Below are 112,079 nucleotides of genomic sequence, written 5' to 3' on the forward strand. Positions count from 1 at the left end.
GAACTCAATTCGAGGGATCAGGTGGCATCCGAAGGTACAGGCGTTTCCGAACTCGCTACGCGCTACTCCATCGCGCTGTTCGAGCTTGCGGATGAGAACAAAGCGCTGGATCAGGTCGCGAGCGATCTGACGACGCTGAAGCAAATCCTGGCCGAGAGCGCCGACCTTCGCCGCCTCGTCCGTAGTCCCGTGATCAGCCGTGCCGATCAGGGCCGGGCCATGGCCGCGGTTCTGGATCGCGCCGAGGTCTCCGATCTGACCAAGCGTTTCATCGGGCTGGTGGCCAAAAACCGCCGCCTGTTCGCGCTTGAGGGCATGATCGACGGCTATCTGGCCGAACTGGCCCGTCGCCGAGGCGAAGTGACCGCTCAGGTCACGTCCGCGAAGCCGCTGAGCGACGCTCAGCTCGCCGCGGTCACGGACGCCCTCAAGGCGTCGATCGGATCGAAGGTGTTGGTCAACACCACGGTCGATCCCGCGCTGATCGGGGGCATGATCGTTAAGTTCGGCTCGCGCATGGTCGATACCTCCGTGCGCACGAAGCTGGACAAATTGCAACTCGCCATGAAGGCCTCAGGGGGATCAGTCTGATGGATATCCGCGCCGCAGAAATCTCTGCGATCCTCAAGCAGCAGATCGCGAATTTCGGTACCGAGGCGGACGTCGCCGAGGTCGGCCAGGTGCTGTCGGTGGGTGACGGTGTTGCCCGCGTGCACGGCCTGGACAATGTGCGCGCCGGCGAGATGGTCGAGTTCCCCGGTGGCATCAAGGGCATGGCGCTGAACCTCGAGACCGACAACGTCGGTATCGTGATTTTCGGCTCCGACAGCGAGATCAAGGAAGGCGACACCGTCAAGCGCACGGGCACCATCGTGGACGTGCCGGTCGGCCGCGGTCTGCTGGGCCGCGTCGTGGACGGTCTCGGCAACCCGATCGACGGCAAGGGCCCGCTGGTCGACGTCGAGCGCAAGCGCGTCGAGGTGAAGGCCCCCGGCATCATCCCGCGCAAGTCGGTGCACGAGCCGATGCAGACCGGCCTGAAGGCCGTTGACTCGCTGGTTCCGATCGGCCGCGGCCAGCGCGAGCTGATCATCGGTGACCGCCAGACCGGCAAGACCGCCGTCGTCATCGACACCTTCCTGAACCAGAAGCCGATCAACCAGGGCGACGACGAGAGCAAGAAGCTCTACTGCATCTACGTCGCCGTCGGTCAGAAGCGCTCCACCGTCGCCCAGATCGTCAAGACCCTGGAAGACGCCGGCGCCCTGGAATACTCGATCGTCGTTGCCGCGACCGCGTCGGAGCCCGCTCCGCTGCAGTTCCTGGCGCCGTACACCGGCTGCACGATGGGCGAGTACTTCCGCGACAACGGCATGCACGCCCTGATCGTGTACGATGACCTGTCCAAGCAGGCCGTCGCCTACCGTCAGATGTCCCTGCTGCTCCGCCGTCCGCCGGGCCGCGAAGCCTACCCGGGCGACGTGTTCTACCTCCACTCCCGTCTGCTCGAGCGCGCCGCCAAGATGGGCGACAAGCACGGCAACGGCTCGCTGACCGCCCTGCCGGTCATCGAGACGCAGGCCGGCGACGTGTCGGCCTACATCCCGACGAACGTGATCTCGATCACCGACGGCCAGATCTTCCTGGAAACGGGCCTGTTCTATAAGGGCATCCGCCCCGCCATCAACGTCGGTCTGTCGGTGTCGCGCGTCGGCTCGGCCGCCCAGATCAAGGCGATGAAGCAGGTCGCCGGCACCATCAAGATGGAGCTGGCCCAGTACCGCGAAATGGCCGCCTTCGCGCAGTTCGCCTCGGACCTCGACGCCGCCACCCAGCGCCTGCTGGCCCGCGGCGCCCGTCTGACCGAGCTGCTGAAGCAGCCGCAGTTCCAGCCGCTGCCGGTGGAAGAGCAGGTCGTCTCGATCTTCTCGGGCGTGAAGGGCTACCTCGACAAGATCAAGGTCGAGGACGTCAACCGCTTCGAGGCCAAGTTCCTCGGCGAGATCCGGTCCAAGGGTGCCGACATCCTGGCGACGATCCGCAACGAGAAGGCGATCTCGGCGGCGACCGAGGAGAAGCTGAAGGCTTTCCTCGACAGCTTCTCCAAGGTGTTCGTCTGATTGACTGCGGGGGCGTTTCACGCCCCCGCTTTCCACCCGAACGACCCCGAGCGGAATGAAGGGCCGGCATGCCAAGCCTTAAGGACCTAAAGAACCGGATCAGCAGCGTCCAGTCGACGCGCAAGATCACCTCGGCGATGAAGATGGTCGCCGCTTCCAAGCTCCGCCGCGCGCAGGAGCAGGCGGAAGCCGGCCGTCCCTACGCCGAGCGCATGGGCCGCATGCTGGCCTCTCTCGCGGCCAACGTGCAGGACTCCGGAAACGGGCCGAAGCTGATGACGGGCACGGGCGCCGACCAGGTGCACCTCCTGATCATCATCAGCTCCGACCGCGGCCTCTGTGGCGCCTTCAACGGCTCCATCGTCCGCGAGTCGCGCCGCCAGATTCAGCGCCTTCTGTCGGAAGGCAAGACGGTGAAGCTGGTCACCGTCGGCCGCAAGGCCCGCGACCAGCTGCGCCGCGAGTTTGGCTCGCTCATCGTCGAGACCTATGAGGACGTGGGCCGGCGCAAGCTGTCCTTCGCCGATGCCGACATGGTCGCGCAGAAGGTCCTGTCGATGTTCGACGCGGGCGAATTCGACGTCTGCTCGGTGATCTTCAACAAGTTCAAGTCGGCGATTTCGCAGATCGTCACCGTCCAGCAGCTGATCCCCTTCGCCGTCGAGGCGACGCAGGAAGAGGCCGTCGGCGGCGAGGCGAAGGCGATCTACGAGTTTGAGCCGGACGAAGAGCAGATCCTGGCCGAGCTGCTGCCGCGCAACCTGTCCATCCAGGTCTATCGCGCCCTCCTGGAGAGCGCCGCATCCGAACAGGGTGCCCGCATGACCGCGATGGACAACGCGACGCGCAACGCCGGCGACATGATCAACAAGCTGACGATCACCTACAACCGCACGCGCCAGGCCTACATCACCAAGGAGCTGATCGAGATCATCTCCGGCGCCGAGGCGGTCTGACAGGCGCAGCGTTCGCGGTCGATACGACGGCACATCCGACAATTATCGAGTTCCGAGGGAGCTTTACTCCATGGCCACCACCACCCAGGCGACGAACGCCGTCGGCAAGATCACGCAGGTCACGGGCGCCGTTGTCGACGTCCAGTTCGACGGCGAGCTGCCGGCCATTCTGAACGCGCTGCACACGCAGAACGACGGCAAGACCCTCGTTCTCGAAGTTGCGCAGCACCTCGGCGAGAGCACGGTCCGCGCCATCGCCATGGACAGCACCGACGGCCTGGTCCGCGGCGCCGAGGTGACGGACACCGGCGCCCCGATCGCCGTGCCGGTCGGCCCGGCCACCCTCGGCCGCATCATCAACGTGATCGGTGAGCCGATCGACGAGCGCGGCGACCTCGGCGCCGACCGCACTCTGCCGATCCACCGTTCGGCCCCGGACTTCGTCGAGCAGTCGACGGACGCCGAAGTGCTGATCACCGGCATCAAGGTCATCGACCTGCTGGCCCCCTACGCCAAGGGCGGCAAGATCGGCCTGTTCGGCGGCGCCGGCGTGGGCAAGACCGTGACCATCATGGAGCTGATCAACAACGTCGCGAAGGCGCACGGCGGTGTGTCGGTGTTCGCGGGCGTCGGCGAGCGCACCCGCGAGGGCAACGACCTCTACCACGAAATGATCGAGTCGGGCGTCATCAAGCTCGACGGCCCGGGCTCCAAGGTGGCGCTCGTGTACGGTCAGATGAACGAGCCGCCGGGCGCCCGCGCCCGCGTCGCCCTGTCCGGCCTGACGCTCGCGGAATACTTCCGCGACGAGGAAGGTCAGGACGTGCTGTTCTTCGTGGACAACATCTTCCGCTTCACGCAGGCGGGCTCCGAGGTGTCGGCGCTTCTCGGCCGCATCCCCTCGGCGGTGGGTTACCAGCCGACGCTGGCCACGGACATGGGCGCCCTGCAGGAGCGCATCACCTCCACGAAGAAGGGCTCGATCACCTCGGTGCAGGCCATTTACGTGCCCGCCGACGACCTGACCGACCCGGCCCCGGCCACCTCCTTCGCCCACTTGGACGCCACCACGGTGCTGTCGCGTCAGATCGCCGAAATGGCGATCTTCCCGGCGGTGGACCCGCTGGACTCGACCAGCCGCATTCTCGACCCGCGCGTCGTGGGTGAAGAGCACTACTCGGTCGCCCGTTCGGTGCAGCGCGTTCTGCAGACCTACAAGTCGCTGCAGGACATCATCGCGATCCTGGGCATGGACGAGCTGTCGGAAGAGGACAAGCTGGTCGTGGCCCGCGCCCGCAAGATCCAGCGCTTCCTCTCCCAGCCGTTCCACGTCGCCGAGGTGTTCACCGGCACCCCGGGCGTGCTCGTCCCGCTGGAAGAGACGATCCGCGGCTTCAAGGGCATCGTGAACGGCGACTACGACCACCTGCCGGAAGCCGCCTTCTACATGGTCGGCACCATCGACGAGGCGATTGCCAAGGCGAAGAAGCTGGCCGCCGAAGCCGCCTGATAAAAGGCAGCCAAGGTCAACAACGAGGCTCCCCTCTCCCCCGGTCCCGGGGGAGAGGGTTCTTATGAAGAGGCACCAGGAAACCCATGGCCGATAAAGTCGAATTCGAGCTGGTCTCTCCGGAGAAGCTGCTGACCTCGCAGCCCGTCGACATGGTCGTGGTGCCGGGTTCGGAAGGTGATTTCGGTGTTCTCGCCGGTCATTCCCCGATGATCTCGACCGTCCGTCCGGGCGTGATCGATGTCTACGAGGGCGACCGGGTCGTGGACCGGGTGTTCGTCGCTGGCGGCTTCGCCGAGGTGACCGAGGCCCGCTGCACCGTTCTGGCCGAAGAGGCCGTTCCGGTGGCCGACATCGACCGCGCCAAGGTCGAGCAGGACATCCGCGACCTCGGCGAGGATCTGGAGGACGCCAAGTCCGACGACGAGCGCGCCCGGGTGGAGGCGAAGCTCGCCGTCGCCCGCGCCAAGCTCGACGCGACCGGCGCGACCGCCCACTGACATCGGCAACGTGACATCGGCAACGGCCCGAACGCCATCGCGCGCCGGGCCGTTTTCGTTGCAGGGCGGCATCACCGCTTCATATTCGGCCCCTCAGGGCAAAGGCGCCTCCCGGTCAGACCGTTGAGGCGCTTTGTTTTTGGGGCTAGAACATCCACATCGGTGCCAGATCAAGAAGAACCGGGGAGCAGGGCGGAATGGTGGACTTGCACTGGAATTATGAAGAGCTTCCCTGGGACCAACTCGACCGCTCGAAGATCGATCCGGATCTCGTGCCGCTGATAAAGGCGGCGGCGTTGGTCGAGTTCAACGCCGACGATTACACCGCTTACCTCTGCAACGTCTTCCACGACGATCCCGACTTTCAGGAGGTCGCGCGTGGCTGGGCGGTCGAGGAGGTCCAGCACGGGCGTGCGCTCGGCAAATGGGCGGAGCTGGTCGATCCGACCTTCAACTTCGACCGCGCCGTGGAGCGGTTCCGCACCGGCTACCGCGTGCCGATCGACGTGAACTCCTCCGTGCGCGGCTCCCGCAGCGGCGAGATGATCGCCCGCTGCATGGTCGAGACGGGCACCAGCTCCTACTACGCCGCCATCGGCGATTCGACCGACGAACCGCTCCTGAAGCTGATCTGCAAGAACATCGCGGCCGACGAACTGCGCCACTACAAGATCTTCTACACCTACACCAAGAAGTATCTGGAACTGGAGCAGCTCACCAAGTTCCAGCGTCTGAAGGTCGCCCTGTCGCGCATCGGCGAGTCGGAGGACGACGAGCTGGCCTACGCCTACTTCGCCGCCAACGCGCCAGAGGGCGAGACCTACGTCCACAAAACCTACAACCAAGCCTACATGCGCCGCGCCTACGGGCGCTACCGGCCGAAACACATCGACCGCGCCGTGGCGATGGTGTTCAAGGCTTGTGGCCTGAAGCCGCACACGCGCTTTTATAACCTCGCGACGCGAGGTGCGTGGTGGCTGGTGGACAGCCGGGCGAAGAAGTTGGCCAAGGTGGCCTGAGGGCTACCACTCAACCGGCCGGTTTTCAGCGGCGAAGCCCGGCGATCACGCCCTGGAATTCGGCCAGCACGGCCTCGTAGACCGGGCGTTTGAAGGGCACGATCAGGTTCGGCAGGTCGTCGGCGTCGACCCATTTCCAGGCGTCGAACTCCGGATGCTCGGTGTCGAGGTCGATGTCCGCGTCGATGCCGGTGAAGCGGGCGGCGATCCACACCTGCTCCTGCCCGCGCCAGCGGCCTTTCCAAACCTTGCCGAGCAGGTGGTCCGGCAGGTCGTAGCGAAGCTTCTCCGCCGTTTCCCCCAGGATTTCGGCCTTGTCAGTGCCGATCTCCTCCTTCAGTTCGCGCAGGGCCGCCTCGTGCACGCCTTCGCCCTCGTCGATGCCACCCTGCGGCATCTGCCAGGCGTCCTTGCTGTCGTAGCGCTTGGCGACGAAGACCTGCCCGCGGTCGTTCAGCAGCATCACCCCCACGCAGGGACGGTAGGGGAGGGCGTTGCGGTCGATGGCCTTGCCGGGCTTGCTCATGGCGACTTACTGCTTCTGAAGATTGGCCACGGCCGAGACCGGCGCGATGACGAAACCGCGGTCGGCGAGGCCGGTGAGCCACAGGTTGATGCGTTCGATGGTGCTGGGGTAGGCCGAGCCGATGCCCACAGCGCTGCCGTTGGCCTTGGCGACGGCCTCCAGCTCCTTCAACTGGTCGTCGATGGCGCCGCGCGACAGGTCGCGGTCGATCACCCGGTCCGCGAAGGCGCGCGGCACGCCGGCCTGTGCGGCGAGCGACCCGCCGACGCTCTTCGGGTTGGCTTTGGCGTCCAGGAACATCAGGCCGCGGGCCTTCATCACGTCAATCACCGGTTTCATGGCGTCGGCCGACCCGGTGAACTTGCTGCCCGTCGTGCTGGTGATGCCCACATAGCCGACCGCCTTGCCCAGCGACCATTCCAGCCGCTCCAGGTTGCGGTCGGGCGCCAGCATGGTCAGCAGGGCGTTGGGGCCCGGATCGTCGCGGGGATAGGTCTGCGGCTCCATGGGCACGGACAGCATGATCTCGTGCCCCTTGCTGCGAGCGCGCTCGACCCAGCTGTCCAGCCGCTCGGCGTAGGGAACGAAGGCCAGCGTCACGGTCGGCGGCAGCTTTTGCAGGGCGTTGCCCGTCGTCACGCCGGACACGCCCAGGTCGGCCAGCACGATGGCGATGCGTGGGCGCTTGTCGGCGGCGGGGAAGGGGCGGGCGTAGACCTGCCAGGGCTTGCGCCCGTCGTCGGAAATGCGCGGCAGCGGACCGTTGCGCGAGTCCTCCACCAGTCCGGGCACCGGTGCCGGAACCAGCGTGACCGGCCCCTCCGCCACAACGGGCGGCAGTGGTGCCGGCACAGCCGGGGCCGCCAGCGCCGGGGTGGCGGCCACCGGCGGCGGGGGCGGAGGCGTCACGGTGGGGGGAGCCGGCGGGGGCGGGGCCGCCACCATTGGGGCCGGCGGAGCGGGCGGCAGCGCGCCCTTCACCGGCACCTGCACCTTGGGAATCCCGGCTTCCCAGGCAAGGGTCGTGTCCTCGGCGTGCATCGCCAGCCACCCGGCCAGACCGCCCAAGGCCAGCACCACCGCGAGGGAGGCGCCGGCCAGCGCCTTGGACGAGGCCGACATCGGCTCCCGCCCCGGCCGGCCGCCTCGCGGAGGGTCCGAAAAACCGTCGTACTGCCGGGCGCGCTTCCCGCGCGAAAGCCAGCCGAAGCCGGGGCGGAAACCCCGGACATCGACCTTCAGGCGGCCCAGCAGAGCGGCGGCGTTCACGGGCGCTCCCCTCAGTGGGTGTTGCGGGCCTGGAACAGGGCGACGCCCCGCAGCAGGTCGAGCGCGCGCGCCAGCTGGTAGTCGAACGGCGGCTGCTGGCCGTTGGCCGCCGCCTCGCCACTCTCACCCGGCGGGGTCGCGCCTGGCGGGGTGTTGGCGGGCGGGGTGTTGGCGTTGGCCGGAGCCTTCGGCGCGCCGCCCGGCACCGGGGCGTTGCTGGCGCCCGGTCCGGGGGCCGGCTGGTTCGGCTGCGTGGTGGCCGGGCGCGGCGGCTGGCCGGCGGCGTCCGGGTTGCGCAGCGCGCCGCGCAGGTCGCTTTCGCGCCGCCGGGCGAGGCCCTGGTCGGTCTCCTCCACCTTGGCCGGATGCACCTCGATGTCCGGGGTGATGCCCAGCGCCTGGATGGAGCGGCCCGACGGGGTGTAGTAGCGCGCGGTGGTCAGGCGCATGGCGCCGTGCCCGGGCAGCGGGATGATGGTCTGGACCGAGCCCTTGCCGAAGGATTGGGTGCCCAGGATCAGCGCCCGCTTGTGGTCCTGCAGCGCGCCGGCCACGATTTCCGACGCCGAGGCCGAACCGCCGTTGATCAGCACCACCACCGGCAGGCCCTTGGCGAGGTCGCCGGGCTTGGCGTTGTAGCGCGTGCCCTCCTCGGCCTTGCGGCCGCGGGTGGAGACGATCTCGCCCTTGTCGAGGAAGGTGTCGGACACCGACACCGCCTGGTCGAGCAGGCCGCCGGGGTTGTTGCGCAGATCCAGCACGTAGCCCTTCAGCTTGTCGCCGATCTGTTGCTGGATGGAGGCGATGGCCTTCTCCAGCCCCTGCTGCGTCTGCTCGTTGAAGCTGGTGATGCGGATGTAGCCGATGTCGCCCTCGGTGCGGTAGCGGACCGACTGCACCTTGATGACGGCGCGGGTCAGCGTGACCTCGAACGGCTCGCCAGCCTCGCCGCGGCGGACGGTGACCTTGATGTCGCTGCCCACGGGGCCGCGCATCTTCTCCACCGCCTCGTTCAGGGACAGGCCCATGACCGCCTCGCCGTTCAGCTGGACGATCAGGTCGCCCGGCTGCAACCCGGCCCGGAAGGCGGGGGTGTCGTCGATGGGCGACACGACCTTGATCAGGCCGTTTTCCATCGTGACCTCGATGCCCAGCCCGCCGAATTCGCCGCGGGTCTGCACCTGCATGTCCTGGAAGCTCTTCCGGTTCAGGTAGCTGGAATGCGGGTCGAGCGAGGTCAGCATGCCGTTGATGGCGGACTCGACAAGCTGCTCGTCCGTCACCTGTTCGACATATTCGGCGCGCACACGCTCGAACACGTCGCCGAACAGGTTCAGCTGCCGGTAGGTTTCCGACGTGTTGCTGCTGTTGTTGTTCGATTGTGCGGTGACGGTGGCAACGCCGGCGCCCAGGAACACCAGGGCGGCTGCTGTGGCGGCACGCTTCGCTATCCTCATCTACCCTTGTCCTTTCCCCTCCGGGGCGCCGAAACCCCGCTGCGGGTTGATCGGCTGACCATGTCTTCGAAGCTCGAAGTAGAGATCCGGGTTGCCGTCGGCGGGCATCTGGCCGATCGGCTCTCCCGTGGCCACGCGCTTTCCAACGGCCGTGTCGATGCGGCCAAACCCAGCAATCAGGCTATGATATCCATTGCTGTGTTCCACGATCAAGATTTGCCCATAACCGCGGAACGGGCCGGCGAACACGATCGTTCCGGCCTGGGGCGTCACCACCGTGGCGCCGGGCCGGGCCTGGATGGTGACGCCCCGGCTGGTGGCGCCGAAGCGGTCCGCCTCGCCGTAGCGCACGGCCACCCGGCCGCCCACAGGCAGGCGCTCCCCGCCGGTTGCGGCGCCGGGGGCGGCGCGCTGGGCGGCGGCGATTTCGGCCTCCGCCCTGGCCTTCTGCTCCGCCGCGCGCTGCTCGGCAGCCCGCTGTTCGGCAAGGCGCTGTTCGGCGGCGGCCTTTTCCTCGGCCAGCTTGCGCTCGGCCTCCTTGCGTTCCGCTTCCCGCTGGGCGGCCAGCTTGCGTTCGGTGGCTCTTTGTTCAGCAAGGCGCTGTTCGGCGAGTTTGCGCTCCGCCTCTTTCCGCTCGGCTTCCAGCCGCTCGGCCTCGCGCTTGGCGGCGGCTTCGGCCGCGCGGCGTTCGGCCTCGATTCGCTCCATCAACTGGCGCAGGTCGGCGGCTTGGCCGGTCAGGCGCGCGGTGTGCTGGGCGACCTGGACGCGCTCGCCCTCGGTCTGGCGCGACAGCTCCTCGCGTCGGGCGACCAGCCGGGCCATCTCCTTGCGCCGTTCGGCCAGAGCCGTCCGGGCGGCCAGCGTGCGGGCGCGCTGCCCTTCCAGCTTTTCCCGCGTTTCGGCCAGCTTCGTGAGCGCGCTTGCCAGCTCGTCGGCGCGGGCACGCAGGGCCGGCACGGTGTCGCGCAGCAACAGGGCGGAGCGCAGCGTGTCCACCGGCCCCTCCGGCCGGGCGAGTGCCGCTTCCGGCGGGATGCGGGCGAGTCGCTGAAGGGCGGCGAGCAGGCCGGCGATCTGCTGGCGCTCGCCGTCCAGGCGGGCCGAGCGTTCGCGCTCCTCCGCCTCCAGGGCGGTCAGCGTCTCTTCCAACTGGTCGAGGTCGCCTTCCTGGGCGCGTTCCTCGTCGGCCAGCCCGACCAGCTTGGCGCGCAGGTCGTCCAGTTCGCGCTGAAGGGCCTGCGACTGCTGTTCCAGCTGCTTCTGACGGGCCTTGTCGGCCTGGATTTCCTGTTCCACCCGCTTCAGCGTCTGGTTGGGCGCCTCGCCCTGCGCGAAGGCCGGCGTCGCGAGGGTGAGGGCGGCGAGTAGCAGGATCGTAGGTTGGGTTGAGCGCCAGCGAAACCCAACACCCGCGGCGTTGCGGAAGTGTTGGGTTTCGCGGGGCTCAACCCAACCTACGGGCCGGTCGGCTTGCGGCGGAGAAAGGGGAATGCGCGTGTGCGGAGGCTGCGAGGCCCCCACCCCGACCCTCCCCCGCTGGGCGGGGGAGGGAGATATGACGGCTTTTCCCCTTCCCATGCCTTATTCCGCGGCGGCTTGCGCGGTGGCGCGGTCGAGGAGGCTGGCGCCGGTCATCTCGGCGGGCTTGGGCAGCGTCATCAGGTCGAGCAGGGTCGGCGCGATGTCGGCCAGACGGCCGCTGCGGATCGCCTTGACGTCGGCGGGGCCGTTGATCAGCAGCAGCGGCACCCGGTCCAGCGTGTGGGCGGTGTGCGGGCCGTTGGTGTCCGGGTCCAGCATCAGCTCGCAGTTGCCGTGGTCGGCGGTGACCAGCATCACGCCGCCCTGTCGGCGCACCGCGGCCTCCAGCCGGCCGAGGCTGGTGTCCACGGCGTTGACCGCCTTCATGGCGGCGTCGAGGAAGCCGGTGTGGCCGACCATGTCGGGGTTGGCGTAGTTGATGACCACGAGGTCGTACTTGCCGCTGTCCACGGCCTCCACGACCTTGTCGGTCACCTCGGCGGCCGACATTTCCGGCTGCAGGTCGTAGGTGGCGACCTTCGGGGACGGCACCAGGATGCGGTCCTCACCCGGATAGACGCGCTCCTCCCCGCCGTTGAAGAAGAAGGTGACGTGCGGGTACTTTTCCGTCTCGGCGATGCGCAACTGAGTCAAACCGGCCTCGCTGACCACTTCGCCCAGCACCTTGGTCAGGGATTTCGGCGGAAAGATGGTCGTCATCAGCTTGGCGAGCGCCGAGGAGTATTCGACCATGCCGACCGCCGCGGCCAGCTTGGGCGCCGCGCCCCGGTCGAAGCCGTCGAAGGCCGGGTCCACGAAGGCGGCCAGGATCTCGCGGGCGCGGTCGGCGCGGAAGTTCGCCATCAGGATGGCGTCTCCGTCCTTCAGGCCGGTGTAGCCGTCGATGATCGTCGGCAGGATGAATTCGTCATGCTTGCCGGTGGCGTAGCTCTGGTCGATGGCCTGGATGGGGTCGGCGGCCTTCTCGCCCTCGGCGCGGACGATGGCGGCGTAGGCCTTCGCCACGCGGTCCCAGCGCTTGTCGCGGTCCATGGCGTAGTATCGGCCGGAGACCGTGGCGACGTTGACGCCCGGCAGCTCGTGCACGTCGGCCATGAACTCGGCGACCTGGTCCTTGGCGCTCTGCGGCGGCACGTCGCGGCCGTCGGTGAAGGCGTGGACCTCCACCGGAACGCCTTCGCGCGACAGCACGGCGGCGAGTGCGGCGATGTGGTCCTGGTGCGAATGCACGCCGCCCGGCGACATCAGTCCCAGGATGTGGCAGCGCCCGCCGGTCTGGTGCAGCGCCTTCACCAGCGCGTTCAGCGCGGCGTTGCGCTCGAACTCGCCCTCGACGATGGCGTGGTCGATCATCACGAGGTCCTGCATGACCACGCGGCCGGCACCCAGGTTCATGTGTCCGACTTCGGAGTTGCCCATCTGCCCCTTGGGCAGGCCGACTTCCTCCTCGCTGGCTTCCAGGAAGGCGCGCGGCTCCGACGACCACAGGCGGTCCCAGTTCGGCGTGTCGCCCAACGCGATGGCGTTGTTCTCACGCTCCTCCCGATAGCCCCAGCCATCCAGGATGCAAAGGACAACGGGTCGGGGACGTTTGGTCTCGGTCATCGCGCTCCTCATACGCCAGTCGTGTTCAGAAAACGGTTCGGGCCGGCACACCCCGTCTCGCCCGGTGTGGAGTCACGCCCGGTGATATGGGTGTCCGGCCAGGATTTGCTGAGCCCGGTAGAGTTGCTCCGCCAGCATGCCCCGCACCAACATATGCGGCCAGGTCATGGCGCCCAAGGCCAAAAGAAAATCGGCGCGCGCCCGCACCGCGTCGCCGTGCCCGTCGGCCCCGCCGATCAGGAAGGCGATGTCGCCCGCCCCCTGGTCGCGCCACGCCCCGATCTTCGAGGCGAAGGCCTCGCTGGGGATCGTCTTGCCGCGCTCGTCCAGCGCGACGACGATGGCGCCGCTGGGGATGGCGGCCAGCAGAAGCTCCGCCTCCTGCCGCTTCAACTCGTCGGACGACAGGCGCTTCTTGACCTCCACCTCGCGGAGCGTCAGGGGCCAGCTCAGCCGCCCGACATACTCCTCGTAGAGGTCGCGCGCCGGACCGGCCCGTGACCGCCCAACGGCGGCGAGCCACAGACGCATGGGTCCGGCTCTCCTCTCGCGGGCTTAGGCGCTCATGCGCTCGGCAGCAGGACGCGGCGTGTCCAGGCCCCACATCTTTTCGATGTTGTAGAAGGTCCGGACTTCCGGGCGGAACAGGTGGATGATGATGTCCCCCGCGTCCACCAGCACCCAGTCGCACTGGGGCAGGCCTTCGACCTCGACGCCACGGATCCCGGCCGACTTCATCCGATCGGCGAGCTTCATGGCCATGGACGCGATGTGCCGCGTGTTGCGGCCCGACGCCACGATCATGTAGTCCGCGATGCTGGTTTTGCCGGCAAGATCGATGACGATGACGTCATCCGCCTGGTCGTCGTCCAGGGACTTTTCGATCAGCGCCTTCAGTTCGTCCGGCTGGGGAACGGGCGCGGGCCGCACGACGGGCGCGGCCGGTTCGATGAACGTGTTGATGGTACCCACCTCGTGATACAGGGTCACGACCCGCAGGCACGTGCCTGTCGGATCGCCGTCGCCGAAGCCGGATGCAGCGGGTTGCGGAGGAAAATCCAGGCCGGCGTCTTGCGTCCGGTCAGCCCCTTGGCCCCATGCTCCGTCACCCGGCGACGGGCATAGCGCTGAGCGGCTATGCCACCAAGCGCATTCATAGAATAAGTTGGTCGGGCCAGAACTGCAACCGGCACCAGCCGGAAGATTCGCGTCCAATCCCGCCAACGGGGTATTTGACGAAGATTGTCGGCACCCATCAGCCAGACGAAGCGTGTTTTTGGAAAGCGCCGCTTCAGCTCGGACAAGGTATCGGCGGTGTAGCGGGTGCCCAGTTCGCGTTCGAGGTCCGTGACCTGGATGCGCGGATGGGCCGCCACGCGCCGCGCCTCCGCCATGCGCTCCGCCAGGGCGGCCATGTCCCGCGTGGGCTTCAACGGGTTCTGCGGGCTGACCAGCCACCACACCCGGTCGAGCCCCAGCGTCTTCAGCGCGTACAGGCTGATGTGCCGGTGCCCAGCGTGCACCGGGTTGAACGACCCGCCGAGCAGCCCGACGCGGAGGCCGGCGTAGAGGCCGGGGGCGCGGGGGTGGGGGGGCGTCATCACGGCGCCCCCACCCCGACCCTCCCCCGCTTCGCAGGGGAGGGAGTATGGATTGCGGGGGAGGCTGCGGAGTTCCCTCCCCTGCGAAGCGGGGGAGGGTTAGGGAGGGGGCAAAGGCCCACCTTACGGCCGCGTCTGGCCATCGCCGCGCACGACGTACTTGTAGCTGGTCAGTTGCTCGGCGCCCACCGGGCCGCGGGCGTGGAACTTGTCGGTGGAGATGCCGATCTCCGCACCCATGCCGAATTCGCCGCCGTCGGCGAACTGGGTGCTGGCGTTCCACAGGACGATGCCGCTGTCGATGCGGTTCAGGAAGCGCTCGGCCGCCGCCGCGTCCTCGGTGACGATGGCGTCGGTGTGGTGGGAGCCGTGGCGGTTGACGTGCTCGATGGCCGCGTCCACCCCGTCCACCACGCCGCAGGCGATGATGGCGTCCAGATACTCGGTGTCCCAATCCTCGGGCGCGACGGGCGTCACGCGCGGGTCGGCCGCCCGCGCCGCCGCGTCGCCGCGCACGGCGCAGCCGGCGTCCAGCAGATCCTTGACCAGCACCGGCAGCAGCGTGTCGGCCAGCTTGCGGTCGACCAGCAGCGTTTCGGCGGCGCCGCAGATGGAGGTGCGGCGCATCTTGGCGTTCATCACCACCTTGCGCGCCTTCTCCGGGTCGGCGCCGGCGTCGACATAGACGGTGTTGTTGCCGTCCAGATGCTTGATGACCGGGATGCGGCTTTCCTCGGCGATGCGCTGGATCAGCGACTTGCCGCCGCGCGGCACGATCACGTCGATATAGTCGCGCATGGTCAGCATGTGGCCGACCGCCGCCCGGTCCGTGGTGGGGACGAGCTGGACGGCCGCCTCCGGCAGGCCGGCGGCGCGCAGCCCCTCGGCCAGGCAGTCGGCGATGGCGCGCGAGGAATGGAAGCTCTCCGACCCGCCGCGCAGGATGGCGGCGTTGCCGGACTTCAGGCAGAGGCCGCCGGCGTCGGCCGTCACGTTCGGGCGGCTCTCATAGATGATGCCGACGATGCCCAAGGGGACGCGCACGCGCTGGATCGCCAGCCCGTTGGGGCGCGTCCATTCGGCGATCACGCCGCCGATGGGATCGGGGAAGTCGGCGATGTCCTCCAGCCCCTTCGCCATCGCCTCGATGCGCTTGTCGTCGAGCGTCAGCCGCTCCACCAGGGGGCCGGCGAGGCCGCGCGCCGCGGCGGCGGCGACGTCCTGGTCGTTGGCCGCCTGGATCTCCGCCTTGCGGGCGCGGATCGCGGCGGCCGCCGCCCGCAAGGCCTGATCCTTCGACGGGCTCGGCACGGTCGCCAGCTCCGCCGCGGCGGCGCGGGCGGCGCGACCGAGGGCGAGCATCTGATCGTGCAGGGCGTCGGTGGTCTCAAGCAGGGCGGACATGGCGCTCACTCCGGTGAAAAGGGCCGCAACTGTAGCGGATCCCGCGCCCGCGCGAAAGTCATGGTGGCTACGCCGAAAATCCAATTCGTGCACTCAACAATGCGCTGGGCGATGCACGGTTGCCGCGCTAGCGTTCCGTCACACGCACAATGCGGGAGGGGGTCATGAAGGGGCTTTTGCGCTGCGGCGTCGCCGCGGCCACGGTCGTGCTTTGCCTGGGGTCGGCCGCGAAGGCGGACACGCCGCTGGAGCGGGGAAAGGTCCTGATGAACGGCATCGTCGCCTGCGGCAACTGCCACACGCCGCAGGGGCCGGACGGCCCGGTCAAGGGCATGGAGCTGGCCGGCGGCACACCCTTCGTTGAGCAGCCCTTCACCGCCTACGCCCCCAACATCACCCCCGACCCTGAAACCGGCATCGGCCGCTGGACGGACGCGCAGATCGTCGCCGCCATCCGCGAGGGCAGGCGCCCCGACGGCTCCGTGATCGGCCCGCCGATGCCCATCGCATTCTACCGGGACCTGTCGGACAGCGACGTGCAGGCCATCGTCGCTTATCTGCGCAGCGTGCCGGCGGTGAGGAACGCGGTGCCGAAGTCGGAATACCGCATGCCCCTGCCGGCCTCCTACGGCCCGCCGGTCGGTTCGGTGCCGGACGTGGCGCGTACGGACCGGGTGGCGTACGGCGCGTACATGGCCGGGGCGCAGGGCCACTGCCTGGAATGCCACACGCCGATGCTGCCCGACGGGCGCCGCGACATGGCGCGCGCCGGGGTCGGCGGGCAGTCCTTCGCGGGTCCCTGGGGCGTCACCGTCGCTCGCAACATCACGCAGGACAAGGAGCACGGCATCGGCGCCTGGACCGACGCCCAGATCAAGCGCGCGATCACCGAGGGCGTACGCCCGGACGGCACGCGGCTGAACCCGCCCATGGGCTATCACTTCTACAAGTCCATGAGCGACGAGGACCTGAGCACGCTGGTCGCGTACCTGCGTACGCTCCCGCCCCGGCTGTAGGCGAAGGCAGGAGCGAAGGGCGGGGGCGCACAAAAGGCAGTACCGGAAGCGTTGCCGAACGGGCATAGTCCGCGGGCTTTTCCTACCCCCTTCGGACTGTTCGGCCCATGGTGACCCTGCTGCTTGTCGTCTCCGCCTTCTTCGCGGGCGTGCTCAACGCCGTGGCCGGGGGCGGGAGCTTCCTGACCTTCCCGGCCCTGGTGTTCGCCGGGGTGCCGCCGCTGAACGCCAACGCGACCAGCACGGTCGCGGTGTCGCCGGGGGCCTTGGCGAGCGCCTACGGCTACCGTCGGGAGCTTGGCCGCATCAAGGAAATCAACCTGCCGGCCTTCCTGGGCGTCAGCCTGATCGGCGGGTTGCTGGGCGCGCTTCTGCTGCTGTGGACGCCGCAGAAGACCTTTGAGGCCATCATCCCGTGGCTGCTGCTGTTCGCCTCGGTGCTGTTCGCCTTCGGGCCGAGGATTTCGGCCACCATCCGCCGCAACTTCAAGGTTGGGCACGGCACGGTGCTGGCCGTGCAGTTCTTCATCGCCATTTACGGCGGCTATTTCGGCGGCGGCATCGGCATCCTGATCCTGGCGACGCTGGGCGTCTTCGGCCTGACCGACCTGCACGCGATGAACGGGCTGAAGGCGCTGGTGTCCGGCTGCCTGAACGCGGTCGCGGTGGTCGCCTTCGTGTACGGCGGCGCCGTCTATTGGACCGAGGCGCTGATCATGCTCGTCGCCGCCATGGCCGGCGGCTACGCCGGCGCCTCCATCGCCCGCCACATCCCCCCGCCGATCCTGCGCAAGTTCGTGATCGCGGTCGGTCTGGCGATGACCGTGTATTTCTTCATCACCAAGGGGTGAAGGTGCATCTGTTGGGTTGCGCGAGACGCAACCCAACCTACAACGTCACGTAGGTTGGGTTGAGTGTCAGCGAAACCCAACACCCGGCGCGGACTCAATCCGCCGCCATACGCTCCGCGAGGCCGCACAGCGCGTCCCAATCCAGCGCCGCCGGGTCCTCGACCACATGGTCGGCGGCTTCGAACAGCAGGTGCGGGTGCTGGGGCCAGGCGATGGTCAGCATGCCGGCGGCCTTGCCGGCGCGGGCGCCGGTGGGGCTGTCCTCGATGACCGCGCAGGCTTCGGGCGGGACGCCCAGCCGCGCCGCGGCGGTCAGGTAGGGCTCCGGGTCGGGCTTGCCGTTGGTCACGTCGTCGCGGCTGAGGCCGAAGGCGAAGTGCGGGATGGCGAGGTGGCGCAGGTTCGCCTCCACCACGCGCCGGCCGCTGTTCGACACGCAGGCCTGCCGCAGGCCGCGCTCGGCGAAGGCCTCCACCAGGGCGACGGCCCCGGCGCGGGCCTCCACTTCGGCGATCCGCTCCAGATAGATGTCGGTGATGGCGTCGGCCCACTGCCGGAAGCTCAGCGGCATGGGCCGGACGGCGTTCAGCCGCGCGTAGAACTCCGGAAAGGCGATGCCGAGCGAGCCGGCATACTGCGCCTCGTCCATGTCGTGGCCATGCTGGCGGCAGACGGCGATGGTGGCGCGCTGGTGCCAGGGCTCGCTGTCCAGCAGCGTGCCGTCGATGTCCCACAAGATTGCTTGAAGGGGAGGGCGCGCCGAAACCAGAACGCTCAACGCACCACCATATCGTCGCGATGGATCATCTCGTCGCGGCCCCGGTAGCCCAGGATCTCCTCGATCTCGTGGCTCTTGCGGCCGGCGATGCGGCGGGCGTCGTCGGCGGCGTAAGCCGTCAGGCCGCGCGCCACCTCGCGCCCGTCCGGCGCCTTCACCACCACCACGTCGCCGCGCTCGAAATCGCCGTCCACGGCGCGCACGCCGGCTGGCAGCAGGCTGGCCCCGTTGGCGAGCGCCTTCAGCGCGCCCGCGTCCACGGTCAGCGAGCCGGCGGCGTTCAGATTGCCGCCGATCCAGGCCTTGCGGGCGCTCGACGGCTCGGCCGCCGGCAGGAACCAGGTGCAGAGCGCGCCGCCATCCTCCGGCCGCCGCTCCAGCGCGGCCAGCGGGTTCATGCGCTTGCCCTTGGCGATGACCATGCGGCAACCGGCGGCGAGCGCCACGCGCGCCGCGACGATCTTCGTCACCATGCCGCCGGAGCTGTAGCCGGGCGGCGGTTCGCCCGCCATGCCCTCGATGTCCGAGGTCAACTCCTGCACCACGGGGATGTGCCGGGCGTCCGGGTCCTTGCGCGGGTCGGCGGTGTAGAGGCCGTCGATGTCCGACAGCAGGACCAGCGTGTCGGCGCTGATCATCTGGGCCACGCGGGCGGCCAGACGGTCGTTGTCGCCGAATCGGATTTCGGCGGTGGCGACCGTGTCGTTCTCATTGATGACGGGGACGGCGCCGAGCTTCAGCAGGGTGTCGATGGTGGCGCGGCCGTTCAGGTGGCGGCGCCGCTCCTCCGTGTCCTCCAGCGTCACCAGGACTTGCGCGACGGTCAGGCCGTGGCGGGCCAGCGTCTCCTGATAGGCGGCGGCGAGGCGGATCTGCCCGGTGGCGGCGGCGGCCTGCTTCTCCTCCAGCCGCAGGGCGCGGCCGACGAGTCCCAGATGCTCCCGCCCGCAGGCGACCGCGCCGGAGGTGACGATCACCACTTCCTGCCCGCGCTTGCGGCAGGCGGCCACGTCGTCGGCCAGCGCGTCCAGCCAGTCGCGGCGGATTTGCCCGGTCTCGCTGTCCACCAACAGCGCCGAGCCGATCTTGACGACCAGCCGGCGCGCGTCGAGCAGGGTGGGGAGGGTGGTGGGGGTGTCAGCCTTCAGCGTCGTCGTCGCCGTCATCGTCGTCGCGCTCTTCGTCCAAATCGTCGTCGGAGAGGTCTTCGTCGGAAAGGTCGTCATACTCGCCCGTTTCCTCGTTCCAGCCCGCGAACTCGTCGTCCATCTTCTGGCCGACCGGCGGCCGGGGGATGGAGCGGGTGGCGGGAGCATGGATAACGTCGGGCTCCTCTTCCTTGGACTGTTTGATGAGCGTGAGCAAGCGGTAAAGCACGGTCTGCACGCCCTGGCCGGTGGCGCCGGACAGCACCATCACCTCGGCCCCGGACGCCTGTTCCAGCGCCGCCTTCTTCTCCTCGATCTCCTCGTCCAGCAGGGCGTCGGCCTTGTTCAGCCCGATGATCTCCGGCTTGTCGGCGAGGTTGCCGCCGTAGGCCTCCAACTCGTGCCGGATGGTGGTGTAGGAGTGGACCACGTCCTCCGCCGTGCCGTCGATCAGGTGCAGCAGCACGCGGGTGCGCTCCACATGGCCCAGGAAGCGGTCGCCCAGCCCATGGCCCTCGTGCGCGCCCTCGATCAGGCCGGGGATGTCGGCGATGACGAACTCCTCGTCACCCGCGCGCACCACGCCCAGGTTGGGGGCTAGCGTCGTGAAGGGATAGTCGGCGATCTTCGGCTTCGCCGCCGTGGTCGCGGCCAGGAAGGTGGATTTGCCGGCGTTCGGCAGGCCCAGCAGGCCGGTGTCGGCGATCAGCTTCAGCCGCAGCCAGACCCAGCGCTCGTCCCCCGGCCAGCCCGGATGGGCCTTGCGCGGGGCGCGATTCGTCGGGGTCTTGTAATAGGCGTTGCCGAAGCCGCCGTCGCCGCCCTTCAGGAAGATGACGCGCTGGCCGGCCTCGGTCAGGTCGAGCAGCACGGTCTCCTGATCCTCGTCCAGGATCTGGGTGCCGACCGGCACGCGCAGCACCACGTCGTTGCCCTTGGCCCCGTTGCGGTTGGCGCCCATGCCGTGGTTGCCGCGCTGCGCCTTGAAATGCTGCTTGTAGCGGTAGTCGATCAGCGTGTTCAGCCCGTCCACCACCTCCAGCACGACGTCGCCGCCGCGCCCGCCGTTGCCCCCGTCGGGGCCGCCGAATTCGATGAACTTCTCACGGCGGAACGCGATGGCGCCGGGGCCGCCGTCACCGCTCTTCAGGAACACCTTGGCTTGATCGAGGAACTTCATCGCGGGACCGTGCGGGCCAATCTACCGTTTCGCGCCGCCGCGCCTTTCGCATCCCCGCGAGGGGGGAGCCAGGGGCGGCAGACACCACAACACCAAAGGAAACCGGGGGAACAAAAGAAAATCGGGGGCCGGTTGCCCGGACCCCCGATTTTTCCGATTCTCCCGTACGGGCCGGACGAGATTACTCGGCCGCGACCGCCGGAGCCTGCGCCGGCTGAACCAGCACGTAGGTGCGGCCCTTGGCGCTGTGCTTGAAGGCCACCGTGCCGTCCGCCGTGGCGAACAGGGTGTGGTCCTTGCCGATGCCGACGTTCTCACCCGGGTGGAACTTCGTGCCGCGCTGGCGGACGATGATGTTGCCGGAGACGACGCTCTCGCCACCGAAACGCTTCACGCCGAGGCGGCGGCCAGCGGAGTCGCGGCCGTTGCGCGAGGAGCCGCCTGCTTTTTTGTGAGCCATGGGGGGTTACTCCTGTGACTGGTCGGCGGCCGTTCAGGCGGCGCCGTTGATCCCGGTGATGCGCAGGACGGTCAGGTCCTGGCGATGGCCGTTCTTGCGGCGGTAGTTCTGGCGGCGCTTCTTCTTGAAGACGATGATCTTCGGACCGCGATCCTGGGCGACCACTTCGGCCGTCACAGCCGCGCCGGCCACCGTCGGGGTGCCCACGGTGGCGCTGCCGCCGTCGCTCACCATCAGCACGTCGTTGAGCGTGATGGAAGCGCCAGCCTCGGCTTCGAGCTTCTCAACGCGGATCACGTCGCCATTGGCGACCTTGTACTGCTTGCCGCCGGTGCGGATCACTGCAAACATCGTCGTCACTGCCTATCTCAAAACAAACGGCGGGCCGCTCGCCCACCGTTTGAGGTGCAAGCCCGTTCGTGAGAGCGGGGATCTATACCGAGGGCGCACCGCGAGTCAACAGGGATGGTGCCAAAATCCCTTTCATTTTTCCGCAAACAAGCGCTTGCATCCCCGAAAGCTTTTGGGTAGGTTCCGCGCCACCCCGGAAACGGGGCAGCGGATGGGTGGCAGAGCGGTTGAATGCACCGCACTCGAAATGCGGCATACCCGCAAGGGTATCGGGAGTTCGAATCTCCCCCCATCCGCCAATTATTTTCTGATCGATGGAATTCGAAGCGCCTCCTCCCGGACGGCGCTTTTTTGTTGCCCGTGGGGACCCGTCGCTCCCATCTCGCTGCGGCGGACTCACCCGCGCACACGGAAGGAACGGGCCATGAGTGAAAAGAACGCGGTCGTCCTGGTCAGCGGCGGGCTCGATTCGACGACGGTGCTGGCCATCGCCAAGCATGAGGGCTACCGCGTGAACGCGCTCAGCTTCCGCTACGGGCAGCGCCACGCGGTGGAGCTGGAGGCGGCGCGGCGCGTGGCCTCGGCCATGGGGGTGGACCGGCACGTCATCGCCGACATCGACCTGCGCGCCTTCGGCGGCTCGGCGCTCACCGACGCCATCGACGTGCCCAAGCACGCCAGCGCCGCCGAGTTGGGTGAGGGCATTCCCGTCACCTACGTCCCGGCGCGCAACACCATCTTCCTGTCCTTCGCGCTCGCCTGGGCGGAGACGCTGAACGCGTCCGACCTCTTCATCGGCGTGAACGCGCTGGACTACTCCGGCTATCCGGACTGCCGGCCGGAATACATCGCGGCTTTCGAGACGATGGCAAACCTCGCCACCAAGGCCGGGGTGGAGGGGACCAGCCGGTTCAAAATCCACGCGCCGCTGATGACGCTGGACAAGGCCGGCATCATCCGGCGCGGGCTGGAGCTGGGCGTGGACTACGGCCTGACCCACTCCTGTTACGACCCCACGCCGGACGGGGCGGCCTGCGGCACCTGCGACAGCTGCCTGCTGCGCCTGAAGGGCTTCCAGGAGGCCGGTCTGGCCGATCCCGTCTCATATAAGAAGTAGTTACGCCGCCGCGCGCCGCTCGTCGGCCCAGGTGCGGGCGGTGGTGGGGCGGCCCTCGGCGTCGATCAGGCCGCGCTGGTGCAGCTCCTCCACATGGCGGATGAAGAAGAGGGCGGTGCTCTCCCGCTCCCAGCTTTCCATCCAGTTCTGCTCCAGGAAGGCCAGGATCGCCGGCTGGCCCAGCTCCGCCTCCCACAGGATGCCGAGCAGGGAGGTCTGCTGCTCCTCGTGCATGCATTCCTCGAAGGTCAGCTTCTGCTGGCCGCGGGCTTCCTTGCGCAGGGTCGTCTCCGGCCCCGGCCCCAGGCCGAAGTCGTAGAGCGCGCGGCGCTCCGGCGCCGCCACCAGCCAGTGCGCGACCTCGTGCACGATGACCGTGGCCTCCACGTCCGTGCGGATGACCTCGCCGTCCCACATGAAGGAGGTGTTGGGCGGCTCATCCAGCGTGCCGATGCCGTGGGCGTGCGCCAGCCGGACCGCCTCGGCCCGCTGCTCCGGCGTGTCCACGCCGCCGGGCACCGGCCACGTGGCGGCAATGCGGCGGAAGGCGGCGAGCGGCAAGGGATGCGGCGCCAGCATCGTTTCGAACGTGGCGAGCGCGTCCGGCATCACCTCGGCCGGGATCGGGGTCAGGATCATGGGGTGCTAACAACACTCGGGTCGGCGGAAGGCCCTATTTGCCGAAGGAGAGCCTTCGGGCGCAAGAAAAACCCCTCTGCCGGTCAAGCCAGGAGAGGGGTTTTTGCCGAGACCCGGAAGCTCACGCCGCGCGCATGTCGCCGAGGAAGCGGGAGACGAAGCCGCGCAGGCCCTCCGCCTCGTCGTTCAGCCCGTCGGCGGCGTCCAGCACCTGGCGGGAGGCGTCGCCGGTGGCCTCGGCCGCCTGGGTCACGCCGAGGATGGTGCCGGACACCTCCTGCGTGCCGCGCGCGGCCTCCTGGACGTTGCGGCTGATCTCGCGGGTGGCCGAGCCCTGCTGCTCCACCGCGGCGGCGATGGCGGCGGAGATGCTGCTGATCTCCGTGATGACGCGGCCGATCTCGGCGATGGCGGCGGCGGCCTCGCGGCTCACCTCCTGAATGCCGGCGATCTGGCCGGAGATGTCCTCGGTCGCCTTGGCGGTCTGGTTGGCGAGGCTCTTCACCTCGCTCGCCACCACGGCGAAGCCCTTGCCCGCCTCGCCGGCCCGCGCGGCCTCGATGGTGGCGTTCAGGGCCAGCAGGTTGGTCTGGCTGGCGATGTCGTTGATCAGCTGCACCACCTCGCCGATGCGCTGGGCGGACTCGACCAGCCCGCGCACGGTGGCGTCGGTCTTCTGCGCGGTCGTCACGGCGGTGCCGGCGATGGAATTGCTCTGCGAGACCTGCCGGCCGATCTCGGCGATGGAGGCGGTCAGCTCCTCCGCGGCGGCGGCCACCGTCTCCACATTGGCGGTGGCCTGGTTGGAGGCGGCGGCGACGGCGCTGGCCTGCCGGGTGGTCTGCTCGGCGGTGGCCGACATGCCCTGCGCCGTGGCGTGGAGCTGCGTCGCGGCGGCGGACACGCGGCCCAGCACCTCCAGCACCATCCGGTCGAACTCGCGGGTCAGGGCATCGATCCGCTCGCCGCGCCGCTGGCGGGCCTGCTGCTCGGCGGCCTGGTCCTGGGCGAGGCGGTCGGCGCGGATCAGGCTTTCCTTGAAGACCTCCACCGACTTGGCCATGCCGCCGATCTCGTCGCCGCGCTCCAGGCCGGGGACGTCCACCGCGCGGTCGCCGCCGGCCAGCCGGGTCATCGCCTGGGTCATCGACACGATGGGGCGCGACAGGCCGCGGCCGATCAGCAGGGCGGAGATCAGGCCCAGCAGGACGGCGGCCAGCGCGGCGCCGACGGTCATGCTGCGGGCGGTGTCGATGGTGGCGGTGGCCTCCGCGCCCAGCGCGGACTGGTTCCGGACGCTGGCGTCCTTCAGCTGCTCCACCCGCTCGCTCACCGTGGGGCCAAGCGTGTCGAGCGTGTTGGAGACCAGCGCATCCCGCGCGGTGGTCGCCGCAACCACCTTTTCGAATTCGGAGGCGAAGACCCGCAGCAGCGCCACGAAGGACACGGCCGCCCGGCGGCGCTCCTGCCCGTTCAGCTTGGCGATCATGGCGTTGCCCTGCTGGCGGGCGTTCTCCAGCTCCGCGCGCGCGCCGTCGGCGTTCTCCGCCGTGCCGTCGGTCAGGAAGCGGGTGGCCTGGACGCGGGCGGCCAGGAAATGGCGCCCCGCCATGCCGGCGAGATAGGCCCCCTCCGTGTCGCCCTCGCCGTAGGCGCTGTCCATGATGGCGCTCAGCGCCTTTTCCATCTTCGGGCCGAGTTCCGACAGCGTGCCGACCGATTCCTTGCGGGCGCCCTGCAATTCCAGGATCTTGGCGAAGGTCTCCTGGTACCGGTGCAGCTCCGCGCCCATCTGTTCGACCGTCTGGCGCAGCGCCGGGTCGGCGAACAGCTCCTTCACCTCGTCGATCTGCTTCGCGGCGGCGGTGCGCGCGTCCACCTTGCGCGCGGCGTCCTCGTCCCCGGTCAGCAGGAAGGTCTTCGCGTGAAGCTGCGCTTCCAGCATGGCGGCCTGGGTGCGGCCGACCTCGGTGGTCTGGCGGGCGAGCGTGCGGTAGGTCGCGAAATCGTCCCGTGCGTCGGACAGGGCCACGACGCCGACGGTCCCGATGGCGATCAGAAAGACGAGGATGCCGGCGCTGGCGGCCGTGATCTTGGTACCGACCCGCAGATGGCTGAACGCGCTCATGGCGAAAAAACTCCGGGGAAGGCGGATGGTTTAGACCCAATACATAGCAGCACCGGGTTACCAATACATTAAGTGTGCCAAGAGTGTGCCAAGTTTGCGTTCGTGCACGAATCATGGCTGGGTCGCGGGGAATGCGCGCCGAAGGGAACCGCGCACCCCTTCCGTGTTCTGGCGGTTCGGTGGCCGGCTGGAATATTTGTCGGGCGCACCGTGTTTGCCCCTGTCGGTGGACGGATTTTGGTGAGCCGGAGGCGCAATGCCCGCGCCGCGGCCACGAAATGACCACAAGAGAGGCATTTTGCTCAGTCCAATGTATCGTGGTATACGCCCCGTGGAGGAGCGTCCGGCCGGGGACGCCCGCCAACCGCATTCCGTTCCGGCGCCCGATGACCTCACCCAACGGCTGGCCATGTCCCTTTCTGACGCGCCTTCCCTGGTGGCTCCGGCCACGCCCGTGACGAAGACGCCGGTGACGAAGGCTGGCGATCCCAAGGCCAAGAGGGGCACGCGCCCCCGCCGCCCCCGCCTGTCGGTCGTGATCCCCTTCTACAACGAGGGGCCGAACGTCGAGGCCCTGTTCGACCGGCTGGTCCCGGTGCTCGACCGGCTGGACGCGGAGTGGGAGGTGGTCTGCGTCAACGACGGCAGCCGCGACGACACGCTGGACCGCCTGCTGGACGTGCACGACGCCGACCCGCGGGTGAAGGTGGTGGACCTGTCGCGCAACTTCGGCAAGGAGCTGGCGCTGTCCGCCGGCCTGTCCCACGTCACCGGCGACGCCGTGGTGCCGATGGACGCCGACCTGCAGCACCCGCCGGAGCTTCTGCCGCAGTTCCTCGCCAAGTGGCGGGAGGGCTACGACGTGGTGGTGGCCGTGCGCAACGCGCGGGTGGGGCAGAGCCTGAAGCACCGCCTGTTCGCGCGCGCCTTCTACTGGATCTTCGACAACCTGTCGGAGGTCAAGCTGCCGCGCGAGGTCGGCGACTTCCGCCTGATGGACCGCCGGGTGGTGGAGGTCATCAACCGCATGCCGGAGCGCACGCGCTTCATGAAGGGCATCTTCGCCTGGGTCGGCTTCCGGCAGGCGAGCATCCCCTACGAGCAGGGCGAGCGCGCGGGCGGCGAGACCAAGTGGGGCTTCCTGAAGCTGCTGCGCCTGTCCTTCGACGGGCTGACCGCCTTTTCCACCTTCCCCCTGCGGGTGTGGAGCCTCGTCGGCATGGCGGTGTCCGGCTTCGCCTTCGTCTACATCGTGATCCGGGTGATCCGCACGCTTCTGCACGGCATCGACGTACCCGGCTATGAATCGCTGCTGGCTGCGGTGCTGTTCCTGGGCGGCGTGCAGCTCATCACGCTGGGCATCCTCGGCGACTATCTCGGCCGGGTGTTCAACGAGGTGAAGGGCCGGCCGCTGTTCATCGTGCGCTCCGCGCACGGGTTCGAAAATGTGCGGTCTGCGCACGGGTTTGAATTTGAAGAAGAGGCCGCCGCGCCGGCCGCACGCCGCTCCGCCGGCACCGAGGACCGCCTTTCATGAATTACCAGCCGTCCGCCGACCTGACATCCCTGAGGGCGTCCGGTTCGGCGGCTCTGCCCTTCCGCCGCGCCGGCGCCGTGTGGGACGACATCACGCGCGCCCTGCTGCTGTGCTTGCTGATCCTGGCCTTCCTGACCTTCCGGTCCTACGGCATCAGCACGGACGAGGAGGTGCAGCACATCTACGGCAAGAAGCTGCTGTCCTTCTACCTGTCGGGCTTCACCGACCGGTCCGCCTTCCATTTCAAGGACCTGTACCTCTACGGCGGGCTGTTCGACCTGGTGACCGCGCTGGTCGTGCCGATCTCCCCCTTCGAGGAGTATGAGACGCGGCACCTGATCTGCGCGCTGGTCGGGGTGCTGGGCATCGCCGGCTGCTGGCGCTACGCGCGCCTGCTGGGCGGGCCGCGCGCCGGCTTCCTGGCGGCGGCGCTGCTGGCGCTGTCGGGCGTCTATTACGGGGCGATGTTCAACAACACCAAGGACGTGCCCTTCGCGGCCGGCATGGTGTGGACGCTCTATTTCGCCACCCGCATCATCAACCAGCTGCCGCGGCCGAGCCGCAGCGCGGTGCTGAAGTTCGGCCTGTCGCTGGGCCTGACGCTGGCGATCCGCGTCGGCGCGGTGCTGGCGGGCTTCTATCTGGCGGTGGCGCTGGCCGTCTATGTGCTGCTGGTGGCGTGGCGCGACGGCATGGGGCCGGCGCTGGCCGACACGCGCCGCATCGTGCCGGCGCTGCTGCCGGCCATCCCCGTGGCCTACGGGCTGATGGCGCTGTTCTGGCCCTGGGCGGTTCTGCACCCGCTGAACCCGCTGGAAGCGCTGCGCGTCGTCTCGCACTTCCCGATCGACATCCAGACCCTGTTCATGGGCGAGATGGTGCGCTCCAGCGACCCGCCGGCGCTCTACCTGCCGGTCTACCTCGCCGTGAAGCTGCCGGAAGCGGTGCTGATCGGCGCCGGGGCGTCGTTGGTCATGGCGGCCGTGTGGCTGGCGCGCGGCGGCTGGCGGCGGCTGGGCGGCTTCGATCTGGTGCGCTGGGTTCCGCTGGGGCTGGCGGCCTTCCTGCCGATCCTGCTGTTCATGCTGATGCGCCCGTCGGTCTACAACGGCATCCGCCACTTCCTGTTCGTGGCGCCGCCGCTGGTGGTGATGGCCGGCCTTGCCTTCGACCGGCTGTGGGCGCTGTCGGAGCGCTTCGGCCGCCGGGCAGGACAGGCCTTCGGCGCGGGCGCGATGGTGGTCGCGGTGCTGTACGCGTGGCAACTCGGCTGCATGCACCCGAACCAGTACGTCTACTACAACCAGTTCGTCGGCGGCGTCCGCGGCGCCGAGGGTCAGTTCGAGCTGGACTACTGGGGCAACTCCCAGCACGAGGCGCTGGAGGAGCTGATCGCCCTGGTGGAGCGCGAGAACGACGGCAACCCGCCGCCGCGCCAGTACACGCTGACCGTCTGCGGCAACACGCTGGCCGTCCGGTTCGAGCTGCCGCCCTGGCTGAAGCTGGTCAACGGCATCGAGCCGGACTGGCGCAAGGCCGACTTCTTCATGGCCTTCACGCAGGTGAAGCGCTGCCCCTCCCTGCTCGGCGGCCACCCGATCATCGAGATCGCGGCCGACGACGTGCCCCTGACCATCGTCAAGGACCGCCGCCCCCCGCCGGCCGAGATCCCCACCGAGTAACCATTCAAAAGCCCCTCTCCCTTGAGGGGCGCGCCGCCGGAGGACGCCGAAGGCGTTCGCAGGCAAGCGTGGTTGGGGTGAGGGTGGCGCCGGCGAGGCCGGCTGGAAACATTGGTGTTTTCCCGGCTGCCGCCGGTAACGACCCCTCATCCCAACCCTTCTCCCCCAAGGGGAGAAGGGCTTTTCCTGGCCCCGAAAGGCTAACCCTCCGGAGCGCCGCCGCCCCTTGGCGTGATCGCCGTCCGCGGGCGTACCCGTGGCCGTAACCGGCCCCCACTCTCCCCTTTGGTCGTCCAAGACGGAGGGTGGGATGCGGGGTCCGGTGCTCGGGGTCGTGTCGTTTCTCGCGCTCTGGGGCTGGGCTTCGGTGCCCGCCGACGCGGTCGGTCTGGACAGCCTGCGCGACACGGTCGCGGCACTGGCCGAACGGCGGCTGGCGGAGGCCGGGCCGGGCGGTCTGGTGGTCGGGGTCATCCGGGACAACCGGACGCTGGTGGTCGGGCGCGGCGACAGCGGCCGGCCGGACGGAGGCCCGCCAGACGGTCGCACGCTGTTCCAGATCGCCTCGCTGACCAAGCCCTTCACCGGCACCATCCTGGCCGAACTGATCCGCGCCGGCCGCGTCGCCCCGACCGACCCGCTGGCCCGCCACCTGCCGAAGCCGGTCCACGCGCCGGACTACGACGGGCAGCCGATCCGGCTGCTCGACCTCGCCACCCACACGGCGGGGCTGCCCAACGTGCCGGAGACGCCGCGCTTCTCCTGGAACCGGCTGGAGGACCCGCGCAACCCCTACAAGCCCCTGACGCGGGAGGAGGTGGCCTCCTGGCTGTCCGGCTTCAACCTGCCCGTGCCGCCGGGCACGCGCTTCCGCTACTCCAACGTCGGCATGGCCGTTCTGGGGGAGGCGCTGTCGACCGCCGCCGGCAGTTCCTACGAAGCCCTGCTGAAGCGCGTGGTGACCGAGCGTTTCGGCCTGAAGGACACGACGCTGCGCCTGTCGGCCGAGCAGCGCGCCCGCAAGGCGGTCGGCCACGCCCGCGGGCAGGTGGTCCCGGATTGGGAGGCGCCGGCCATGCAGCCCTCCTTCGGGCTCTACTCCACCGCCAACGACCTGTTGCGCTGGCTGAGCGCGAACCTCGGCGACTGTACGGGGAACGGCGGGTGCGACGCGGACACGGCGGCGACGCTGGCGCTCGCCCAGTCCGTGCAGGTGGACGGGCGGGAACTGCGCGATCCGGGATCGCTGGGGCAGGGGGCCATGGCGCTGGGCTGGTTCGTGGCCTGGGCGGGAGACGGCACGCCGATCCTCTGGCATTCCGGCTCGACCGGCGGCTTCAACGCCTACATCGCCTTTTCACGCGCCCATCGCTGGGCGGCGGTGGCCCTGACCAACAGCGACCCCGACCGCGTCGTTGCCGACAAGGTGGTCGGCGACCTGATTGCGCATTTCGAGTCGCATTGAGCCTTTTGCCCCCTCCCTAACCCTCCCCCGCTACGCGGTGGAGGGGATTTGCGCGAAGCGGCGGCAGTTCCCTCTCCCGCGAAGCGGGGGAGGGTTAGGGAGGGGGCAAGCGTCGTCAGTGCAACCGCCCACCCGGCGGCGGGCCGTCCACAGGCTCCGTCGCGGCGGCCAGGGGGTCGGCGATCGGGCCGGCCTGATGGTGGGCGAGGCGCCAGGAGCCGTCCTCGCGGACGAACAGGTTGGTGGCGGCCAGCACGGCGCCGCCCAGCACTTCCTCGCAGAGGACCACCGCGGTTTCGCCGTAGAGCATCACCCGTTCGTTGCGCGCGCGGATGGCGGGGCCCGTCGGGGCGTCCAGGACGCTCTCCCAGCTGGCCATGACCGCTTCCCGCCCGACCAGCACCATCCAGCCGGGATGGATGCAGGACACCGGCAGGCGGGCGGCCCACAGCGCGTCCATGGCGGCGTAGTCGCGGTCGTTGAAGGCCCGGTAGAAGGATTGGTTGAGGGCCAGAACGGTGTCGCGATCGGTCATCGGTTGCCCGTCATCGGCGGTTGTCTCCGTACAGAGGTGATTCCGTACGTTATCCCACTCCTACGCACGCAACCATCCCGTCCGCAAGTGCCGGCCCGATATAGGCCACGGGCCGGCACCTTCGAACGAACGGCGGGGCGAGTCGGGGGACGCTGGGCCGATGCGTGGCGTATCAGGCGGTGATGTCCACCTTGGCCGGGGCATCCGCCTTGCTGTCCGTGGCGGTGGACTTGGTGCCGTCGGTCAGGCCCGCCACCGGCTGCGACAGGTCCAGGTTGACGTGCATAACCCCGTCGGCGCTCTTGGTCGGCTTCAGCACGGCAAGGCCGCTGAGGCCACCGCCGTTCTTGGACGCGAGGCCGTTCAGCTTCTCCAGCACGCCCTTGATCTCGTCGTTGCTGAAGCCCTCGGCGCGGACGATCATGCCCGTGGCCTTGCCGGTCACCTTGGTGGTGGCCTGCTCGACCCCGACGCTGCCCGACCCGTCGCCGTTCAGCGTGGCCTGCAGCCGCTGGTCGTCGCGGCGGAAGTCCAGCGTGGACTTGGCGAAAGAGATGCGGACCGACTTGTCGCCGTCCTTGATGGTCAGCTCGATGCCCCGCGATTCGATGGAGAACTGCGAGCGGGCCTCCTGCATGTCCATGGACATCTTGCTGAAGTCCATGCTCTTCAGCTTGTCCTTCATGGTGTCGCCGAAGCCGCCCAGCACGTCCTTGACCTGATCGTCGGACATGCCGAGCCCGCCCAGGACGTCGCCCAGGTCGCCCTTCATGCCGTCGATGGCCTTCTCGAACATGCCGGACAGGCCCTTGGAGTGCTCCAGCGCGTCCTGCATGATCTTCTGCGCCTGCTGCGCGCGGGCGGCCATGGCCTGGGCGCCGGAGCCGTTGCCGTCGGCCCCCTTGGCGCCGCCGGACCCGCCACCCTGCGTTGCACCCTGGGTGCCGGCCGCGTCGGCGCCCGCCGCCGGCTTCTTGCCGGACAGGTTGTCGAGCAGCGATTCCATGGACTGGCTGATGGTGTAGGCCGGGCTGTCGGCCTTGGTAGGCTTTGCCGCGTCCGTGGTCGGGGCGGGCGTCTTGCCGTCCGCCTGTTTCGCGTCCGCCGGCTTCTTCGCCGCCGCCTGTTGAAGGACAGAGCTGGTCGTCCCGTTCGGCCCGGACAGTTCCGAGTAATACATCGACTCCTCCCGCACGCATTCCCGTTCGTCGCGAGAGTAAGGTCAACCAGCTTCGGTTTACCACAGGTTAATTCGTCGCAGATACCTGCAACGGGAAGTCGCGATGCTTAGACTCCTTATGGTTTCACCCCGCTTTCCCGCGCTCGTCCTCCACCGGAGCGAGCGGCTGCGTGGCCGGGCCGTTCAGCACCGCCCCGTCCACCGCGAAGCGGGAGCCATGGCAGGGGCAGTCCCAGCTTTTCTCGCCGGGGTTCCAGTGGACCACGCACTTCAGGTGCGTGCAAATGGCCGACCGCCGGTGCAGCGCGCCGGACTCGTCGCGGTAGACCGCCACCGGCCGCCCGGCCATCTTCAGCACCGCGCCCTGGCTCGGCGCGATACGCTCTTCCGATTCGACCTCCGAGCGTCCCACATAGTCCAGGTATTGGCGCGCGACATCGATGTTCTCGCGCAGATAGGTGCCCAGCTTGTGGGTCATTTTGCGGCCGGGATCGTACAGGGCGGACCAGTGGCTGCTGCCGCCGTGGATCAGTTCGCACAGGATCAGCCCGGCGATGGTGCCGTGGGTCATCCCCATGCCGCTGTCGCCGGTCGCCACGAAGATCCGCCCGCCATAGGCCGGATCGGGGCCGATGAAGGCCAGCCCGTCGAACGGCTCCATCACCTGCCCGGACCAGCGGTATTCGACCGCGCCGGCCTGGGGAAAATGCGCGCGCGTCCAGGCCTCCAGCGCGGCCCAGCGGCCGTCCATGTCGCGGGCCTCGCCGGTCTTGTGGTCCTCGCCGCCGACGATCAGCAGGTCGCGGTCGGCCTCCGGCTGGAGCCGCACGTAATGGTAGACGTCCAGCGTGTCCCAATAGAGCGCGTCCGGCACGCTGCCCTTCGGCACCGCCAGGGCGATGGCGTAGGTGCGGTAGGCGGCCTGCTTGGTGTGGATGGCGAAGCGGTCGCTGATGGGGGAGTTGGTGGCGACCACCACCGCGTCGGCCTCGATGGTCCGGTGATCGGCCCCCACATGGACGTGCGCCCGATCCCCCTCCTGCCCGACGGACGAGACGTGGGCGCGGGTGGCGAGTTGCCCGCCGCGCGCCAGGAAGGCGCGGGTCAGCCCGGCCAGATACTTCAGCGCGTGGAAGCGGCCCTGCCGGGGAAAACGCAGGCAGGGGCCGGGGTGCTCGATCGGCGGCCGGTCGAGCTTGTCCACCTCCGTCAGGCCGGCGCGGCGGGCGGCGTCCCGCTCCTTGTCCAGGCTCGACGGGTCCTGCCCCGGCGCCAGCATCAGATAGCCGTCCAGCCGGGCGAAGTCGCAGTCGATGGATTCCTCGCGCGCGATCCGCTCGATGGTGTCGATGGCGGCGGTGTGGCTGTCGGCGGCCATTCGCGCGCCGGATTCGCTGTGCAGCCGCTCCATCTCCGTGTAGCGGTCGTCGATGGCGTTGGACAGGTGGGCGGTGGTGCGCCCCGTCTCGCCGTCGCCCGGCTGCCCGTCGTCCAGCAGCAGCACCCGCTTGCCGGAGCGCTGGAGCAGGTAGGCCGTCGTCACCCCCGCGATTCCCGCCCCGACGACGATCACGTCGGGCTTCGCGGTCGCCAGATCGGCGTTTCCGGCGGGCATCGGCCCCGGATCGGTGCCCATCCAGACGGAGGTCGTCGTGCCGGAACCCTGCATGGCCTGTTACCTTTCGCGATGAGCCCGCCTCATCAAAGGGAACACAAGCTGCGGCGGACGGGTTCCGGTGCGATAGCGCGCCGCTTTCGCACCCGGCCTCGGCCTGCTACGCTGACGCTTATCGCCACGCCGCTCCACCAGACGACAGAGCCATGACCGACCGCCTTTCCATCGCGCTGGCCCAGTTGAACCCGACCGTCGGCAACATCCCGGCCAACATCGACCGCATCCGCACAGCCCGCGCGGAGGCTGCGGCGCGCGGCGCCGACCTCGTGGCGTGCCCGGAGCTGGTGGTGACCGGCTACCCGCCCGAGGATCTGGTGCTGAAGCCCTTCTTCCTCGACGTGGTGGAGAAGGCCGTAACGGAGCTTGCCGCCGAGACGGGCGACGGCGGCCCGGCGCTGCTGATCGGTGCGCCGTGGCGCGACCAGGGCCGGTGCTACAACGCCGCCCTGCTGCTGGACGGCGGCAAGATCGCCGCGACGCGTTTCAAGGTGGACCTGCCGAACTACGGCGTCTTCGACGAAAAGCGCGTCTTCGTCCCCGGCCCGATGCCCGGCCCCGTCAACTTCCGCGGCGTGCGGCTGGGCGTGCCCATCTGCGAGGACATCTGGACCCCCGACGTGGTCGAGACGCTGGCCGAGAGCGGGGCGGAAATCCTGATCGTCCCCAACGGCAGCCCCTTCGATGACGGCAAGCACGACCAGCGCATCCAACTGTCCGTCCAGCGTGTCACCGAGAGCGGCCTGCCGCTGATCTATGTGAATCAGGTCGGCGGCCAGGACGAGCTGGTCTTCGACGGCGCCAGCTTCGCCATCGGCGCCGACCGCTCGCTGGTCGCCCAGGCCCCCGCCTTCGCCGAGCATCTGATGCTCACCCGGTGGGAGCGAAAGGATGACGTCTGGACCTGCGCGGAGGCGGAGCGCATCGCCCCGGTGGACCGGCTGGAGGCCATCTATTCGGCGCTCGTGCTGGGCCTGCGCGACTATGTGAACAAGAATCGCTTCCCCGGCGTGATCCTGGGCCTGTCGGGCGGCATCGACTCGGCGCTGTCGGCGGCCATCGCGGTGGACGCGCTGGGCGCCGACCGGGTGCACGGGGTGATGATGCCCTCGCCCTACACCTCGCAGGAAAGCCTGGACGACGCGGCGGAGTCGGCGGAGCTGCTGGGCTGCAAGCTGGACACCATCCCCATCGTCCCGGCGATGGAGGCGTTCGAGCGCATGCTGCTGCCCGCCTTCGCCGGCCGCGACCCGGACATCACGGAAGAGAACATCCAGTCCCGCTCGCGCGGGATCACGCTGATGGCGCTGTCCAACAAGTTCGGCGCCATGGTGCTGTCCACCGGCAACAAGTCGGAGATGTCCGTCGGCTACGCCACGCTCTACGGCGACATGTGCGGCGGCTACGCGGTGCTGAAGGACGTCTACAAGACGACGGTCTACGACATCTCCCGCTGGCGCAACGGCAGCATCCCGCTGGGCGCCCTCGGCCCCACCGGCCGCGTCGTGCCGGAGCGCGTGCTGACCAAGGCCCCGACCGCGGAGCTGAAGCCCAACCAGACCGACCAGGACACCCTGCCGCCCTACGATGTGCTGGACGACATCCTGGAATGCCTGGTGGAAAAGGATCTCGGCGTGGCGGAAATCGTCTCGCGCGGCCACCCGCCGGAGACGGTCAACAAGGTCTGGCGCATGCTGCACCTCGCCGAATACAAGCGCCGCCAAGCCCCTCCGGGTCCGAAGATCACCAAGCGCATCTTCAACCGCGACCGGCGCTATCCCATTACGAACGGGTTCACGAGCATTGTGTGAAGAGACGTTTGTATGGTGTCCTTGGCGTCACAGGAGGCGCCAAGGCTTCGGCATGACATTCATCTGAATTGACCCTGGCGTTTTTGCGCCATAATTTCTGACTAAGACGGCCAGCGGCCCAGCGCGTGGTGTGCTGTGTGTATTCTGGTGCATTCAAGCGTAATCGGTCTGCCAATGAAAAAGAAGCTGCAAGCAACGTCACCCGCGCAGAACGGGTCTCCTGCGGCAAATGCTGGTAAGCGTTGGGTTATGTCCGACGGAGAGCGTAGCGCATTCGTTTCTGCAATGCAGGCGCGTGGAATTGGGCTCTCGATGAAGGAAAACGCGGGCGTTTCCATCAATGACGTAATTAAGAGTGCCGAACGTGCTGCTGCAAGTTCGGTCTTGGTTACAGGAAACATCAAAAAGACATCTCGGACGGCTTGAATAGAAAATGGCTGTGACGGATGCGGATTTACGGCGCGGATCGCGTGCTGCGGACTTGGCCGTGCACTTTCATAACCTTGCGCTTAGAATATTGGATGCTCGTGGTATTGAGGCTACGCTTTCGCGGGCGTCATTCTTTGACGTGGCAGATCGTTACCTTGTTGATGCGGAACGCTTTAGTGCTGAAGAGCCTGATGGAGTTCGCCCATCCAAGCACGTCGGCTATATCGCTTTTTGGATTCGTAAACTTAAGCCCTTGTCCAACGCTGTGGTCGATACTGAATCTGAGAAGGATGCGGCGCATAGTGGTTTGAAGGAAATAGTCGATATTAACGAGCAAATGGCCATCTGGATGGCGTTTGAGCAATTGAGAGATTTTGCGCAAGCGCAAGAGATAGAAGTGCATGATGGCGCCAGTGGTACAGATTATAAGCTTATCTATACTGAAAGATTGTTTCGAATTTGCGTTGACAGGTTTTGTGAGCAAAAAGTCGATGTCAATGGCAGCAATATGTTCGACAGATTAGTAAGGGATTTGCGCTATCGAACGTTTGGTCCACACCATCTCGTTCATATTTTTGATCAGTTTGTATTTTCGATGTTTGTGGAAGGGCGCAAAAGGCGTCGGTTGGTTATTGCTTGATTTTAGGTTGTGATCGTTTTTATCTTTGCTCCCCTCCCAGATTTGTGGGGGGGAGCAAAGTAAAGTAGAATTATCCGCGCGTCAGGCGGATGATCGTCGTCATCATCCCAACCACGTACAGCAGCGCCGGCGGAATGATCCACACCGGGTGGAAGATGATCGCCAGCGGCATGATCAGCAGCAGGATCATCGCCGGGAACACGGTGTAGGGCGAATTGCAATAGGCCGGGAGCCCGTGAATACGGCCGTCCTCTTCGCCAACAAGATTGTTGGCACTCTCAACAGTTTGGTCAATCATTCTCTAACACCCACTGTGTTTATGGTCTTTTCTTTGCCCATCTCTTCCGGATGGAGCGGCGAGTCCATAACACAGTTTGCGGCGGACCGGGCATGACTTTGCGCCGTCGTCCTACGAAGGGATGACGGCGCAAAAATCCGGATTTCTATTGTGGCTTTTACAGACGAAGCCTTATGCGGCCTCGGTCAGCGCCAGATGCGGGCGGCGGAGCATTGACTGGATGGTGAAGGGCGCGCGCACGCCGCCGCTGAACAGCTCGGCGCATTCCAGGGCCTTCTGAACGCGCTCTTCCGGCGGCAGGCCCGCGGTCGAGGCGAGCGAGCCCAGCGCGTAGTCGGAACCGCAGCCGATGGCGTGGAAGCCGCGCACGGCCTCGCCGACCTGATAGTCGGACTGCACGCAGAACAGCCGGCCCTCATAGCCCACCATGAAGGTGCCGCCGGTCTCCACGTCGTTGGAGCGGTGGGCGTAGCCGCCGTCCTTCAGGCAGCCGCGCACGGCGTCCACGAAGTCGACGACCATGTAGCGGAAGATGTCCGCGTCGGCGTCGCGGTGCGGCGGGTCGAGCCGGTAGTGCAGAAGCTGGCCCATGCGGAAGGAGCTGGTGAAGCCGATCAGCATGTCGCCGTTGCGGAACACCTTGGTGTCCGCGCGCACGGTGATGTCCAGACCGTTTACGCCGGCGCTGTCGCCGCCCATCCACACCCGATCGCCGTCCACCAAGCCCACAATGCAGGTCATCGCCGTCCTCGTTATTCGCATTCAGTATCGCGGGAACGAGGTCAGGGTGGCGGTTTATGGTTAACGAAACATTGCCCGACGCCGGTACCGGAGGGGGTATCCCAATCCGGCACCTGAAGCGCGGCAAGGGCTTAGCGGGCCAGTTCGATCAGCGCACGAACGGTGTTCTCGGCGCCCTCCGCAATCTGCGCGATGCTGGCGTCCAGCATGTAGCAGGGGGAGGTGACGACCTTCAGCCGGCGGTCCACCACGATCTCCGCGTGGCCGGTCGTGGTGTGCCTGGCGCCCAGCGCTTCGATGGCGGCGGCGGTCTCCGCGTCGCTGCCGATGGTGACCTCCACGCCCTCGTTCCCGAACAGCTTGGCGAGGATGGCCGGGGCGATGCACAGCGCGCCGACCGGCTTGCCGGCGGCCCGCATGGCGCGCACGGCTTTCTCCACGTCGGGGTTGACCGCGCAGTCCGGCCCCTTGAAGGCGAAGTCGCAGAGGTTCTTGGCCGCCCCGAAGCCGCCGGGGAAGATCAGCGCGTCCACGGCCCCCGCGTCGAAGGTGGCGAGGTCGCTGATGGCGCCGCGGGCGATGCGCGCGGCCTCGACCAGCACGTTGCGGGTCTCCGGCGCTTCCTGGCCGGTCAGGTGGTCGACGACATGCGCCTGCGGGATGTTCGGCGCGAAGCACACGGCCTCCGCCCCCGCGCGGCTGATCGCCAGCAGCGTGCAGACCGCCTCGTGGATCTCCGCCCCGTCATACACGCCGCAGCCCGAGAGCACGACCGCAATGCGCAGTGTCTTGTCCGCCATGGTTTCCTCCGTTGAATGCGCCCGCAGCTTTTTACCCCACGGCCGCGCTTGCGCCTACTCGCGCGGGGCGGCGTGCATGCGCTTCTGGCCCTGCACGAAGCGGGCGAGCGTGTCGGAGAGCACGCCGCGCGGGATCATCGCCTCGATCAGCTGGAATCGGCCGCGCGTCGCCCAGGCCTTGTCCAGGGCGGCCCGCAGTTCCGCTCGCGTGCGGACGCGGACACCGTCGCCGCCCAGCCCCGCCGCCATCTCGGCGAAGCGCCAGTCGTCCAGGTCGTTGAAGGCCGACTCGGGCTGGAAGGTGCGCAGCATCTCCCAGCTGGCGTTGTTGAACAGGATCACGATGGGGTCGATGCCCAGCCGGCGGCAGTTGCCCAGCTCCCACCCCGTCATCTGGAAGGCGCCGTCGCCGACCACCGTCAGCACCCGCTTGCCGCCCGACACGCATTGCGCGCCGATGCCCGCCGGCACGCCGAAGCCCATGCCGGCGTAATAGCCGGGCGCCATCAGGCCGGCGTCGATCATGTCCATGGCGGTGAACAGACAGTCGCCCATGTCGGACGCGATCATCAGCGGCTCGCCCGTCGCGTGGACCGTGTCGTTGACGGCGCGGGCGATGTCCATGGGCGCGATGGGCTGGTCGTCGGCCTGAAGGCCGGTCGGATACTCGTGCCCCGTGTTCCCCCGGCCCGTGCGGTTTGACGGCGGAAGCCGATCCAGCAGGGCGTCCACCAGCCCGTCCAGCGGGATGCCGGCGTAGGTGTGATAGCCCAGCGTCACCGCCCGGTCGAAGGCGTGGATGGTCTTGCGCAGGTCGATCTTGCGCTGGGACACGGCGAAGTTGGTGTCGCTGAGGATGGCGCCCAGCAGGAACAGCCCGTCCGACTCCTCGACCAGCCGCGTGATCGCCGGGTCGCCCGCGATGCCGATGTAGGTGCCGAGCGGCGGGGTGGGCGCGTCGGCGAGCAGGCCGCGCCCCATGAAGGTGGTCACCACCGGCACGCCCAGCCGTTGCGCCAGCTCCGCCACCTTGGCCTCCAGCCCGTAGCGGCGGACCTCCACGCAGACCATCAGCACCGGCGACGAGGCCGCGCGCATGCGCGCCAGCACCTCGTCGGCGCAGGCGGCCAGCGCGTCGCGGTCCACGGCCCAAGCGGGATCGTCGCCCACCGGTTCGACCTCCACGCCCACCATGTTGCGGGGGATCTCCAGATAGACCGGGCGCGACAGGGCGCGGGCGGCGCCCAGCACGCGGGCGATCTCCGCCGGGGCCTTGGCGGGGTCATCCAGCCGGGCCTGGGCGACGGTGATCTCCTTGAAGACCTGGAACTGCGTGTCGAGCGTGCGGCCCTGGTGGTGCAGCAGCAGCCCGGCGTTGCCCTCCGTCGTGCCGGGCGCGCCGGAGATGACGACCACCGGCGACTTCTCGGCATAGGCGCCGGCCACCGCGTTGACCATGTTGAAGGCGCCGGCCCCGTAGGTCACCGCCGCCACCCCCAGCGTGGCGCTGTAGCGCGCCGCCGCGTCCGCCGCGAAGCCTACCGCCGGCTCGTGGCTCAGCGTGTGCAGCGGCAGGATTCGCGTCTCCTCCGCGACCTTGAAGAAGGGAAGGGCGAAGTCGCCCGGAATCCCGAACATGGCCTGTGCGCCGCGATCCTTCAGCGCGCGCAGCAGGGCTTCGGCCAGTCTCATGGCCGCCTCCCGTCGTTGTTCGTCCCGCGGATCGTTCGTCCGCACATGGGATCAGGATCACCCCAAGCGCCGCCGCCTTGCAACGGCGCCGCTCAGGTCACAACGAAAGAGGTAGGAGGGGGAAGGGGGTAGGAAGGCTATGACCGGTCAGACCGGCGTCGCCAGCTCCAGCGGCGCGTGCATCGGGGTGGCGTTCAGGCCGGTGCAGTTCAGCCCGGTCTTCGGCGGCAGCAAACCGCGCGGCTTCGGCGGGGATTGCAGATCCTCCAGGATCACCTCGCCCTTGCGGTTGGTCACCATGGTCGGCTCGAACATGTCGGCGTAGCGGGCGTCCACCGGGAAGGCCGGGGTGAAGGGCCGGTCCAGCGGCTCGGTCGTGGTGATGCAACTGCGCCGCGGGCGGCGGCCCAGCAGGTTCATGGGCGAGCTGTCGTAGGTCACGCGGTAGATCAGCTTGCTCGCCACCGCGAACAGCTGCGCCGCGCTGAGGTCCTTGCGCCGGCGCACCAGGAAGCGGCCGAGCTGGCCGAGGAAGGCGCCCCGATGGTCGCGCAGCGAGTTCAGGCCGCGGACGTAGTCCGCCACCTCGTCCAGCGGGTCCTTCGGCCAGACCACCAGCGTGTCGGAATCGATGTCGCGCAGCCGGACATTGGGCAGGAACCCGCCCTCCGCCGCGATCTCGTGGAACAGGGGCGTGCCGGGTAGCGGGGCGGCGAGGCAGATGTAGCCCGGCGTGGTGATGTCGTCGCGGCTGCAGATGTCGTCGATGTCGGCGCGGAAGGACTCGATGGTCTGGTGCGCGGCGTCGAAGATCAGCCCGTAGTCGAAGATGATGCCGTGGTCCAGGCACTTGCGCGCCGCCTCGAACCGGTCCTTGCTGCGGTTCTGCTTCTTGGAGAAGCGCTCGATCATGTCGGGCTGGAAGGACTCCACGCCGCAGAACAGGGCGAAGCAGCCGGCCTCCTTCGCCAGCCGGATGTTCTCGTCGTCGGCAAAGAAGTCGGAGGTCAGCAGCGCCACCCAGCCCCGGAAATAGCCCTTCTCGTAATATTCCTTCAGGATGGACAGCCGCTCGCGGAAGCTCGCGCGGTTGTTGCCGTAGAAGTTGTTGTCCTGGATGCAGATGTAGGTGCGCTTGCCCATCGCCTCGATCTGGGCGCGGATGAAGTCGGCCGAATAGGTCTGGTACTTCCCGCCCTCCGCCGTCAGCGAACAGAAGCTGCAGCCGAAGTTGCAGTTGCGGCTGGTCTCGATGCAGCCGACGCCGTCGATGCGGCGGTGCAGGTCGAAGCGCGGCACGATGCCCGGCTTCATGTAGTCCGGGCCGAAGGCGTCGATGATGACGTCCTCGATCTGCTCCAGGTCGCCGTCGCAGGCGTAGTCGAAACTGGCCCGCGCCAGCTTGGGCATCATGCGCACCGCCGGCCCGCCGGCCACCACGATCACGTTCGGATTCTTGGTCCGCGCGTAGGCCGTCAGTTGCCGCATGCGGTCCATTGAATTGGTCGTGCCGCTCAGCACCAGCATGTCCGCCCAGGCGAAATCGCTTTCCTTCGTCAGCAGGCCCTGGGCCACCTCGCAATGGGTCCGGACCTCGCACAGGTCGGGGTGGAACGAGCCCGCGAGGTAATAGATCGCGGTGGCCGCCGCCACGAAGATTTGCCGGGGTTCGTAGGTGCGGAAGGAATCGAAGGAGGCGTTGACCAGGAGAATGCGCTTTTTGCCGCTGCCGCGCCGTGAAATGTACATGACTACAGACGTCCCCTGGTTCGCGAGGATGCACCGCCAAAGGCGATACTGACGATTCGGCCCCGAAGTATAGGCAGTAAGGCGAATTATCGAGATGATAGAACGAAGGTCAAACAATTTTGCGTTACATTCATGACATCCACACACGCAGAATGACGTGCTTGGGTTGTGGTGGCATATCAATGTATGGCGGTGGCAGTCCTTGGGCGCGTTATTTGAAGCGGCCTTAACGGATCAGGGTTGCCGTGATAGGGTGTTTTCACCACTCGACGGAGGTGAAGACGCCATGCGCCGCGCGCTTTTTCTCGCACCGGTCCTTGCCATTGTCCTTTCCGGCTGCGCCGATGACCGCGCGCTGTACGACCAGGCCATCGACCGCAGCGCCGTGTTCCAGGAGGCCAACGTCCGCCCGCTGGCGCCGCTGGCCTATCCGGTGCGGGCGCTGACGCTCAGCAACAACACCGCCTGGGCCGAGGGCAAGGAAGGCCAGCCGGTGACCATCGACAACCGCTACGGCGTCTGGATCACCGTGGAGCCGGAGGTGCAGGCCATCTGCCGGACCTACCCGCGCGAGCGGGTGATGGAGAAGCTGCACCAGCTCCTGGGCCTGAAGCCGGCGACGGAGGCCGACCGGGGCGCCAAGTTCGTCCGCCTCACCATCGACAAGCAGGTCAACGGCCCGGCGCTGACCGGCGTCTTCCGCCCCTGCGCCGACCCCGATCCCACCGCCGCCCAGTGCGGCAACCAGCTGAAGGTGAAGCCGGAGCAGGCCGCCTACGTGTCCTGGTTCGCCAACCAGATGGTCTTTTCCTACAAGAAGGACCCGGCGATGAGCGGCACCGGCTATCCCTGGACGCGCCTCGGCTACACCTACAACTGGGACCCGGCGGCGGCGGACATCCGCGGCGCGCAGGAATATGTCGTGCCCGACAAGACCGTCGTGACCGTGACGGAGATCGTGACGCCCGAGGACTACTGCGCGCGCTGACGCGCATCCGGGTGACTTTCGAAGACGGGCGGGGCGTGCTAGGACTGCCGCCCCGTCAGAGACTTTCGAACGAAGCGCGCCATGTCCCCCGTTCCCCCGGTTGCCGTCCGATTCGCCCCCAGCCCGACCGGCCTTCTCCATGTCGGCAACGTGCGCTTGGCGCTCGTCAACTGGCTGTTCGCGCGCAAGGCCGGCGGCAACTTCCTGCTGCGCCTGGACGACACGGACGAGGAGCGCTCCAAGCCCGAATACGCGGAGGGGATCGAGCGCGACCTGACCTGGCTCGGCCTGACCTGGGACCGCTTCGCGCGGGAAAGCGACCGTTATCCCCGCTATGACGAGGTGGCGGCGGCGCTGAAGGCCGCCGGCCGGCTCTACCCCTGCTACGAGACGCCGGAGGAGTTGAACCTCAAGCGCGCCAGCCTCGTTTCCCAGGGGCGCCCGCCGATCTACGACCGCGCCGCCCTGCGCCTGACCGACGCCGACCGCGCCCGCCTGGAGGCGGAAGGGCGCAAGCCCCACTGGCGCTTCAAGCTGGAACACGCCCCCGTGGAATGGACCGACCTCGTGCGCGGGCCGGTGCATTTCGAAGGCTCGGCGCTCAGCGACCCCGTGCTGATCCGCGAGGACGGCCGGCCGCTCTACACCTTGACCAGCGTGGTGGACGACGGCGACCTCACCATCACCCACGTCATCCGGGGCGAGGACCACGTCGCCAACACGGCCGTGCAGATCCAGATTTTCGAAGCGATCGGGGCGGCGGTCCCCACCTTCGCCCATCTGCCGCTGCTGACCGACGCGACGGGGCAGGGCCTGTCGAAGCGGCTGGGCAGCCTGTCGGTCGGCAGCCTTCGCGAGGAGGAGGGGATCGAGCCCATGGCGCTGGCCAGCCTGCTCGCCAAGCTCGGCACCTCCGACCCCATCGAGCCGCGCCTGACGCTGGACGAGCTGGTGGCCGAGTTCGACATGGCCAAGGTCTCCCGCGCCACGCCGAAGTTCGACCCGGAGGAGCTGGCCCGCCTGAACGCCCGCATCCTGCACCTGCTGCCGTTCGAGCGCGTGGCCGGGGAACTGGCCGCCCTCGGCCTGACCGGCGCCGACGCGGTGTTCTGGGAGGCGGTGCGGCCCAACCTCGCCCGCATCGCCGACGCCCGCGACTGGTGGGCGGTGACCCACGCGCCGGTCACGCCGGTGGTGGACGACGCCGGCTTCCTGGCCGAGGCCGCAACGCTGCTGCCCGACGAGCCCTGGGACCTGACGACCTGGGGCGCCTGGACCAACGCGGTGAAGGGCAAGACCGGCCGCAAGGGCAAGGACCTGTTCCTCCCCCTGCGCCGCGCGCTGACCGGCCGCGACCATGGACCGGAGTTGAAGAACCTGCTACCCCTGATCGGCCGCGACCGCGCCCAAAAGCGCCTCGCGGGCGAAACCGCTTAAAGAAAAGTCCCTTCTCCCCGCCCTTAAAGAAAAATGGGCGGAGAAGGTTAGGATGAGGGGGCGGCCGCAGGCCGGAAAACTCGTCCGCTTGCAACGTTCGCCCCCACCCCGACCCTCCCCCGCTGCGCAGGAGAGGGGGACATGAAACCGCTTTCAGGAGACATGCCGCCGTGCCGCTGGACCTCTACAACACGCTGACCCGCCGTAAGGAACGCTTCGAGCCGCTGCGCCCGGACCAGGTCGGCATGTATGTGTGCGGCCCCACGGTGTACGACACGGCGCACATCGGCAACGCCCGGCCGGTGGTGGTGTTCGACCTGCTGTACCGGCTGCTGACGCGGCTGTACCCGTCGGTGACCTACGTCCGCAACATCACCGACGTGGACGACAAGATCATCGACCGCTCGCGCGACAGCGGGGAAGCCATCGAGGCCCTGACCCGGCGCACGACCGACCTTTATCACGCGGACATGGACGCGCTGAACGCGCTGCGCCCGACCATCGAGCCGCGCGCCACCCACCACATCGCGCACATGGTCGCCCTGATCCAGGTGCTGATCGAGCGCGGCCACGCCTACGCGGCGGAGGGGCACGTCCTCTTTTCCGTGCCGTCGATGGCGGAGTACGGGCAGCTCTCCCGCCGCTCGCTGGACGAGATGATTGCCGGCGCCCGCGTGGAAATCGCCCCCTACAAGCGCGACGCGTCCGACTTCGTGCTTTGGAAGCCCTCCGCCGACGGCCAGCCCGGCTGGGACAGCCCCTGGGGCCGCGGCCGGCCCGGCTGGCACATCGAATGCTCCGCCATGGCGAAGGAGCATCTGGGCGTCACCTTCGACATCCACGGCGGCGGGCTGGACCTGATCTTCCCGCACCATGAGAACGAGATCGCGCAGAGCCGCTGCGCCCACGGCGGCGAGCATCTCGCCCGCTATTGGGTCCACAACGGCTTCGTGACCGTCGAGGGCGAGAAGATGTCCAAGTCGCTGGGCAACTTCTTCACCGTGCATGACCTGCTGGACGAGTTCCCCGGCGAGGCCATCCGCCTGACGCTGATGAGCGCCCACTACCGCCAACCGCTGGATTTCACCCGTGAAGGGCTGAAGCAGTCCAAGGCGACGCTCGACCGCTGGTATCAGGCCCTGCGTGGCGACCCCGCGCCGGCCCCGGCCGAACTGCCCTTCGACGTGCTGGCCGCGCTGGAGGACGACCTGAACAGCCCGCTCGCCATCTCCCACATGCACGAGCTGGCCTCGGCGGTGAACAAGGCGCAGGGTGACGCGGACAAGGCCGCCGCCAAGGGCGCCCTGCGCGCCGCCGGGGAGGCGCTTGGCCTGCTCCAGCAGGATCCGGAGGCCTGGTTCCGCTGGGCGCCGAAGGGGGCGTCCGCTCTCTCCGACGATGTGATCGAGCAGCGCATCGCCGACCGTCTGGCCGCCCGCAAGGCCAAGAACTTCACGGAGGCCGACCGCATCCGCAAGGAGCTGGCCGACCAGGGCATCGTTCTGGAGGACGGCCCGCAGGGCACGACCTGGAAGCGGGCGTAATCGCACAACGGAGCTGTTCCCCCGACCGGCCTTCCGCTGTTACAAGTCCGGGCGGGGCGCTCGCATTCACGCGGGTGGCTCCGGTCTCGCGCCCGCATTCCCGCGGGTGGCCTTCGGAGGATTTCGGACATGCTCTGGCTTGCCGCCTACATCGGCAGCGTTCTTGCCATCAACTACGCCTTCAGCTGGGCGCCGCATCTGGACCTCGTGTGGTCCTGCTGGGCCGGCCTGATTTTTCTTCTGCGCGACATGGTGCAGGTCCGCTTCGGCCATGGGGCGCTCGCCGCCATGCTGGCCGCGACGGTCCTGTCCTTCCTGCTGGCCGACCCCTTCGTCGCGACCGCCAGCGTCACCGCCTTCGCCGCGTCGGAGCTGATCGACTGGGGCGTCTTCACCGTCACCCGCCGCCCGCTGCGCGACCGGCTGTGGATCAGCGCCGCCCTGTCGGTGCCGGTCGACACGGCGATCTTCTTCGGCATGCTGGGCGTCTGGGTCCCGGCCGTCTGGGGCGCCAGCCTCGCCTCCAAGCTGGCCGGCGTGTCGGCCGTGTGGATGCTGATGCGCGTGCGCGAGGGGCGGCTGGCGGCGGCGTAAGCGTTACGTTTCGCTCAGCGCTGCCCCCCTCCCCAACCCTCCCCCGCTGCGCGGGAGAGGGGGCCTGTTCCCCTCCACCGCCGGAGGCGGGGGAGGGTGCCCGCGAAGCGGGTGGGAGGGGGCATCGGCCCCGCACTACCCCCAAACCCCCGCGTCCGGCACCACCACCGCGATCCGGTCGGACAGCCCCGTCAGCACCGCGCGCTGAATCTCCGCCGCCTTCACGATTCCGCCCAGCGGGTCCGGCAGGTCGCGGGTCGCCGTGGCCCCGGCGACGACCGTCGTCCGCCAGCCGAGGTCCAGCGCGGCGCGGGCGGTGCTGTCCACGCAGTTGTGCGTCATAAAGCCGGCGAGGATCAGCTCGCTGCGGCCGGTGGCCCGCGCCTTGGCCTCCAGTTCGGTGCCGGCGAAGCTGTTGGGCAGGCGCTTGGCGAGCACCGGCTCGCCCTCCACCGGGGCGACGGCGGGGATGATGGCGCCCATCGGCCCGTCCAGGTCGAACAGGCCGCCGGGCTTGCCCTGGTGGACGATGTGGATCACCGGCACCCCGGCCTTGCGGGCCAGCGTCAGCAGCCGCGCGCCCTCGGCCACGGCGGCCTCCACGCCGGTCAGGGGCAGGCGCCCGTCGGTGTATTCGCGCTGCATGTCGATCAGCACGAGCACGGCCTTGTCGAGCGGGCTGGGATGCACGGGTGCGCCGGCCAGGGCGAACAGGGATTTCGGTTCGGTCATCGCTGGAAATTCCGCAACGGGGTGTCGATGGCGTCATCCTGCCCTGTTCGCCTTCGGTCGGACATTCGCTATCATCGCACGATGACTGTTCAAAAACGTTCAGATCAAAAACGATCAGCCGCGCTCGATTGGGACGACCTGCGCGTCTTCCTGGAACTGGCCCGCAGCGGCAGCCTGTCGGCGGCGGCGCGCGCCCTCGGCCTCAGCCACGCCACGGTCGGGCGGCGCCTCGCCGGGCTGGAGGCGGTGCTCGGCCGTCCGCTGGTGGACCGGCGCGCCGACGGCTACGGCCTGACCGCCGAGGGGGAGGCGGTGCGCGACCTCGCCCAGGGCATGGACGAGCGGGCGCTCGCCATCCTGCGGCGCGGCGGGCGGGAGGAGGGGCTGGCGGGGACCGTCCGCCTGACCACGGTCCAGGCGCTGGCCGACCGCCTCATCGTGCCCCGGCTGGGACCGCTGCGCGCCCGGCATCCCAGCCTGGATCTGGAGGTGGTCGCCGACAACCGCTCCCTCAGCCTCGCGCGGCGGGAGGCGGACCTCGCCATCCGGCTGGCCCGCCCGCAGAGCGGGGAGCTGTTCGCCCGCCGCCTCGCCACCATCGGCTACGCCCTCTACGCCGCCCCCGGCGCGCCGGACGCGCTGGTTGCCTACGACGAGGCGCTGGCCGACCTGCCGGAAGCGGTCTGGCTGGCGAAGCACGGCGCGGGACGGCGCGTCGCCTTCCGGTCCAACAGCGTGCAGGCGCAGGTCGCCGCCGTGAAGGCCGGGTTCGGGATCGGCTTTCTGCCCTGCTGGCTGGCGGAGGGGGAGGGGCTGGAGCGCCGCTCCGCCGACGGCCCGCCGCTGACGCGCGAGGCGTGGCTGGTCGTCCACCGCGACCGCCGGGACATCCCGCGCGTGCGCGCGGTGATCGATCACATCGCCGCGGTGTTCGAGGCGGAACGGTCCGCGCTGGCCGGGGAGGGCTGAGCCCCGGCGGCGCAGGGGGGCGGCTCGCCGGGGATCTCCACCATGAAGATCGCCCCGCGTCCGGGCCGCGACAGCACGCGCAGCCGGTAGCCGAGCAGCCGCGTCAGCCGCGCCACCGTGGCGAGGCCCAGCCCCAGGCCCTTGCGGCGGTCCCGCTCCGGATTGCCGATCTGGTAGAAGTCCTCGAAGATCAAATGCAGCCGGTCGGGCGGGATGCCGGGGCCGGTGTCCTGCACCTTGATGGCGACGCCGCCCCCGGCACGGTTTCCGCTGCGGCAGGTCAGCCGGACGGTGCCGCTGCGGGTGTATTTCAGCGCGTTGTTCAGCAGGTTGCGCACGATGCGCTCCAGCATCGCCGGGTCGGTGGTGACCCGTATCTCGCAGGACACGACCCGGAACTCCAGCCCCTTGCCGGCGGCTTCCACCCGGATGTCCTCGCTGATGCGCGCCAGGAAGGCCGGCAGGTCCACCTCGTCCATCTGCGGGCGGATGACGCCGGTTTCCAGCATGGCGATGTCCATCAGGGAGTTCAGCATGCGCTGCGTCGCCTCGAAGGCGTCGCGGGCGGAGTCCACCAGCTTGCTGGTCATCGGCGTCTCCACCCGCTCCCCGATCATGTGCAGGTAGATGCCCAGCGTCTGCAGCGGCTGGCGCAGGTCGTGGCTGGCGGCGGCCAGGAATCGCGACTTGGCGGCGTTCGCCTCCTCCGCCTCGGCCCGCGCCTTGGCGAGTGCCCCGTGGCTGCGCCGCAGCTCCGCCATGCGGTGGCGGTCGCGCAGGACGGAGTTCACGATGCCCACCAGCAGCAGGGTGATGATGCCGCCGGCCACCAGCACGGCGTTCGGCACGGCGCTGCCGCCGGCCTCATCGAAGGCGGGGGTGCTGGCGATGCGCAGGGTCCAGGGGCGGCCGAACACGTCGATGCGCCGGGTCTCCACGAAGCGCGCCCCGCCGTCCGGCCCCTTTTCGAACAGCAGCGCGTCCGGCGCCTCCTCCGTCCCGTCGTAGACGCGCAGGTCCAGGTCGTCGGCGGTGCCCCGCTCCAGGATCGTCCGCATCAGGTCGCGCATGCGGAAGGGGCTGTAGACGAAGCCGGTCAGCGCCTCGTGCCGCAGGGCCGGCGTGTCCAGCGGGCGGCGCAGGTCGTAGACCGGCAGGTAGATGAGGAATCCGGACTGGATGTCCTGCTCGGTCTCCTGCACCAGCCGGACCTTGCCGGTGGCGGCGGCGGTGCCGATGTCGCGCGCCCGCTCCATGGCGGTGCTGCGGGTCGGTTCGGAATGCATGTCGAAGCCGAAGGCGCGCAGGTTGCGGCTGGCGAAGGGCTCCAGATAGATGATCGGGAAATATTCCGGGCGGGGGTCGTTGGGCTTCACATGATAGTTGAAGAATCCCTCGGCGCGGATGGCGGCCTCATGCGCCTCCAGGTCGGCGGCCATCACACGCTTGGCGAAGCCGATGCCCTGGATGCCGGGGTAGCGGTCCTCCACATGCAGGCCGGACACATAGACGCGCCATTCCGCCCGGCTGACCCGCCCGCCCGACGCGTCGATCAGCGCGACGCCGCCGCGCAGCATCTGCTCGTAGGCGTCCAGCCGGGCGACCATCTCGCCGGTCAGGTCGCGCGCCCGCGCCCGGAAGCGCGCGTCGGCCAGCCGGTCCACCTGGTCCTTCAGCAGCCACCAGGCCATGCCGGCCAGCAGCAGGCCCAGCCCGAACACCACCCAGGCCTCCCAGGAGCGGAGCAGCCGGCCCGCCGTGGCGGCGGGGGGCGTCCCGTCTTCCGGTAAAGCGGCATCCGGTGTGGCAACCTCCGGTGGTGGCGGGCGGGTCATGTCAGCCGGACGCTCCCCGTACGGAGATCTCCCGTGCGGCTGCCTCCCGCAGGGCCTTGCCCAGCACGGCCTGGAGGTGCGGCGGCAGCACCGGCTTCTGCAGGATGGTCAGGCCGCGGGCGCGCGCCTCGCGCAGCCCGTCGGTCGAAGTGTCGCCGGTGATGATGACGCCGGGCACGCTGGCCCCGACCTCCGACCGGATGCGCTCGATGGCCTGCACGCCGGTGCGCCCCTCGCGCAGGCGGTAGTCGGCCAGGATGGCGTGCGGGGTCTCATGAAGCGCGGAGAGCCGTTCCACCGCCTCGCCCTCGCTTTCGGCGGCGATGACGCGGTAGCCCCACATCTCCAGCAGCAGGTTCAGGGCCTGCAGCACGGTCCGCTCGTCGTCGATCACCATGACGAGCTTGTCCCGCGCCTCATCGCTCGCGTAACTCACGGTTCGTCAATCCACCCGTTGGAAAACCGCTGCCCGTCGGAACAAACATCCGGGAACAACAGGCGGGGCGTCCGAAAAGCGCCCGGGGGTACTTGGGGAAGGGCGTGGTGCTTAGCACAAGGCCCCGCCTTTTTGGTCAGTACAATTGTCCTATTACCTCCAATGCGCCTGTCCCGGACCGGCGGCGTGTCCGGGAACAGCCGCCAAAATCCGCCTTCTCCATCAAAAATATTGAGATGCCGGGGCGCATCCGCCATTCTTCCGGCCTTTCGGTCAGTCCTATGACCATCCTTTAGGCGACCACCTTTTCAGGCGGCATTTTCGGGCGGCGGTGATGACGGGCGAACGCATCTATCTGTACGACACCACCCTGCGCGACGGCGCGCAGACCCAGGATGTGGACTTTTCGGTCGCCGACAAGATCGCCATCGCCCGCGACCTGGACCGGCTGGGCGTCGATTACGTGGAGGGCGGCTGGCCCGGCGCCAACCCGACCGACGACCAGTTCTTCGCCCAGGCGCCGGCGCTGAAACGCTCCACCTTCACCGCCTTCGGCATGACCCGCCGGCCGGGGCGCAGCACCGCCAACGACCCGCAGCTCGCCGTGCTCATCCAGTCCAAGGCCAGCGCCGTCTGCATCGTCGGCAAGACCTGGGACTTCCACGTCGACGTGGCGCTGGGCATCCCGCGCGCGGAGAATCTGGAGCTGATCGCCGACAGCATCGCCGCCCTGAAGGCCGCCAAGGGCGAGGCGCTGTTCGATGCGGAGCATTTCTTCGACGGCTACAAGCGCAACCCGGCCTACGCCGCCGCCTGCATCAAGGCCGCCTTCGACGCGGGCGCCCGCTGGATCGTGCTGTGCGACACCAACGGCGGCACCCTGCCGCACGAGATCGACGCGATCGTCCGTCAGGTGATCGAGGAGCACGGCATCCCCGGCGACCGGCTGGGCATCCACTGCCACAACGACACGGAAAACGCCGTCGCCAACTCGCTGGCCGCCGTGCGCGCGGGCGTGCGCATGGTGCAGGGGACCATCAACGGGCTGGGGGAGCGCTGCGGCAACGCCAACCTCGTGTCGCTGATTCCGTCGCTGATGCTGAAGATGGGCTACGACGTCGGCATCCGCGCCGAGGACCTGCCGCTGCTGACCGAGATCAGCCGCAAGTTCGACGAGCGCCTGAACCGCGCCCCCAACCGCCACGCCCCCTACGTCGGCGCCAGCGCCTTCGCGCACAAGGGCGGCCTGCACGTCTCGGCCGTGGAGAAGGACCCGTCCTCCTACGAGCATGTGGTGCCGGAGTCGGTGGGCAACCGCCGGCAGATCGTCATGTCGGACCAGGCCGGCCGCTCCAACGTCATCGCGCGGCTGCGCGAGATGGGCATGGACGTGGACCCGAAGGACGAGCGGCTGAGCCGCCTGCTCGACCTCGTGAAGCAGCGCGACACGGATGGCTACGCCTACGACACCGCTGAGGCCAGCTTCGAACTGCTGGTCCGCCGCGAGCTGGGCGAGGTGCCGGACTATTTCACCCTGAAGCGCTTCCACGTCACCGACGAGCGCCGCTACAACGCGAAGGGCGAGCTGGTCGTCGAGTCGGAAGCCGTCGTCCGCGTGCGGATCGGCGGCAAGGAATACCACGAGGTGGCCTCCGGCAACGGCCCGGTGAACGCGTTGGACACCGCGATGCGCAAGGCGCTGGAGCCGCTCTACCCGCTGCTCGGCGGCGTGAAGCTGTCGGACTACCGCGTGCGCATCCTGGCCGCGAAGGACGGCACCGGCGCCATGCCGCGCGTCCTGATCCGCTCCGAAAACGGCGACGGGTCGGAGTGGTCCACGCTGGGCGTCTCCACCAACATCATCGAAGCCTCCATGGAAGCTTTGGTGGACAGCTATACCTTCAAGCTGTTCAAAGGCGGCGCGGTGCCGCGCGGCTGAAGCCATGCCCCCTCTTCCGTCCTGAAGTCGTTGCTACGGCGATTTTGGGGCGTCATCCCCGCGAAGGCGGGGATCCAGGGCCACGAGGAAACGTCTCGGGGTGCCCTGGATCCCCGCCTTCGCGGGGATGACGGACATGAAGATGATGTTTATCGTTGCAGGCCTCCGGAAGGGGAGAGGGGAATAGAAGTGCAAGTTCGAGCAAGGCGATGACCTCCGGAAAAGATCCCAACCGTCCGTCCGTCCTTGGCGGTCCGACCATCATCCTCGTCCAGCCCCAGCTGGGCGAGAACATCGGCGCCTGCGCGCGGGCCATGCTGAACTGCGGCCTGACCGAGCTGCGGCTCGTGAAGCCGCGCGACGGCTGGCCCAACGAGAAGGCCGTGGCCGCGGCGTCGGGCGCCGACCTCGTGCTCGACGGGGCGACGCTGTACGAGACGACGGCCGAGGCGGTCGCCGACCTCAACGTGGTCTTCGCCACCACCGTGCGCACGCGCGGCATGATCCAGGAATTCGTCACCCCGCGCGTCGCGGCGACCGAACTGCGCGCCCATTTCGACGCTGGTCACAAGACCGGCGTGCTGTTCGGGCCGGAGCGCACGGGCCTCGTCAACGACGACCTGACGCTGGCGGAAAAGCTGATCACCGTGCCGCTGAACCCGTCCTTCTCCTCGCTGAATCTGGCGCAGGCGGTCCTGCTGATCGGCTACGAGTGGTTCCAGACCGGCGAGATCCCGCCCGACCGCGTGCTGCACACCGGTCAGACCCGCCCGGCCACCAAGGCGGAGCTGCTGAACTTCTTCGAGCATCTGGAAGGCGACCTGGACCGCACCGGCTTCTTCACGACGCCGGAAAAGCGCCCCTCCATGGTCCGCACCCTGCGCAACGCCATCGAGCGCATGCAGATGACCGAGCAGGAGGTGCGCACCTTCCACGGCGTCATCGCCGCGCTGACCGGGCGCCGTAAGGGCGAGCCTTAACCGCTCCCCCAGAACCCTTTTCCAGCGGGGGCGAAGAGTGCCTATACTGCCCCCATGGAATACACCCTCCAGCATATGCCCGTGGGCCTCGTCCTGCTTGACGGGGACCGGCGCGTCGTGTCGGTGAACGCGGCGGCAGAGCGGATGGTCGGCCGCTCCCGTCCGCTGGTGGGTGCCAGCCTGCACGACCTGCACCCGCCGGCCAGCCGCGCCAAGGTGGAGCTGCTGCTGGCCGCCGCCCATGACCCGGACGCGCCACCCGCCGCCAGCGCCATGATGGTGGCTCTGCCCGGCCGGATGATCGTGGTGAAGGCCACCGCGCTGCCGCAGGGCGACGCCTCTCCCCTGATCGCGCTGATGCTGTACGAGGTCGGCAAGCCCGGCGCGCCGTCGCCCGAGCCGCCGGCCCAAAAAGCGGTGGTTGCCGACCCGCCGGACGAACCCACCCCACCGCTGGTCAAGCTGCCGATCACGACGCGCCAGGGCGTGGTGCTGATCGACCCGGCGGACGCCGTCTATGTCCAGGCCAACGGCCACTACACGACCGTGCACACGGCGGAGGGGGCCTTCTTCTGCTCCCTGGCGCTGTCGGACCTGGAGGCGCGGCTCGACGGGCGGCAGTTCGTGCGGGCGCATCGCGGCTACATCGTCAACCTGCGCCACGCCCAGGCCATCGACCGCAGCGACGGCCGCGCCGCCTTCGTCATGGCCGCCCCCGGCGCGCCCCGCGTCCCGGTCAGCCGCGGCCGCATCGAGCGCCTGAAGAAGCTGCTCGCGCTCTGACCAAAACCATTCGCGCGCCGAACCAACCGTTCGCGCGGCCGGCCCGCCGTTCATGCAGGGCGGCTTGTGTGCGCCGCGGCAATCCGCGATGACGGATGGGTGTCGTCAGCCGCCGCATCCGAGGGAAAACACGCCGTGGACGCAACCGACTCCCCCGACCGTTACGTCTCATTCAAAGGCATCGACTGCGAAGGCAACTCGCGCCGCATCATCGAACGCCTGCACACGCACATCGACGACCCGGCCAAGACCAACGCCTTCTGGGAACGCTTCAAGGAGAAGCTGGCCGTCGCCGACGACCCGCTGAAGCGTCAGGCCGACGGTCTCTGCCTGCTCTGCGCGAACGTCTACTACATCGCCGACCTGTTCGAGGAATACGACGACGAGGAAGGCTTGGCGATGCTGCGCAAGCTGGAGGACGAGTGCTGTTAGGCCCTCACCGCCGGCTGCTCATCTTCCCGGTCCCCACATAGGCCACCTTCCAGACCGACCCCAGGCTGTCGGCGATCAGCAGACTTCCATCCCTGGCGATCGCCAGCCCGGCGGGGCGCCCCCACACCCGGGGGCGCCGGTCCTCTCCTTCCTCGCGGAGGAAGCCGCTGGCGAAGACCTCGTAGCCGCCGGCCGGCTTCTTCCCGTCGAAGGGCGCGAAGACCACCGTGTAGCCCACAGGGTCCGACCGGCTGGAGGACCCGTGCAGCGCGACCAGCGCGCCGTTGCGAAAGTGCGCCGGGCCGTTGAGCCGGTCGGTGAAGACCATGCCGAGCGGCGCGGAATGCGACTCGAACAGCAGGTCGGGCGCGATGGACTGCTCCACCAAATCCGGCCGCTTGTCCGCGAACTCCGGCTGCGGGTGGCTGCCCAGATAGGCGTAGGGCCAGCCGTAGAATCCCCCCGGCTCGATCCGCGTCAGGAAATCGGGCACCAGCCCGTCGCCCATCCCGTCGCGCTCGTTCACCACCGCGTAGAGGTCGTTCGACTCTGGCCGGAATCCCATGCCGACCGGGTTGCGCAGCCCGGTGGCGAGCGTGCGCCCCTCGCCGCCCTCGATGGGGAATTCCTGGATGGTGGCGCGCGGCGGGGCCTCCTCCGCGATGTTGGCGGCGGAGCCGACGCCCACATAGAAATACCGCCCGTCCGGCGCGATGACCAGGGAGCGGGTGTCGTGCCCGTTCCGGTCCCCCAGCGCGCCCGGCGGGGTCAGGCGCTGGCGCTCCCCCGGTGCGGCGGTGGCGCCCTCGCGCCAGGGCAGGCGCCACACGGCCTCCGTATCGGCCACATAGACGAAGCCCTCGTGGAAGGCGAGACCGTAGGGCTTGTCGAAGCCCGCCGCCCACAGCCAGGACTCCGCCTCGCCCTTTCCTCCGTCCTTCCCGTCGCCCTCGCGCAGCAGCGTCAGGGTGCCGGGCTTCTGCTGCGCCACCAGCACGCCGCCGTCGGGCAGGACCAGCAGGTTGCGGGCGTTCTCCACATGGTCGCGCAACAGCGTGGCGCGAAAGCCCGGCGGCACGCGCAGGGGCTGCTTGTCCGGCCGGTCGACCCGGACATGGGTGTTGTGCACGGTGGGCGTGGCATAGGGCGCCGGTAACCCATCCGGGGTCACATGGGCGGTGTCGCCGACCTTCTGGGCGGCCGCGACGCCGGAGGAAACCATCGCCATCATGGCGGCCGCCGGAAGGAGCCGCCGCCGGAACGTCGCATCCGCTTTTGCCACGCCCACCATCTCCCGTCCCGTGTCCGGTATAAGGTGAGCGTGGCGCCGCGGCCGGCAAGGACGGTCAGCCCACGCGCGGGGTCGCCGCGGCGGTGCCGCTCTGTCCCGCGCCGCCCTTGTCGCCGTCCGGCTTCGGACCGGTCCCGCGCAGGCGGACGAAGCGCGACAGCAGGTCGAACCAGAAGGGCGCGCCGAGCGACAGGGCGAAGGCGCTCAGCAACCAGCCGAGCAGGTGAAGGATAAAGCTTCCCAGGTCGTGGGGCGCCGCCGTTTCGGACCAGCCGATCGGCACGCCGCCCAGCTTCCGGTTCACGTCGTCGTTCAGCTGGACGATGCGCGTCCCCAGGCATTCGAGCTGGTCGACGGGCTTGTCCTTGTCCGTCGCCGCGCAGGGATTTTTCAGGATCGAGTCGTCCTTCGACGTGTCCACGGCGGTCTTGACCAGCGCCGCCCGCAGGGCGTCGTCGCGCCACAGAACGGTCGAAATCCCGATGGTGTCGACGTTCAGGGCGAACGCCACCAGAAAGGCGACGGCCAGCGTCACGAACTGGATGCGCTGCTTGTACCAGCCCGACACCCGGTCCATCGACTGGTCGAACCAGTCCTCGATGGCCTGGATGGCCGCTTTGGCGGCATCTTCCGCCTTCACCGCCTTGACCTGGGCCTGCGTCACGACCGGACGCAGCATGTCCTTCAATTCGGGGTATGGGATCTTGTCGATCAGCTCCGCCACGTTGCCGAAGGCCGCCTGCGGCTGGTTGGGCACGGGCTTGCCGTCCTTGTCGACCATCGTCACGTCCTTGTCCGATGCCAGCAGGTCGATCAGGGCGGCGGCGAAAAGATTGGACGGGATGTAGGCCGGAACGCGCTCCCCCGGGGCGAGGCGATGGATGAGCGGATGGTTGAGCAGCGCGTAGGCGAGCGAGTCTTTCGGCGCCGCGGACGTTTCGCCGCCGGACGTGAGGCTGGCATCCTCGATCCGGCGCTGTCCCATGATCCGCCACCCCCACGTCGCGCGCCAACGGTCCAGCCACTCGCGCCAGGTCGGTTCGGTGCCGCTTCCCTCCGCCGGCTGAGCGGGCGGGGCAGCGCCTTGCGCGGGCGCTTTCGTGGAGGTCTGGAGCAGCCAGACCAAGCCCTGCACCAGATTGATGTGCCGCAGCCGCAGCGCCGCGGCGATGATTTCCACGATGGCCGTGGTCAGAACGCTCAGCAACAGATAGATGAACGCCAGTCCGATGGCGGTGTCCAGCAGCTTGAGCTGTCCAAGGGCGTCGATCATTGGCGCATATCCTCCTTCCGGCCTGCGCGGATGGATAGAAAATACGTATGTATTGTTCTTCTTATACGCGCATCGCCGGAGAATGGAACGCCGAACGGAAAATGGCAATCGCTGATTTTTCGCGGCACGGCGCGCCTGCACGCCGGGTTTGACATTGGGGCGCGGATCCGTATAGTGCGCGGCTTCAAATCCTGGGAAGGCGGGCGTGCCTGTGGTATGCGCCCCGTCCGCGGCTTGTCCCGCGGAACTACCGGGACAAGACCAACTCGTGTTCCATCGAGGACCAAAATGGCCAAGCGTCTACAGTCCAAGTACAAGATCGACCGCCGCCTCGGCGTCAACCTCTGGGGCCGCGGCAAGTCGCCGATCAACAAGCGTGAGTATGGCCCCGGCCAGCACGGCCAGCGCCGCAAGAAGCCGTCCGACTACGGCCTGCAGCTGATGGCCAAGCAGAAGCTGAAGGGCTACTACGGCAACATCGGCGAGAAGCAGTTCCGCCGCATCTACGCCGAGGCCGTGCGCCGCAAGGGCGACACCGGCGAGAACCTGGTGGGCCTGCTGGAGCGCCGCCTGGACGCGGTGGTCTACCGCATGAAGTTCGCGCCGACCCCGTTCGCCGCGCGCCAGATCATCAACCACGGCCACATCCTGGTCAACGGCCGCCGCCTGAACATCCCGTCGGCCCAGATCAAGGAAAACGACACCATCGAGGTGCGTGCCAAGTCGAAGCAGATGGCCCTCATCCTGGAGGCCGTCGCCTCCGGTGAGCGCGACATCCCCGACTACCTGGAAGTGGACACCGGCGCCCTGAAGGGCCGCTTCGTCCGCGTCCCGCTGCTGGCCGACGTCCCGTACCCGGTCCAGATGGAGCCGAACCTGGTCGTCGAGTTCTACTCGCGCTGATCCTTCGGTTCCGCCGACACGCGAAAGGCCGCGCCTCCGGGCGCGGCCTTTTTCGTTTCCGAATCCCTTTCGGACCCAAAAAGAAAGCCGGGAACCTTGCGGTTCCCGGCCTTGGGGTGCGGGGGATGGGGGCTTCCCCCGCGGGGGGAGGGGATCAGGCGTCCACCGGCTCCAGCGCCGGGTAGTCGGTGTAGCCCTTGGCGTCGCCGCCGTAGTAGCTGCCGCGGTCCGGCTCGGTCAGTTCGGCGCCGCGGCGGAAGCGTTCCGGCAGGTCCGGGTTGGAAATGAACGGCTCGCCGAAGCTGACCGCGTCGGCGGCGCCGGACGCGATGGCCGCCTCGGCCTGCTCCTTGGTGTAGCCGCCGTTGATGATGAAGGGGCCCTTGAAGAGCTGCCGCAGCTCGGCCGCGACGTGCGGAGCGCCGGCGGGTGGGGCCATGTGGTGGCCCGGCTGGCCTTCGATGATGTGCAGGAACGCCAGCCCGAACGGGTTCAGCGCCTGCACGACGTGGGTGTAGAGCGCCCGCGGGTCGCTGTCGCCCATGTCGTTGAAGGTGCCGGTGGGCGACAGGCGCACGCCGACGCGGCCGGCGCCGACGGCGGTGGTCACCGCCTCCACGATTTCCAGCAGGAAGCGGGCGCGGTTCTCGACGCTGCCGCCGTAGCGGTCGGTGCGCTTGTTGGTGCGGTCGCGCAGGAACTGGTCGATCAGGTAGCCGTTGGCGGCGTGGATCTCCACGCCGTCCAGGCCGGCGTCGAAGACCGCGCGCTTGGCGGCGTCGGCGAAGGCCTTGACGATGCCGGGGATCTCGTCCGCTTCCAGCGCGCGCGGGGTGGGGAAGGGCTTCATGCCCTGGCCGGTGTACAGCTCGCCCGCCGCGGCGATGGCCGACGGGGCGACCGGCAGGGCGCCATTCGGCTGGAACAGCGGGTGCGAGATGCGGCCGACGTGCCAGATCTGCGCGGCGATCAGACCGCCCTTCGCGTGCACCGCCTCCGCGATCGCGCGCCAGGCCAGCGTCTGGGCGTCGGTGTGGATGCCCGGCGTGTTGGGGTAGCCCTGGCCGGTCTCGGAAACCTGCGTCGCCTCGGTGATGATCAGGCCGGCCGACGCGCGCTGGGCGTAGTATTCGGCCATCAGCGGGGTGGGGGTGTTGCCGTCGCCGGCGCGGCTGCGGGTCATCGGCGCCATGACGACGCGGTTCGGCAGCTCGATGGCGCCAAGGCGCAGGGGCGTGAAGAGATCGGCGTTGCTCATGGTTGCGGTGCCCTCTTGGTCCGATGCCCGGCTTGGTGACCGGTGCTGGTATGTATGTGGGTACATACTTATCCCGTTCGGAGCCCTTGTCAAGTATGCGCGTGCATACCTATTATCAAGAAGACGCCGGCCACCCAGATCCCAGCTACCCGGATCATGGACGAACCGCCGGCGAAACGAGGACCAGGATTGTGCCCAGGACCGAGGACGAGACTTCCGCCAAACCTGAAGACTGCTGCGCCACGCCCGACGCGCCGGCCCGCAAGCGCGACCGCGAGGCGACCAAGGGTGCGCTTCTGGACGCGGCCAAGATGGTGTTCGCCGAACGCGGCTTCGACGCCGCGACGACGCGCGACATCGCCGGCCGCGCGGGCGTGAACGAGCAGCTGATCCAGCGCTATTTCTCCGGCAAGGCCGGGCTTCTGCTGGCTGTGGTGGAGCGCTATGGCCGGGAGGAGGGGAGCGCCTGCGCCCTGCCGCCGCCGGGCGACGATCTGGAGGCCGACCTCGCCAGCTTCCTGCAGCATCAGCTCCAGCACACCTGGAAGTGCCGCGACTTCACCAAGGTGATGCTCGACCGCGCGCTGGTCGATCCGGCCATCGCCGACGAAATGGCGCGCACCCTGGCGGAAAGCCGCATCCCCTGCCTGCTGAAGCGGCTGGAGACCTTCCGCGAGCGTGGCGCCATCGCGCCGGACGCCGACCTCGCCAACGTGGCGGCGGGCATCGCGACGCTCAGCTTCGGGCTGGGCTTCCTCGATCAGGTGGTGTTCGGCCGGAACCCGGAGCGGGTCTGCGCGGTGGTGCGCACGCTGGCCCACACCATGGCCCACGGGCTGGCCCCACGAAAGGCGTGACCCGGACGGGCGGCTACTCCGCCGCTGCCCCAGTGGCCGTCTCAGCTGCCGCGCGGGCTTCGGCGCGGGCGGCGCGGTGGGTGAACAGGGCGTCGGCGGAATAGAGCAGCAGCGCGACCCAGATGCAGGCAAAGGCGATGGCGTGGGCGGTGGTGAAAGCCTCGCCATAGACCAGCACGCCCAGCATCAGCTGCCCCGTCGGCCCGATGTACTGAAGCACGCCGAGCGTCGACAGCTTCAGCCGCGCGGCCCCCACCATGAACAGCACCAGCGGAATGGCGGTGACCGGCCCGGCCAGCACGATCAGCAGGTCGGTGCCCAGACCATGCACGCCGAAGTTCCCCTCCCCGGCGGCGTTCAGCCACAGCAGATAGAGCAGCGCCGGGGGCACCAGCAGGGCGGTTTCCACGAACAGCCCGATCATCGGGTCGATGGCCGCCTTCTTGCGCACCAGCGCGTAGACGCCGAAGCTGACCGCCAGCGACAGCGCCACCCAGGGCACCGACCCGTAGGACAGGACGAGGCTCGCCACGCCCGCCGCCGCGATCAGCACGGCGATCCCCTGCCGGCGCGACAGCCGCTCGTGCAGGAAGGCGATGCCCAGCAGCACGTTCACGATCGGGTTGATGTAGTAGCCGAGGCTCGATTCGACCATCCGCCCGTGGGTGACCGCCCAGATGAAGATGGTCCAGTTGGTCCCGATCAGGGCCGTGGTCACCACGAAGATGCCCAGCCGTTTCCAGCTTCCCACGCCGCGCACGATGCCGGACAGGCCGCGCGTCGGCACCAGCCAGACGCCGACCAGGATGACCGTCCACACCACGCGGTGGGCGACGATCTCCACCGCCCCGACGTTGCCGAGCAGCTTGAAATAGACCGGCGCCACGAAGCCCCAGATGACGAAGGCGCCCAGCGCGGCGAGGAAGCTCACGGTGGCCGGGTTGCGCCCGGCGACCGGCGGCGGAGTGGGGGAAGTGGATTCGGCCATGATCCCCTTTAACACGCCACCGCCCGCCGGTGCGACGAGTCGCCGCTCATGACGGTCCTGCGCGCCGGGAATGGCCTATACGGAGTCGGGCTTTCGGGCGGGTGTTCCGGGGCGACGATCAGCCGCCGCCGCCGCCGCCTCCGCCACCACCTCCACCCCCGCCGCCAGCACCCCCTCCGGCCGCGCCGCCGCCCATGGAGCCGCCCGCCGATCCGCCGACGCCGCCGGCGCCTCCGGTCGTTCCCATGGATCCAGCCCCAGCTGCGCCTCCACCCGTTGCGCCGGGTCTGCCCGCGCTTGCCGGACCGGAACTGCCGGACGGCAGGCCGGAGGATCCCGTGGAGGACCCCGTCGAACCGGCCGTCCCGCCCGTTCCGCCACCCGGCCCCAGCGAGCCGCCGCGCCCGCCGACGCCGGCCTCGCGGACCATGTTGCGGGCGTCACGCAGGCGGGCGAGGCAGCCGTCCGTATCGCCGCGCCCGGCGGCCGAGCGCGCCTCGTCCATCATGCCGCGCAGCTTGTCCTTCTGCTCGCCGGTCAGGGTCGCGCCCTGGCGCCCGCCCGGCAGGGGCTGGTTCCCCAGGAAGGATTCGGAAAAGCGCGAGACCTCGTCGCGGCAGGCGCTCTGCTGTTCGTAGCGCGGGGCCGCCTGCGTTTGGCTTTGCTGGGTGTGCCGCTGCTGAGCCTGTGCTGGCAGCGCCGCCAGCGCCAGCAGCGCGCCCAGAAGCATGCGTTTCCCTCTCATGGCCGCGCCCTCCCGGTCGGGCCGGGCTCCGCGTCGGGGGCCGGATAGACCCCGGCCCGCACCGTTTCGGTGCGCGCGGGCTCCACCGGCGGGGCGGGGGGCGGAGCGGGGGCGACCGCCGGACCGGCGTTGACCCCGCGCATCGCCGTTGCGGCCTGGCCGAGCGGGGCGGAACGGACGCCACCCGGTTCCAGGACGTCCAGCGCGCGCCGGATCGCCGATTCGCGGGTCAGGGACACCACGAGCAGCGCTCCGCCCTGGCGCACCGCCTCGGCGTAGTCATGCGCCTCCTCGTTGGGGACGCCCCAGCCGGACAGCAGCACGAACAGCCCGCCGTGGAAGTCGTTGGAGCCGCCGAATCCGCCGTCGAACACCACGTCCACCGTCAGGTCGTCGAACCCGGCGTCCAGCAGGTCCCGCTGCGCCGCCTCGGCCTCGGCGCGGCTGTCGTACAGGGCTACGATCGTCTTGCGAGCCATGGCCGCCTCCCTCAGCGCAGAAGAACCAGAAGCACCGCCGCGATGACGATCGCCGCGACCACCATCAGGACCGTCCGCGACTGCGCGCGCACCGTCCCGGCCCCTTCATAGACGCCCAGCTTGCGCGGGCCCGACCGTCCCAATGCCATGGCACCCCTCCGCATGTGTCGACCGCATGTCTTCGGTTGTGCTTAGGCAACAAGGTGTGACCGGGAGCGGTTCCGGGAATCAGCAAGAGGAAGGGCCACGCGGCGTAGACGCGGGAACATCCACGCTGTCTTCAGACGGGCGACGGCCGTTGTCCGTGATCGCTTTCCAGATCGCGTCCACGCTGGGGATCAGCCCGCGACGTTCCATCCCGACCAGCAGCGCCTTGGTCGACACGACGTGCACGTTGTCCGGAAGGACGAAGCGGCTTTTGCGGACATCGGAATCTTCGTAGACGAGAAGAACCGCGTCGTCGGGCTGCGCCACCTCGTCCAGGCGCGCCAGAAATTCGGCTATGGCGGCCTCTCCGCGTCCTTTCTGGCGCGCGGTTTCGCCGGCCACGCGTCGGCTCGCCGCGTCCTTGCCGACCTCGGTTTCGAAGACGTGAATGGTGCTCTGGTGCCCCGCCACGAAATCGGCGATGCGGCGTGCATCGTCGTGGCGCTCGTCCCGCGTCACCTCAAAGAGAACCTGATCGACGACGTAGATCGGCAGTTCAAGGGAAAGCAGATGCGACAGCGCGTCCGCCTTTCCGAGGCTGATCAGGGGACCCGCGTCCGGAACGACCAGGACGACACGGGTCACCGCGACTCGCCCAACAGCCGGCAAACTTCATCCGCCATGCGGTCGATGTCGGCGGGCGGCAGTTCGGGCAACGACAGGCCCCGTTCGGCCACCCGGTCGATCAACGCGCCGTAGCCGATGCCCAAAGCGGCCATGGCCTGACGGCGACCGATGTCGCCGCGCGCAAAACGCGCCACCGGATCGTCCGCGGATTGGCCGGGCGCGGGCTCGGCAACGATTCTACGCGTGAGACGGGACATGGACGGCTCCATCACGGTCCGGATCGCCAATCTGCGCCGGTCGAAGACTTCGATCAAGCGCCTCAAACGAAAAGGGCTCCGCCGCGGCGGAGCCCTGATCGTGTGGACCGGTGTGGCTGCCGGTCAGGCGCAGGCGCCTGCGGCGCCAATCAGGCGTTCGCGCCCGTGGCGACGCCCTTGTCCTTGAGGAGCTGCTGCAGCTCGCCCGACTCGTACATCTCGCGCACGATGTCGCAGCCGCCGACCAGTTCGCCCTTCACGTAGAGCTGCGGGAAGGTCGGCCAGTTCGAATAGTCCTTCAGACCCTGGCGCAGGCCCGGATCCTCCAGGATGTTGATGCCCTTGAACTTCACGCCCGTGTGGCTCAGCACCTGGACGACGGCGGCGGAGAAGCCGCACTGCGGGAAGACGGGCGTGCCCTTCATGTACAGCACGACATCGTTGCCCTTGATGTCCTGCTCGATGCGGTCCTTGATGTTCTGGTCAACCATGTCTCTAACCTTCTCCGATGATGCCGCGGCGGGGGTGCCGTCCAAAGCGATGAGGGGTCACGCGCCTTCCGGCACGGCCGTGGTGAGGGCGAGAGCGTGCAGCTCGCCGCCCATCTTTCCCTGAAGGGCGGCATAGACCATCTGGTGCTGCTGCACGCGGGACTTGCCCTTGAACGTTGCGGACGTGACCAGCGCGGCGTAATGGTCGCCGTCGCCGCGCAGGTCGGCGATCTCCACCGTCGCGTCCGGAATGCCTTCCTTGATCAGCTTTTCGATCACCGCGGCTTCCATCGCCATGGCCGTATTCCTGTTCCGTCTTGCCCTGCCCATAGGGGCGCCGCCCGTATAATTAAGCGCGCGGGTGGGTTTTGTCACCGGGGAAGCGTCGGCGGTGCGTGGTCCGAAGGTGCGCGGGCTATCGGGGCGGGCCTTCGGTCCGGCCAGCAGCGCCCGACACATCCTTGCGCGCAAGGCGATGGAGTATTTCCAAGATGTTCCATACACGCGAAATTGTTTAGACACTTTCGTGCAAGACATGGGTTCGGCGCAGGTCGACTTTGGTGAAGGCGGAGTGCGACATTACGACACTCTAAATATCTTATTAATATTTGCCGCCTCAATCTGCGTCGGCATCGCCCGTTCTTTCTGAAACATTTGAGGGTGTGGGGCCGTGAAAGCGGTTGCATGCTTAAGAAATTGATCCATCGACCATGTTTTATGACTGTTCTTGACAGCGATCAATTCCCGGCTTCGAAAGAACGCTTACTTTTGCGATGCGCTCGGTAAGCCAAAACAGGACGCGCATTTGACAAGCGTTCTGTCTGGTCACAAGAAGGCACGTCCATGACTCTCCAGAACCTCTCCATCACCACCAAAATCCTGGCGGCGCTGTTGCTGATGGCCGCGCTCACGGTTGGCACCAATCTGTACTCCCTGACGGGGATGTCCCGGATCGATGCACAATATTCGGAGCTGATCGATCAGGAAGCCAAGGCCACGATCGCGATGGCGCGCTCCAACCGGGTGCTCGCCGACATCGGGCAGCTCGCCTACAAGATGATCGCGGAGACCGACGATGCCGCAATGAAGCGGATCGCCAAGCAGATGGACGAGGAGTTCGCGATTCTCCGCACCACCCTGGCCGACGCGAAACGGCTGCCGGAGGTGCGCAGCGACGTGGAGCGTCTGATGGCGGAGACCGAGACGACCATCCGCCTTTTCCCCGATGTGCAGAAGGCCACGCTGGCGAACGACAACGTTCTTGCCATGCGGCTGATGGCGGAGAAGATCGAGCCGGCCATGGCGCAGACGCGCAAACGGATCGTCGAGGTGACCACCGACATCACCGGGCGCCTGGACAAGGCGTCGGACGACGCGACGGCCTTCACGAACACGACGTACAACACGACGCTCGGCGTTTCGGGACTCGGCATCGTGCTGTTCCTCGGCCTTGCCTACCTCCAGGTGCGCAACGGCATCGTGCAGCCGATCCGCCGCACCGTCGCCATCATGGAGCGGCTGGCCGGAGGCGACGCTTCGGTGGACGTGGAGGGGCACAACCGCAAGGACGAGGTCGGCGCGATCGCGCGCACGGTTCTGGTGTTCAAGCAGAACCTGATCCGCACCCGTGAGATGGAGCGTGAAGCCAAAGAGGCCGAAGCGCGCGCGGCCGCCGAAAAGCGCAAGGGAATGCTCGATATGGCATCCCGGTTCGAGCAGCGCGTGGGCGGCATCGTGAACGCGGTGGGCAGCGCCGCCACGGAACTGCAGGCCACCGCGTCGCAGCTCGCCGCCGCCGTGGAGGAGGTCAGCGCCCAGTGCACCGCCGTCGCCGCCGCGTCGGAACAGGCCAGCGCGAACGTGCAAACCGTGGCCTCGGCCTCCGAGGAGATGTCGGCGGCGATCCGCCAACTCTCCGACCGGGTGACCCGGGCGGCCGGGCGGTCGAAGGCGGCTGCCGATGGCGCCGTCCAGGCGCAGAAGCAGTTGGACGCGCTTTCGGGATCGATCGAGCAGGTCGACCAGATCGTCGCCGCCATCAACGCCGTGGCCAGCCAGACCAACCTGCTGGCGCTGAACGCCACCATCGAGGCGGCGCGGGCCGGCGAGGCCGGCAAGGGCTTTGCCGTCGTGGCGTCGGAGGTCAAGAACCTCGCCAACCAGACCCACGCGATGACGGAGCAGATCGGCAGCCAGATCGCCACCGTCAAAGGGGCGTCCGACCGGACGGTGGACGCGATGCGCACCATCATCGGGCAGGTCGAGGACATCGACCATTCGACCTCCGAAATGGCCGCTTCGGTCGAGCAGCAGAGCGCGGCGACGACGGAAATCAGCCGCAACGCCCAGCAGGCCGCCATCGGCACGTCCGAGGTGTCGCGCAACGTCGGCGGCATTCAGCAGGCGGAAGGCGAAAGCAGCGCCGCCACCCAGAATGTGAAGCGCGCGGCCGACGATCTGGCCGGTCAGGCGTCCCTGCTCAAGCAGGAAATGGACAGCTTCCTTTCGGAAATCCGGGCCGCCTGATCGCCCTTCAGGGCGTTATGGTTCATGCGTCGGCCGCCTTCGGGCGGCCGATGCTTTTTTATGCGCTGCTGTTCTTAAAGCGCTGCCATGCGCCGAAACGAAAAGGGGCCGGGCGAATGTCTCCGCCCGGCCCCTTCCTGAACGCTGTGTCGCGGCTTACTCGACGCCGGCGGCCATGTAGCCCGGCAGCCACGCCTCGTTGGCCTTCTTCAGGCGGTCGATGGTGATGGCCTCCGGGCCACGGCCGGTCAGGGCCGTGCCGTTGGTCTTGCCGAGCACCGTCACCGGCACGCCGGCCGCCTTGGCCTTTTCCTGCACCGCCGCGGCCTTCTCCGGACGGACGGCCAGCACATAGCGGGCCTGATCCTCGCCGAACAGCACGCCGGCATCCGCCCCATCCAGGCCCGACAGGTTGGCGCCGATGCCGCCGGCCATGGCCATCTCGGCCACGGTCACCAGCAGGCCGCCGTCCTGGACGTCGTGGCTGGAGACCACCAGACCCTCGCGGATGATGCCGCGCACGAAGTCGCCGTTGCGGCGCTCCGCCTTCAGGTCCACCGGCGGGGGCGGGCCTTCCTCGCGGCCGAGGATCTCGCGCAGGTACAGCGACTGGCCGAGGTGGCCCCCCCCTGGAGGTTTAATCTCGCCCACCAGCAGGATGGTGTCGCCCTCGTTCTTGAAGGCGATGCCGACCGCGAGCATGGCGTCCGGCATGATGCCGACGCCGCCGATGGCGGGGGTCGGCAGGATGGCCTCGCCGTTGGTCTCGTTGTAAAGCGAGACGTTGCCCGACACGACCGGGAAGTCCAGCGCGCGGCAGGCGTCGGCCATGCCCTGGATGGCCCCGACGAACTGGCCCATGATCCGCGGCTTCTCGGGGTTGCCGAAGTTCATGTTGTCGGTGATGGCCAGCGGCAGGGCGCCGACCGCCGACAGGTTGCGGTACGCCTCCGCCACCGCCTGGGCGCCGCCACGCACCGGGTCGGCGAGGCAGTAGCGCGGGGTGCAGTCGGTGGTGATGGCGACGGCCTTGGTCTGGCCCGGCAGCCGCACCACGCCCGCGTCGGCCTGACCGGACATGTAGCGGGTGTCGCCGTTGACGAGGCTGTCGTACTGCTCCCAAATCCAGCGCTTGGACGCCTGATCGGGGACGGAGACGAGCGTCTCCAGGATGTCGCCCAGCGTCTTGTCGGCCGGCAGCGCGTGGACCGACTCGTCCAGCGCGGGCTGCGGCGGGGTCGGCTCCCACGGGCGCTCATAGACGGGCGACGCGTTGGACACCGGCGCGATCGGCATGTCGCACCAGGTGTCGCCGTGCATCTTGATGACCAGATTGCCGCTGTCGGTCAGGGTGCCGATAACGGCGAAGTCCAGCTCCCACTTGTCGAAGATCGCGCGGGCGACCTCCTCGCGGCCGGGCTTGAGGATGATCAGCATGCGCTCCTGGCTTTCGGAGAGCATGATCTCGTAGGGGGTCATCCCCTCCTCGCGCATCGGCACGTTGTCGAGCACCAGCTCGATGCCCAGCCCACCCTTGCCGGCCATCTCGACCGAAGAGGAGGTCAGGCCGGCGGCACCCATGTCCTGGATGGCGACGATGGCGTCCGTCTCCATCAGCTCCAGGCAGGCTTCGATCAGCAGCTTTTCGGTGAAGGGGTCGCCGACCTGCACGGTCGGGCGCTTCTCCTCCGAATCCTCGGTGAACTCGGCGGACGCCATGGTGGCGCCGTGGATGCCGTCGCGGCCGGTCTTGGAGCCGACATAGACCACCGGGTTGCCGATGCCGGCGGCGGCCGAATAGAAGATCTTGTCGGTCTTGGCGACACCCACGGTCATGGCGTTGACCAGGATGTTGCCGTTGTAGGCCGGGTGGAAATTCGTCTCGCCGCCCACGGTCGGCACGCCGACGCAGTTGCCGTAATGGGCGATGCCGGCCACAACGCCCGACACCAGATGGCGGGTCTTCGGGTGGTCGGGCGCGCCGAAGCGCAGCGCGTTCATGTTCGCGATGGGCCGGGCGCCCATGGTGAACACGTCGCGAAGGATGCCGCCGACGCCGGTCGCCGCACCCTGGTACGGCTCGATGTAGGACGGGTGGTTGTGGCTTTCCATCTTGAAGATGACGGCGTCGCCGTCACCGATGTCCACCACGCCCGCGTTCTCGCCGGGGCCGCAGATGACCTGCGGGCCGTCGGTCGGCAGGGTGGTCAGCCACACCTTGGAGGACTTGTAGGAGCAATGCTCCGACCACATCACCGAGATGATGCCGAGTTCCGTGAAGGTGGGCTTGCGGCCCAGGATCTTCAGGGCGTTCTCGTACTCCTCGGCGGACAGGCCGAACTCGCGGGCGAGTTCGAGGGTCGCTTCGGGCTGCGACTGAGCGGAGATTTTCTGGCTTACGAGCTTTTGACTCACGACAGGGCCTCCACCAGACCGTCGAACAGGGGCTTGCCGTCGGTGTTGCCGTGGAAGGCCGACACCGCGTCCTCGGGGTGCGGCATCAGGCCCAGCACGGTGCGCCTGGCGTTGAAGATGCCGGCGATGCCGGTGACCGAGCCGTTGGGGTTCCAATCATTGGAATTCCCCTGGGGATCGTCGCGGCCGTCGTCGCTGACATAGCGGAAGGCCACCTGGCCTTCGCCGTCCAGGCGCTTCACCGTTTCCGCGTCGGTCCAGTAGTTGCCGTCGCCGTGCGCCACGGGATAGCGGACGATCTGGCCCTTGCGGTACTTGGCCGTGAAGGGGCTGTCCGTGTTCTCCACCCGCAGGTGGACGGTGCGGCAGACGAACTTCAGCGCGGCGTTGCGCATCAGGGCGCCGGGCAGCAGCCCCGCCTCCGTGATGATCTGGAAGCCGTTGCAGATGCCGAGCACCCGCACGCCCTGATCGGCCCGCGCCTTCACCTCGCGCATGATCGGCGAGTGCGCCGCCATGGCGCCGGAGCGCAGGTAATCGCCATAGGAGAAGCCGCCCGGCACGAGGATCAGATCGACCTTGGGCAGTTCGGTGTCGCGGTGCCAGACCAGATGCGGCTTGGTTCCGCTGGCGGCCTCCAGCGCGGCGACGGCGTCGCGTTCGCGGTTGGAGCCGGGGAAAACGATGACGGCGGCCTTCATGGGGCGTGGAAAATCCGGCGTCGTGGGGAGAAAACGGTTCGAGGCCGGACACTAAAGGCCCGGCCTCGGCAAAGCAAGGGTTCCAACCCCGGTTTCAGGGTGAAAGAGCCCCTTATCGCAGCGCCGGAGCGTCCGCTTCGGGGTAGGCGCTGATCTGGTGCAGCGACAGGTCGGCGCCGCGGTGCTCCTCCTCGGCGTCCAGGCGGATGCCGACGGTCTTCTTCAGCACGCCGTAGACCAGGAGGCCGGCGAACAGGCCGAATCCGGCACCGCCCAGCGTGCCGACCGCTTGCGCCGGCAGCGACACGCCGCCCAGGCCGCCCAGCGACTCCTGCCCGAAGACGCCGGCCAGGATGCCGCCGGTCAGACCGCACAGGCCGTGCAGCGGCCACACGCCCAGCACGTCGTCGATCTTCCACTCGATCTGGATCTTGTTGAAGGCCCAGACGAACAGCACGCCGGCAAGGCCGCCGGTGATCAGCGCCCCCAGCGGGTGCATCACGTCCGACCCCGCGCAGACCGCGACCAGCCCGGCCAGCGCGCCGTTGTGCACGAAGCCCGGATCGTTGCGGCTGATGATCAGCGAGGTGACGATGCCGCCGACCATCGCCATCAGCGAGTTGATGGCGACGAGACCCGACACGCCGTCCAGCGTCTGCGCGCTCATCACGTTGAAGCCGAACCAGCCCACGGCCAGCACCCAGGCGCCCAGCGCCAGGAAGGGGATGTTCGACGGCGGGATGGCGACCAGCGTGCCGTTGTGGCGGTAGCGACCGCGCCGGTTGCCCAGCATCAGAACGGCACCCAGCGCCACCCAGCCGCCGAAGGCGTGCACGACGACCGACCCGGCGAAGTCGTGGAAGGGCTGGCCGAAGGTGGCGGTCATCCAATCCTGCAGGCCCAGCCGCGTTCCCCACACCGTGCCTTCCAGCGCCGGATAGAAGAAGGCGATCAGCAGCAGTGTCGCGCAGGCCTGCGGCCAGAACTTCGCGCGCTCCGCGATGCCGCCCGACACGATGGCCGGCACGGCGGCGGCGAAGGTCGCCAGGAAGAAGAACTTCACGAGGTCGTAGCCGTAGGCCGCAAAGCCGCCACCATTTTCAAGGGCGGAGCCCTTGCCGACCAGCGTCTTGGCGTCGGCGAAGAAGTCCACGCCATAGGCCACCGCATAGCCCACGAAGAAGTAGGCGATGGTCGACATGGCGAAGTCGGAGAGGATTTTCACCAGCGCGTTCACCTGATTTTTCTCACGGACCGTCCCGACCTCCAGCAATGCGAAGCCGCAATGCATGGCCAGCACCATCACGGCGCCGATGAGGATGAAGAGAACGTCTCCGCCGGTCTTCGCTGCACCCATTTTGCCCAAACCTTTAGCAGAATGCCCAAAAAGAGGGCAAACTGATACGAGATTAGGCAAAATTATGCAAGCTTTGAATCGCCGCTTTTGAAAGCAAACTGCGCGCGGGCAGGGCAAAAAGCAGGCAGGCCGCGTCCGGGCCTGTCCATGCCGCTGCAAGTCATATGCCGAACGCCCTCTCCCGCCCCGGGAGAGGGAAGGGATCCACGCGCCAGCGTGGGAAGGGTGAGGGTGCCGGCAAGGATCAAGGCGCTGATCCTCGCGCGACCCTCACCCGCCCGCCTTGCGGCGGGCACCCTCTCCCGGGGCGGGAGAGGGGGTTATCTCGCCGTCGTGGCGGCCTGCTCGCCCAGCCAGTCGCGGAACTCCGGCGCGTCGGTGCGGCCGCGGTGGCGGCTTTCCAGCAGGTAATAATGGCCGGAAACGACGCTTTCGGAGCCCAGCGGAGTCGTCAGGCGCCCGGTGGACAGGGGGCGTTCCACGAACAGCAGCGGCACCACCGCGACGCCCAGCCCGTCCTCGGCGGCCTGGATGGCAAAGTAGGTGTGGTCCACCTCCATCCGGCTGCGGAAGGCCTGAAGCTCCAGCCCATGGGCGGTGCACCAGGCGGGCCAGAGGTCGGTGCGGGCGCGGATGGTGATGATGGTCTGGGCGGTGAGGTCGGCGGGCTTGCGGATCGACGCCAGCCCCGGCAGCGACGGGCTGCACACCGGGGCGCAGCGCTCCGGCATCAGGGGCAGGGGCTTCAGCCCGGCGAAGTGGGCGGGGTCGCGGCGGATGGCGTAGTCGAAGCGCCGCGTCAGGTCGATCGTCTCCGGCGCCGTGGACAGCGACACCTCCAGCTCCGGAAAGCGGCGCTGGAACTGCGGCAGGCGCGGCAGAAGCCAGTGCATGGCGAAGGTGGGGATGCAGTCCACATGGACGGTCCGCCGCCCGCTGCCCTCCAAGACCGTGTCGGTGGCGTGCTGGATGTCCGCGAACAGCTCGGCGATCCGCGTGAAATAGCGCGCCCCGACCTCGGTCAGCCGCACCTGCCGCTGGCTGCGGTCGAACAGCGCGGTGCCGAGAAAGTCCTCCAGCGTGCGGATCTGCCGGCTGACCGCGCCGGGGGTGACGTGCAGCTCCTCCGCGGCGAGGCGGAAGCTGGAATGGCGCGCGGCGGCGACGAAGGCCCGCAGGGCGTTCAGCGGAGGCAGGCGGGACGGCATGGTTGAGTTTTTCTCAACAGTCGCCCGAAGACAAGTCGTTTGTCCGCCTCCGGCCCGCTGCCTATCGTGGCGCGTCTTCCGCTTCTACCTCTTCCGCTTCCAACCACTCCGCTTCCAACAGGGGCGCCATGCCGCACATCACCCGCAAGCTGGTCCTGATCCTGGGCGTGTCGCAGCTCGTGTGCTGGGGGATTTCCTATTACCTGATCGCGATCTTCGGGAACGCCATGGCGGCCGACCTGGGGGTCAGCCTCACGGTGGCGTATGGAGGCTTCACGGCCGCGCTGATGGTGATGGGGCTGACCTCCACCGTCATCGGCAAGGCCATCGACCGCTGGGGCGGGCGCCCCGTGATGGTCGCCGGGTCGGTGGTGTCGGCGGCCGGCTGCCTGGGGCTGGCGGCCTCGACGGGGCTGGTCGGCTACTACGCGTCCTGGCTGGTGCTGGGGCTCGCCATGCGGATGACGCTGTACGACGCGGCCTTCGCGGCGTTGGCCCGGCTGGGCGGCCCGCAGGCGCGGCGGCCGATCTCGCAGATCACGCTGCTGGGCGGGCTGGCCGCGACGACGCTCTGGCCGGTCGGGCGGTATCTGGCCGACGGGTTCGGCTGGCGCGGCGCGCTGTGTGCCTACGCCGTCTTCGCCCTGCTGACCATCCCGCTGCACGCCGCCATCCCGTCGGCCCGCTACCAGCGCGACCCGGCGCCGAACCCCGAACCGGGCACGCGGGACAGCGGCCGGCCGCGCGCGCCCGGTTCGGGGTTCGACGCCGGTGCTCCGGTGCTCTACGCCCTGATCGTCGCGGCGACCAGCGTGCTGGCCTCGGCCGTGTCGGCGCACCTGATCGGGCTGCTCACCGGGCTCGGCGTCGCGCCGATGGCGGCGGTGTGGATCGCAAGCTTGCGCGGCATCGGCCAGTCCTCCGCGCGGCTGTGCGAGGTGCTGTTCGGCGCGCGCCTGCCCCCGACCAGCCTGACCCTGCTGGCCTGGGCGGTGATGGTGCCGAGCTTCCTCATCGGCCTGCTGAGCGGGCAGTCGGTCGCGGCCGGAGTCGCCTTCGCGCTTCTGGTCGGGGCGGGCAACGGGCTGCTGACCATCGTGCGCGGCACGCTGCCGCTGGTCCTGTTCGACCCGCACACCTACGGCAGCACGGTCGGGCGCCTCGTCACGCCGAGCTTCTACGCCTCCGCCCTGGCGCCCATGGCCTACGCCGTCATCATCGAGCGGGCGGGGGAGGGCACCGCCCTGCTGCTGTCCGCCGCGCTGGCGGTGGTCGCGCTGGGGGCGTCCGTCGTCCTGCACCGGTCCTTTTCACGACAAACACCGTAGGTTGGGTTGAAACCCAACACTTGCCGCTGTGGGAGAATGTTGGGTTGCGCCTGCGGCTTAACCCAACCTACGAATTGTCACTCTTTGCCCTTCAGGCGGCCGTCCCAATCCTCCACCGCGTTGCGTTCCAGGCGGCGGGCGGCGAGGGTGCGCCAGCCCTGGGCCAGCACGGACAGCTCCGCCATCTCGGCCAGCGCGTCGCGGTTCATCGTGTCCACATAGAGGACGTGCAACAACCGCGCGAGCGACCAGTGCGGGTGCGGGCGGTCGATCAGGGACAGCCGGTCGCCGGGGGCGATCTCGCCCGTCTCCAGCACGCGATAATACCAGCCGGTGCGCCCGGTGGTCTGGACGCGCTTGGCCATGTCGGGCACGCCGAAGCGGTGGTTCAGCTTCCAGCAGGGCTGACGGGCCTGCGCCACCTCCAGCACCACGCCGCCGGCGCGGAAGCGGTCGCCGATGCAGACGTCGGCCTCCGTCAGGTCGCGCGTGGCGATGTTCTCGCCGAAGGCGCCGGGATTGCCCAGCAGGGGCACGGCGGTGCCCAGCTCCTCCCGCCAGACGGGGTGGTGGTCCAGCGGGTAGTGGTGGATCGCCTTGTCCCGTCCGCCGTGGTTCACGCGGTCGGCCTGCTCGTCGTCCAGGAAGCCGTCCGGACCCACGGCGCGCGGGCTGTCCACCGGCGTCTTGGCAATGGCGCTGCTGCGCCCCGCCGGGCCGAAGGGCGCGACCTTGCCCACGAGGACGGCGCGAATCTCAACGTCGGTCATGGCGTCTTCCGGGTCCTTACGGCCTGATCCTGGAGGGCGACATAGTGGTGCCACACGAGCTTGGCCGCAAGGCTGCGGTGCGGGCGCCAGGGCTCGGCCACGGCCATCAGCTGCGCCTGGGTCGGCTTCTCCGCCCAGCCCTTCAGCCGCTGCACGCCCAATTGGATGGCAAGGTCGCCCACCGGCCAGATGTCCGGCCGGCCCATCGCGGTCATCAGGTAGATCTCGGCGGTCCAGCGCCCGATGCCCTTCAGCTCGACGAGCGCGGCGATGGCCTCCTCGTCCTCCAGGCGCTCGACGGCGTCCACGTCGAAGCGTCCGTCCGCCACCGCCTGGGCGAGTCCGCGGGCGTAGCCGATCTTCTGGCGGGAGAAGCCGCAAGCGCGCAGGTCCTCGTCCGACAGGGCGAGGATGCTGTCCGGCGTGACGGCGCCGACCATGGCCTGGAGCTTGCCCCACAGCGCCACGGCGACCTTGGTGGAGAGCTGCTGCTCCATGACGATGCGCAGCAGGCCGGAAAAGCCGCCCGGCCGCGTGAAGTCGCGAACCAACGGCCCGCCGACGCGCAGCGATTCGGCGAAGATGGGATCAAGGGCGGTGAGGTGTTCGACGCTCATGACTGTACCCCTCTACTCCCTCTCCCCTCCGCTCACGCGCAAACGAAGTTTGCGCTGACGCGACAGGCGGACCTTTGGTCCGCCGAAAGCGGGGAGAGGGTCGGGGTGAGGGGGATGTCGGGGGACCGGAAGCTTGGGCAACGCTCGCCCCCCTCACCCTAACCCTCTCCCCGGAGGGGAGAGGGGATGGTCGACTTACGCCACCAGCTCGATCGCGTAGTCCTCGATGACGGTGTTGGCGAGCAGCTTGTTGCACATGGCCTCCACCTCCTTGCGGGCGGTGGCTTCGTCGGTGCTCTTCAGCTGAAGCTCGATGACCTTGCCGGCGCGGACGTCCTCGACGCCGTCGAAGCCCAGCGTGTGCAGCGCGTGCGCGATGGCCTTGCCCTGGGGGTCGAGAACGCCGCGCTTGAGGGTGACGTGAACCTTCGCCTTCATCGGATGTCCGCTCGCTTGATGTGCTTATTGGTGAGGGGGTGGATTGCTGAACCGCAGCCTTACTGAACCGCAGCCTTACTGGACCGCAGCCTTACTGAACCGTCTTGGGACCCTTGACGTCCACCGGGCCGCCTTCCGGCAGGATGCCCAGCCGGCGCGCGACCTCCTGGTACGCCTCCTCGACCTTGCCGAGGTCCTGGCGGAAGCGGTCTTTGTCCAGCTTCTCGTTGGTCTTGATGTCCCACAGGCGGCAGTTGTCGGGGCTGATCTCGTCCGCCAGGACGATGCGCATCTCCTCGTTCTCCCACAGGCGGCCGAACTCCAGCTTGAAGTCCACCAGCCGCAGGCCGATGCCGAGGAAGAGGCCCGACAGATAGTCGTTCACGCGGAGCGACAGCGCGACCATGTCGTCCAGGTCCTGCGGAGCCGCCCAGCCGAAGGCCGTGATGTGCTCCTCCGTGACCATGGGGTCGTTCAGCTCGTCCGACTTGTAATAGTATTCGATGATCGAGCGCGGCAGCGGTGTCCCCTCCGGGATGCCGAAGCGCTTGGACAGCGAGCCGGCGGCGACGTTACGCACGACCAGCTCGATGGGGATGATCTCGACCTCGCGCACCAGCTGTTCGCGCATGTTCAGGCGGCGAACGAAATGCGTGGGCACGCCGATTTCCGACAAGCGGCTCATCAGGTATTCGGAGATGCGGTTGTTCAGCACCCCTTTGCCGGTGATGATGCCCTTCTTCTGGTTGTTGAAGGCGGTCGCGTCGTCCTTGAAGTACTGCACCAGGGTGCCGGGCTCCGGCCCTTCGAACAGGACCTTCGCCTTGCCTTCATAGATGCGCCGGCGTCGTGTCATGAGAGATCGTCCAAAAACGTGTAGCCTGGGCGGGCGGTGACCGGTCCAGGGATATGCACGAGTGATATAGCAAGCTGGCCCAGGGAACACAATGAGCGGGGGGAGACCCAGCCCGGAGTAGCGTCATTCCAGGTCCACGGGCGTGAACGGCGCCTCGTGCGGCCGCCCGGCGGCGAAATGCCAGACGGGATCCAGCTCCGGCCGGTCGACCGCGGGCAGGGCGAGCAGGGAGCTGGACACCGTGCCGAAGCCGGTCGGCAACAGGAAGTTCATGGCTCCGCGCTCCCCGCGCTCGCCGTCCCAGATGCGGCTCGCCAGCAGGTCCGGCCAGCCGCCCCAGCCGTCCTTGTTCGGGCCGGCATCCGGGTCGGGCGGGGCGGCGTGGCGGAACAGGGGCAGATATTGCGCCTGGCGCGGGTCGTCGGTGTCGTCCAGGTCGAGCGCGGTGATCATGTGCACGCCGTCGGGAATCTCCACCACCTCCGGCCGGTTGCGGGAGGAAGGGCCGCGGTGGACGATCAGCCGCGCGTCGCGGTTGTCGGCGATCAGCAGGTTGAAGGGCCGGTAGGCCCGCGTGTCGAGCTGCGCCAGGGCCAGCGCCGCCTCCGCCGCGTCGGCGTGGTCCAGCGCCTCCAGCACCAGCTCCCCGCGCGACCGCTTGCCGGCCTCCGGCCCCAGCGTGCCCATGCGGTTCAGGATGGCGGCCACCACCCCCTCGTCGTTCAGCCCCATCCAGGACCCGCCGGCCAGCTCGTCCAGGCCGGCGACCACGTTCGGCCGGTCCGGCCAGTGGCGCCCCGGCGGCAGCCAGGGTCGGCCGGCCATTTCATCCCGGTTGGCGGCGACGATCAGGGGCCAGGTTGCGTCCGGTCGTCGCAGGAGGATCACGCTGCACATGGGAAACCTTGCCTTCCGCCTTCCTCAGGGGTATGCCGCCGCACGCCGGATCCGCCAAATGGACGGTGCGGTTGGGGCGATGACGATGCCCGGCGCACCGGCTATATAGTCTTGTATCTGGGAGCGCAAAACCAATCCAAGGAGCCTGGGTCCCCATGACGACCTTCGACGAGCGCGAGAGGGCCTTCGAAAACAAGTTCCAGCACGATCAGGACCTGCTCTTCAGGATTCGTGCACGCCGTGACCGGCTGGCCGGCCTGTGGGCGGCCAATCTGCTGGGCTTGGCGGGGGCCGAGGCCGACGCCTATGTCCGCCACATCATCGACACCGACATCGGCTCGGCCGGCCCGCACGACATCCGCGAGCGCCTGTCCTCCGACCTGCACGCCAAGGGCATCGACATCTCCGACCACCGCGTGGAACGGGAGCTGGAGCGCCTGCTCGACGTCGCCCGCCAGCAGGTGCACGCGGAGTAAGGTGGACGTCTGGTGAGGAATGAGAAAAGGCCCGGTGCGGGGAGCGCCGGGCCTTTGTCGTTTTCTCGTTTGAGAACAGGGCGCATTGCCCCCTCCCTAACCCTCCCCCGCTGGGCGGTGGAGGGGACTAAATTTCCCTCTCCTGCGAAGCGGGGGAAGGGTGGGGGCAACGCGGCGGCAGGCCGGGGCCACTACTCCAACGTGCTCCGCGCTTCGCCCTGGGCGAATTCGCCCTGGACGCCGCGGTTCAGGCCGGTGGCGACCTCTTCGAAGCCGATGCCGCGCGTGAAGGAATCGATGGACGCGGCGGTGCTGTAGGGGGCCTCGTCCCGGTAGGGGCCGAACTTGAAATACTGCTTGCCGGCGCTGGCGTAGCCGATGCGGCCGATGGCCCGCGCGATCATCGTGCCGTTGGCCCAGACCTCCACGATGCCGTCCGTCCCGGCGGAGCCTTTCACGTGATAGACCAGATCGGTCCAGGCTTCGAAGGGCGAGGGCAGGGGGGCGAAGCGCTGCACCACCACGTCGGTCTGGCAGGGCTCGCCGGTGGTCAGGTCCACGCTGTCGGCCTGCGGCGCCGGCTCGTTCTGGTAGGCGAGCAGGACGCGGCACTCGTTGCCGTTCGGGGCGTCCTGCTGGAAGGTGACGTGGAAGTTCCGGTTGACGAAGCGTTGCGCCAGGAAGGGGCTCTTGCCGCCGGTCTGCTTCCACTGGCCGATCACCAGCCGGCGGTTGTCGTCCGTCGGCACCGTGCCGTCCACGCGCATGCTGAAGCCGTACCAGACCTCCGTCCCGAAGGGCAGGCGGGCCTTCGACGGCTCCCACATCTCGGCGCGTTCGGTCTCGCCGTCCTCATAGGCGGCGGTCGGGTCCTTGGGGTCGAGGCAGGCGGGCGACGGGCGGTCGCCCGGTTCGGGCTTGGAGTGTTCCGGGGCCTTCCCCCGGGGGAACACCTCCAGCCGCGCGGCCCAGGTTCCGTCGCGACCGGCGCCCTTCCGGGCCGCGATGATGTTTTCGTGCCGGTGGCAGGGCGTCAGGACCCCGCTGGCCAGCCGTCCGCTCTGGAAATCCTGCCGCAGGACCAGATTGTCCGCCGCCGTGGCAGGCAAGGCGGCGGGCAAGGCGAAGGCGATGCCGGTTACCAGCACCGCCGCGATCGAACGCTTCACGGCAACCCCCCATTCCATAGCACTGCCGAAGCAATGTCCCCGGTCTATGGTTTAGGGTGCGGATGGTTGCGAAGCCGTTTACACGGCGCCTGCGGGTTGTGACCTTTTCGGGACCACAGCCCGCGGCGCGATCAAGGTTCTGTGACGTTTACTCGCCGAACACGCGCTTGAAGATCGTGTCGACGTGCTTGGTGTGGTAGGCCATGTTGAACATGGGCTCCAGCTTGTCGCGGGAGATGTGCTTGGCCACGTCGGCGTCGGCGGCCAGCAGGTCGAGGAAGCTGCCGCCCTTTTCCCACACCTGCATGGCGTTGCGCTGCACCGCCTTGTAGCTGTCCTCGCGGCTCATCCCGGCCTGGGTGAGCGCCAGCAGCACGCGCTGCGAGAAGACCAGCCCGCCCAGGTCGTCCAGGTTCTTCTGCATGCGCTCCGGATAGACGACCAGCTTGTCCATCATGCCGGTCAGGCGGGCCAGCGCGAAGTCCAGCGTGACGGTGGCGTCCGGGCCGATCATGCGCTCGACCGAGGAGTGGGAGATGTCGCGCTCGTGCCACAGCGCCACGTTCTCCAGCGCCGGCACGACGGCGGAGCGGACGATGCGGGCGAGGCCCGTCAGGTTCTCCGACAGCACCGGGTTGCGCTTGTGCGGCATGGCCGACGAGCCCTTCTGACCCGGATGGAAATACTCCTCCGCCTCGCGCACCTCGGTGCGCTGCAGGTGGCGGATTTCCGTGGCGAGATTCTCGATGGACGAGGCGATGACGCCCAGCACCGAGAAATAGAAGGCGTGGCGGTCGCGCGGGATCACCTGGGTGGACACCGGCTCCGGCGTCAGGCCCATCTTGGCGGCGACATACTCCTCGACGTGCGGGTCGATGTTGGCGAAGGTGCCGACCGCGCCGGAGATGGCGCAGGTTGCGATGTCCTGGCGCGCCGCCAGCAGACGCTCGCGCCCGCGGGCGAAGGCGGCGTAGTGGCCGGCCAGCTTCAGGCCGAAGGTGGTCGGCTCGGCGTGGATGCCGTGGCTGCGGCCGATGGTGACGGTGTTCTTGTGCTCATAAGCGCGGCGCTTCAGTACGGCCAGCAGCTTGTCCATGTCCTCCAGCAGCAGGTCGGCGGCCTGGGTCATCTGCACGGCGAGGCAGGTGTCCAGCACGTCCGACGAGGTCATGCCCTGGTGGACGAAGCGCGCCTCCGGACCGACATATTCGGCGAGGTTGGTCAGGAAGGCGATGACGTCGTGGCGGGTTTCCCGCTCGATCTCGTCGATGCGGTCGATCTCCCACTTGCCGCGCTCCCACACGGCGGCGGCGGCCTCCTTCGGGATGACCCCCAGCTGGGCCTGCGCGTCGCAGGCGTGCGCCTCGATCTCGAACCAAATGCGGAACCGGTTCTCCGGCTCCCAGATGCGGGACATTTCGGGGCGGGTGTAGCGGGGGATCATCGGCACTCTCCGGGGATGACGGACCTGAGCCCGGGCGAACGGGCACGGGCGAATCGGACTGCGGGCGAATCGGGCAGGGGCGGTCCATGCCCGCGACGCGCGCGGGACCATAACCGTGCGCGTCGGCGCTGCAAAGCCCTCCCGGACGGGGAAAAGGGCATTTTTCGACGAAAGGACGTTCCGGCGGCGGGGCTTCTATGCCCTTTCCCCCGCTTGCGCGCCGAAGCCGGCCTGCCTAGCCTGTCCGCATCGGCTTTACCGGACTTGAGGAAACGGCACGTGTCCAGCGCGCACCACTCCACGGGCGCTTCGCACGACGAAGCTTTGGCGCAACTGCTGAGCCGGGCGGGCATCCCCCGCTCGCCCGCGGAGATCCGCGATCTGGTGAGGGGCGTGCTGGCCGCCCCGGAGGGGGTGGACCCCGACGCGTGGCTCGTCCTGGTCGGCGAAAACCTGCCGGAAGAGCTGGCCACCCGGCTCCGCGCGCTGAAGGCGGAGATGGCCTCCGTTCCCGCTGCCGCCAACACCGATTCCGCCGCCCGCCTCGCCGCGCTGCGCGGCATGCTGAAGCGGCGCGAGCTGGACGGCTTCATCGTCCCGCGCGGCGACGAGCATCAGGGCGAATACGTTCCTCCGCGCGCCCAGCGGCTGGCGTGGCTGACCGGCTTCACCGGCTCGGCGGGCCAGGCGGTGGTCGGGCAGGAGCGCGCGGCGATTTTCGTGGACGGCCGCTACACCCTCCAGGTCCAGGCGGAGGTGCCGTCGGCGCTCTATGAATACAGGCACTTCGTCGAGGATCCTCTGGTCGACTGGGCGGCGGATGCGCTGCCCAAGGGCGGGCGCGTCGGTTACGACCCGTGGCTGCACACCGCCGGCTGGGTGGAAAAGACCCGCCAGCAGTTCGAGCGCGCCGGTCTGGCCCTGGTGCCCTGTTCCGACAACCCGCTCGACGCCGTGTGGCCGGACCAGCCGCCGCCGCCGCTCGCCCCGGTGACGGTGCAGGACGTGGCCTTCGCCGGCGCCTCCGCCGCCGACAAGAGGGCGCGCATCGCCGGGGATCTGGCGAAGGCCGGCGCTGGCGCGGTGGTGCTGACCCAGCCCGATTCCATCGCGTGGCTTCTGAACCTGCGCGGCGCCGACGTGCCCTGCACGCCGCTGCCCCTGTCCTTCGCGATCCTGAAGGAGGACGGCGCGGTGGAGCTGTTCATCGACCGCCGCAAGCTGGCGCCGGGCGTGGAGGCGCATCTCGGCAACGAGGTCGCCGTGCGCGGGCCGGAGGAGCTGGGCGCGGCGCTCGACGCGCTGGGGCAGGGCGGGCGCAAGGTGATGGCCGACCCGGCCTCCACCTCCGCCTGGATCTTCGACCGGCTGCACCGGGCCGGCGCCACGGTGGTGCGGGAGGCGGACCCCTGCGCGCTGCCCAAGGCCTGCAAGAACGAGGCGGAGCTGAACGGCGCCCGCGCCGCGCACCAGCGCGACGGGGCCTCGCTCGTCCGCTTCCTGCACTGGCTGTCGCAGGAGGCGCCGAAGGGCACCGTCACCGAGGTTGCGGCGGCCGAGCGGCTGTACGCCTTCCGCCGCGGCAACGAGCGGTTCCGCGGCCTCAGCTTCGAGACCATCTCCGGCGCCGGCCCGAACGGCGCCATCGTCCATTACCGCGTGTCGGAGGCGACCGACCGCCGGCTGGAGCCGGGCAGCCTGTTCCTGCTGGACAGCGGCGCCCAGTATCAGGACGGCACCACGGACGTGACGCGCACCATCGCCATCGGCACCCCGACTCCGGAAATGAAGGAGCGCTACACCCTCGTCCTGAAGGGCCACATCGCGGTCAGCACCGCGCGCTTCCCCCGCGGCACCACCGGATCGCAGCTCGACGCGCTGGCCCGGCTGCCGCTGTGGATGGCGGGGCTGGACTACGACCACGGCACCGGCCACGGGGTGGGCAGCTATCTGTCGGTGCACGAGGGGCCGCAGCGCATCTCCAAGGTCGGCAACAGCGTGGCGCTCCAGCCCGGCATGATCCTGTCGAACGAGCCCGGCTACTACAAGACCGGCGCCTACGGCATCCGCATCGAGAATCTGGTCGTCGTCCAGCCGCTCGACATGCCCATGGCGGAGCGGCCGATGCTGGGGTTCGAGGTGCTGACGCTGGCCCCCATCGACCGCAACCTGATCGAGCCGACCCTGCTGACGCCGGAGGAGATCACCTGGCTGAACGCCTACCACGACCGGGTGCGCGAGTCCCTGACCCCGCTTTTGGAGCCGGAGGTGGCGGGCTGGCTGCTTCAGGCAACCTCGCCGATCATCGTCTGACGCCCCCGCTCGGCTTTTTGGCGATATATCACAGCCCGCAAACCGTGGGGTGGCAAAACATCCCGTGCGTTGGGGCGTGAAATCTGGCAAGGTCCCCGCCGACGCACGGCCTGCCCGTCCGGGGTAACCCATCGCGCGAAGACCGCTTCCGCCGTGGTTGGTTAACCCGAAATTTACGAGCATGGCGCAATGTGTCGCAGAAGGATGACTTTTCGGCAGACTTAGGGCATCACAGTCGGAACCAGTCCTCGACCGCCGCGCGTGCGCCTTGCGCCGGGGCGGGCAGAGCGTCGGGCCGGGGCCTAGCAACGGAAGAATGCGGAGACGCGTAGATGAAGATCCTTGTCGTCGATGACTACGCCACCATGCGGCGCATCGTTCGCAACCTCCTGACCCAGATCGGTTACACGGACATCGACGAAGCCGGCGATGGCGTCTCCGCCCTCGCGAAGCTGCGCGAAAGCAAGTTCGGCCTCATCATCTCCGACTGGAACATGGAGCCGATGACCGGCCTGCAACTCCTGAAGGAGATCCGCGCCGACGCCAAGCTCGCCCCGATCCCGTTCATCATGGTCACCGCCGAAAGCAAGACCGAGAACGTGATCGCCGCCAAGCAGGCCGGCGTGAACAACTACATCGTCAAGCCCTTCAACGCCGACACGCTGAAGCAGAAGATCCAGGCCGTCATCGGCGGGTAAGGAGTGGCCGGCTTGGAACAGCTTCCGCAGCTTTCCGAGGAAGAGTTCGACCAGATCGAGGAGGCGATCGCCCGCACGACCAAAGGGCGCGCCTTCCTTCGCCGCTTCCACCGCCGGGCTCACGGGGCCGCGGCGGAGGAAGTGCGCAAGATGCTCGTTGAGTTTCGCAATTCCTGGCAACGGCAGAGCGAAGTGGTCGAAGCGGCCAAGCACGTCGAGGTGCTGCGGCGCGAGCTGATGGAGATGGCCGCCTCCATCGAACAGGCGCGGCGAGAGGTCGCAGCCCTGCGTCCGCCCGATGGTGGCGGCGACAAGATCACGTCCGCCACGAACGAGCTGGACGCCATCGTCATCTCCACCGAGCGGGCCTCCTTTGAGATTCTGAACGCCGCCGAACGGCTGATGGATCTGTCCAGCAAGCTGCGCGCGGATGGCGCCGACGCCGGCCTGTGCGGCGAGATCGAGGGGGAGGTGACCAACATCTTCACCGCCTGCTCGTTCCAGGACCTGACCGGCCAGCGCACCAGCAAGGTCGTGAACGCGCTCCGTTACATCGAGCAGCGCGTCAACGCGATGATCAACATCTGGGGCGTCGACAAGCTCGCCGGGATCGCCGTCCACGACGAGAACACCGACACCCGTCCGGACGCGCACCTGCTGAACGGGCCGCAGCTCGAAGGGCTGGGCGTCAGTCAGGCCGATGTCGACAGCATGTTCGACAGCCCGGCCGTGGCCGCCCCGCCGCCGGCCCCTGAACCGGCTCCCGCGCCGGCCCCCGCCGCCGGCGTGCAGTCCAGTCAGGCGGACATCGACAGCCTGTTCGACAGCCCGGCCCCAGCTCCAGCCCCAACCCCGGCTCCCGTCCAGGCCAGCCAGGCCGACATCGACAGCATGTTCGACGCGCCGGCACCGCCCCCGCCGCCCGCCAAGAAGCCGGTGCCCAAGCCGCCGTCCGCTGCGGCCAAGCCCGTGCCGAAGCCGGCGCCCAAGCCCGCGGCTCCGCCCCCGCCACCCGCGGCGGACGAGCCGCCCACGCCGCTCGATCAGGCCGCCATCGACGCGCTGTTCGGGTAAGGGGCGTAAATCTTCAGGCGAAAGATTGACTAAAGTTTGATATGAAGACTGTGGCCCGCCGGGGCTTCTTCAACCCCGGCGGGGAGTGCTGATCAAGGCGGCCCGACGCGCCGCCCTTCCGGAAAGGCGGAGCCTGCATGAGGAACTTCTCGAAGCCCTTCATGGCCGAGATTCAGAAGGCCCGCCGCAACGGCAGTCCGTTTCAGGTTCCCTCCGACGAAGTGATCGCCGCCCCGGCCCTGCCGTCCGGCCCGGTGACCGTGGACCACAGCGAGGTCATCCGCGCCATCGGCGACCTGGGCGCGAAGCTCGACCGCTTCCTGACCATGGACGCCAAGCAGATCGACCAGATCCAGGTCGAGATCGCCGACATCTCCGGGCGGATCAAGGCGACCAAGGTGGAAATGGCGGCCATCCGCCACCCGCTGGCCGGCGACGACAAGTTCCAGCAGGCCTCGCAGGAGCTGAACGCCGTCGTCTCCGCGACGGAGGCCGCCACCAACACCATCATGGCCTGCGCCGAAGAGCTGGAAGAGGTCGTTCACGAGCTGAAGTCGTCGTTGCCGGAGGGCTATCACAACGACCGCGTCAACGACATGAACGAGATCATCGTCCGCATCTACGAGGCCTGCAACTTCCAGGACCTGACCGGCCAGCGCATCACCAAGGTCGTCCGCGCCCTCACCTTCATCGAGGAGCGCGTCGATGCCATGATGAGCCACTGGAACAAGCGCGAATTCGAGGCGATGCCCCTGCCGCCCACCGTCACCAAAATGGACGAAAGCCTGGAGCTGCACGGCCCCAGCGAGGCGCAGGAACTGGGCAACATCAGCCAGGCCGACATCGACGCCCTGTTCGCATAAGCCGCTGTTTCTCCCTCTCCCCTCCGGGGAGAGGGTCGGGGTGAGGGGGATGTCGGGGGACGGGGGAGTTCGGCAATGGCGGGACCCCCTCACCTTAACCCTCTCCCCAGAGGGGAGAGGGGACCGAGAACGCCCCATCCCATTTCCTTCACCAAGCGGCTTGCCGCATCGTCGGCCCCGCGTGCTATATAGGGGCAAACCTGGAAGCAGTATGACGACCATGCCCCCGCGCCTTACCCGCCTGCCGCTTGCGGCCCTCCTCCTCGCCTCCGCGCTGTCCGCCTGTTCCTCCACGAAAGAGGATGTGGCCTACGTCGAGCGTCCGGCCGAGCAGATCTACCAAGAGGCCGACGCCGCCATGCGGGACGAGCGGTTCAAGACGGCCGCCAAGCTGTTCGACGAGGTGGAGCGCCAGCACCCCTATTCGGAATGGGCCGGCAAGGCGCAGATCATGGCCGCCTACGCCCATTACCAGGACCTGAAGTACGACGACGCCATCCTGGCGCTCGACCGCTACATCCAGCTGCATCCGGGCAGCAAGGACGTCGCCTACGCCTATTACATGCGGGCGCTGTCCTACTACGAGCAGATCACCGACGTGCGCCGCGACCAGCGCATGACGCGTCGGGCGCTCGACGCCCTGTCGGAGGTGGTGCGCCGCTTCCCGGACACGCAGTATGCCCGCGACGCCAAGATCAAGATCGACCTGACCAACGACCACCTCGCCGGCAAGGAGATGGAGGTCGGGCGGTTCTACCTGAACCAGGGTCAGTACACGGCGGCCATCGGCCGGTTCCGCACGGTGATTGAAAACTACCAGACCACCTCCCATGTGCCGGAAGCTCTGCACCGCCTGGTGGAGTGCTATCTGGCGCTGGGCGTCACCGACGAGGCGAAAACCGCCGCCGCCGTGCTCGGCCACAACTTCCCCGGCAGCGAATGGTACACGGACAGCTACGCACTGCTGGTGGACGCCAACGTGCGTCCGGAGCGAAACGAGAAGTCTTGGATCAGCAAAGCCTGGAGCTCCCTGTTCTAGGTCGATCCGTGCTGGCGTCGCTGACGATCCGGGACGTCGTCCTGATCGAACGGCTGGGGCTGGGCTTCCGCAAGGGCCTCTGCGTGCTGACCGGCGAGACCGGCGCGGGCAAGTCCATCCTGCTTGACGCGCTGGGGCTCGCGCTGGGCGCGCGCGCCGATTCGGGCCTCGTCCGCCACGGCGCCGACCAAGCGTCGGTGACGGCGGAGTTCGAGCTGTCCGGCGACCACCCGGCTCTTGAGATCCTGAAGGAACAGGGCCTCGACCCCGAGGAACGTCTGGTCGTCCGGCGGACCGTCAGCGCCGACGGCCGCAGCCGCGCCTGGGTCAACGATCAGGCGGTGGGCGTCGGCCTGCTGAAGCGCCTGGGCGAGGAGCTGGTGGAGGTCCACGGCCAGTTCGACACCCACGGCCTGCTGAACCCGCAGACCCACCGCGGCGTGCTCGACGCCTATGCCGGGCTGTCCGCGCAGGCCGCGCAGGTCGCCGCCGCCCACCGGGCGTGGCGTCAGGTGGAGGACGCGCGCGCCAACGCCGCCGCCGAGATCGCCCGCGCCCGCTCCGAGGAGGAATATCTCCGCCACGCCGTGGCCGAGCTGGACGCCCTGGCGCCCAAGCCCGGCGAGGAGGAGGAACTGGCCGAGACCCGCGCCGTGCTGATGCACCGCGAGAAGCTGGTCGACGCCATGAACTCCGCCTACGGCGAGCTGTCCGGCGAACGCGGGGTGGAACGCGCCCTGTCCTCGGCCATCCGCACGCTCAGCCGCATCGCCGACAAGGCCGGCGGCAAGCTGGACCCGGTCATATCAGCGCTCGACCGCGCCGCGACCGAGGCGGGGGAGGCCATCGCCGCGCTCCAGGCCGCGTCCGCCGACGTGGACATGGACCCGCAGGCCCTGGAAAAGCTGGAGGAGCGCCTGTTCGCGCTGCGCGCCGCCGCCCGCAAGCACGGGGTGGACGTGGACGCGCTGGCGGCACTCCGCAAGGACATGGCCGACCGCCTGCTGCTGATCGAGGACCAGGGCGACCTGCTGAGCCGCCTTGCCAAGGAGGCCGAAGCCGCCCGCGACGCCTACCGCAAGGCCGCCGAGGCGCTGAGCCGCGCGCGGCAGGAGGCCGCCGGCCGCCTCGACACGGCGGTCGCCACCGAACTGACCCCGCTGAAGCTGGACAAGGCGAAGTTCCGCACGCTGGTCGAGCCGCTGGCCGACGAATCGGACTGGACGGCGGCCGGCATGGACCGCGTTGCCTTCCAGGTCGCCACCAACCCCGGCTCCCCGCCGGGGGCGCTGAACAAGATCGCGTCGGGCGGCGAGCTGGCGCGCTTCATGCTGGCGCTGAAGGTGGTGCTGGCCCAGACCTCCACCGTGGGCACGCTGGTGTTCGACGAGGTGGACACCGGCATCGGCGGCGCCGTCGCCGCCGCGGTGGGGCAGCGGCTGGAAACGCTCGGCCACGGCCTCCAGGTGCTGGTGGTCACCCACAGCCCGCAGGTCGCCGCGCGCGGCTCCACCCACCTGAAGGTGCAGAAGTCGGTGAAGGGCGAGCAGGTGACGACCGGTGTGGTCGAACTGGACGGCGACGACCGCCGCGAGGAAATCGCCCGCATGCTCTCCGGCGCCACCATCACCGCCGAAGCCCGCGCGGCGGCGGACAGCCTGATCGCGGGGCGCGGGTAGGGCCGCGCTACACCTGGAACCCCAATCCCTTCGACAGGGCGGCGCGTAGGCCATCCTGGGTGAAGGGCTTGGGGACGATGTCCACGATCCCCAGGCGGCGGGCCGATTCCAGTACCCGTTCGCGAACGTCGTCGTCGGCCATCTTGGGGTCGGCGGTGATGAAGATCACCGGCAGCTGCCGGTCTTTCAGGCGCGGGTTCTTCTAAACGCTGGAGCAGAAGGACAGGCCGTCCATCGGCTCCATGTGCCAGTCGCTGATGACCGCGTCGATGTCGTCGCGCTTCTTCAGAATGCCCAGCGCTTCCTGGCCGTTGGCGGCCATGACGACCTCGCGCATCTTCAAGCCGAGCAATTGCTGGCGGACGATGGCGCGGATGGCGGAAGAGTCTTCCACCAGCAGAATGTTGAACATGGCAAAGGTCTCTGGGCGGAGGTCTCTGGGCGGAGGTCTCTGGGCGGAGGTCTCGGGAGCTGTAACACCACCCTCTTTCCTGCAATTTGATACAAATTGCGACGCGCATAATGTCGCGGGATTTTCAACCGCGCGCAGGGGCGCGCCGCCTCCGGTCACAACCTTCGCCCCCAGCGGTCATACGAGGGTCACAGCGAAGCCCGCATAGTCCAACCCTGCTGCGCCCGCCGTCCGTCCCGGACCGGAGCGCCGGTTCGCAATAAGAACAAGGTTGGCACAATGACGAGCACCACCTCTTCCTCCATCGGCAACATCGTCGTCATCGACAGCGGCCTGTCGTCGTCCTGGAACACGAGCCAGCTCGTCTACCAGCATGACTTCTACGACAACGACGACAACGTCATGGTGTCCAACGCCAACACGCACGGCGCCATGATCACGTCGGAGATCGAGAAGGAGGCGCCCGGCGCCGGCATCATCATGCTGAAGGTCATGCCCGACGACGGCAGCGCCACCGGCGAGGCGACCATCGAGAAGGCCCTGCAGTGGGTGGTCTCCAACGCCGACGCCTACCACATCAGCGCGGTCAACCTCTCGCTCGGCGGCGGCAATGTGACGACCGCGGACACGAGCATGCTGTCGGACGAACTGGCGGCGCTGGCCGCCAAGCGCGTCCTGACCGTGGCGGCGGCCGGCAACAGCGGTGACGGCGGCGTGACGCAGGGCGTGTCCAGCTTCGCGGCCGACCCCAACGAGATCTGCGTGTCGGCCTCCACCGGCACCGGCGGCTTTCCGACCTGGGCGCAGCGCAGCCCGACGCTGACCGACGTCTGCGCCGACGGCACCGACATCCGGCTGACCAATCTCGCCGGCGACACCTATTCGGCCAACGGCTCCTCCTTCGCCGCCCCCACCGTCACCGCGACCGTCGCGCTGGCCCAGCAGGAGGCCATGAGCCTCACCGGCTCCAAGCTGACGCAGCAGCAGTTCCTTGACCTCGCCAAGAGCACCGGCACGGCCATGGGCACGTCCGGCTATTTCGAGATCAACACCGACGCTCTGCTGGCGAAGATCGCCCAGTCCGCCACCCCGGCGACCACCACGCCCGCCATCGCCCAGTCCGGCGAGACGACCATCACGGTCAACGCCTCGGGTGCGCCGGCCGGCGGCGTGAACGCGCATTTCAAGCTGCTGGTGGACGGCCAGAAGATCGGCGAGGCGACAACCGGCACCACGGCGAAGGACTACAGCTTCACCGCCAATCTGACGGCCGATCAGGCGCACAAGGTGCAGATCCAGTACGACAACGACGCCACGGTCAGCGGCCAGGACCGCAACCTGTTCGTCAACAAGATCACCATCAACGGCCACGCCATCGCGCCGACCGACGCCAACGTCACCTACGACAAGGGCGCGCTGGACGGTCTGGACGTGGCGAAGGGCCAGTCGTCCATGTGGTGGGGCGGCACGCTGGTGGTCAACGCGCCGGCCGGCGACTTCCCGGCGGCCGCCACCGCGCCGGCATCCGCGGCCTCGACCATCACGGTCAACGCCTCCGGCACGCCGGCGGGCGGGGTGAACGCCCATTTCAACCTTCTGGTCGACGGCCACAAGGTGGGCGAGGGCGTCGCCAGCACCACAGCCAAGGACTACAGCTTCACCACCAGCCTGTCCGCCGATCAGGCGCACAAGGTCCAGGTGCAGTACGACAACGACGCGGTGATCAACGGCCAGGACCGCAGCCTCACCGTCAACAAGGTGACCATCAACGGCCACGCCGTGGCGGCGACGGCCTCCAACGTCACCTACGACAAGGGCGCGCTGGACGGGAAGGACGTGGTCGCTGGCCAGTCGGGCCTGTGGTGGAACGGCACGCTGGTCGTCAACGCCGACAAGGGCTGGTTCCCTGCCGCGACTGCCACCGCGACCGCGCAGGCTGCGGACGGCCAGCACGACGTCTACCAGCACATGGTGACAAAAGGCCTGGAGACGGCCACAGCCCACATCGACCACGCGGCCGCCGCCGCCCACGACCACATCGCGGCCAATTACGACCATTTGGCCGGTCTGGAGCACCACCACACCGACCCGCTGCACCACCTCGACGCGGCGTAAGGGCTGTTGGGTTTCGTCTGCGCTCAACCCAACCTACGGGCGAGCGCAGGCTGCCGTAGGTTGGGTCGGGCATCGCCCGACCCAACGGCTGGCGCTGATCAAAAAGGAAGCGTCACTCAGCGCTCTTCCAGGGCTGCCAGCCGCCAAGCCGCAGCCCCACGGCAATCCCCGTGAAGGGGATGCGCAGTTCCAGGTCGCGCGGCTGGAAAAAGGTCAGGCGTTCCGGGGCGCCGGTGGGGCCGAATTCCAGCCGCGCGCCCTTCGGTTCCTCGGCGAACTCGTCGCTCATCACCTGCCAGATCTCCAGATCGTCGCCGTGGTTGGAGATCTTGTACTGGCCGCAGCGCCAGACGGCCGATTCGCCGACGCCGCCTTCCACCACCTTCTTGTCGCCGTCCATCTTCACGTCGCCCACCCCGGCTGCGCGGCCGGTCATGGACGGCCCCTGGCTTTCGGCGCGGAAGCCCAGCCGCAGCCACGCCGTGCGCGTGCGCGGGATCATGCGGCGCAGCAGCCGTGCGTCCTCGGCCGAGAAGTGGTCGGGGTCGTCGTAGAGGATGCGGTCCAGCGCGGCGGCGATGACGAAACGGTCGTCGATGCTCAGATTTTGGCCGCTCTGGCTGTTGGCGGGCTCGGTCATGCAAAAGGCTTCCGGTCGCGGGCGCGGTCCCATCATACACGCAAGTTCCACGCCATCGTACCTCTCAAGGTTGGCGCGCCTGCCCGGAAATACCAGACTCCCCCCTGCCGCGTCGCGACGCTATGCTGCGCCCCCAATGAACCGGCACCGAAGAGACGCGTCATGACCGACCTGTTCGACACCCCCGCCAACCTCCGCGCCATCCCTGTGGAGGAACTGACGGTCGAGCAGGCGCAGGCCGAACTGGCCGCGCTGGCCAGGGAGATCGCGCACCACGACCGGCTCTATCACCAGCTCGACAAGCCGGCGATCTCCGACGCCGACTACGACGCGCTGGTCCGCCGCAACAACGCCATCGAAGCGCGCTATCCGGAGCTGCGCCGCGCCGATTCGCCGTCCCTGCGCGTCGGCCACGCTCCGGCGGCGGGCTTCCGCAAGGTGCGGCACGCCGTGCCCATGCTGTCGCTCGGCAACGCCTTCGCGCCCGAGGACGCGCACGAGTTCGTGGCCCGCGTGCGCCGCTTTCTGGGCCTGTCCGACGACGCCGCGCTGGAGTTCGTGGCCGAGCCGAAGATCGACGGCCTGTCCTGCTCCCTGCGCTACGAGGACGGCCGCCTCGTGCTGGCCGCCACCCGCGGCGACGGGGCGGAGGGCGAGGATGTGACCGCCAACGTCCGCACCATCCGGGACGTGCCGCACACGCTGACCGCCCCATACCCCGCCGTGCTGGAGGTGCGTGGCGAGGTCTACATGAACCGCGACGACTTCCTGGCGATGAACCGCGGCTATGCGGAAAAGGGTGAGGATCTGTTCGCCAACCCGCGCAACGCGGCGGCCGGCTCGCTGCGCCAGAAGGATTCGGCGGTCACCGCTTCGCGCCCGCTCTGCTTCTTCGGCTACGCGCTGGGCGAGGTGTCGGAGCCCATCGCCGACACCCAGTGGGGCATCCGGGAGCGGCTGAAAGGCTGGGGCTTCCACCTGAATCGTCCGTCCAACCTGTGCGACGGCGCCGAGGCTCTGCTGACCCACTACCGCAAGATCGGGGAGGCGCGCTCCTCGCTGCCCTTCGACATCGACGGGGTGGTCTACAAGGTCAACAGCCTGGAGCTTCAGCAGCGGCTCGGCTTCGTCAGCCGCGCGCCGCGCTGGGCCATCGCGCACAAGTTCCCGGCGGAGCAGGCGCAGACGCGGCTGAAGGGCATCACCATCCAGGTCGGCCGCACCGGCGCCCTGACCCCGGTGGCGGAGCTGGAGGACATCACCGTCGGCGGCGTGGTGGTCAGCCGCGCCACGCTGCACAACGAGGACGAAATCGCCCGCAAGGACATCCGCGTCGGCGACCTCGTGATCGTGCAGCGGGCGGGCGACGTGATCCCGCAGATCGTCGGGGTGGTGGAGGGCCAGCGCCCGGCCGACGCCGTTCCCTACGTCTTCCCCGATCACTGCCCGGTCTGCGGCAGCCTCGCCCCGCGCGAGCCGGACGAGGCGGTGCGCCGCTGCACCGGCGGCCTGATCTGCGCCGCCCAGGCGAAGGAGCGGCTGCGCCACTTCGTCTCCCGCAACGCCTTCGACATCGAGGGGCTGGGCGAGAAGACCATCGAGGAGTTCTGGGACGACGCCCTGATCCGCTCCCCCGTCGACATCTTCACGCTGGAGGAGCGCGTGCAGCGCGGCGAGTTCGCCATCCTCGGCCGCCCCGGCTGGAAGGAGAAGTCGGTCGAGAACCTGTTCAACGCCATCAACCAGCGCCGCAACGGCATCGACCTGCACCGGCTGATCTTCGCGCTGGGCATCCGCCACATCGGCGAGGTCACCGCCAAGTCGCTGGCCCGCCACTATCTTTCGCTCGACGGCTGGCTGGCGGGCATGGAGAGCGCGGTTCGGGAGATGCCCGGCGAGGCGTGGCTGGACCTGCACGCGCTGAACGGCCTCGGCCCGGTGAAGGCGGACGCGCTGCTGGCCTGGTTCTCCGATCCGGAAAACCCGCCCAAGGTGGATTTCTACGCCGCGCAGGAGGCGGTGCGGCTGGAGAAGATCATCAAGCTGCTGGGCATCAAGAAGGTGGACGCCCGTGCCGCCCAGGCGCTGGCCGACCGCTACGAGACTCTGGCCGCCTGGAAGTCCGCGATGGCCGCCGCCGCATCCCAGCAGCCCGGCCCCGCCTGGAACGAGCTGGTCGCCGTGCCCGACGTGGGCGAGGTCGCCGCCGAGGAACTGGCCGGCTTCTTCCGCGAGGAGCGCAACCAGGAGATCATCCAGGGTCTGCGCGCCGCCGGCGTCCGCGTGCTCGACGCCGAACGCCCGAAGGCGGCGACCGGCTCGCCCGTCGCGGGCAAGACGGTGGTCTTCACCGGCACGCTTGAAACCATGACCCGCACCGAGGCCAAGACCCGCGCCGAGGCTCTGGGCGCCAAGGTCGCGGGCTCCGTCTCCGCCAAGACCGACTACCTCGTGGCCGGCGCCGACGCAGGCAGCAAGGCAACCAAGGCCAAGGACCTCGGCGTCACCATCCTGACCGAACAGGAATGGACGGAGCTGATTTCGGCATGATGGAGGAGCGGCCGTAACCCCCAGGCCCCGCCAAATTGCCGCGTTGACGCTTTGCCGCCGTCGGTCGCATAAAGGTTCAAAGCGTTCTAAAAAACAACGCAATGGGGGATCGCCATGGAGTCCATTCAGTGGTCGCGCTGGATGAGCGTCGGCATTGACGAGCTGGACGAGGATCACCGCGTCCTGATCGACATCGTGAACAAGCTCGCCGCCGAGGAAAGCCGCCACGCCCCCGACGTGATCGAGGCCATCCTCGACGAGCTGATCGCCTACACCAAGCGGCATTTCGCTCGCGAGGAAGGCTACATGCGGCGGGCCAACTACCCGACCTTCGACGCGCACAAGGCGTTGCACGACTCTCTGACCCGCAACGTGGAAGCCTACCGCGAGCGCTTCCACGCCCAGCGCGATGGCGCCAACGCCATCCCCGGCGACGAGGTCTATGATTTCTGCGCCGACTGGCTGGGCAAGCACATCCTGAAGGAAGACACCCGCTTCGGCGAATTCGCCGCCAAGCCGTCCGAAACCCTGCACTGATTTCTTCCCTCCCGGTAGGGGAGGGGGCAACGCGGGTGTCATGCAGCCGGCGCACGGAAATTTCCGCGCGCCGGCCGACCGATCCGAAGCGGACGAGAAGCGGTTTACGACGGGCTCAGAGTGATCGTCGTCGCGCCGTTCATGGCCACGTTGGATTCGATGGAGGTGATCAGGGCCGGAATGTCGAGGCCGGCGTTGACCATATCCCAGGCATCGCCCACCACGCCGGTCGCTCCGGATTCGGCAAGCGCCTCGGCGGCCTGACCGATGATCCCCGCGCTGGCAATCAGCTGCGACAGGGCTTGGTTCCCGAGAGCGCAGACCTGAGCGAAAATGTTGGTGCTGACCAGAGCCCCGACCGCCGGCTTGATCGTGGCCGAATTCGGCTGCACCGCCCAACCCAGCACGACCAGGGCGCCGACGTTCGTCGAAGTCCCCTGGCCCTGGAATCGGATTTGCGCGGTGGTGCCGTCAGCGAACGTAACATCCAGGTCTGCGCTGTCGTCGCCCGGATAGTCGCTGCCCTGCCCGGCGCTGACGGTGCATTGCAACGATCCCCCGGCCGGAATCGTCGCCGAAAGGGAACTGAAGCCCATTTGATATCCACCGTTGCCGATCGTGACCGATTGGCTGGTATTGTTCACAAACGTCATCGACGCCTGGCAAGATCCCTCAAGAATAGACATGTCTTCCTCATAATCAGTAGTAAGGCCAAGTAGATGGCGCGAAGAATGAATGCTATAGATAATGAAAATGGTGGAACAAACAACTTACATCATTTTGCGTCTACTGACGCATACATGAGAATGCCGTAGTGGTTCAATGAGTTACGTATTGTTGAATTGCCGTTTGAAATGTTTAAAAAGAGAAATGAGCGAGGTGGCTGCATATCGTTGCGGTTTCATTGCTCAACGATAACGCAAGGAAAGCAAGAGAGCTTCCTTCTTTCCCCTGAGAAGCGGCTGGCTGTTTTTAACAGTGGAGGTGATCTGGCAATCTCCGGCGGTTTGGGTTGAGCGCAGGCGAAACCGCAACACATGCGGCTTTGCGAGCCTGTTGGGCATCATCTGCGCCCAACTCAACTTACAAATCTGATGTCACTTCTTAAAAAGTCGCGATAAGCCGCTGATTCCATTCGAACACGGAACCATTTCTCGACGCGCCCCACATCAACACCTGCCCCGACTCCCCCGGAAGGGGAGGGGAGTGCGCGCAAGACTCGTCACGCGCGCATCCGGTGGGGGAGGGGGGTGCGCGAAACGAAAATGCCCTCCCCGGAAGGGGAGGGCAGGGCGAAACCGGGAAGCGATGACTCGGGAAAGGTGCGCTTACGCGACGGCGCGGCTCTCGACGGCGCGCCAGCCGGCCGGGACGGTGTTCGGCGGCGTCTCGTAGGCCCAGGCGCTGTGGTCGGCGAACAGCGCGCGCAGCAGCTTGTTGTTCAGCGCGTGGCCGGCGCGCACGCCGTGGAAGCTGCCGATGATCGGGTTGCCGGCCAGATACAGGTCGCCGACGGCGTCCAGGATCTTGTGGCGCACGAACTCGTCGGCGAAGCGCAGACCGCCTTCGTTCAGCACCGTGTCGCCGGAGATCACCACCGCGTTGTCCAGCGAGCCGCCGAGCGCCAGACCCATCTTGCGCAGGCCCTCCACCTCGTGCAGGAAGCCGAAGGTGCGGGCGCGGCTGATCTCGTCCTTGAAGCTCTCGGCGTCCAGTTCCACCGCGTGGCTCTGCTGGGCGATCACCGCGCTGTCGAAATCGATGTCGAAGCTGTAGGTGGTCACGTTCGACGGCGTGAAGGTGGCGCTCTTGTTGCCCTCCGTCACGGTCACCGGCTTCAGGATGCGGATGGCGCGGCGCGGGGCGTTCTGCGTCACGGTGCCGACGCGCTCGATCGCCTCGACGAAGGGTTCGGCGCTGCCGTCCATGATCGGCACTTCGATGTTGTCCAGCGCGACCAGGGCGTTGTCGATGCCGCAGCCGGCGAGCGCCGACATCAGGTGCTCGACCGTGCCGATGGTGGTGCCGTGCTCATTGCCGACGACGGTGCACATCCGCGTGTCGACCACGCGGTCCCAGCGGGCCGGGATGACCGCGGCGGGGCCGTTCAGGTCGGTGCGCAGGAAGACGATGCCGGTGTTCGGCTCGGCCGGGGAGATGATCAGCTTGACCGTGGCGCCGGTGTGCAGGCCGATGCCCGTGCAGTGAACCGGCTTCTTTACGGTCCGCTGCAGCATGCCGCCGGTCTGGATGGAGCCGGTCTTGATGCGATTCTGAGCCACGGTGTCTTCCCGCTTTGATCTTGTGTTCTGCGGTCCGCCGCACCTCGTCAGTGCTTATGACCGCATATGCTAGGTATCATTCGGCCCTGTGGAGGACAAATCACTCTTTGTTACCGTTTGTTGCAGAGCGAAGAGGGCCTGACCCCATATGCGAAAAGACCGCCTTCGACGCGTTCTTGCGAACGTCCGAAGGCGGCTCAAGTCGAACAGGTTGTGGATAGACCCGCCGATGCCGCTTCAAAGAGGCGGCGGCGACCGGCGGGTTGCTGTAGCCCTCAGATCACTTGGGCCAGCCTCGTTTGACCGCGTCAGTTGGCCTGACGGCGCAGGAAGGCGGGGATGTCCAGCGCTTCCTCGTCAATCTTCTGCGGGGCTCCTTCGATGCCCAGGGCCTGCTGGCGCGGCGCGGGGGCCATCGCCTGCGGGGCGGCCGGCGGCATGGCCATCGGCTGCGGCTGCTGCTGGGGCGGAAGGGGCTGTTGCACCGGCTGCTGGTGGGCGACCGGCGTCTGGTAGGTGGGCTGCGGGACCGGCTGCGGGGCCGGCTCGGCATGCTCGGCCTTGTTGCGGCCGGTCAGGCCGGTGACCAGACCGAACAGGAAGTTCGGCTTGCGGGCCGGGGCGGCTTCCGGAACCGGGGCGCCCATCGGCGCGGCGGACTGGCGCGGGCCGGGATCGGCCGGCTTCGGGGCGATGAAGTGGCCGTCACGGCGCTCGCTGTGCAGCGGGCCGGACACGGTGCGCGCCGGGGCCGGGCTCTCGACCGGCGCCTGCTGGGCATAGTCCTGGACCGGAACCGGCTGCTCCGCCTGGACATACTCCGGCTGCGGCGCGGCCTGCTGGACCGGCTGCGGCTGGGCGAAGGGCTGCGGGGCCGGCTGCTGCTGGACCTGCTGCGGGATCGGGGCGGCGACGTTCAGCGCGCCGTTGCCGGCGGACATCGGGCGCGGGGCCATGCCGGTGGCCGCACCCGGAATGGCCGGGGAGACCGGAACCGCCGACGGGATCGCCGACGGGGCGACCGGGGCGGCCTGGGTCAGGCCGGTCGGGCCGGCCGGCTTCTTGGCGCCGGCGGCGCCCGGACGCTCGGAGACGAGCGACAGGTTGACCGGGTGCAGCGTGCGCGGGTTGGCCATGGCGGCGGCGTCGATGCCCGTGGCGACGACCGACACGCGCATCGTGCCTTCCAGCGTGCTGTCGAAGGTCGAGCCGAAGATGATGTTGGCGTCCGGATCGACCTCGTCGCGCACGCGGTTCGCGGCCTCGTCGACCTCGAACAGGGTCATGTCGTAGCCGCCGGTGATGTTGATGAGGACGCCGCGCGCACCCTTCATCGACACGTCGTCCAGCAGCGGGTTGCTGATGGCGGCCTCGGCGGCCTCGATGGCGCGGCGCTCGCCGCCGGCCTCGCCGGTGCCCATCATGGCCTTGCCCATCTCGGTCATGACGGAGCGGATGTCGGCGAAGTCCAGGTTGATCAGGCCCGGCATCACCATCAGGTCGGTCACGCCGCGCACGCCGGAATGCAGCACGTCGTCGGCCATCTTGAAGGCGTCCGCGAAGGTCGTCTTCTCGTTGGCGATGCGGAACAGGTTCTGGTTCGGGATGATGATCAGCGTGTCGACATACTGCTGCAGCTCGGCGATTCCCGACTCCGCCAGGCGCATGCGGTGCGCGCCTTCGAAGTGGAAGGGCTTGGTCACCACGCCGACGGTCAGGATGCCGCGCTCGCGGGCCGCGCGCGCGATGACCGGGGCGGCGCCCGTGCCGGTGCCGCCGCCCATGCCGGCGGTGATGAACACCATGTTGGAGCCTTCGAGGAAGCCGACGATCTCGTCGATCTGCTCCTCGGCGGAGGCCCGGCCGACGTCCGGCTTGGACCCGGCGCCCAGGCCGCGCGTCACGGTGGTGCCCAGCTGGAGGCGCTTTTCGCACAAGGAACCCTTCAGCGCCTGCGCGTCGGTGTTACCGACGACGAAGTCCACGCCTTCCAGGTTCGACTTGATCATGTTGTTCACGGCGTTGCCGCCGGCGCCGCCGACACCGAAGACGGTGATCCGGGGCTTCAGTTCGGAATCGACGATCGGCATGCTCACGTTGATCATTATGGCCTCCACAACCTTTTCATTGTGTTCGATGCTTTTAACTCGCGGGTTGCCCCCGGTTGAGTCCGGCGGCTTTTTAGGCATGTCGTTTGTTCAGCGGCAGGAGTCTTTTTCGGTTTTCATCAAAGGTTCTCCCGCAGCCACAGGCCGACGCGCCCGAAGAACCCCGTGCCGGAGCCAGCCTCTTGGCCCGCGACCGGAAGTTCCGTGGGATTGCGCACGGCGTGCAGAAGAAGGCCCGCGGCGGTCGAATAGGCCGGACCGCCGTGAACCTCGTTCAGACCGGTGATCCGCGTCGGGCGCCCGATGCGGACCTGTTTGTCCAGGATGAGCTGCGCCAGCTCGCGCGTGCCGGGCAGCTGGCTGGCGCCGCCGGTCAGCACGACGCGGCGGCCGACCAGCTTGGCGTAGCCGGAATGCTCCAGATGCGAGCGGACATGCTCGAAGATTTCCTCCAGCCGGGGCTGGATGATGCGCACCAGATAGGATTTCGGCAGGTTGTTGGCGCCGAGCCGCTCCTCCTCGCCGACCTGGGGCACGTCGATCATCTCGCGCTCGTCGGCGGGGCTGGACATGGCGCTGCCGTGCAGCGTCTTCATGCGCTCCGCGTGGACGACCGGGGTGGTCAGACCGCGCGCGATGTCGTTGGTGACGTGGTTGCCGCCCAGCCGGATGCAGTCCGACCACATCAGCTTGCCTTCGAAGAAGACGGAGATGGTCGTGGTGCCGCCGCCCATGTCGATGCAGGCGGAGCCCATCTCCATCTCGTCCTCCACCAGACAGGCGAGGCCGGAGGCGTAGGGGCTGGCGACCATGCTCTCGATGTCCAGGTGGCAGCGCGCCACGCAGGTGTGCAGGTTGCGCACCGCACCCGCCGGGGCGGTGATGACGTGGGCCTGCACGCCCAGCCGTTCGCCGTACATGCCCTTGGGGTCGCGGATGCCGCGGCTGCCGTCCAGCGAGAAGCCGACGGGGATCGCGTGCACCAGCGCCTGGTCCGGCCCGACCTGCAGCGTGCGGGCGTGGGCCAGCGCGCGGCGCACGTCGGCCTCCATCACCTCCTGTCCGGAGACGGCGATTTCCGCGTTGAATCCGTGGCTGATCGGGCTCGCCACGTTGACGATCACGTCGCGGATGGTCTCGTTCGCCATCTGCTCCGCCGCGTGGACGGCGGCGCCGATGGACGTCTCCGCCGCCTCCATGTCGATGATGGAGCCGGCGCGCACGCCCGTGGCGATCTGGTGGCCGATGCCCAGGATGCGCACCGCGCCGGCGTCCTCGACGCGCGCGATGAAGCAGCACACCTTCGTCGAGCCAACGTCCAGCGCGGCGATGATCCCGCCGCGCGTCAGTCGTTTCGGCTTTTTCGCGCCGCTCAAACCCATGTTCGGTACCCTGTGGCCTTCTTAGGTCCAGTGATGGCGGGGGGTGGTGGTCAGGTCTTCTTGCCCGGCTTCTTCTTGTTCTCCTCCTCCGTCCAGGGCAGGACGGCGGTGGCGGAGGTCTGAAGGACCGCACGGTCGGGCTGGCGCAGGTCGATCGCGACGACGTCGCGCTCCAGCACCTTGCCCGAGGCGTCCAGCGCGGCCAGTTGGCGCAGGGCCGTGTTCATCCCGGCTTCCGGCAGCTTCACGACAAGCCCGTTCTTCAGCTTCAGATCCCAGCGGCGGTCGCCGAGCCATGTGGCGGCGCTCACCTTGTCGCGCAGCGACGGCACGTTGTCGAGGGCCGCGAGCAGTTTCGGAACCTGCATCGGCGCATTCGCCCCCACAACCTGCGGAAGCGTGTCGATGCGCTGGTTGCCGCGCCGCGCCAGCTCGGCCGCGTCGGCCAGCGGACGGCCCTCGCGGTCGATGACGGTGAACTTGCGGTCGTGCTGCCAGATCGCCATCGGCTGGCGCTCCGACAGGCGGACGAGCAGGGCGTTGGGCAGGCGGCGCTCCACCGACGCGGCCGACACCCAGGGCAGGCTTTCCAGCCGCTCCTTGGCCTCCGCGAGGTTGACCGCCAGGATCGGGTCGCCGCGCCGCGCGCCGAGCGTGTTGAGGATCGCGTCGCGCTCCGTCTCCGTCCGGCCGACCACCATGATCTCGCCGACCGCGAATCCGGCCTTGCCGCTGACGGCGATCAGGCTCTCCTCGAAGGCCGCCGCCGTCTCCGCGAAGGTGCCGCGCTTCCAGGCCGACCCGGCGAGGCCGGCCATCACCAGCACCGGCGTCAGCAGGACCGCCGCCTTCACCGCGGGGCGGGTCCAGCGCGGCCAGGCGCGGCGGCGGTTGCCTTTCTGCGCCGACTGCGCCATGGCGCGCGGCGGCACGGGCATGTCGTCGCGCAGACGACCACCCGCCATCCCCGAGCCCATCATACCCATGGCCGGGCGGAACTGCGGATCGACGCTCAATCGAGCTGACATGCGGCGTTCTCCACCATCCAAGCGACGAGTGCACCGTAGGAGATGCCCACGGCCGCGGCCTGTTCGGGAACCAGCGACAGCGGGGTCATGCCGGGCTGGTTGTTGATCTCCAGGAAATACAGCCCCGCGGTACCAGTTTTACTGTCATCCCAGCGAAAGTCGCTGCGCGAAACGCCGCGGCAACCCAACGTCTGGTGCGCCAGCACCGCAAGTCTTTTGGCTTCTTCCGCGATCTCTTCGGGAATCTGCGCGGGCACAGTATGCACAGCGTGACCGGCGCTGTATTTAGCCGTGTAGTCATAGACCTGCGCTTCGAACCGGATCTCGGTTACGGTCAAAGCCCGGCAATCGGAATCGAGTCCCCCCATCACGCCGACGGTCAGCTCGCGGCCGGGGATGAACTCCTCGACCAGGGCGCGCTCGCCGAAGGTCCAGGCGTCGCCGACCGGGCTGTTCTGCCCCTCGCGCACCAGCGTGACGCCGACGGTCGAGCCTTCGTCCACCGGCTTGACGATGTAGGGGGCGGGCATCGGGTGCGCGCCGCCGGTCAGCTCGCCCTTGGTCAGGACGATGCCCTTGGGCGAGCGCACGCCGACCGAGGCCAGCAGCGCCTTGGTCATCGCCTTGTCCATGGCGACGGCGGCGGCGCGCACGCCGGAATGGGTGTAGGGCAGCCCCAGGAACTCCAGCACGCCCTGGATGGTGCCGTCCTCGCCGCCGCGCCCGTGCAGCGCGTTGAAGACCACGTCGGGGCGCGGGTTGCTCAGCGCCTGGATCAGCCCGTTCAGGTCGCGCTGCACGTCCACCGCCGTGACCGTGTAGCCTTCCTCCTCCAGGGCCTTGGCGACGCCGGCGCCGCTGACCAGCGACACCTCGCGCTCCGCCGACCATCCGCCCATCAGGACCGCGACGTGCTTCTTCATGCGACGACTCCGTTCCCTCTCCCCTCCGGGGAGAGGGTTAGGGTGAGGGGGTTGCGCGTGTGCCGGACGTGCGGGAGTCGCGGGACCCCCTCACCCCGACCCTCTCCCCAGAGGGGAGAGGGGGATATGCTGATGTGCAGGTTCATTTCGGCACGCCGACCCGCTTGATTTCCCAGTCCAGCGTCACGCCGGACGTCTCGAACACCCGCCGCCGGACTTCCTCGCCCAGATCCTCAAGCTGCGCCGCCGTGGCGCTGCCCTGGTTGATGAGGAAGTTGCAGTGCTTCTCCGACACCTGCGCGTCGCCGATGCTGAGGCCCCGGCAGCCGGCCTTGTCGATCAGCTCCCAGGCCTTGTGGCCCGGCGGATTCTTGAAGGTGGAGCCGCCGGTGCGCGAGCGGACCGGCTGCGTGTCGGCGCGCTTGTCGGAGATCTCCGCCATGCGCCGCGCGATCTCCTGCGGGTTGCCGGGCTCGCCGCGCAAGGTCGCGCCGGTGAAGATCACGTCCTCCGGCACGCCGGCGTGGCGGTAGGTGAAGCCCATCGCGGCGTTGTCGTAGGCCACGCGATCACCACGCCGGGTGACGCCCTGCGCCTCGACCAGCACGTCCTTGATCTCGCGCCCGTAGGCGCCGCCGTTCATGCGGAGCGCGCCGCCGATGGTGCCGGGAATGCCCGACAGGAACTCCAGCCCCGCAACACCGTTGTCCCGTGCGACGCTGGCCACATTCAGGTCCAGCGCCGCCGCACCGACGGTCAGCGAGACCCCGTCCGCCGTGATATCGGCAAAGCCGCGCCCGAGCCGGATCACCACGCCGGGGATGCCCCCGTCGCGGATCAGCAGGTTGGAGGCCACGCCCAGCACCGTCACCGGCACGTCCGCCGGCAGCGCCGCCAGGAACTCGGCCAGATCCTCGGCGTCGGCCGGGCGGAACATCACCTCGGCCGGGCCGCCGACGCGGAACCAGGTGACGTTCGCCAGCGGCGCGTCGACGGTCAGCCGCCCACGGCAACGCGGCATCCGGTCGATGAGAGGGAGAGTGTCGGTCATGGCTGCGGTCGCCAACCTCACGCGGACTTGCCGGCCAGCTTGTCCAGCTCGCCCGGAAGCGCGTTGGCCCACTGGGTGATGTTGCCGGCGCCCAGGCAGACCACGAGGTCGCCCGGACGCGCCACCTCGCGGATCAGTTGCGGCAGTTCCTCCGGCCCGTGCAGGGCCATCACCTGACGGTGGCCGTGCATGCGCAGACCCTCGACCAGGCTGTCGCGGTTGACGTTCTCGATGGGCTGCTCACCGGCGGCGTAGACGTCGGCGACGATCACGGCGTCGGCGTCGTTGAAGCAGGTGCAGAAGTCCTCGAACAGGGCGGCCAGCCGCGTGTAGCGGTGCGGCTGGACCACGGCGATGGTGCGGCCGGTGCCGGCGGTGCGCGCGGCCTTCAGCACGGCGGCGATCTCCACCGGGTGGTGGCCGTAGTCGTCGATGACGGTGATGCCGTTCGACACGCCGGTCTTGGTGAAGCGGCGCTTCACGCCCTGGAACTTCGCCATGCTGTCGCGCATGACCACGTCGGGCAGGCCCATCTCGTTGCCCACCGCGAAGCAGGCCAGCGAGTTCTGGACGTTGTGCGGCCCGTACATCGGCAGGCGGACGTTGGCGATGGTGCGGCTCTCGCCCGTGTGGCGGTCGTCGATCACCACGTCGTACTCCGCCCCCTCGGTGCCCAGCCGCATGTTGACGGCGCGCACGTCGGCCTGCGGGCTGAAGCCGTAGGTGATGATGCGGCGGTCCGACACGCGCGGGATCATCGCCTGCACCTCGGGGTGATCGATGCACAGCGCCGCGAAGCCGTAGAAGGGGATGTTCTGGACGAAGCTGTCGAAGGCCGCCCGCGCGTTGTCGAAGGTGCCGTAATAGTCCAGATGCTCCGGATCCATGTTGGTGACGACCGCGATGCAGGCCGGCAGCTTCACGAAGGTGCCGTCGCTCTCGTCGGCCTCGACCACCATCCAGTCGCCGGACCCCAGGCGCGTGTTGGTGCCGTAGGCGTTGATGATGCCGCCGTTGATGACCGTGGGGTCGAGGTTGGCGTGCTCCAGCATGTTGCCGACCATGGAGGTGGTCGTGGTCTTGCCGTGGGTGCCGCCGATGGCGATGGCCCACTTCAGGCGCATCAGTTCGCCCAGCATTTCGGCGCGGCGGACGACCGGGACCAGGGCGGCGCGGGCGGCGACGACCTCCGGGTTGTCGCGCTTGACGGCGGAGGACACGACGAGCACCGCGGCCCCGGCGATGTTCTCCGCGCGGTGGCCGATGGAGACCTGGATGCCCAGTTCGCGCAGGCGCTTGACGTTGGCGCTTTCGGACAGGTCGGAGCCCTGGACTGTGTAGCCCAGGTTTTTCAGCACCTCGGCGATGCCGCTCATGCCGATGCCGCCGATGCCGACGAAGTGGATGGTGCCGATCGAGAGGGGGAGGGCGCGCATGTGACTTTACTTTCCGCGGCGGAGCATCAGGCTGAGGGTGGCGTCCACGGCCGGGTCGGACAGGCCGGGGGGAAGGGGCTGGGCCCCGGTGACGACGTGCAGGCGGTCCCGCAGGAAGCCGTGGGTGGCGACCGCACGGGGCAGCAGCGGGCATTCCGGACGGTTGCCCCACGCGGCCTCGGTGCGGGTCATGTCCGCCGGCCAGTCCTGCAGGGGGCGCGGCGTCCGGCGGCGCGTTAAGGGGCTGCGCGTTGCCTTGATCATGCCGTCGCCTCCTGGGAGTCTTCTTGGTTTTGGGTGGCACCGTCGGGTTGGATCATCGCCAGCACGGCGTCGGCCAGCCGGCCCGCCGCGTCGGCCATGCCCCAGTCCCGCGCAGCAAGCGCCGCGCGCGTCAGCGCGTCGGGCGAGCCCAGCAGCTCGGTCAGGCGGGCGGCCAGCGCCTCGGCGGTGAAGCCGGTCTGCGGCATCAGCCACGCGGCCCCGGCGGCGGCGAGCTGCCGGGCGTTCTCAGTCTGGTGGTCGTCCATGGCGTGCGGGTAGGGGACCAGCAGCGCCGGGCGGCCGATGCAGGTCAGCTCCGCGATGGTCGAGGCGCCGGCGCGCGTCAGCGCGAGATGGCAGGCCGCCAGCCGATCCGGCACGTCGCGGAAGAAGCTCTCCAGCTCCAGCCCGCCCAGGCCCATGTCGGCGTAGGCCGCGCGGACGGCCTCCAGATCCTCCGGCCGGCACTGCTGCGCCAGATGGATGCGCGCGCGCAACGCCTCGGGCAGCCGGCCCAGCGCCTGCGGCATGACCTCCGAGAAGACCCGCGCCCCCTGGCTGCCGCCCATCACGAGGATGCGGACCGGCCCATTGGAATCCGGCACCGCATAGGGGGCGGCGCGCTTGGCGGCGACGGCGGGGCGGACCGGGTTGCCGGTGCGCACGATCTTGGGGCGGTGCGCCTCCTTGACCGCCGACACCTCCGGAAAGGCGACGGCGAGGCGGCGGGCGGCGGCGATCAGCATCCGGTTGGCGCGGCCGAGCACGGCGTTCTGCTCGTGCAGCAGCACCGGCACGCGGGCCTGCGCGGCGGCGTAGACGGTCGGCACGGACGGGTAGCCGCCGAAGCCGACGACCGCCGCCGGCTCCAGATGGCGCATCAGCGCGTTGGCCGACAGCAGGCCAAGGCCCATCTGCCACGCCGCCGTGATCTTGCCGACCAACCCGGCGCCGGGGGCGGAGGCGCGGATGCGGTGGACCGGCACCTCCGGCAGGCTGTCGCCGAAGGCCTGACCGCGCTTGTCGGTGACCAGCGCCACGGCCTTGCCGCGCGCCAGCAGCTCCCGCGCCAGCGCTTCCGCCGGGAAGAAATGCCCGCCGGTGCCGCCGGCCGCCAGAACGATGGGCTTGTTCTTAATCGCGGGTGCCATCGCCGTCACTCCGCCGGGCCGAAGCGCTTGCGGGTCAGCGCCAGCACCATCCCCATGCCGAAGCCCAGCGCCAGCAGCGAGGACCCGCCGTAGGAGATGAAGGGCAGCGTCATGCCCTTGGTCGGCATCAGGTGCAGGGCGGAGCCCATGTTGATCGCCGCCTGAAGCCCGAACTGGATCAGCAGGCCGGTCGCCGCCAGCAGAACGAAGTAGTTGTTGTCGTTGAACACCCGCGCGAAGCCGCGCAGCACGATGAAGGCGAACAGGATGATGATGAACAGGCAGAAGATCAGCCCCATCTCCTCGCCCGCGACGGCGAAGATGAAGTCGGCGTGGCTGTCCGGCAGGGAGAACTTCACCGTGCCCTGGCCGGGTCCGGTGCCCATCAGCCCGCCGTTGGCGAAAGCTTCCAGCGAGCGGCTGACCTGATAGTTGTCGCCCGCCGCCGGGTCAAGGAAGCGGTTGATGCGGCTGTGCACGTGCGGAAGCATGAAATAGGCCCCGACCAGCCCGACGCCGCCCAGCGCGCCCAGGATGGCGACCAGGATCACGTTCAGCCCGGCCAGGAAGAACTGCGAGAACCACACCGCCGACACCACCACCGTCATGCCCAGGTCGGGCTGCATCAGCAGGCCGGCGACGGTGAAGACATACAGCGCGATGGACAGCAAGGCACCCGGAAAGCCGGGGTTGGTGCGCGACAGCGAGAACAGCCACGCCCCGACCACCGCGAAGGCGGGCTTCACGAACTCCGACGGCTGGATCGACAGGCCGGGGACGTGGATCCAGCGCCGGGCACCCTTGATCTCCACGCCCACCACCAGCGTCGCGTAGACCAGCGCCACGGCGATCAGGAAGACCACCACCGCCACCCGGCGCACGCCGCGCGGGCTCAGCAGCGACACGCCGCACATGATGGCGACCGCGGGGATCAGCATCATCAGGTGGCGTTCGACGAAGTAGAAGGTGTCCTGGATGCCGATGCGTTCGGCCACCGGCGGACTGGCCGCCGTGATCAGCACCGTGCCGAGCGCCATCAGCACCGCCAGCGCGGCAAGCTGCCAGCGGTCCACGGTCCACCACCAGCGACCGAAGATGGATTGGTCGGTACGGTCGAACGTCACCATCAGGCGTCTTCCCCTTCAAGCGCGTTGACGGCGTCGGCGAAGGCTTCGCCGCGCTTCTCGAAATTCGCGAACTGGTCCCAGGACGCGCAGGCCGGCGACAGCAGCACGCAGGCGTTCGGCAGCCGCTCGCTCAGCGCCAGCTCCGCCGACGCGTTCACGGCGACGTTCAGCGTGCCGCAGCGCGTGTGCGGGACCTTGTTGGCCGCCAGCCACGCTGCGAAGGGCTCCGTCGCCTCGCCGATCAGGAAGGCGTGGCGCACGCGCCCCATGTAGCCCTCCAGGCCGGACAGGCCGGTCTCCTTCGCCTGACCGCCCAGGATCCAGTAGATCGGGTCGAAGGTCGCCAGCGCCTTTTCGGTCGCGTCGGCGTTGGTGGCCTTGCTGTCGTTGACGAAGCGCACGCCGCCGATGGTCCGCACCAGCTGCTGGCGGTGCGCCAGTCCGGGGAAGGTCGTCATGGCGGCGGCGATCGCCGGGGCCGGCACGCCCGCCGCCTTGCAGGCCGCATAGGCCGCCGCGGCGTTCTGCCAGTTGTGCTTGCCGAGCAGCGCCGGGAAGCCGGAAAGCTCCGCCACGCGCTCCGCGTTGCCGTCGGTGTCGTCGATCAGCCAGCCGCCCTCGGCGTAGACGCCGCCGGGCACGCGCCCCTCGGCGGAGATCGGCCAGACATGCTGGTCACCCTTGGCAACCAGCTCCTCGTAAATCCTGCGGCATTGCGGGTCGTCCACGCCGATGACCGCCGTGCGCGGCTTGGTCTGGCGGTGGAAGATCAGCTTTTTCGCGGCGACGTAGCCGTCCATGCCGCCGTGCCGGGCCAGATGGTCCGGCGTGATGTTCAGCAGCACCGCCACGTCGAAGGTGATCGAGAAAGTCAGCTCCAGCTGGTAGCTCGACATCTCCAGCACGTAGGTGCCGCCGCTCCCTAAGCCGGGGAAGGTCAGCACCGGCGTGCCCAGGTTGCCGCCCACCGCGATCCGCCGCCCGGCGGCGTTCATGACGTGGCCGATCAGCGTCGTGGTGGTGGACTTCCCGTTCGTTCCGGTGATCCCGACATAGGCGGAATCCCGCTCGGCCCGCGCCAGCAGCTCGATGTCGCAGACCAGCTCGATCCCGGCGGCGCGGGCGCGCTCGGCCACGGGATGGGGCTTGGGGTGCGTGTGCGGAATGCCCGGCGACCACACGATGGTGGTGAGTTCGGACAGGTCGGCCGTGGTCAGGTCCACGACCTTGTAGCCCTTGGCCTCCGCCGCTTTCCGGCTCGCCTCGTTGTCGTCCCAGACCCACACGTCGGCGCCGCTGCGGGCCAGCGCCTCGGCCGTGGCGAGGCCGGACTTGCCCAGCCCCATGACCGCCACCGGCAGACCGTCCATGTAGAAGAGGTTGATCATCGAAGGAACGCCTTAACGGAGCTTCAGCGTGGACAGCCCGACCAGGGCCAGGATGGAGGCGATGATCCAGAAGCGGATGACCACGGTCGGCTCCGCCCATCCCTTCTTCTCGAAGTGATGGTGCAGCGGCGCCATGCGGAACACCCGCTTGCCGGTCAGCTTGAAGGAGGCGACCTGGACGATCACCGACACCGTCTCCAACACGAACAGGCCGCCGATGATCGCCAGCACGATCTCGTGCTTGGTGACCACGCTGACGGCCCCCAGCGCACCGCCGAGGGAGAGCGACCCGGTGTCGCCCATGAAGACCATGGCGGGGGGCGCGTTGTACCAGAGGAATCCGATGCCCGCACCGACCAGAGCCCCGCAGAAAACGGCAAGCTCACCAGCACCCGGCACATGGTGAATCTGCAGGTAGTTGGCGAAGATCGCGTTGCCCGTCAGGTAGCTGATCAGGCCGAAGCAGCCCGCCGCGATCATCGTCGGCACGATGGCCAGCCCGTCCAGCCCGTCGGTCAGGTTCACCGCGTTGGACGCGCCCACCATGATGAAGGCGCCCAGCGGGATGAAGAACCAGGACAGCTGGATCAGAAAGTCCTTCACGAAGGGCACGGCCAGCCCGCCCGACAGCGGCGGGGCCGACACCAGCATGATCGCCAGCGAGGCGCTGAGCCCGATGATGATCTCCCACGTCAGGCGGAAGCGGCCGGACAGGCCCTTGGTGTTGCGCTTGGTCAGCTTCAGATAGTCGTCGCCGAAGCCGATCAGGCCGTAGCCGATCGTCACCATCAGCACGATCCAGGTGTAGACGTTGGTCAGGTCCACCCACAGCAGCGTGCTGATCGTCACCGCGATCAGGATCATCAGGCCGCCCATGGTGGGCGTGCCCTTCTTCTTGAAATGAGTCTCCGGCCCGTCGGAACGGATCGGCTGGCCTTCACCCTGCTTGCTCTTCAGCCACTCGATCAGGCGCGGGAAGAACATGAAGCTGATGACGAGCGCCGTCAGCACCGCGCCACCCGTCCGGAAGGTCAGGTACCGGAACAGGTTGAACGGCGAGAAAACGTCCGCCAATGGGAAGAGCAAATTATAAAGCATAATGGAACCGGTCAGCCTCTTTGTCCGTTCGCCGCAACTTGCGACGAGCCGTCATTCTTGTCGTTTTTCGTGTCCTGGCGGGTGTCGAGCGCCGACAGCGCCTCCACCACCAATCCCGTGCGGCTGCCGGCGGAGCCCTTCACCAGCACCACGTCGCCGCCCTTGACGGCGTCCGCGACGATGGGGGCCAGCTCTGCGCTGGTCTCGGCCCAGGCGCCGCGCATGGCGGGCGGCAGCCGGTCGAACAGCGCCCGCGTGTGCGGGCCGCAGCCGTAGACCGTGTCCACATGCGCCGCCTTCAGCGGCTCGGCCAGCGCGGCGTGCAGCGCGTCGGCGCGCTCGCCCAGCTCGCGCATGTCGCCCAGCACCGCCACGCGGCGTCCGCCGGCGCCGGGGTCGATCTTGGCCAGCACCTCGAAGGTGGCGGCCATGGCGGCGGGGCTGGCGTTGTAGCTCTCGTCGATCAGGGTGAAGGCGCCGTGCGCGGCGTGGATGCGCTTGCGCGTGCCGCGCCCCTTCACCGGCTGGATGGTGGACAGCGCGCGGGCGGCGGCGGCCACGTCGGCGCCCAGCGCCTTGACCGCCAGCAGCACGCCCAGGCTGTTCATCACCCAATGCTTGCCGGGCAGGGCCAGGCAATACTGGATGCGTTCGCCCTTGATGACCGCCGTGACGGCGCTGCAGGTCGCGTGCAGCGAGCAGTCGAGCAGCCGCGCCTCCGCGTCCTCGTGTGCGCCGAAGCCCCAGACGCGGCTCAGCCCCTGGGTGCGGGCGGCGGCCAGCAGGCGGCCGTAATGCGGGTTGTCGCGGTTCAGCACGGCGACGCCGTTGGGGTCCATGCCCTCGAAGATCTCGGCCTTGGCGTCGGCGATGGCCTCGACGGAGGCGAAGAATTCCAGATGCGCCGCTTCCACCGTGGTAATGAGGGCGACGTGCGGCATCACCTGCCGCGACAGGGGGCCAAGCTCGCCCGCGTGGTTCATGCCCAGCTCGAACACGCCGAACTGCGTGTCCGCCGGCATGCGGGCCAGCGACAGGGGAACACCCCAGTGGTTGTTCAGGCTGCCTTCGGTGGCGAAGGTGCGGCCCTGCTGCGACAGGACGTGGCGCAGCGCCTCCTTGGTCCCGGTCTTGCCGACGGAGCCGGTGACGCCCACCACCTTGGCCTTGCTGCGCAGCCGCGCGACATGGCCCAGGTCGGCCAGCGCCGCCAGCGTGTCGCCATCCACGGCCAGCAGCGGCGCGTCGCCCGGCACACCCGGCGGCACGGTGCTGACCAGCGCGGCGGCGGCCCCGGACTCCAGCGCCCTGGCGACGAAGTTGTGGCCGTCGAAGTTCGGTCCCTTGATGGCGACGAACAGGTCGCCCGGCGCCACCTTGCGGCTGTCGATGGTCACGCCGGTGGCGGTCCACGGGCGCGTCACCTGCCCATTGGTGGCGGCGGCGGCGTCTTCCGCGGTCCACAGAGGGACAGTCGTCTTCTCGTCGCTCATGCTCCAACCTCCGCTACGGCGGCTTTCGCCTCGGTCGCGTCGTCGAACGGCAGCACCTCGGTGCCGACCGTCTGACCCTGCTCGTGTCCCTTGCCGGCGATGACCAGGACGTCACCGGCCGACAGACCCTTGACGGCGGCGCGGATGGCCTCGCGCCGGTCGCCGATCTCCTCCAGCGCCGCGGAGCCGGCCAGCACCTCCTTGCGGACGGCCGCCGGCACCTCGGTGCGCGGGTTGTCGTCGGTGACGATGGCGCGGTCGGCCAGACGGCCGGCCAGCTCGCCCATCACCGGACGCTTGCCGCGGTCGCGGTCGCCGCCACAGCCGAAAACGACGACCAGCCGGCGCTGGGCGTGCGGCCTCAGCGCCGTCAGCACCGTCTCCAGCGCGTCGGGCGTGTGCGCGTAATCGACGTAGACCGTCGCCCCGCTGGGATGCGTGGCGACGTGCTGCAACCGCCCCGGCACGCCTTCCAGGCGGGTCAAGGTCTCCAGCGCAGCATCGCGATCCTCGCCGGAGCCGATCACCAGGCCGAGCGCGCACAGCACGTTCCACGCCTGGAACCGGCCCGCCAGCGGCAGGTCCACGGTCACGTCGCGCCCCAGGACGGTGAGGGCGAGGCGCTGGCCGTGCGCCAGCGGTTCGACCCCGTTCACCCGAAGCTCGCGACCGGCCAGACCGTACCCGAAGACGCGGTGACCGCGCTGTGAACAAATCTCGGAAAGCTCGCCGAAGGTGCCGCTGTCGGCGTTCAGCACGGCGGTGCCGCCCGCCGGCAACAGCCGGTCGAACAGCATGGCCTTGGCCTGGAGGTAGGCCTCCATGGTGCCGTGATAGTCCAGATGGTCGCGCGTCAGGTTGGTGAAGCCGGCGGCCTTCAGCGCCACGCCGTCCAGCCGGTGCTGCTCCAGCCCGTGGCTCGACGCCTCCATGGCCAGCCGCTCGATCCCGGCGTCCTTGACGGCGGCGAGGTCGCGGTGCAGCGCCACCGGGTCCGGCGTCGTCATGCCGCCATAGCCCTCCAGCCCCGGCCCGATCAGCCCCAGCGTGCCCAGCGCCGCGGCCTTGTGGCCCAGCAGGCTCCAGATCTGGCGGGCGAACTGCACGGTGGAGGTCTTGCCGTTGGTCCCCGTTACCGCCACCACCGTCTCCGGCTGGCGGCCGTGGAAGGCGGCGGCCATCAGCGCGAACAGCCGGCGCGGCTGCGCGTCCTCGACCAGCACCGCGCCGCAGCCTTCGGGCAAGACGGTCCCCGGCTGCGCCACCACCGCGACGGCCCCCTTGGCGAGCGCGTCGGCGATGAAGGCCCGCCCGTCCGTCTTGACGCCGGGCAGGGCCGCAAAGACGAAACCGGGCCTGACCGCGCGGCTATCCGCGGTCAGCCCGGTCACCTCGATGGCGTCGTGTCCGGAACGCGCGTCAGCGCTGCTTTCCGGAAGGAGGCGGGACAGAAGCAACGGTGCTTCCTTTCGGTTGCGCGGGCGGGGCGGCGGGCAGGGGGGGCGTGGTCTGGCCCGCGGTGTTGATGTAGGTGGCGTTGATGATCTCGGGCGCGGTGTCGTCCACCGGCTGGACGCCCAGCAGCGGACCGATCTGCTTGACGATGCGGCCGACCGCCGGGGCGGCGACCCAGCCGCCGGTGGCGAAGCCGTAGGTCTTCTTGGTGCCCTTCGGCTCGTCGACCAGCACATAGACGATGTAGCGCGGGTCGTTCATCGGGAAGGCGCCGAGGAAGGACGACATGCGCGAGTTGCGCTCGTAATGCCGGCCCTTCTGCTTTTCCGCCGTGCCGGTCTTGCCGCCGACGACGTAGCCCTTGGCGTTGGCCGA

General features: G+C 68.6%; 107 protein-coding genes and 1 tRNA gene (1 of these 108 running past the window's edge). 40 read left to right on the forward strand and 68 right to left on the reverse strand.

From position 1 onward, the window contains the following. The first annotated feature begins 21 nt into the window (after positions 1-21). The 6 genes from ACSVC7_RS02945 to ACSVC7_RS02970 all read left to right on the forward strand — a co-directional run bounded on the left by ACSVC7_RS02945 (position 22) and on the right by ACSVC7_RS02970 (position 6,105). Complete coding sequence (locus ACSVC7_RS02945) at positions 22-591, forward strand: F0F1 ATP synthase subunit delta (protein ID WP_448202662.1); 570 nt, start codon at positions 22-24, stop codon at positions 589-591. Further along, complete coding sequence (atpA, locus tag ACSVC7_RS02950; RefSeq protein WP_448202661.1) at positions 591-2,120, forward strand: F0F1 ATP synthase subunit alpha; 1,530 nt, start codon at positions 591-593, stop codon at positions 2,118-2,120. The genes ACSVC7_RS02945 and atpA overlap by 1 nt, the downstream gene beginning before the upstream one ends. 68 nt (positions 2,121-2,188) lie before the next feature. After that, positions 2,189-3,076 carry a F0F1 ATP synthase subunit gamma gene (locus ACSVC7_RS02955; RefSeq protein WP_448202660.1) on the forward strand — a complete coding sequence of 296 codons (888 nt, stop codon included), beginning with the start codon at positions 2,189-2,191 and terminating at the stop codon, positions 3,074-3,076. Positions 3,077-3,146: 70 nt separating this feature from the next. Continuing rightward, positions 3,147-4,586 (forward strand): F0F1 ATP synthase subunit beta, encoded by a 1,440-nt coding sequence (atpD, locus tag ACSVC7_RS02960; RefSeq protein ID WP_448202659.1) that lies wholly within the window; start codon positions 3,147-3,149, stop codon positions 4,584-4,586. 86 nt (positions 4,587-4,672) lie between these two features. Continuing rightward, positions 4,673-5,086, forward strand: coding sequence for a F0F1 ATP synthase subunit epsilon (locus ACSVC7_RS02965; protein ID WP_448202658.1), 414 nt, complete (start codon positions 4,673-4,675; stop codon positions 5,084-5,086). A gap of 197 nt (positions 5,087-5,283) precedes the next feature. Continuing rightward, positions 5,284-6,105 (forward strand): acyl-ACP desaturase, encoded by an 822-nt coding sequence (locus tag ACSVC7_RS02970; RefSeq protein ID WP_448202657.1) that lies wholly within the window; start codon positions 5,284-5,286, stop codon positions 6,103-6,105. Positions 6,106-6,130: 25 nt separating this feature from the next. Here ACSVC7_RS02970 and ACSVC7_RS02975 read toward each other — a convergent pair whose 3' ends face one another. From ACSVC7_RS02975 to ACSVC7_RS03015, 9 genes are all read right to left on the reverse strand, one after another. Further along, positions 6,131-6,631 carry an RNA pyrophosphohydrolase gene (locus ACSVC7_RS02975; protein ID WP_448202656.1) on the reverse strand — a complete coding sequence of 167 codons (501 nt, stop codon included), beginning with the start codon at positions 6,629-6,631 and terminating at the stop codon, positions 6,131-6,133. A 6-nt stretch (positions 6,632-6,637) separates the two neighbouring features. Further along, on the reverse strand, positions 6,638-7,900 hold the full coding sequence (locus ACSVC7_RS02980) for a divergent polysaccharide deacetylase family protein (protein WP_448202655.1): 1,263 nt from the start codon (positions 7,898-7,900) through the stop codon (positions 6,638-6,640). 11 nt (positions 7,901-7,911) lie between these two features. Then, complete coding sequence (locus ACSVC7_RS02985) at positions 7,912-9,357, reverse strand: S41 family peptidase (protein ID WP_448202654.1); 1,446 nt, start codon at positions 9,355-9,357, stop codon at positions 7,912-7,914. Beyond that, entirely contained in the window at positions 9,358-10,656 is a 1,299-nt protein-coding gene (locus tag ACSVC7_RS02990; RefSeq protein ID WP_483507952.1) for a murein hydrolase activator EnvC family protein, read from the reverse strand. It lies immediately after the preceding gene. Between the two features lie 285 nt (positions 10,657-10,941). Then, positions 10,942-12,507: a 2,3-bisphosphoglycerate-independent phosphoglycerate mutase gene (gene gpmI / locus ACSVC7_RS02995; protein ID WP_448202653.1), complete on the reverse strand. Its 1,566-nt coding sequence runs from the start codon at positions 12,505-12,507 to the stop codon at positions 10,942-10,944. A gap of 72 nt (positions 12,508-12,579) precedes the next feature. Then, positions 12,580-13,038 (reverse strand): 23S rRNA (pseudouridine(1915)-N(3))-methyltransferase RlmH, encoded by a 459-nt coding sequence (rlmH, locus tag ACSVC7_RS03000; RefSeq protein WP_448202652.1) that lies wholly within the window; start codon positions 13,036-13,038, stop codon positions 12,580-12,582. Between the two features lie 24 nt (positions 13,039-13,062). Then, complete coding sequence (rsfS, locus tag ACSVC7_RS03005) at positions 13,063-13,497, reverse strand: ribosome silencing factor (protein WP_448202651.1); 435 nt, start codon at positions 13,495-13,497, stop codon at positions 13,063-13,065. Further along, positions 13,494-14,108, reverse strand: a complete 615-nt coding sequence (locus tag ACSVC7_RS03010) for a nicotinate-nucleotide adenylyltransferase (RefSeq protein WP_448202650.1) — start codon at positions 14,106-14,108, stop codon at positions 13,494-13,496. The genes rsfS and ACSVC7_RS03010 overlap by 4 nt, the downstream gene beginning before the upstream one ends. 123 nt (positions 14,109-14,231) lie before the next feature. Then, entirely contained in the window at positions 14,232-15,512 is a 1,281-nt protein-coding gene (locus tag ACSVC7_RS03015) for a glutamate-5-semialdehyde dehydrogenase (RefSeq protein WP_448202649.1), read from the reverse strand. 164 nt (positions 15,513-15,676) lie between these two features. On the opposite strand from ACSVC7_RS03015, the gene ACSVC7_RS03020 reads away from it, so the two are divergent. Both ACSVC7_RS03020 and ACSVC7_RS03025 read left to right on the forward strand, forming a co-directional pair. Beyond that, the gene (locus ACSVC7_RS03020; protein WP_448202648.1) at positions 15,677-16,528 is read left to right on the forward strand and encodes a c-type cytochrome; all 852 of its coding nucleotides are present in this window, start codon (positions 15,677-15,679) and stop codon (positions 16,526-16,528) included. A gap of 107 nt (positions 16,529-16,635) precedes the next feature. Continuing rightward, positions 16,636-17,379, forward strand: a complete 744-nt coding sequence (locus tag ACSVC7_RS03025; protein ID WP_448202647.1) for a sulfite exporter TauE/SafE family protein — start codon at positions 16,636-16,638, stop codon at positions 17,377-17,379. 94 nt (positions 17,380-17,473) lie between these two features. Here ACSVC7_RS03025 and ACSVC7_RS03030 read toward each other — a convergent pair whose 3' ends face one another. From ACSVC7_RS03030 to rplU, 5 genes are all read right to left on the reverse strand, one after another. After that, complete coding sequence (locus tag ACSVC7_RS03030) at positions 17,474-18,115, reverse strand: HAD family hydrolase (protein ID WP_448202646.1); 642 nt, start codon at positions 18,113-18,115, stop codon at positions 17,474-17,476. Between the two features lie 38 nt (positions 18,116-18,153). Next, positions 18,154-19,323: a glutamate 5-kinase gene (gene proB, locus ACSVC7_RS03035; protein ID WP_448202645.1), complete on the reverse strand. Its 1,170-nt coding sequence runs from the start codon at positions 19,321-19,323 to the stop codon at positions 18,154-18,156. Then, positions 19,295-20,485 (reverse strand): GTPase ObgE, encoded by a 1,191-nt coding sequence (gene obgE / locus ACSVC7_RS03040; protein ID WP_448202644.1) that lies wholly within the window; start codon positions 20,483-20,485, stop codon positions 19,295-19,297. The genes proB and obgE overlap by 29 nt, the downstream gene beginning before the upstream one ends. Before the next feature lie 181 nt (positions 20,486-20,666). After that, on the reverse strand, positions 20,667-20,945 hold the full coding sequence (rpmA, locus tag ACSVC7_RS03045) for a 50S ribosomal protein L27 (protein ID WP_448202643.1): 279 nt from the start codon (positions 20,943-20,945) through the stop codon (positions 20,667-20,669). Positions 20,946-20,978: 33 nt separating this feature from the next. Next, on the reverse strand, positions 20,979-21,296 hold the full coding sequence (gene rplU, locus ACSVC7_RS03050; RefSeq protein WP_149468678.1) for a 50S ribosomal protein L21: 318 nt from the start codon (positions 21,294-21,296) through the stop codon (positions 20,979-20,981). 209 nt (positions 21,297-21,505) lie between these two features. Between rplU and ACSVC7_RS03055 the strand changes: the two genes are divergently transcribed. Together ACSVC7_RS03055 and queC are read left to right on the forward strand one after the other, a co-directional pair. Then, positions 21,506-21,595, forward strand: a tRNA-Ser gene (locus ACSVC7_RS03055). Between the two features lie 125 nt (positions 21,596-21,720). Continuing rightward, complete coding sequence (gene queC, locus ACSVC7_RS03060; RefSeq protein ID WP_448202642.1) at positions 21,721-22,413, forward strand: 7-cyano-7-deazaguanine synthase QueC; 693 nt, start codon at positions 21,721-21,723, stop codon at positions 22,411-22,413. Here queC and ACSVC7_RS03065 read toward each other — a convergent pair whose 3' ends face one another. Together ACSVC7_RS03065 and ACSVC7_RS03070 are read right to left on the reverse strand one after the other, a co-directional pair. Continuing rightward, on the reverse strand, positions 22,414-23,052 hold the full coding sequence (locus ACSVC7_RS03065; RefSeq protein WP_448202641.1) for a hypothetical protein: 639 nt from the start codon (positions 23,050-23,052) through the stop codon (positions 22,414-22,416). It lies immediately after the preceding gene. A 121-nt stretch (positions 23,053-23,173) separates the two neighbouring features. Further along, complete coding sequence (locus tag ACSVC7_RS03070; protein WP_448202640.1) at positions 23,174-25,180, reverse strand: methyl-accepting chemotaxis protein; 2,007 nt, start codon at positions 25,178-25,180, stop codon at positions 23,174-23,176. A 409-nt stretch (positions 25,181-25,589) separates the two neighbouring features. Between ACSVC7_RS03070 and ACSVC7_RS03075 the strand changes: the two genes are divergently transcribed. The 3 genes from ACSVC7_RS03075 (at position 25,590) to ACSVC7_RS03085 (ending at position 29,864) form a co-directional block, all read left to right on the forward strand. Beyond that, a complete protein-coding gene (locus tag ACSVC7_RS03075; protein ID WP_448202639.1) occupies positions 25,590-26,717 on the forward strand; it encodes a glycosyltransferase family 2 protein in 1,128 nt (375 codons plus the stop codon). Continuing rightward, positions 26,714-28,399 (forward strand): glycosyltransferase family 39 protein, encoded by a 1,686-nt coding sequence (locus ACSVC7_RS03080; RefSeq protein ID WP_448202638.1) that lies wholly within the window; start codon positions 26,714-26,716, stop codon positions 28,397-28,399. The genes ACSVC7_RS03075 and ACSVC7_RS03080 overlap by 4 nt, the downstream gene beginning before the upstream one ends. Positions 28,400-28,709: 310 nt before the next feature. Then, positions 28,710-29,864, forward strand: coding sequence for a serine hydrolase (locus tag ACSVC7_RS03085; RefSeq protein WP_448202637.1), 1,155 nt, complete (start codon positions 28,710-28,712; stop codon positions 29,862-29,864). Positions 29,865-29,979: 115 nt separating this feature from the next. Here the strand turns inward: ACSVC7_RS03085 and ACSVC7_RS03090 are convergent, their stop codons facing one another. The 3 genes from ACSVC7_RS03090 to ACSVC7_RS03100 all read right to left on the reverse strand — a co-directional run bounded on the left by ACSVC7_RS03090 (position 29,980) and on the right by ACSVC7_RS03100 (position 33,248). Then, positions 29,980-30,399: a nuclear transport factor 2 family protein gene (locus ACSVC7_RS03090; RefSeq protein WP_448202636.1), complete on the reverse strand. Its 420-nt coding sequence runs from the start codon at positions 30,397-30,399 to the stop codon at positions 29,980-29,982. Between the two features lie 172 nt (positions 30,400-30,571). Beyond that, entirely contained in the window at positions 30,572-31,579 is a 1,008-nt protein-coding gene (locus tag ACSVC7_RS03095) for a hypothetical protein (RefSeq protein ID WP_448202635.1), read from the reverse strand. Positions 31,580-31,703: 124 nt separating this feature from the next. Continuing rightward, positions 31,704-33,248 carry an FAD-dependent oxidoreductase gene (locus ACSVC7_RS03100; RefSeq protein ID WP_448202634.1) on the reverse strand — a complete coding sequence of 515 codons (1,545 nt, stop codon included), beginning with the start codon at positions 33,246-33,248 and terminating at the stop codon, positions 31,704-31,706. A 152-nt stretch (positions 33,249-33,400) separates the two neighbouring features. Between ACSVC7_RS03100 and ACSVC7_RS03105 the strand changes: the two genes are divergently transcribed. From ACSVC7_RS03105 to ACSVC7_RS03115, 3 genes are all read left to right on the forward strand, one after another. Next, positions 33,401-35,062 (forward strand): NAD+ synthase, encoded by a 1,662-nt coding sequence (locus ACSVC7_RS03105; protein WP_448202633.1) that lies wholly within the window; start codon positions 33,401-33,403, stop codon positions 35,060-35,062. Positions 35,063-35,236: 174 nt separating this feature from the next. Further along, positions 35,237-35,488 (forward strand): hypothetical protein, encoded by a 252-nt coding sequence (locus tag ACSVC7_RS03110; RefSeq protein ID WP_448202632.1) that lies wholly within the window; start codon positions 35,237-35,239, stop codon positions 35,486-35,488. Between the two features lie 7 nt (positions 35,489-35,495). Next, a complete protein-coding gene (locus ACSVC7_RS03115; RefSeq protein ID WP_448202631.1) occupies positions 35,496-36,131 on the forward strand; it encodes a hypothetical protein in 636 nt (211 codons plus the stop codon). Between the two features lie 70 nt (positions 36,132-36,201). On the opposite strand, the gene ACSVC7_RS03120 is transcribed toward ACSVC7_RS03115, so the two are convergent. From ACSVC7_RS03120 to ACSVC7_RS03140, 5 genes are all read right to left on the reverse strand, one after another. Further along, positions 36,202-36,429 (reverse strand): hypothetical protein, encoded by a 228-nt coding sequence (locus ACSVC7_RS03120; RefSeq protein WP_448202630.1) that lies wholly within the window; start codon positions 36,427-36,429, stop codon positions 36,202-36,204. Between the two features lie 171 nt (positions 36,430-36,600). After that, on the reverse strand, positions 36,601-37,170 hold the full coding sequence (locus ACSVC7_RS03125) for a hypothetical protein (RefSeq protein ID WP_448202629.1): 570 nt from the start codon (positions 37,168-37,170) through the stop codon (positions 36,601-36,603). 131 nt (positions 37,171-37,301) lie between these two features. Then, on the reverse strand, positions 37,302-37,970 hold the full coding sequence (gene elbB, locus ACSVC7_RS03130) for an isoprenoid biosynthesis glyoxalase ElbB (RefSeq protein ID WP_448202628.1): 669 nt from the start codon (positions 37,968-37,970) through the stop codon (positions 37,302-37,304). Positions 37,971-38,024: 54 nt separating this feature from the next. After that, on the reverse strand, positions 38,025-39,662 hold the full coding sequence (gene ipdC, locus ACSVC7_RS03135) for an indolepyruvate/phenylpyruvate decarboxylase (RefSeq protein WP_448202627.1): 1,638 nt from the start codon (positions 39,660-39,662) through the stop codon (positions 38,025-38,027). A 147-nt stretch (positions 39,663-39,809) separates the two neighbouring features. Further along, a complete protein-coding gene (locus tag ACSVC7_RS03140; RefSeq protein ID WP_448202626.1) occupies positions 39,810-41,411 on the reverse strand; it encodes a B12-binding domain-containing radical SAM protein in 1,602 nt (533 codons plus the stop codon). Between the two features lie 286 nt (positions 41,412-41,697). Here ACSVC7_RS03140 and ACSVC7_RS03145 point away from each other — a divergent pair, with 286 nt between their 5' ends. From ACSVC7_RS03145 to ACSVC7_RS03160, 4 genes are all read left to right on the forward strand, one after another. Continuing rightward, positions 41,698-42,399, forward strand: coding sequence for a hypothetical protein (locus ACSVC7_RS03145; RefSeq protein WP_448202625.1), 702 nt, complete (start codon positions 41,698-41,700; stop codon positions 42,397-42,399). 81 nt (positions 42,400-42,480) lie between these two features. Then, entirely contained in the window at positions 42,481-43,836 is a 1,356-nt protein-coding gene (gene gltX / locus ACSVC7_RS03150; protein WP_448202624.1) for a glutamate--tRNA ligase, read from the forward strand. Between the two features lie 170 nt (positions 43,837-44,006). Continuing rightward, entirely contained in the window at positions 44,007-45,380 is a 1,374-nt protein-coding gene (gene cysS / locus ACSVC7_RS03155) for a cysteine--tRNA ligase (RefSeq protein WP_448202623.1), read from the forward strand. Positions 45,381-45,509: 129 nt separating this feature from the next. After that, on the forward strand, positions 45,510-45,974 hold the full coding sequence (locus tag ACSVC7_RS03160) for a preQ0 transporter (RefSeq protein ID WP_448202622.1): 465 nt from the start codon (positions 45,510-45,512) through the stop codon (positions 45,972-45,974). Positions 45,975-46,109: 135 nt separating this feature from the next. Here ACSVC7_RS03160 and ACSVC7_RS03165 read toward each other — a convergent pair whose 3' ends face one another. Continuing rightward, positions 46,110-46,706: a cysteine hydrolase family protein gene (locus ACSVC7_RS03165; RefSeq protein ID WP_448202621.1), complete on the reverse strand. Its 597-nt coding sequence runs from the start codon at positions 46,704-46,706 to the stop codon at positions 46,110-46,112. 81 nt (positions 46,707-46,787) lie between these two features. On the opposite strand from ACSVC7_RS03165, the gene ACSVC7_RS03170 reads away from it, so the two are divergent. Further along, a complete protein-coding gene (locus ACSVC7_RS03170) occupies positions 46,788-47,675 on the forward strand; it encodes a LysR family transcriptional regulator (protein WP_448202620.1) in 888 nt (295 codons plus the stop codon). Here the strand turns inward: ACSVC7_RS03170 and ACSVC7_RS03175 are convergent. Together ACSVC7_RS03175 and ACSVC7_RS03180 are read right to left on the reverse strand one after the other, a co-directional pair. After that, positions 47,621-49,510 (reverse strand): CHASE domain-containing protein, encoded by a 1,890-nt coding sequence (locus ACSVC7_RS03175; protein ID WP_448202619.1) that lies wholly within the window; start codon positions 49,508-49,510, stop codon positions 47,621-47,623. The two genes, ACSVC7_RS03170 and ACSVC7_RS03175, sit on opposite strands and share 55 nt — an antisense overlap. A gap of 1 nt (position 49,511) precedes the next feature. Continuing rightward, positions 49,512-49,946 (reverse strand): response regulator, encoded by a 435-nt coding sequence (locus ACSVC7_RS03180; RefSeq protein WP_448202618.1) that lies wholly within the window; start codon positions 49,944-49,946, stop codon positions 49,512-49,514. Positions 49,947-50,280: 334 nt separating this feature from the next. Between ACSVC7_RS03180 and cimA the strand changes: the two genes are divergently transcribed. The 4 genes from cimA (at position 50,281) to cowN (ending at position 54,080) form a co-directional block, all read left to right on the forward strand. Then, the gene (gene cimA / locus ACSVC7_RS03185; RefSeq protein ID WP_448202617.1) at positions 50,281-51,885 is read left to right on the forward strand and encodes a citramalate synthase; all 1,605 of its coding nucleotides are present in this window, start codon (positions 50,281-50,283) and stop codon (positions 51,883-51,885) included. A 209-nt stretch (positions 51,886-52,094) separates the two neighbouring features. Further along, a complete protein-coding gene (locus tag ACSVC7_RS03190; protein ID WP_448202616.1) occupies positions 52,095-52,865 on the forward strand; it encodes an RNA methyltransferase in 771 nt (256 codons plus the stop codon). A gap of 54 nt (positions 52,866-52,919) precedes the next feature. Beyond that, the gene (locus ACSVC7_RS03195) at positions 52,920-53,648 is read left to right on the forward strand and encodes a LytTR family DNA-binding domain-containing protein (RefSeq protein WP_448202615.1); all 729 of its coding nucleotides are present in this window, start codon (positions 52,920-52,922) and stop codon (positions 53,646-53,648) included. A 135-nt stretch (positions 53,649-53,783) separates the two neighbouring features. Further along, entirely contained in the window at positions 53,784-54,080 is a 297-nt protein-coding gene (gene cowN / locus ACSVC7_RS03200) for a N(2)-fixation sustaining protein CowN (protein WP_448202614.1), read from the forward strand. A 4-nt stretch (positions 54,081-54,084) separates the two neighbouring features. Here cowN and ACSVC7_RS03205 read toward each other — a convergent pair whose 3' ends face one another. Together ACSVC7_RS03205 and ACSVC7_RS03210 are read right to left on the reverse strand one after the other, a co-directional pair. After that, the gene (locus ACSVC7_RS03205; protein WP_448202613.1) at positions 54,085-55,371 is read right to left on the reverse strand and encodes a PQQ-dependent sugar dehydrogenase; all 1,287 of its coding nucleotides are present in this window, start codon (positions 55,369-55,371) and stop codon (positions 54,085-54,087) included. Between the two features lie 55 nt (positions 55,372-55,426). After that, positions 55,427-56,644, reverse strand: coding sequence for a hypothetical protein (locus ACSVC7_RS03210; protein WP_448202612.1), 1,218 nt, complete (start codon positions 56,642-56,644; stop codon positions 55,427-55,429). Positions 56,645-56,932: 288 nt separating this feature from the next. On the opposite strand from ACSVC7_RS03210, the gene rpsD reads away from it, so the two are divergent. Next, on the forward strand, positions 56,933-57,547 hold the full coding sequence (rpsD, locus tag ACSVC7_RS03215) for a 30S ribosomal protein S4 (RefSeq protein WP_448202611.1): 615 nt from the start codon (positions 56,933-56,935) through the stop codon (positions 57,545-57,547). 154 nt (positions 57,548-57,701) lie between these two features. Here rpsD and ACSVC7_RS03220 read toward each other — a convergent pair whose 3' ends face one another. Next, complete coding sequence (locus ACSVC7_RS03220) at positions 57,702-58,805, reverse strand: alkene reductase (RefSeq protein ID WP_448202610.1); 1,104 nt, start codon at positions 58,803-58,805, stop codon at positions 57,702-57,704. Between the two features lie 191 nt (positions 58,806-58,996). Between ACSVC7_RS03220 and ACSVC7_RS03225 the strand changes: the two genes are divergently transcribed. Further along, a complete protein-coding gene (locus ACSVC7_RS03225) occupies positions 58,997-59,662 on the forward strand; it encodes a TetR/AcrR family transcriptional regulator (RefSeq protein ID WP_448202609.1) in 666 nt (221 codons plus the stop codon). A 13-nt stretch (positions 59,663-59,675) separates the two neighbouring features. On the opposite strand, the gene rarD is transcribed toward ACSVC7_RS03225, so the two are convergent. The 8 genes from rarD to ACSVC7_RS03265 all read right to left on the reverse strand — a co-directional run bounded on the left by rarD (position 59,676) and on the right by ACSVC7_RS03265 (position 63,693). Continuing rightward, positions 59,676-60,650 carry an EamA family transporter RarD gene (gene rarD, locus ACSVC7_RS03230; RefSeq protein ID WP_448202608.1) on the reverse strand — a complete coding sequence of 325 codons (975 nt, stop codon included), beginning with the start codon at positions 60,648-60,650 and terminating at the stop codon, positions 59,676-59,678. Between the two features lie 118 nt (positions 60,651-60,768). Continuing rightward, complete coding sequence (locus tag ACSVC7_RS03235) at positions 60,769-61,395, reverse strand: hypothetical protein (protein WP_448202607.1); 627 nt, start codon at positions 61,393-61,395, stop codon at positions 60,769-60,771. After that, positions 61,392-61,874 (reverse strand): hypothetical protein, encoded by a 483-nt coding sequence (locus tag ACSVC7_RS03240; protein ID WP_448202606.1) that lies wholly within the window; start codon positions 61,872-61,874, stop codon positions 61,392-61,394. Before ACSVC7_RS03240 ends, ACSVC7_RS03235 begins: the two co-directional genes overlap by 4 nt. Positions 61,875-61,885: 11 nt before the next feature. Beyond that, positions 61,886-62,023, reverse strand: coding sequence for a hypothetical protein (locus ACSVC7_RS03245; RefSeq protein WP_448202605.1), 138 nt, complete (start codon positions 62,021-62,023; stop codon positions 61,886-61,888). Positions 62,024-62,102: 79 nt separating this feature from the next. Next, entirely contained in the window at positions 62,103-62,666 is a 564-nt protein-coding gene (locus ACSVC7_RS03250) for a PIN domain-containing protein (protein WP_448202604.1), read from the reverse strand. Then, a complete protein-coding gene (locus ACSVC7_RS03255) occupies positions 62,663-62,962 on the reverse strand; it encodes a hypothetical protein (RefSeq protein ID WP_448202603.1) in 300 nt (99 codons plus the stop codon). The genes ACSVC7_RS03250 and ACSVC7_RS03255 overlap by 4 nt, the downstream gene beginning before the upstream one ends. Positions 62,963-63,054: 92 nt before the next feature. Next, complete coding sequence (gene grxD, locus ACSVC7_RS03260; RefSeq protein WP_448202602.1) at positions 63,055-63,396, reverse strand: Grx4 family monothiol glutaredoxin; 342 nt, start codon at positions 63,394-63,396, stop codon at positions 63,055-63,057. A 57-nt stretch (positions 63,397-63,453) separates the two neighbouring features. Then, positions 63,454-63,693 carry a BolA/IbaG family iron-sulfur metabolism protein gene (locus ACSVC7_RS03265; RefSeq protein WP_448202601.1) on the reverse strand — a complete coding sequence of 80 codons (240 nt, stop codon included), beginning with the start codon at positions 63,691-63,693 and terminating at the stop codon, positions 63,454-63,456. 64 nt (positions 63,694-63,757) lie between these two features. Here ACSVC7_RS03265 and ACSVC7_RS03270 point away from each other — a divergent pair, with 64 nt between their 5' ends. Both ACSVC7_RS03270 and ACSVC7_RS03275 read left to right on the forward strand, forming a co-directional pair. After that, complete coding sequence (locus ACSVC7_RS03270) at positions 63,758-64,045, forward strand: hypothetical protein (protein WP_448202600.1); 288 nt, start codon at positions 63,758-63,760, stop codon at positions 64,043-64,045. A gap of 194 nt (positions 64,046-64,239) precedes the next feature. Continuing rightward, positions 64,240-65,922, forward strand: a complete 1,683-nt coding sequence (locus ACSVC7_RS03275) for a methyl-accepting chemotaxis protein (RefSeq protein ID WP_448202599.1) — start codon at positions 64,240-64,242, stop codon at positions 65,920-65,922. A 156-nt stretch (positions 65,923-66,078) separates the two neighbouring features. On the opposite strand, the gene purL is transcribed toward ACSVC7_RS03275, so the two are convergent. The 4 genes from purL to ACSVC7_RS03295 form a co-directional block, all read right to left on the reverse strand. Next, positions 66,079-68,337, reverse strand: a complete 2,259-nt coding sequence (gene purL / locus ACSVC7_RS03280; RefSeq protein WP_448202598.1) for a phosphoribosylformylglycinamidine synthase subunit PurL — start codon at positions 68,335-68,337, stop codon at positions 66,079-66,081. After that, positions 68,334-69,038: a phosphoribosylformylglycinamidine synthase subunit PurQ gene (purQ, locus tag ACSVC7_RS03285; RefSeq protein ID WP_448202597.1), complete on the reverse strand. Its 705-nt coding sequence runs from the start codon at positions 69,036-69,038 to the stop codon at positions 68,334-68,336. Before purQ ends, purL begins: the two co-directional genes overlap by 4 nt. Before the next feature lie 112 nt (positions 69,039-69,150). Next, positions 69,151-70,395 carry an ammonium transporter gene (locus tag ACSVC7_RS03290; protein WP_448202596.1) on the reverse strand — a complete coding sequence of 415 codons (1,245 nt, stop codon included), beginning with the start codon at positions 70,393-70,395 and terminating at the stop codon, positions 69,151-69,153. 320 nt (positions 70,396-70,715) lie between these two features. Next, positions 70,716-71,603, reverse strand: coding sequence for a LysR substrate-binding domain-containing protein (locus ACSVC7_RS03295; protein WP_448202595.1), 888 nt, complete (start codon positions 71,601-71,603; stop codon positions 70,716-70,718). Positions 71,604-71,731: 128 nt separating this feature from the next. Between ACSVC7_RS03295 and ACSVC7_RS03300 the strand changes: the two genes are divergently transcribed. Then, entirely contained in the window at positions 71,732-72,931 is a 1,200-nt protein-coding gene (locus tag ACSVC7_RS03300; protein WP_448202594.1) for an MFS transporter, read from the forward strand. A gap of 77 nt (positions 72,932-73,008) precedes the next feature. Here the strand turns inward: ACSVC7_RS03300 and ACSVC7_RS03305 are convergent, their stop codons facing one another. From ACSVC7_RS03305 to ACSVC7_RS03325, 5 genes are all read right to left on the reverse strand, one after another. Beyond that, entirely contained in the window at positions 73,009-73,701 is a 693-nt protein-coding gene (locus ACSVC7_RS03305) for an MOSC domain-containing protein (protein WP_448202593.1), read from the reverse strand. Further along, positions 73,698-74,318 carry a DNA-3-methyladenine glycosylase family protein gene (locus ACSVC7_RS03310; protein ID WP_448202592.1) on the reverse strand — a complete coding sequence of 207 codons (621 nt, stop codon included), beginning with the start codon at positions 74,316-74,318 and terminating at the stop codon, positions 73,698-73,700. The genes ACSVC7_RS03305 and ACSVC7_RS03310 overlap by 4 nt, the downstream gene beginning before the upstream one ends. Before the next feature lie 195 nt (positions 74,319-74,513). Further along, a complete protein-coding gene (purS, locus tag ACSVC7_RS03315; RefSeq protein ID WP_448202591.1) occupies positions 74,514-74,756 on the reverse strand; it encodes a phosphoribosylformylglycinamidine synthase subunit PurS in 243 nt (80 codons plus the stop codon). Positions 74,757-74,847: 91 nt separating this feature from the next. Beyond that, positions 74,848-75,612, reverse strand: coding sequence for a phosphoribosylaminoimidazolesuccinocarboxamide synthase (gene purC, locus ACSVC7_RS03320; RefSeq protein WP_209766300.1), 765 nt, complete (start codon positions 75,610-75,612; stop codon positions 74,848-74,850). Between the two features lie 123 nt (positions 75,613-75,735). Then, positions 75,736-76,509 carry an NRDE family protein gene (locus ACSVC7_RS03325; RefSeq protein ID WP_448202590.1) on the reverse strand — a complete coding sequence of 258 codons (774 nt, stop codon included), beginning with the start codon at positions 76,507-76,509 and terminating at the stop codon, positions 75,736-75,738. Between the two features lie 155 nt (positions 76,510-76,664). Between ACSVC7_RS03325 and ACSVC7_RS03330 the strand changes: the two genes are divergently transcribed. Then, positions 76,665-76,985: a DUF1476 domain-containing protein gene (locus tag ACSVC7_RS03330; RefSeq protein ID WP_448202589.1), complete on the forward strand. Its 321-nt coding sequence runs from the start codon at positions 76,665-76,667 to the stop codon at positions 76,983-76,985. 191 nt (positions 76,986-77,176) lie between these two features. Here the strand turns inward: ACSVC7_RS03330 and ACSVC7_RS03335 are convergent, their stop codons facing one another. Further along, positions 77,177-78,154 carry a heparin lyase I family protein gene (locus ACSVC7_RS03335; RefSeq protein ID WP_448202588.1) on the reverse strand — a complete coding sequence of 326 codons (978 nt, stop codon included), beginning with the start codon at positions 78,152-78,154 and terminating at the stop codon, positions 77,177-77,179. Between the two features lie 148 nt (positions 78,155-78,302). Further along, on the reverse strand, positions 78,303-79,598 hold the full coding sequence (gene purB, locus ACSVC7_RS03340) for an adenylosuccinate lyase (RefSeq protein WP_448202587.1): 1,296 nt from the start codon (positions 79,596-79,598) through the stop codon (positions 78,303-78,305). A gap of 279 nt (positions 79,599-79,877) precedes the next feature. Between purB and ACSVC7_RS03345 the strand changes: the two genes are divergently transcribed. The 6 genes from ACSVC7_RS03345 to recN all read left to right on the forward strand — a co-directional run bounded on the left by ACSVC7_RS03345 (position 79,878) and on the right by recN (position 87,264). After that, positions 79,878-81,911 carry a M24 family metallopeptidase gene (locus ACSVC7_RS03345; protein ID WP_448202586.1) on the forward strand — a complete coding sequence of 678 codons (2,034 nt, stop codon included), beginning with the start codon at positions 79,878-79,880 and terminating at the stop codon, positions 81,909-81,911. 332 nt (positions 81,912-82,243) lie between these two features. Then, entirely contained in the window at positions 82,244-82,609 is a 366-nt protein-coding gene (locus tag ACSVC7_RS03350; RefSeq protein ID WP_448202585.1) for a chemotaxis response regulator CheY, read from the forward strand. 3 nt (positions 82,610-82,612) lie between these two features. After that, positions 82,613-83,683 carry a protein phosphatase CheZ gene (locus ACSVC7_RS03355; protein ID WP_448202584.1) on the forward strand — a complete coding sequence of 357 codons (1,071 nt, stop codon included), beginning with the start codon at positions 82,613-82,615 and terminating at the stop codon, positions 83,681-83,683. 137 nt (positions 83,684-83,820) lie between these two features. Beyond that, entirely contained in the window at positions 83,821-84,546 is a 726-nt protein-coding gene (locus ACSVC7_RS03360) for a protein phosphatase CheZ (RefSeq protein WP_448202583.1), read from the forward strand. Between the two features lie 220 nt (positions 84,547-84,766). Beyond that, positions 84,767-85,585: an outer membrane protein assembly factor BamD gene (locus ACSVC7_RS03365; RefSeq protein ID WP_448202830.1), complete on the forward strand. Its 819-nt coding sequence runs from the start codon at positions 84,767-84,769 to the stop codon at positions 85,583-85,585. An 8-nt stretch (positions 85,586-85,593) separates the two neighbouring features. Beyond that, a complete protein-coding gene (gene recN / locus ACSVC7_RS03370; protein ID WP_448202582.1) occupies positions 85,594-87,264 on the forward strand; it encodes a DNA repair protein RecN in 1,671 nt (556 codons plus the stop codon). Between the two features lie 7 nt (positions 87,265-87,271). Here the strand turns inward: recN and ACSVC7_RS03375 are convergent, their stop codons facing one another. Both ACSVC7_RS03375 and ACSVC7_RS03380 read right to left on the reverse strand, forming a co-directional pair. Further along, positions 87,272-87,433, reverse strand: coding sequence for a hypothetical protein (locus tag ACSVC7_RS03375; RefSeq protein WP_448202581.1), 162 nt, complete (start codon positions 87,431-87,433; stop codon positions 87,272-87,274). A 33-nt stretch (positions 87,434-87,466) separates the two neighbouring features. Then, the gene (locus ACSVC7_RS03380; RefSeq protein ID WP_448202580.1) at positions 87,467-87,676 is read right to left on the reverse strand and encodes a response regulator; all 210 of its coding nucleotides are present in this window, start codon (positions 87,674-87,676) and stop codon (positions 87,467-87,469) included. A 279-nt stretch (positions 87,677-87,955) separates the two neighbouring features. On the opposite strand from ACSVC7_RS03380, the gene ACSVC7_RS03385 reads away from it, so the two are divergent. Further along, positions 87,956-89,791: a carbohydrate-binding domain-containing protein gene (locus ACSVC7_RS03385; RefSeq protein WP_448202579.1), complete on the forward strand. Its 1,836-nt coding sequence runs from the start codon at positions 87,956-87,958 to the stop codon at positions 89,789-89,791. Between the two features lie 112 nt (positions 89,792-89,903). On the opposite strand, the gene ACSVC7_RS03390 is transcribed toward ACSVC7_RS03385, so the two are convergent. Then, positions 89,904-90,431, reverse strand: coding sequence for a hypothetical protein (locus ACSVC7_RS03390; protein WP_448202578.1), 528 nt, complete (start codon positions 90,429-90,431; stop codon positions 89,904-89,906). A 162-nt stretch (positions 90,432-90,593) separates the two neighbouring features. Here ACSVC7_RS03390 and ligA point away from each other — a divergent pair, with 162 nt between their 5' ends. Both ligA and ACSVC7_RS03400 read left to right on the forward strand, forming a co-directional pair. After that, entirely contained in the window at positions 90,594-92,981 is a 2,388-nt protein-coding gene (gene ligA / locus ACSVC7_RS03395) for an NAD-dependent DNA ligase LigA (protein ID WP_448202577.1), read from the forward strand. 114 nt (positions 92,982-93,095) lie between these two features. Beyond that, entirely contained in the window at positions 93,096-93,518 is a 423-nt protein-coding gene (locus tag ACSVC7_RS03400; protein WP_448202576.1) for a bacteriohemerythrin, read from the forward strand. A gap of 104 nt (positions 93,519-93,622) precedes the next feature. On the opposite strand, the gene ACSVC7_RS03405 is transcribed toward ACSVC7_RS03400, so the two are convergent. The 16 genes from ACSVC7_RS03405 to ACSVC7_RS03480 form a co-directional block, all read right to left on the reverse strand. Beyond that, positions 93,623-94,204 carry a hypothetical protein gene (locus tag ACSVC7_RS03405; protein WP_448202575.1) on the reverse strand — a complete coding sequence of 194 codons (582 nt, stop codon included), beginning with the start codon at positions 94,202-94,204 and terminating at the stop codon, positions 93,623-93,625. Positions 94,205-94,846: 642 nt separating this feature from the next. Next, entirely contained in the window at positions 94,847-95,800 is a 954-nt protein-coding gene (lpxC, locus tag ACSVC7_RS03410) for a UDP-3-O-acyl-N-acetylglucosamine deacetylase (RefSeq protein ID WP_448202574.1), read from the reverse strand. A gap of 308 nt (positions 95,801-96,108) precedes the next feature. Beyond that, positions 96,109-97,905, reverse strand: a complete 1,797-nt coding sequence (ftsZ, locus tag ACSVC7_RS03415; RefSeq protein ID WP_448202573.1) for a cell division protein FtsZ — start codon at positions 97,903-97,905, stop codon at positions 96,109-96,111. Between the two features lie 122 nt (positions 97,906-98,027). Continuing rightward, positions 98,028-99,290 carry a cell division protein FtsA gene (gene ftsA, locus ACSVC7_RS03420; protein ID WP_448202572.1) on the reverse strand — a complete coding sequence of 421 codons (1,263 nt, stop codon included), beginning with the start codon at positions 99,288-99,290 and terminating at the stop codon, positions 98,028-98,030. A gap of 50 nt (positions 99,291-99,340) precedes the next feature. Next, complete coding sequence (locus ACSVC7_RS03425; protein ID WP_448202571.1) at positions 99,341-100,318, reverse strand: cell division protein FtsQ/DivIB; 978 nt, start codon at positions 100,316-100,318, stop codon at positions 99,341-99,343. Beyond that, entirely contained in the window at positions 100,303-101,241 is a 939-nt protein-coding gene (locus ACSVC7_RS03430) for a D-alanine--D-alanine ligase (protein WP_448202570.1), read from the reverse strand. The genes ACSVC7_RS03425 and ACSVC7_RS03430 overlap by 16 nt, the downstream gene beginning before the upstream one ends. Positions 101,242-101,383: 142 nt before the next feature. Further along, positions 101,384-102,292, reverse strand: a complete 909-nt coding sequence (gene murB, locus ACSVC7_RS03435) for a UDP-N-acetylmuramate dehydrogenase (protein ID WP_448202569.1) — start codon at positions 102,290-102,292, stop codon at positions 101,384-101,386. A 17-nt stretch (positions 102,293-102,309) separates the two neighbouring features. Beyond that, on the reverse strand, positions 102,310-103,728 hold the full coding sequence (gene murC / locus ACSVC7_RS03440; RefSeq protein WP_448202568.1) for a UDP-N-acetylmuramate--L-alanine ligase: 1,419 nt from the start codon (positions 103,726-103,728) through the stop codon (positions 102,310-102,312). Positions 103,729-103,734: 6 nt separating this feature from the next. Next, the gene (locus ACSVC7_RS03445; protein ID WP_448202567.1) at positions 103,735-103,992 is read right to left on the reverse strand and encodes a hypothetical protein; all 258 of its coding nucleotides are present in this window, start codon (positions 103,990-103,992) and stop codon (positions 103,735-103,737) included. Continuing rightward, the gene (gene murG, locus ACSVC7_RS03450) at positions 103,989-105,143 is read right to left on the reverse strand and encodes an undecaprenyldiphospho-muramoylpentapeptide beta-N-acetylglucosaminyltransferase (RefSeq protein WP_448202566.1); all 1,155 of its coding nucleotides are present in this window, start codon (positions 105,141-105,143) and stop codon (positions 103,989-103,991) included. The genes ACSVC7_RS03445 and murG overlap by 4 nt, the downstream gene beginning before the upstream one ends. Before the next feature lie 5 nt (positions 105,144-105,148). After that, entirely contained in the window at positions 105,149-106,270 is a 1,122-nt protein-coding gene (ftsW, locus tag ACSVC7_RS03455) for a putative lipid II flippase FtsW (protein WP_448202565.1), read from the reverse strand. Next, the gene (gene murD / locus ACSVC7_RS03460; protein WP_448202564.1) at positions 106,270-107,658 is read right to left on the reverse strand and encodes a UDP-N-acetylmuramoyl-L-alanine--D-glutamate ligase; all 1,389 of its coding nucleotides are present in this window, start codon (positions 107,656-107,658) and stop codon (positions 106,270-106,272) included. Before murD ends, ftsW begins: the two co-directional genes overlap by 1 nt. A 12-nt stretch (positions 107,659-107,670) precedes the next feature. After that, on the reverse strand, positions 107,671-108,756 hold the full coding sequence (gene mraY / locus ACSVC7_RS03465) for a phospho-N-acetylmuramoyl-pentapeptide-transferase (protein WP_448202563.1): 1,086 nt from the start codon (positions 108,754-108,756) through the stop codon (positions 107,671-107,673). An 11-nt stretch (positions 108,757-108,767) separates the two neighbouring features. Continuing rightward, positions 108,768-110,249: a UDP-N-acetylmuramoylalanyl-D-glutamyl-2,6-diaminopimelate--D-alanyl-D-alanine ligase gene (locus tag ACSVC7_RS03470; protein ID WP_448202562.1), complete on the reverse strand. Its 1,482-nt coding sequence runs from the start codon at positions 110,247-110,249 to the stop codon at positions 108,768-108,770. Then, positions 110,246-111,700, reverse strand: coding sequence for a UDP-N-acetylmuramoyl-L-alanyl-D-glutamate--2,6-diaminopimelate ligase (locus ACSVC7_RS03475; protein WP_448202829.1), 1,455 nt, complete (start codon positions 111,698-111,700; stop codon positions 110,246-110,248). The genes ACSVC7_RS03470 and ACSVC7_RS03475 overlap by 4 nt, the downstream gene beginning before the upstream one ends. Next, a protein-coding gene (locus ACSVC7_RS03480; RefSeq protein ID WP_448202561.1) for a peptidoglycan D,D-transpeptidase FtsI family protein crosses the window boundary here: on the reverse strand, positions 111,669-112,079 show its final stretch. Its footprint extends 1,407 nt past the window's final position; the window shows 411 of its 1,818 coding nt (coding positions 1,408-1,818); its start codon lies off the right edge, out of view; its stop codon occupies positions 111,669-111,671. The genes ACSVC7_RS03475 and ACSVC7_RS03480 overlap by 32 nt, the downstream gene beginning before the upstream one ends.

This window comes from Azospirillum mesophilum (genome assembly GCF_053470405.2).

Excerpts from the sequence above, each read along its gene's own strand:
- ACSVC7_RS03080 (WP_448202638.1), top strand. The coding sequence starts at position 26,714 with ATGAATTACCAGCCGTCCGCCGACCTGACATCCCTGAGGGCGTCCGGT.
- ACSVC7_RS03195 (WP_448202615.1), top strand. The coding sequence starts at position 52,920 with ATGGAATACACCCTCCAGCATATGCCCGTGGGCCTCGTCCTGCTTGAC.
- ACSVC7_RS03400 (WP_448202576.1), top strand. The coding sequence starts at position 93,096 with ATGGAGTCCATTCAGTGGTCGCGCTGGATGAGCGTCGGCATTGACGAG.
- ACSVC7_RS03110 (WP_448202632.1), top strand. The coding sequence starts at position 35,237 with ATGAAAAAGAAGCTGCAAGCAACGTCACCCGCGCAGAACGGGTCTCCT.
- gltX (WP_448202624.1), top strand. The coding sequence starts at position 42,481 with ATGTCCCCCGTTCCCCCGGTTGCCGTCCGATTCGCCCCCAGCCCGACC.
- ACSVC7_RS03145 (WP_448202625.1), top strand. The coding sequence starts at position 41,698 with ATGCGCCGCGCGCTTTTTCTCGCACCGGTCCTTGCCATTGTCCTTTCC.
- ACSVC7_RS03295 (WP_448202595.1), bottom strand. The coding sequence starts at position 71,603 with ATGCCGTCCCGCCTGCCTCCGCTGAACGCCCTGCGGGCCTTCGTCGCC.
- ACSVC7_RS02970 (WP_448202657.1), top strand. The coding sequence starts at position 5,284 with ATGGTGGACTTGCACTGGAATTATGAAGAGCTTCCCTGGGACCAACTC.
- ftsZ (WP_448202573.1), bottom strand. The coding sequence starts at position 97,905 with ATGATCAACGTGAGCATGCCGATCGTCGATTCCGAACTGAAGCCCCGG.
- ACSVC7_RS03075 (WP_448202639.1), top strand. The coding sequence starts at position 25,590 with ATGTCCCTTTCTGACGCGCCTTCCCTGGTGGCTCCGGCCACGCCCGTG.
- ACSVC7_RS02985 (WP_448202654.1), bottom strand. The coding sequence starts at position 9,357 with ATGAGGATAGCGAAGCGTGCCGCCACAGCAGCCGCCCTGGTGTTCCTG.
- purS (WP_448202591.1), bottom strand. The coding sequence starts at position 74,756 with ATGAAGGCGAAGGTTCACGTCACCCTCAAGCGCGGCGTTCTCGACCCC.
- ACSVC7_RS03175 (WP_448202619.1), bottom strand. The coding sequence starts at position 49,510 with ATGACCCGCCCGCCACCACCGGAGGTTGCCACACCGGATGCCGCTTTA.
- ACSVC7_RS03425 (WP_448202571.1), bottom strand. The coding sequence starts at position 100,318 with ATGTCAGCTCGATTGAGCGTCGATCCGCAGTTCCGCCCGGCCATGGGT.
- ACSVC7_RS03290 (WP_448202596.1), bottom strand. The coding sequence starts at position 70,395 with ATGGGTGCAGCGAAGACCGGCGGAGACGTTCTCTTCATCCTCATCGGC.
- ACSVC7_RS03205 (WP_448202613.1), bottom strand. The coding sequence starts at position 55,371 with ATGGTGGGCGTGGCAAAAGCGGATGCGACGTTCCGGCGGCGGCTCCTT.
- elbB (WP_448202628.1), bottom strand. The coding sequence starts at position 37,970 with ATGGCGGACAAGACACTGCGCATTGCGGTCGTGCTCTCGGGCTGCGGC.
- ACSVC7_RS03350 (WP_448202585.1), top strand. The coding sequence starts at position 82,244 with ATGAAGATCCTTGTCGTCGATGACTACGCCACCATGCGGCGCATCGTT.
- ACSVC7_RS03235 (WP_448202607.1), bottom strand. The coding sequence starts at position 61,395 with ATGAGAGGGAAACGCATGCTTCTGGGCGCGCTGCTGGCGCTGGCGGCG.
- ACSVC7_RS03265 (WP_448202601.1), bottom strand. The coding sequence starts at position 63,693 with ATGGCGATGGAAGCCGCGGTGATCGAAAAGCTGATCAAGGAAGGCATT.
- ACSVC7_RS03385 (WP_448202579.1), top strand. The coding sequence starts at position 87,956 with ATGACGAGCACCACCTCTTCCTCCATCGGCAACATCGTCGTCATCGAC.
- ACSVC7_RS03170 (WP_448202620.1), top strand. The coding sequence starts at position 46,788 with ATGACTGTTCAAAAACGTTCAGATCAAAAACGATCAGCCGCGCTCGAT.
- proB (WP_448202645.1), bottom strand. The coding sequence starts at position 19,323 with ATGACGGCGACGACGACGCTGAAGGCTGACACCCCCACCACCCTCCCC.
- ACSVC7_RS03015 (WP_448202649.1), bottom strand. The coding sequence starts at position 15,512 with ATGTCCGCCCTGCTTGAGACCACCGACGCCCTGCACGATCAGATGCTC.
- ACSVC7_RS03365 (WP_448202830.1), top strand. The coding sequence starts at position 84,767 with ATGCCCCCGCGCCTTACCCGCCTGCCGCTTGCGGCCCTCCTCCTCGCC.
- ftsW (WP_448202565.1), bottom strand. The coding sequence starts at position 106,270 with ATGGTGACGTTCGACCGTACCGACCAATCCATCTTCGGTCGCTGGTGG.
- murB (WP_448202569.1), bottom strand. The coding sequence starts at position 102,292 with ATGACCGACACTCTCCCTCTCATCGACCGGATGCCGCGTTGCCGTGGG.
- ACSVC7_RS03125 (WP_448202629.1), bottom strand. The coding sequence starts at position 37,170 with ATGACCTGCATTGTGGGCTTGGTGGACGGCGATCGGGTGTGGATGGGC.
- atpD (WP_448202659.1), top strand. The coding sequence starts at position 3,147 with ATGGCCACCACCACCCAGGCGACGAACGCCGTCGGCAAGATCACGCAG.
- mraY (WP_448202563.1), bottom strand. The coding sequence starts at position 108,756 with ATGCTTTATAATTTGCTCTTCCCATTGGCGGACGTTTTCTCGCCGTTC.
- ACSVC7_RS03020 (WP_448202648.1), top strand. The coding sequence starts at position 15,677 with ATGAAGGGGCTTTTGCGCTGCGGCGTCGCCGCGGCCACGGTCGTGCTT.
- ACSVC7_RS03300 (WP_448202594.1), top strand. The coding sequence starts at position 71,732 with ATGCCGCACATCACCCGCAAGCTGGTCCTGATCCTGGGCGTGTCGCAG.
- ACSVC7_RS03470 (WP_448202562.1), bottom strand. The coding sequence starts at position 110,249 with ATGAGCGACGAGAAGACGACTGTCCCTCTGTGGACCGCGGAAGACGCC.
- purB (WP_448202587.1), bottom strand. The coding sequence starts at position 79,598 with ATGATCCCCCGCTACACCCGCCCCGAAATGTCCCGCATCTGGGAGCCG.
- ACSVC7_RS03115 (WP_448202631.1), top strand. The coding sequence starts at position 35,496 with ATGGCTGTGACGGATGCGGATTTACGGCGCGGATCGCGTGCTGCGGAC.
- ACSVC7_RS03390 (WP_448202578.1), bottom strand. The coding sequence starts at position 90,431 with ATGACCGAGCCCGCCAACAGCCAGAGCGGCCAAAATCTGAGCATCGAC.
- rarD (WP_448202608.1), bottom strand. The coding sequence starts at position 60,650 with ATGGCCGAATCCACTTCCCCCACTCCGCCGCCGGTCGCCGGGCGCAAC.
- ACSVC7_RS03220 (WP_448202610.1), bottom strand. The coding sequence starts at position 58,805 with ATGAGCAACGCCGATCTCTTCACGCCCCTGCGCCTTGGCGCCATCGAG.
- murG (WP_448202566.1), bottom strand. The coding sequence starts at position 105,143 with ATGGCACCCGCGATTAAGAACAAGCCCATCGTTCTGGCGGCCGGCGGC.
- ACSVC7_RS03380 (WP_448202580.1), bottom strand. The coding sequence starts at position 87,676 with ATGTTCAACATTCTGCTGGTGGAAGACTCTTCCGCCATCCGCGCCATC.
- ACSVC7_RS02965 (WP_448202658.1), top strand. The coding sequence starts at position 4,673 with ATGGCCGATAAAGTCGAATTCGAGCTGGTCTCTCCGGAGAAGCTGCTG.
- grxD (WP_448202602.1), bottom strand. The coding sequence starts at position 63,396 with ATGGTTGACCAGAACATCAAGGACCGCATCGAGCAGGACATCAAGGGC.
- ACSVC7_RS03325 (WP_448202590.1), bottom strand. The coding sequence starts at position 76,509 with ATGTGCAGCGTGATCCTCCTGCGACGACCGGACGCAACCTGGCCCCTG.
- ACSVC7_RS03010 (WP_448202650.1), bottom strand. The coding sequence starts at position 14,108 with ATGACGCCCCCCCACCCCCGCGCCCCCGGCCTCTACGCCGGCCTCCGC.
- ACSVC7_RS03430 (WP_448202570.1), bottom strand. The coding sequence starts at position 101,241 with ATGAAGAAGCACGTCGCGGTCCTGATGGGCGGATGGTCGGCGGAGCGC.
- ACSVC7_RS03310 (WP_448202592.1), bottom strand. The coding sequence starts at position 74,318 with ATGAGCGTCGAACACCTCACCGCCCTTGATCCCATCTTCGCCGAATCG.
- ACSVC7_RS03160 (WP_448202622.1), top strand. The coding sequence starts at position 45,510 with ATGCTCTGGCTTGCCGCCTACATCGGCAGCGTTCTTGCCATCAACTAC.
- obgE (WP_448202644.1), bottom strand. The coding sequence starts at position 20,485 with ATGAAGTTCCTCGATCAAGCCAAGGTGTTCCTGAAGAGCGGTGACGGC.
- rpmA (WP_448202643.1), bottom strand. The coding sequence starts at position 20,945 with ATGGCTCACAAAAAAGCAGGCGGCTCCTCGCGCAACGGCCGCGACTCC.
- ligA (WP_448202577.1), top strand. The coding sequence starts at position 90,594 with ATGACCGACCTGTTCGACACCCCCGCCAACCTCCGCGCCATCCCTGTG.
- purC (WP_209766300.1), bottom strand. The coding sequence starts at position 75,612 with ATGACACGACGCCGGCGCATCTATGAAGGCAAGGCGAAGGTCCTGTTC.
- ipdC (WP_448202627.1), bottom strand. The coding sequence starts at position 39,662 with ATGAGACTGGCCGAAGCCCTGCTGCGCGCGCTGAAGGATCGCGGCGCA.
- atpA (WP_448202661.1), top strand. The coding sequence starts at position 591 with ATGGATATCCGCGCCGCAGAAATCTCTGCGATCCTCAAGCAGCAGATC.
- murC (WP_448202568.1), bottom strand. The coding sequence starts at position 103,728 with ATGCGCGCCCTCCCCCTCTCGATCGGCACCATCCACTTCGTCGGCATC.
- ACSVC7_RS03305 (WP_448202593.1), bottom strand. The coding sequence starts at position 73,701 with ATGACCGACGTTGAGATTCGCGCCGTCCTCGTGGGCAAGGTCGCGCCC.
- queC (WP_448202642.1), top strand. The coding sequence starts at position 21,721 with ATGAGTGAAAAGAACGCGGTCGTCCTGGTCAGCGGCGGGCTCGATTCG.
- ftsA (WP_448202572.1), bottom strand. The coding sequence starts at position 99,290 with ATGGGTTTGAGCGGCGCGAAAAAGCCGAAACGACTGACGCGCGGCGGG.
- murD (WP_448202564.1), bottom strand. The coding sequence starts at position 107,658 with ATGATCAACCTCTTCTACATGGACGGTCTGCCGGTGGCGGTCATGGGG.
- ACSVC7_RS03140 (WP_448202626.1), bottom strand. The coding sequence starts at position 41,411 with ATGTACATTTCACGGCGCGGCAGCGGCAAAAAGCGCATTCTCCTGGTC.
- ACSVC7_RS03070 (WP_448202640.1), bottom strand. The coding sequence starts at position 25,180 with ATGAGCGCGTTCAGCCATCTGCGGGTCGGTACCAAGATCACGGCCGCC.
- ACSVC7_RS03445 (WP_448202567.1), bottom strand. The coding sequence starts at position 103,992 with ATGATCAAGGCAACGCGCAGCCCCTTAACGCGCCGCCGGACGCCGCGC.
- ACSVC7_RS03105 (WP_448202633.1), top strand. The coding sequence starts at position 33,401 with ATGACCGACCGCCTTTCCATCGCGCTGGCCCAGTTGAACCCGACCGTC.
- ACSVC7_RS02955 (WP_448202660.1), top strand. The coding sequence starts at position 2,189 with ATGCCAAGCCTTAAGGACCTAAAGAACCGGATCAGCAGCGTCCAGTCG.
- ACSVC7_RS03190 (WP_448202616.1), top strand. The coding sequence starts at position 52,095 with ATGACCTCCGGAAAAGATCCCAACCGTCCGTCCGTCCTTGGCGGTCCG.
- rlmH (WP_448202652.1), bottom strand. The coding sequence starts at position 13,038 with ATGCGTCTGTGGCTCGCCGCCGTTGGGCGGTCACGGGCCGGTCCGGCG.
- rplU (WP_149468678.1), bottom strand. The coding sequence starts at position 21,296 with ATGTTTGCAGTGATCCGCACCGGCGGCAAGCAGTACAAGGTCGCCAAT.
- ACSVC7_RS03100 (WP_448202634.1), bottom strand. The coding sequence starts at position 33,248 with ATGCAGGGTTCCGGCACGACGACCTCCGTCTGGATGGGCACCGATCCG.
- ACSVC7_RS03165 (WP_448202621.1), bottom strand. The coding sequence starts at position 46,706 with ATGACCGAACCGAAATCCCTGTTCGCCCTGGCCGGCGCACCCGTGCAT.
- ACSVC7_RS03405 (WP_448202575.1), bottom strand. The coding sequence starts at position 94,204 with ATGTCTATTCTTGAGGGATCTTGCCAGGCGTCGATGACGTTTGTGAAC.
- ACSVC7_RS03210 (WP_448202612.1), bottom strand. The coding sequence starts at position 56,644 with ATGATCGACGCCCTTGGACAGCTCAAGCTGCTGGACACCGCCATCGGA.
- ACSVC7_RS02975 (WP_448202656.1), bottom strand. The coding sequence starts at position 6,631 with ATGAGCAAGCCCGGCAAGGCCATCGACCGCAACGCCCTCCCCTACCGT.
- ACSVC7_RS03095 (WP_448202635.1), bottom strand. The coding sequence starts at position 31,579 with ATGTATTACTCGGAACTGTCCGGGCCGAACGGGACGACCAGCTCTGTC.
- gpmI (WP_448202653.1), bottom strand. The coding sequence starts at position 12,507 with ATGACCGAGACCAAACGTCCCCGACCCGTTGTCCTTTGCATCCTGGAT.
- ACSVC7_RS03090 (WP_448202636.1), bottom strand. The coding sequence starts at position 30,399 with ATGACCGATCGCGACACCGTTCTGGCCCTCAACCAATCCTTCTACCGG.
- ACSVC7_RS03065 (WP_448202641.1), bottom strand. The coding sequence starts at position 23,052 with ATGATCCTGACCCCGATCCCGGCCGAGGTGATGCCGGACGCGCTCGCC.
- ACSVC7_RS03275 (WP_448202599.1), top strand. The coding sequence starts at position 64,240 with ATGACTCTCCAGAACCTCTCCATCACCACCAAAATCCTGGCGGCGCTG.
- ACSVC7_RS03120 (WP_448202630.1), bottom strand. The coding sequence starts at position 36,429 with ATGATTGACCAAACTGTTGAGAGTGCCAACAATCTTGTTGGCGAAGAG.
- purQ (WP_448202597.1), bottom strand. The coding sequence starts at position 69,038 with ATGAAGGCCGCCGTCATCGTTTTCCCCGGCTCCAACCGCGAACGCGAC.
- ACSVC7_RS03245 (WP_448202605.1), bottom strand. The coding sequence starts at position 62,023 with ATGGCATTGGGACGGTCGGGCCCGCGCAAGCTGGGCGTCTATGAAGGG.
- ACSVC7_RS03330 (WP_448202589.1), top strand. The coding sequence starts at position 76,665 with ATGACGACCTTCGACGAGCGCGAGAGGGCCTTCGAAAACAAGTTCCAG.
- ACSVC7_RS03240 (WP_448202606.1), bottom strand. The coding sequence starts at position 61,874 with ATGGCTCGCAAGACGATCGTAGCCCTGTACGACAGCCGCGCCGAGGCC.
- cimA (WP_448202617.1), top strand. The coding sequence starts at position 50,281 with ATGACGGGCGAACGCATCTATCTGTACGACACCACCCTGCGCGACGGC.
- ACSVC7_RS03085 (WP_448202637.1), top strand. The coding sequence starts at position 28,710 with ATGCGGGGTCCGGTGCTCGGGGTCGTGTCGTTTCTCGCGCTCTGGGGC.
- ACSVC7_RS03360 (WP_448202583.1), top strand. The coding sequence starts at position 83,821 with ATGAGGAACTTCTCGAAGCCCTTCATGGCCGAGATTCAGAAGGCCCGC.
- rpsD (WP_448202611.1), top strand. The coding sequence starts at position 56,933 with ATGGCCAAGCGTCTACAGTCCAAGTACAAGATCGACCGCCGCCTCGGC.
- ACSVC7_RS03025 (WP_448202647.1), top strand. The coding sequence starts at position 16,636 with ATGGTGACCCTGCTGCTTGTCGTCTCCGCCTTCTTCGCGGGCGTGCTC.